Annotated in this window: 107 protein-coding genes and 1 other RNA gene (2 of these 108 only partly in view); 51 read left to right on the top strand and 57 right to left on the bottom strand. The window is 67.3% G+C overall.

Annotated elements, in window-relative coordinates:
* Positions 1–208, top strand: the 3' portion of a protein-coding gene (locus AC1DSC_RS02135) for an Mpo1-like protein (RefSeq protein WP_062362366.1). 131 nt of this gene lie to the left of the window's left edge; 208 of the gene's 339 nt are visible here — the last part of the coding sequence; its start codon lies beyond the left edge, outside the window; its stop codon occupies positions 206–208.
* 6 nt (positions 209–214) lie between these two features.
* On the opposite strand, the gene AC1DSC_RS02130 is transcribed toward AC1DSC_RS02135, so the two are convergent.
* On the bottom strand, positions 215–1426 hold the full coding sequence (locus tag AC1DSC_RS02130) for a YihY family inner membrane protein (protein WP_012746812.1): 1212 nt from the start codon (positions 1424–1426) through the stop codon (positions 215–217).
* A 100-nt stretch (positions 1427–1526) separates the two neighbouring features.
* On the opposite strand from AC1DSC_RS02130, the gene AC1DSC_RS02125 reads away from it, so the two are divergent.
* Both AC1DSC_RS02125 and AC1DSC_RS02120 read left to right on the top strand, forming a co-directional pair.
* Positions 1527–1934: a DUF2069 domain-containing protein gene (locus AC1DSC_RS02125; protein ID WP_062362367.1), complete on the top strand. Its 408-nt coding sequence runs from the start codon at positions 1527–1529 to the stop codon at positions 1932–1934.
* Positions 1931–3364: an FAD-binding oxidoreductase gene (locus AC1DSC_RS02120; RefSeq protein WP_062362370.1), complete on the top strand. Its 1434-nt coding sequence runs from the start codon at positions 1931–1933 to the stop codon at positions 3362–3364. Before AC1DSC_RS02125 ends, AC1DSC_RS02120 begins: the two co-directional genes overlap by 4 nt.
* Here the strand turns inward: AC1DSC_RS02120 and AC1DSC_RS02115 are convergent.
* Genes AC1DSC_RS02115 through nthA form a run of 3 tightly spaced genes read right to left on the bottom strand, consistent with a single transcriptional unit; the run spans position 3361 to position 5023 of the window.
* Positions 3361–3735, bottom strand: a complete 375-nt coding sequence (locus AC1DSC_RS02115; protein WP_062362372.1) for a nitrile hydratase accessory protein — start codon at positions 3733–3735, stop codon at positions 3361–3363. The two genes, AC1DSC_RS02120 and AC1DSC_RS02115, sit on opposite strands and share 4 nt — an antisense overlap.
* On the bottom strand, positions 3732–4397 hold the full coding sequence (nthB, locus tag AC1DSC_RS02110; protein ID WP_062362374.1) for a nitrile hydratase subunit beta: 666 nt from the start codon (positions 4395–4397) through the stop codon (positions 3732–3734). Before nthB ends, AC1DSC_RS02115 begins: the two co-directional genes overlap by 4 nt.
* Positions 4394–5023: a nitrile hydratase subunit alpha gene (gene nthA / locus AC1DSC_RS02105; protein WP_062362376.1), complete on the bottom strand. Its 630-nt coding sequence runs from the start codon at positions 5021–5023 to the stop codon at positions 4394–4396. Before nthA ends, nthB begins: the two co-directional genes overlap by 4 nt.
* Positions 5024–5059: 36 nt before the next feature.
* Between nthA and AC1DSC_RS02100 the strand changes: the two genes are divergently transcribed.
* The 4 genes from AC1DSC_RS02100 to AC1DSC_RS02085 all read left to right on the top strand — a co-directional run bounded on the left by AC1DSC_RS02100 (position 5060) and on the right by AC1DSC_RS02085 (position 7955).
* Positions 5060–5899 (top strand): thymidylate synthase, encoded by an 840-nt coding sequence (locus tag AC1DSC_RS02100; RefSeq protein WP_062362379.1) that lies wholly within the window; start codon positions 5060–5062, stop codon positions 5897–5899.
* A 4-nt stretch (positions 5900–5903) separates the two neighbouring features.
* The gene (locus AC1DSC_RS02095; RefSeq protein ID WP_012746805.1) at positions 5904–6437 is read left to right on the top strand and encodes a dihydrofolate reductase; all 534 of its coding nucleotides are present in this window, start codon (positions 5904–5906) and stop codon (positions 6435–6437) included.
* The gene (locus AC1DSC_RS02090; protein WP_062362381.1) at positions 6434–7555 is read left to right on the top strand and encodes a phosphatidate phosphatase App1 family protein; all 1122 of its coding nucleotides are present in this window, start codon (positions 6434–6436) and stop codon (positions 7553–7555) included. Before AC1DSC_RS02095 ends, AC1DSC_RS02090 begins: the two co-directional genes overlap by 4 nt.
* Positions 7556–7715: 160 nt before the next feature.
* Entirely contained in the window at positions 7716–7955 is a 240-nt protein-coding gene (locus tag AC1DSC_RS02085) for a hypothetical protein (protein WP_012746803.1), read from the top strand.
* On the opposite strand, the gene ligD is transcribed toward AC1DSC_RS02085, so the two are convergent.
* The 8 genes from ligD to AC1DSC_RS02045 all read right to left on the bottom strand — a co-directional run bounded on the left by ligD (position 7942) and on the right by AC1DSC_RS02045 (position 17090).
* On the bottom strand, positions 7942–10485 hold the full coding sequence (gene ligD, locus AC1DSC_RS02080; protein ID WP_478131770.1) for a DNA ligase D: 2544 nt from the start codon (positions 10483–10485) through the stop codon (positions 7942–7944). The two genes, AC1DSC_RS02085 and ligD, sit on opposite strands and share 14 nt — an antisense overlap.
* Positions 10464–11477, bottom strand: a complete 1014-nt coding sequence (locus tag AC1DSC_RS02075; protein ID WP_012746801.1) for a lysylphosphatidylglycerol synthase domain-containing protein — start codon at positions 11475–11477, stop codon at positions 10464–10466. The genes ligD and AC1DSC_RS02075 overlap by 22 nt, the downstream gene beginning before the upstream one ends.
* The gene (locus AC1DSC_RS02070) at positions 11467–12954 is read right to left on the bottom strand and encodes a hybrid sensor histidine kinase/response regulator (protein WP_244883372.1); all 1488 of its coding nucleotides are present in this window, start codon (positions 12952–12954) and stop codon (positions 11467–11469) included. Before AC1DSC_RS02070 ends, AC1DSC_RS02075 begins: the two co-directional genes overlap by 11 nt.
* Positions 12955–13019: 65 nt before the next feature.
* Positions 13020–14525 (bottom strand): ATPase domain-containing protein, encoded by a 1506-nt coding sequence (locus AC1DSC_RS02065; RefSeq protein WP_012746799.1) that lies wholly within the window; start codon positions 14523–14525, stop codon positions 13020–13022.
* A gap of 196 nt (positions 14526–14721) precedes the next feature.
* Positions 14722–14901 (bottom strand): hypothetical protein, encoded by a 180-nt coding sequence (locus AC1DSC_RS02060; protein ID WP_278881234.1) that lies wholly within the window; start codon positions 14899–14901, stop codon positions 14722–14724.
* Positions 14902–14980: 79 nt separating this feature from the next.
* The gene (locus tag AC1DSC_RS02055) at positions 14981–15937 is read right to left on the bottom strand and encodes a cation diffusion facilitator family transporter (RefSeq protein WP_012746797.1); all 957 of its coding nucleotides are present in this window, start codon (positions 15935–15937) and stop codon (positions 14981–14983) included.
* Between the two features lie 52 nt (positions 15938–15989).
* A complete protein-coding gene (locus AC1DSC_RS02050; protein WP_012746796.1) occupies positions 15990–16169 on the bottom strand; it encodes a DUF3606 domain-containing protein in 180 nt (59 codons plus the stop codon).
* Between the two features lie 144 nt (positions 16170–16313).
* A complete protein-coding gene (locus AC1DSC_RS02045; RefSeq protein WP_012746795.1) occupies positions 16314–17090 on the bottom strand; it encodes a metallophosphoesterase family protein in 777 nt (258 codons plus the stop codon).
* Between the two features lie 130 nt (positions 17091–17220).
* Here AC1DSC_RS02045 and AC1DSC_RS02040 point away from each other — a divergent pair, with 130 nt between their 5' ends.
* The 4 genes from AC1DSC_RS02040 to AC1DSC_RS02025 all read left to right on the top strand — a co-directional run bounded on the left by AC1DSC_RS02040 (position 17221) and on the right by AC1DSC_RS02025 (position 21802).
* The gene (locus tag AC1DSC_RS02040; protein WP_062362394.1) at positions 17221–18057 is read left to right on the top strand and encodes a nucleotidyltransferase; all 837 of its coding nucleotides are present in this window, start codon (positions 17221–17223) and stop codon (positions 18055–18057) included.
* 156 nt (positions 18058–18213) lie between these two features.
* Entirely contained in the window at positions 18214–19695 is a 1482-nt protein-coding gene (locus AC1DSC_RS02035; protein ID WP_018903064.1) for an aldehyde dehydrogenase family protein, read from the top strand.
* A 41-nt stretch (positions 19696–19736) separates the two neighbouring features.
* Positions 19737–20456 (top strand): cupin domain-containing protein, encoded by a 720-nt coding sequence (locus AC1DSC_RS02030; protein WP_018903065.1) that lies wholly within the window; start codon positions 19737–19739, stop codon positions 20454–20456.
* A 20-nt stretch (positions 20457–20476) separates the two neighbouring features.
* Entirely contained in the window at positions 20477–21802 is a 1326-nt protein-coding gene (locus AC1DSC_RS02025) for an NAD(P)/FAD-dependent oxidoreductase (RefSeq protein WP_062362397.1), read from the top strand.
* A gap of 99 nt (positions 21803–21901) precedes the next feature.
* Here AC1DSC_RS02025 and AC1DSC_RS02020 read toward each other — a convergent pair whose 3' ends face one another.
* On the bottom strand, positions 21902–22486 hold the full coding sequence (locus AC1DSC_RS02020; RefSeq protein ID WP_278880785.1) for a TetR/AcrR family transcriptional regulator: 585 nt from the start codon (positions 22484–22486) through the stop codon (positions 21902–21904).
* Between the two features lie 114 nt (positions 22487–22600).
* On the opposite strand from AC1DSC_RS02020, the gene AC1DSC_RS02015 reads away from it, so the two are divergent.
* A complete protein-coding gene (locus tag AC1DSC_RS02015; protein WP_018903068.1) occupies positions 22601–23359 on the top strand; it encodes an SDR family oxidoreductase in 759 nt (252 codons plus the stop codon).
* A 379-nt stretch (positions 23360–23738) separates the two neighbouring features.
* Here AC1DSC_RS02015 and AC1DSC_RS02010 read toward each other — a convergent pair whose 3' ends face one another.
* Both AC1DSC_RS02010 and AC1DSC_RS02005 read right to left on the bottom strand, forming a co-directional pair.
* Positions 23739–24716: a tripartite tricarboxylate transporter substrate-binding protein gene (locus tag AC1DSC_RS02010; RefSeq protein ID WP_369664299.1), complete on the bottom strand. Its 978-nt coding sequence runs from the start codon at positions 24714–24716 to the stop codon at positions 23739–23741.
* Positions 24717–24745: 29 nt separating this feature from the next.
* A complete protein-coding gene (locus tag AC1DSC_RS02005; protein WP_012746787.1) occupies positions 24746–25912 on the bottom strand; it encodes a mandelate racemase/muconate lactonizing enzyme family protein in 1167 nt (388 codons plus the stop codon).
* Between the two features lie 103 nt (positions 25913–26015).
* On the opposite strand from AC1DSC_RS02005, the gene AC1DSC_RS02000 reads away from it, so the two are divergent.
* Positions 26016–26915: a LysR substrate-binding domain-containing protein gene (locus tag AC1DSC_RS02000; protein WP_026283823.1), complete on the top strand. Its 900-nt coding sequence runs from the start codon at positions 26016–26018 to the stop codon at positions 26913–26915.
* A gap of 12 nt (positions 26916–26927) precedes the next feature.
* Positions 26928–27347, top strand: a complete 420-nt coding sequence (locus tag AC1DSC_RS01995; RefSeq protein WP_155247784.1) for an Arm DNA-binding domain-containing protein — start codon at positions 26928–26930, stop codon at positions 27345–27347.
* Positions 27348–27418: 71 nt separating this feature from the next.
* Here AC1DSC_RS01995 and AC1DSC_RS01990 read toward each other — a convergent pair whose 3' ends face one another.
* The gene (locus AC1DSC_RS01990) at positions 27419–28387 is read right to left on the bottom strand and encodes a LysR family transcriptional regulator (RefSeq protein WP_018903071.1); all 969 of its coding nucleotides are present in this window, start codon (positions 28385–28387) and stop codon (positions 27419–27421) included.
* Between the two features lie 102 nt (positions 28388–28489).
* Here AC1DSC_RS01990 and AC1DSC_RS01985 point away from each other — a divergent pair, with 102 nt between their 5' ends.
* On the top strand, positions 28490–29476 hold the full coding sequence (locus tag AC1DSC_RS01985; protein ID WP_018903072.1) for a Bug family tripartite tricarboxylate transporter substrate binding protein: 987 nt from the start codon (positions 28490–28492) through the stop codon (positions 29474–29476).
* An 86-nt stretch (positions 29477–29562) separates the two neighbouring features.
* On the top strand, positions 29563–31194 hold the full coding sequence (gene ggt, locus AC1DSC_RS01980; RefSeq protein WP_436035407.1) for a gamma-glutamyltransferase: 1632 nt from the start codon (positions 29563–29565) through the stop codon (positions 31192–31194).
* A 570-nt stretch (positions 31195–31764) separates the two neighbouring features.
* On the opposite strand, the gene AC1DSC_RS01975 is transcribed toward ggt (AC1DSC_RS01980), so the two are convergent.
* Complete coding sequence (locus AC1DSC_RS01975) at positions 31765–32250, bottom strand: MarR family winged helix-turn-helix transcriptional regulator (protein ID WP_012746782.1); 486 nt, start codon at positions 32248–32250, stop codon at positions 31765–31767.
* A gap of 66 nt (positions 32251–32316) precedes the next feature.
* Between AC1DSC_RS01975 and AC1DSC_RS01970 the strand changes: the two genes are divergently transcribed.
* The 3 genes from AC1DSC_RS01970 (at position 32317) to AC1DSC_RS01960 (ending at position 34713) form a co-directional block, all read left to right on the top strand.
* Positions 32317–33204: an SDR family NAD(P)-dependent oxidoreductase gene (locus AC1DSC_RS01970; protein ID WP_436035405.1), complete on the top strand. Its 888-nt coding sequence runs from the start codon at positions 32317–32319 to the stop codon at positions 33202–33204.
* Positions 33205–33415: 211 nt separating this feature from the next.
* Positions 33416–34201 (top strand): exodeoxyribonuclease III, encoded by a 786-nt coding sequence (xth, locus tag AC1DSC_RS01965; RefSeq protein WP_012746780.1) that lies wholly within the window; start codon positions 33416–33418, stop codon positions 34199–34201.
* A complete protein-coding gene (locus tag AC1DSC_RS01960; RefSeq protein WP_012746779.1) occupies positions 34201–34713 on the top strand; it encodes a hypothetical protein in 513 nt (170 codons plus the stop codon). Before xth ends, AC1DSC_RS01960 begins: the two co-directional genes overlap by 1 nt.
* A gap of 142 nt (positions 34714–34855) precedes the next feature.
* Here AC1DSC_RS01960 and ntrC read toward each other — a convergent pair whose 3' ends face one another.
* The 16 genes from ntrC to ompA form a co-directional block, all read right to left on the bottom strand.
* Positions 34856–36391 (bottom strand): nitrogen regulation protein NR(I), encoded by a 1536-nt coding sequence (ntrC, locus tag AC1DSC_RS01955; RefSeq protein ID WP_012746778.1) that lies wholly within the window; start codon positions 36389–36391, stop codon positions 34856–34858.
* A 23-nt stretch (positions 36392–36414) separates the two neighbouring features.
* Positions 36415–37494 (bottom strand): nitrogen regulation protein NR(II), encoded by a 1080-nt coding sequence (gene glnL / locus AC1DSC_RS01950; RefSeq protein WP_012746777.1) that lies wholly within the window; start codon positions 37492–37494, stop codon positions 36415–36417.
* A 4-nt stretch (positions 37495–37498) separates the two neighbouring features.
* A complete protein-coding gene (locus AC1DSC_RS01945; protein WP_012746776.1) occupies positions 37499–38005 on the bottom strand; it encodes a hypothetical protein in 507 nt (168 codons plus the stop codon).
* A gap of 213 nt (positions 38006–38218) precedes the next feature.
* A complete protein-coding gene (gene glnA / locus AC1DSC_RS01940; protein WP_012746775.1) occupies positions 38219–39634 on the bottom strand; it encodes a type I glutamate--ammonia ligase in 1416 nt (471 codons plus the stop codon).
* A 146-nt stretch (positions 39635–39780) separates the two neighbouring features.
* Positions 39781–40581 (bottom strand): competence/damage-inducible protein A, encoded by an 801-nt coding sequence (locus tag AC1DSC_RS01935; RefSeq protein WP_027730788.1) that lies wholly within the window; start codon positions 40579–40581, stop codon positions 39781–39783.
* Positions 40578–41462: an EI24 domain-containing protein gene (locus AC1DSC_RS01930; protein ID WP_012746773.1), complete on the bottom strand. Its 885-nt coding sequence runs from the start codon at positions 41460–41462 to the stop codon at positions 40578–40580. Before AC1DSC_RS01930 ends, AC1DSC_RS01935 begins: the two co-directional genes overlap by 4 nt.
* Positions 41463–41500: 38 nt before the next feature.
* Positions 41501–42475, bottom strand: a complete 975-nt coding sequence (locus AC1DSC_RS01925) for a sterol desaturase family protein (protein WP_012746772.1) — start codon at positions 42473–42475, stop codon at positions 41501–41503.
* 10 nt (positions 42476–42485) lie between these two features.
* Positions 42486–43298: a polysaccharide deacetylase family protein gene (locus AC1DSC_RS01920; protein WP_012746771.1), complete on the bottom strand. Its 813-nt coding sequence runs from the start codon at positions 43296–43298 to the stop codon at positions 42486–42488.
* Positions 43282–44289, bottom strand: a complete 1008-nt coding sequence (locus AC1DSC_RS01915) for a YncE family protein (RefSeq protein WP_012746770.1) — start codon at positions 44287–44289, stop codon at positions 43282–43284. Before AC1DSC_RS01915 ends, AC1DSC_RS01920 begins: the two co-directional genes overlap by 17 nt.
* Before the next feature lie 81 nt (positions 44290–44370).
* Positions 44371–45120 (bottom strand): pseudouridine synthase, encoded by a 750-nt coding sequence (locus AC1DSC_RS01910; RefSeq protein ID WP_012746769.1) that lies wholly within the window; start codon positions 45118–45120, stop codon positions 44371–44373.
* A 60-nt stretch (positions 45121–45180) separates the two neighbouring features.
* Complete coding sequence (gene ggt, locus AC1DSC_RS01905; protein ID WP_012746768.1) at positions 45181–46917, bottom strand: gamma-glutamyltransferase; 1737 nt, start codon at positions 46915–46917, stop codon at positions 45181–45183.
* 41 nt (positions 46918–46958) lie between these two features.
* Complete coding sequence (locus tag AC1DSC_RS01900; protein WP_436035398.1) at positions 46959–48554, bottom strand: methyltransferase regulatory domain-containing protein; 1596 nt, start codon at positions 48552–48554, stop codon at positions 46959–46961.
* A gap of 139 nt (positions 48555–48693) precedes the next feature.
* Positions 48694–49078: a transfer-messenger RNA gene (gene ssrA / locus AC1DSC_RS01895) on the bottom strand.
* A gap of 12 nt (positions 49079–49090) precedes the next feature.
* Entirely contained in the window at positions 49091–49759 is a 669-nt protein-coding gene (locus AC1DSC_RS01890; RefSeq protein WP_012746766.1) for an HAD-IA family hydrolase, read from the bottom strand.
* Positions 49756–50484, bottom strand: coding sequence for a bifunctional 2-polyprenyl-6-hydroxyphenol methylase/3-demethylubiquinol 3-O-methyltransferase UbiG (gene ubiG, locus AC1DSC_RS01885; RefSeq protein ID WP_012746765.1), 729 nt, complete (start codon positions 50482–50484; stop codon positions 49756–49758). Before ubiG ends, AC1DSC_RS01890 begins: the two co-directional genes overlap by 4 nt.
* Before the next feature lie 126 nt (positions 50485–50610).
* Positions 50611–51264: an outer membrane protein OmpA gene (ompA, locus tag AC1DSC_RS01880; protein WP_012746764.1), complete on the bottom strand. Its 654-nt coding sequence runs from the start codon at positions 51262–51264 to the stop codon at positions 50611–50613.
* Positions 51265–51489: 225 nt separating this feature from the next.
* On the opposite strand from ompA, the gene gyrA reads away from it, so the two are divergent.
* From gyrA to mnhG, 21 genes are all read left to right on the top strand, one after another.
* A complete protein-coding gene (gyrA, locus tag AC1DSC_RS01875; RefSeq protein WP_012746763.1) occupies positions 51490–54135 on the top strand; it encodes a DNA gyrase subunit A in 2646 nt (881 codons plus the stop codon).
* A complete protein-coding gene (locus tag AC1DSC_RS01870) occupies positions 54132–54722 on the top strand; it encodes a DUF2059 domain-containing protein (protein ID WP_012746762.1) in 591 nt (196 codons plus the stop codon). The genes gyrA and AC1DSC_RS01870 overlap by 4 nt, the downstream gene beginning before the upstream one ends.
* Before the next feature lies 1 nt (position 54723).
* The gene (gene serC, locus AC1DSC_RS01865) at positions 54724–55857 is read left to right on the top strand and encodes a 3-phosphoserine/phosphohydroxythreonine transaminase (protein ID WP_012746761.1); all 1134 of its coding nucleotides are present in this window, start codon (positions 54724–54726) and stop codon (positions 55855–55857) included.
* 24 nt (positions 55858–55881) lie between these two features.
* A complete protein-coding gene (gene pheA, locus AC1DSC_RS01860; protein ID WP_012746760.1) occupies positions 55882–57003 on the top strand; it encodes a prephenate dehydratase in 1122 nt (373 codons plus the stop codon).
* Positions 57004–57017: 14 nt separating this feature from the next.
* Positions 57018–57899, top strand: a complete 882-nt coding sequence (locus tag AC1DSC_RS01855) for a prephenate dehydrogenase (protein ID WP_012746759.1) — start codon at positions 57018–57020, stop codon at positions 57897–57899.
* Position 57900: 1 nt separating this feature from the next.
* Complete coding sequence (locus AC1DSC_RS01850; RefSeq protein WP_012746758.1) at positions 57901–59913, top strand: bifunctional 3-phosphoshikimate 1-carboxyvinyltransferase/cytidylate kinase; 2013 nt, start codon at positions 57901–57903, stop codon at positions 59911–59913.
* Between the two features lie 229 nt (positions 59914–60142).
* On the top strand, positions 60143–61831 hold the full coding sequence (gene rpsA, locus AC1DSC_RS01845) for a 30S ribosomal protein S1 (RefSeq protein WP_012746757.1): 1689 nt from the start codon (positions 60143–60145) through the stop codon (positions 61829–61831).
* A 71-nt stretch (positions 61832–61902) separates the two neighbouring features.
* Positions 61903–62217 carry an integration host factor subunit beta gene (locus tag AC1DSC_RS01840; protein ID WP_012746756.1) on the top strand — a complete coding sequence of 105 codons (315 nt, stop codon included), beginning with the start codon at positions 61903–61905 and terminating at the stop codon, positions 62215–62217.
* A gap of 45 nt (positions 62218–62262) precedes the next feature.
* Positions 62263–62601 carry a LapA family protein gene (locus AC1DSC_RS01835; RefSeq protein ID WP_012746755.1) on the top strand — a complete coding sequence of 113 codons (339 nt, stop codon included), beginning with the start codon at positions 62263–62265 and terminating at the stop codon, positions 62599–62601.
* Positions 62591–63769, top strand: a complete 1179-nt coding sequence (lapB, locus tag AC1DSC_RS01830) for a lipopolysaccharide assembly protein LapB (protein ID WP_012746754.1) — start codon at positions 62591–62593, stop codon at positions 63767–63769. The genes AC1DSC_RS01835 and lapB overlap by 11 nt, the downstream gene beginning before the upstream one ends.
* A 149-nt stretch (positions 63770–63918) precedes the next feature.
* Complete coding sequence (locus tag AC1DSC_RS01825; RefSeq protein ID WP_012746753.1) at positions 63919–64260, top strand: ComEA family DNA-binding protein; 342 nt, start codon at positions 63919–63921, stop codon at positions 64258–64260.
* A 213-nt stretch (positions 64261–64473) separates the two neighbouring features.
* Positions 64474–65442 (top strand): TRAP transporter substrate-binding protein, encoded by a 969-nt coding sequence (locus AC1DSC_RS01820; protein WP_012746752.1) that lies wholly within the window; start codon positions 64474–64476, stop codon positions 65440–65442.
* A gap of 21 nt (positions 65443–65463) precedes the next feature.
* Positions 65464–65973, top strand: a complete 510-nt coding sequence (locus AC1DSC_RS01815; RefSeq protein ID WP_012746751.1) for a TRAP transporter small permease — start codon at positions 65464–65466, stop codon at positions 65971–65973.
* Entirely contained in the window at positions 65966–67267 is a 1302-nt protein-coding gene (locus AC1DSC_RS01810; protein WP_012746750.1) for a TRAP transporter large permease, read from the top strand. The genes AC1DSC_RS01815 and AC1DSC_RS01810 overlap by 8 nt, the downstream gene beginning before the upstream one ends.
* Positions 67268–67298: 31 nt before the next feature.
* The gene (gene crcB, locus AC1DSC_RS01805) at positions 67299–67676 is read left to right on the top strand and encodes a fluoride efflux transporter CrcB (RefSeq protein WP_012746749.1); all 378 of its coding nucleotides are present in this window, start codon (positions 67299–67301) and stop codon (positions 67674–67676) included.
* A gap of 87 nt (positions 67677–67763) precedes the next feature.
* Positions 67764–70715: a monovalent cation/H+ antiporter subunit A gene (locus AC1DSC_RS01800; RefSeq protein WP_012746748.1), complete on the top strand. Its 2952-nt coding sequence runs from the start codon at positions 67764–67766 to the stop codon at positions 70713–70715.
* Positions 70715–71068 (top strand): Na+/H+ antiporter subunit C, encoded by a 354-nt coding sequence (locus AC1DSC_RS01795; protein ID WP_012746747.1) that lies wholly within the window; start codon positions 70715–70717, stop codon positions 71066–71068. Before AC1DSC_RS01800 ends, AC1DSC_RS01795 begins: the two co-directional genes overlap by 1 nt.
* Positions 71065–72771: a monovalent cation/H+ antiporter subunit D gene (locus AC1DSC_RS01790; protein WP_012746746.1), complete on the top strand. Its 1707-nt coding sequence runs from the start codon at positions 71065–71067 to the stop codon at positions 72769–72771. Before AC1DSC_RS01795 ends, AC1DSC_RS01790 begins: the two co-directional genes overlap by 4 nt.
* On the top strand, positions 72768–73259 hold the full coding sequence (locus tag AC1DSC_RS01785) for a Na+/H+ antiporter subunit E (RefSeq protein ID WP_012746745.1): 492 nt from the start codon (positions 72768–72770) through the stop codon (positions 73257–73259). The genes AC1DSC_RS01790 and AC1DSC_RS01785 overlap by 4 nt, the downstream gene beginning before the upstream one ends.
* Positions 73256–73534 carry a K+/H+ antiporter subunit F gene (locus AC1DSC_RS01780; protein ID WP_012746744.1) on the top strand — a complete coding sequence of 93 codons (279 nt, stop codon included), beginning with the start codon at positions 73256–73258 and terminating at the stop codon, positions 73532–73534. The genes AC1DSC_RS01785 and AC1DSC_RS01780 overlap by 4 nt, the downstream gene beginning before the upstream one ends.
* Positions 73531–73887, top strand: a complete 357-nt coding sequence (mnhG, locus tag AC1DSC_RS01775) for a monovalent cation/H(+) antiporter subunit G (RefSeq protein ID WP_012746743.1) — start codon at positions 73531–73533, stop codon at positions 73885–73887. The genes AC1DSC_RS01780 and mnhG overlap by 4 nt, the downstream gene beginning before the upstream one ends.
* A gap of 15 nt (positions 73888–73902) precedes the next feature.
* Here the strand turns inward: mnhG and AC1DSC_RS01770 are convergent, their stop codons facing one another.
* The 7 genes from AC1DSC_RS01770 to AC1DSC_RS01740 form a co-directional block, all read right to left on the bottom strand.
* Positions 73903–74925 carry an XdhC family protein gene (locus AC1DSC_RS01770; RefSeq protein WP_018903096.1) on the bottom strand — a complete coding sequence of 341 codons (1023 nt, stop codon included), beginning with the start codon at positions 74923–74925 and terminating at the stop codon, positions 73903–73905.
* Between the two features lie 14 nt (positions 74926–74939).
* The gene (locus AC1DSC_RS01765) at positions 74940–75554 is read right to left on the bottom strand and encodes an SRPBCC family protein (protein ID WP_369664293.1); all 615 of its coding nucleotides are present in this window, start codon (positions 75552–75554) and stop codon (positions 74940–74942) included.
* 31 nt (positions 75555–75585) lie between these two features.
* On the bottom strand, positions 75586–76800 hold the full coding sequence (locus AC1DSC_RS01760; RefSeq protein ID WP_307593952.1) for a vWA domain-containing protein: 1215 nt from the start codon (positions 76798–76800) through the stop codon (positions 75586–75588).
* Between the two features lie 27 nt (positions 76801–76827).
* Positions 76828–77814 (bottom strand): AAA family ATPase, encoded by a 987-nt coding sequence (locus AC1DSC_RS01755; protein ID WP_307593951.1) that lies wholly within the window; start codon positions 77812–77814, stop codon positions 76828–76830.
* Between the two features lie 70 nt (positions 77815–77884).
* Positions 77885–78676, bottom strand: coding sequence for an FAD binding domain-containing protein (locus tag AC1DSC_RS01750; protein ID WP_018903097.1), 792 nt, complete (start codon positions 78674–78676; stop codon positions 77885–77887).
* A gap of 31 nt (positions 78677–78707) precedes the next feature.
* Entirely contained in the window at positions 78708–81092 is a 2385-nt protein-coding gene (locus tag AC1DSC_RS01745) for a xanthine dehydrogenase family protein molybdopterin-binding subunit (RefSeq protein ID WP_012746737.1), read from the bottom strand.
* A 13-nt stretch (positions 81093–81105) separates the two neighbouring features.
* Positions 81106–81603: a (2Fe-2S)-binding protein gene (locus AC1DSC_RS01740; RefSeq protein ID WP_012746736.1), complete on the bottom strand. Its 498-nt coding sequence runs from the start codon at positions 81601–81603 to the stop codon at positions 81106–81108.
* Between the two features lie 181 nt (positions 81604–81784).
* Between AC1DSC_RS01740 and AC1DSC_RS01735 the strand changes: the two genes are divergently transcribed.
* Entirely contained in the window at positions 81785–82921 is a 1137-nt protein-coding gene (locus tag AC1DSC_RS01735; RefSeq protein WP_369664292.1) for a helix-turn-helix domain-containing protein, read from the top strand.
* A 9-nt stretch (positions 82922–82930) separates the two neighbouring features.
* Here the strand turns inward: AC1DSC_RS01735 and AC1DSC_RS01730 are convergent, their stop codons facing one another.
* The 11 genes from AC1DSC_RS01730 to AC1DSC_RS01680 all read right to left on the bottom strand — a co-directional run bounded on the left by AC1DSC_RS01730 (position 82931) and on the right by AC1DSC_RS01680 (position 93132).
* Positions 82931–83308 (bottom strand): nuclear transport factor 2 family protein, encoded by a 378-nt coding sequence (locus tag AC1DSC_RS01730; protein WP_012746734.1) that lies wholly within the window; start codon positions 83306–83308, stop codon positions 82931–82933.
* A gap of 106 nt (positions 83309–83414) precedes the next feature.
* The gene (locus AC1DSC_RS01725) at positions 83415–84275 is read right to left on the bottom strand and encodes an ABC transporter substrate-binding protein (RefSeq protein ID WP_012746733.1); all 861 of its coding nucleotides are present in this window, start codon (positions 84273–84275) and stop codon (positions 83415–83417) included.
* Positions 84272–84991, bottom strand: a complete 720-nt coding sequence (locus tag AC1DSC_RS01720) for an ABC transporter ATP-binding protein (protein ID WP_012746732.1) — start codon at positions 84989–84991, stop codon at positions 84272–84274. Before AC1DSC_RS01720 ends, AC1DSC_RS01725 begins: the two co-directional genes overlap by 4 nt.
* Positions 84988–85743 carry an ABC transporter permease gene (locus tag AC1DSC_RS01715; protein WP_012746731.1) on the bottom strand — a complete coding sequence of 252 codons (756 nt, stop codon included), beginning with the start codon at positions 85741–85743 and terminating at the stop codon, positions 84988–84990. Before AC1DSC_RS01715 ends, AC1DSC_RS01720 begins: the two co-directional genes overlap by 4 nt.
* Before the next feature lie 95 nt (positions 85744–85838).
* Positions 85839–87311, bottom strand: a complete 1473-nt coding sequence (locus AC1DSC_RS01710; protein WP_062362474.1) for a M81 family metallopeptidase — start codon at positions 87309–87311, stop codon at positions 85839–85841.
* The gene (locus AC1DSC_RS01705) at positions 87308–88564 is read right to left on the bottom strand and encodes a Zn-dependent hydrolase (protein ID WP_012746729.1); all 1257 of its coding nucleotides are present in this window, start codon (positions 88562–88564) and stop codon (positions 87308–87310) included. Before AC1DSC_RS01705 ends, AC1DSC_RS01710 begins: the two co-directional genes overlap by 4 nt.
* 34 nt (positions 88565–88598) lie before the next feature.
* Positions 88599–89312 carry an ABC transporter ATP-binding protein gene (locus tag AC1DSC_RS01700; RefSeq protein ID WP_012746728.1) on the bottom strand — a complete coding sequence of 238 codons (714 nt, stop codon included), beginning with the start codon at positions 89310–89312 and terminating at the stop codon, positions 88599–88601.
* Positions 89309–90076 carry an ABC transporter ATP-binding protein gene (locus AC1DSC_RS01695; protein WP_012746727.1) on the bottom strand — a complete coding sequence of 256 codons (768 nt, stop codon included), beginning with the start codon at positions 90074–90076 and terminating at the stop codon, positions 89309–89311. Before AC1DSC_RS01695 ends, AC1DSC_RS01700 begins: the two co-directional genes overlap by 4 nt.
* Positions 90073–91032, bottom strand: coding sequence for a branched-chain amino acid ABC transporter permease (locus AC1DSC_RS01690; protein ID WP_012746726.1), 960 nt, complete (start codon positions 91030–91032; stop codon positions 90073–90075). The genes AC1DSC_RS01695 and AC1DSC_RS01690 overlap by 4 nt, the downstream gene beginning before the upstream one ends.
* Positions 91033–91040: 8 nt before the next feature.
* Complete coding sequence (locus tag AC1DSC_RS01685) at positions 91041–91901, bottom strand: branched-chain amino acid ABC transporter permease (protein WP_012746725.1); 861 nt, start codon at positions 91899–91901, stop codon at positions 91041–91043.
* A gap of 25 nt (positions 91902–91926) precedes the next feature.
* Positions 91927–93132, bottom strand: coding sequence for an ABC transporter substrate-binding protein (locus tag AC1DSC_RS01680; RefSeq protein WP_012746724.1), 1206 nt, complete (start codon positions 93130–93132; stop codon positions 91927–91929).
* Between the two features lie 188 nt (positions 93133–93320).
* Between AC1DSC_RS01680 and AC1DSC_RS01675 the strand changes: the two genes are divergently transcribed.
* Positions 93321–94106 (top strand): FadR/GntR family transcriptional regulator, encoded by a 786-nt coding sequence (locus AC1DSC_RS01675; protein WP_012746723.1) that lies wholly within the window; start codon positions 93321–93323, stop codon positions 94104–94106.
* A 171-nt stretch (positions 94107–94277) separates the two neighbouring features.
* On the opposite strand, the gene AC1DSC_RS01670 is transcribed toward AC1DSC_RS01675, so the two are convergent.
* A complete protein-coding gene (locus AC1DSC_RS01670; protein ID WP_012746722.1) occupies positions 94278–95225 on the bottom strand; it encodes a LysR family transcriptional regulator in 948 nt (315 codons plus the stop codon).
* A 107-nt stretch (positions 95226–95332) separates the two neighbouring features.
* Here AC1DSC_RS01670 and aptA point away from each other — a divergent pair, with 107 nt between their 5' ends.
* The 3 genes from aptA (at position 95333) to AC1DSC_RS01655 (ending at position 99352) form a co-directional block, all read left to right on the top strand.
* Positions 95333–96688: an omega-aminotransferase AptA gene (gene aptA / locus AC1DSC_RS01665; RefSeq protein WP_062362485.1), complete on the top strand. Its 1356-nt coding sequence runs from the start codon at positions 95333–95335 to the stop codon at positions 96686–96688.
* Between the two features lie 66 nt (positions 96689–96754).
* Positions 96755–97864 carry a substrate-binding domain-containing protein gene (locus AC1DSC_RS01660; RefSeq protein ID WP_012746720.1) on the top strand — a complete coding sequence of 370 codons (1110 nt, stop codon included), beginning with the start codon at positions 96755–96757 and terminating at the stop codon, positions 97862–97864.
* 36 nt (positions 97865–97900) lie between these two features.
* Positions 97901–99352 carry an MFS transporter gene (locus AC1DSC_RS01655; RefSeq protein ID WP_369664291.1) on the top strand — a complete coding sequence of 484 codons (1452 nt, stop codon included), beginning with the start codon at positions 97901–97903 and terminating at the stop codon, positions 99350–99352.
* An 18-nt stretch (positions 99353–99370) separates the two neighbouring features.
* On the opposite strand, the gene AC1DSC_RS01650 is transcribed toward AC1DSC_RS01655, so the two are convergent.
* Complete coding sequence (locus AC1DSC_RS01650) at positions 99371–100663, bottom strand: SUMF1/EgtB/PvdO family nonheme iron enzyme (protein WP_369664290.1); 1293 nt, start codon at positions 100661–100663, stop codon at positions 99371–99373.
* Positions 100664–100861: 198 nt separating this feature from the next.
* Here AC1DSC_RS01650 and AC1DSC_RS01645 point away from each other — a divergent pair, with 198 nt between their 5' ends.
* Together AC1DSC_RS01645 and AC1DSC_RS01640 are read left to right on the top strand one after the other, a co-directional pair.
* The gene (locus AC1DSC_RS01645; RefSeq protein WP_012746717.1) at positions 100862–101458 is read left to right on the top strand and encodes a TRAP transporter small permease subunit; all 597 of its coding nucleotides are present in this window, start codon (positions 100862–100864) and stop codon (positions 101456–101458) included.
* A 13-nt stretch (positions 101459–101471) separates the two neighbouring features.
* Positions 101472–103256: a TRAP transporter large permease gene (locus AC1DSC_RS01640; protein WP_369664289.1), complete on the top strand. Its 1785-nt coding sequence runs from the start codon at positions 101472–101474 to the stop codon at positions 103254–103256.
* Positions 103257–103372: 116 nt separating this feature from the next.
* Here the strand turns inward: AC1DSC_RS01640 and AC1DSC_RS01635 are convergent, their stop codons facing one another.
* The 4 genes from AC1DSC_RS01635 to AC1DSC_RS01620 all read right to left on the bottom strand — a co-directional run bounded on the left by AC1DSC_RS01635 (position 103373) and on the right by AC1DSC_RS01620 (position 107646).
* A complete protein-coding gene (locus AC1DSC_RS01635) occupies positions 103373–104455 on the bottom strand; it encodes a TRAP transporter substrate-binding protein (protein ID WP_012746715.1) in 1083 nt (360 codons plus the stop codon).
* Between the two features lie 112 nt (positions 104456–104567).
* Positions 104568–106427 carry a 1-deoxy-D-xylulose-5-phosphate synthase gene (dxs, locus tag AC1DSC_RS01630; RefSeq protein WP_369664477.1) on the bottom strand — a complete coding sequence of 620 codons (1860 nt, stop codon included), beginning with the start codon at positions 106425–106427 and terminating at the stop codon, positions 104568–104570.
* A 38-nt stretch (positions 106428–106465) separates the two neighbouring features.
* Complete coding sequence (locus AC1DSC_RS01625) at positions 106466–107383, bottom strand: polyprenyl synthetase family protein (RefSeq protein WP_012746713.1); 918 nt, start codon at positions 107381–107383, stop codon at positions 106466–106468.
* Positions 107380–107646, bottom strand: coding sequence for an exodeoxyribonuclease VII small subunit (locus tag AC1DSC_RS01620; RefSeq protein WP_012746712.1), 267 nt, complete (start codon positions 107644–107646; stop codon positions 107380–107382). Before AC1DSC_RS01620 ends, AC1DSC_RS01625 begins: the two co-directional genes overlap by 4 nt.
* Before the next feature lie 212 nt (positions 107647–107858).
* On the opposite strand from AC1DSC_RS01620, the gene AC1DSC_RS01615 reads away from it, so the two are divergent.
* The 4 genes in view from AC1DSC_RS01615 to AC1DSC_RS01600 are tightly spaced (at most 38 nt apart) and all read left to right on the top strand, a layout consistent with a single transcriptional unit that may run on beyond the window.
* Positions 107859–109001, top strand: coding sequence for an aromatic ring-hydroxylating oxygenase subunit alpha (locus tag AC1DSC_RS01615; protein WP_062362491.1), 1143 nt, complete (start codon positions 107859–107861; stop codon positions 108999–109001).
* A 22-nt stretch (positions 109002–109023) separates the two neighbouring features.
* Entirely contained in the window at positions 109024–109941 is a 918-nt protein-coding gene (locus tag AC1DSC_RS01610; protein WP_012746710.1) for a DMT family transporter, read from the top strand.
* A gap of 38 nt (positions 109942–109979) precedes the next feature.
* Entirely contained in the window at positions 109980–110888 is a 909-nt protein-coding gene (locus tag AC1DSC_RS01605; protein ID WP_062362494.1) for a sulfurtransferase, read from the top strand.
* On the top strand, positions 110885–110997 hold the beginning of the coding sequence (locus tag AC1DSC_RS01600) for a DUF2796 domain-containing protein (protein ID WP_062362496.1). It continues 469 nt past the right edge of the window; 113 of the gene's 582 nt are visible here — the first part of the coding sequence; the start codon lies at positions 110885–110887; its stop codon lies beyond the right edge, outside the window. Before AC1DSC_RS01605 ends, AC1DSC_RS01600 begins: the two co-directional genes overlap by 4 nt.

Below are 110997 nucleotides of genomic sequence, written 5' to 3'. Positions count from 1 at the left end.
GATCTCGCTGCTGTGCCTGGTGGCGCTGGTCGTCACATTCAACCCGCTCTGGCTGCTGGCCGGGCTGGTCGCGGGCTACGGCTTTGCCTGGGTCGGGCACTTCGGCTTCGAGAAGAACAAACCCGCCTCGTTCAAGCGCCCGCTCTACAGCTTCATGGGCGACTGGGCGATGTACCGCGACATCTGGCTCGGCAAGGTCAAGCTCTGAGGGCTATCAAATCAGGAGCACGTCGCCCAGGCGCAGCGAGTGCAGCGGGCCTTTGCGCCAGAGGTCTTCGAGCGGTTCGGCGCGCGGCATCAGCAGTTCCCTCAGCAGCGGCTCGATCGGCGTGGACGGATCGGCCAGCAGCACATAACGCGGATCTTCATTGGCGGTTTCCTCGGCGAGCGGCGCGATCCAGTCCAGCGCCACCAGCGTTTCGAGCACCGGCACCACCTGCAGCGCATCGACCCGCATGCGCGTGACGAGTTCGGTGGCGCCCATGCCCTTGGCCGGCGTGGCGCGCGCCCGCGCCAGGTGCTGCAGCACCTCCATGGCCAGTTGCAGGGGCCACCCGGCCCGCCCGCCCCGGCGCGCAACGCCGGTCAGCAGGCTCGGCAGGTAGGCCGCGATGACCGCGCCCAGCAGCACGATCACCCAGGCCACGTAGATCCACACCAGCAGGATCGGCACGGTGGCGAAGGCGCCGTAGAGCACCGAATAGGTCGGCACCAGGCTCAGGTAGTAGCCCAGCACGCGCTTGGCGATCTCGATGGCGGCCGCCACGAAGAAGCCGCCGGCCCAGGCATGCGACCAGCGCACGTTGGTGTTGGGCACGTAGTGGTAGAGCGAGGCCATGCCGGCCGCGAGCAGCACGAATTCGAAGGTGTCGAAGAACAGCTTGAGGATGCTTCCGCCCACCACGTCGCGCGATGCGGCAAACACGTACGAGGTGGTCGAAAGGCTCACCGCCAGGATCAGCGGCCCGAGCGTGATGGCGGCCCAGTAGATCAGCACGCGCTGCGCAAAGGGCCGGGGCGAGCGCACGCGCCAGATGTTGTTGAGCGTCTTGTCGATGGTGAGGATCAGCGCAATGGCGGTGATCAAGAGCACCACCAGGCCCGCGATGCCGAGGCCCCCGGCCTTGCTCGAGAACTGGTTCAGGTAGCCCAGCACCTGGCGCGCGATGTTGTCGGGAATCAGGCTCTCGATGAGCCAGCGCTGCAGCCGCCCCTGCAGCTTGGCGAACATCGGGAACACGGTGAAGAGCGCCAGCGCCACCGTGAAGAACGGCACCATCGCGATGGTGGTGGTGAAGGTGAGGCTGCTGGCCGTGAGGCCGAGCCGGTCTTCGCGGAAACGCTCGCCCAGCACCGCCGCGGTGTTGCCCCACGGAAAGCGCGAAAGATCCCTCCAGAGCTGACGACGATTCATGGCCGGTATCATAAGAACCCGAATCCTTCCCTCGTCTTCGCGCACTTCGTGTCGCCGTGGCCTGCGCTCGAAAAAGCCGGCCCGGCCAACCCGGTTCCGCGGTGTTCTGCCCATGACAACCATCACGCCGCAAGCCTCTTCTTCCGTCAGCGCCACCCGCTGGCTCGCCGTGGGCAGCCTTGCGGGCCTGATCGTGCTGGGCCTGGCCTGGGAGCTGTGGCTCGCGCCGCTGCGGCCGGGCGGCTCGCTGCTGGCGCTCAAGGTGCTGCCGCTGGTCATTCCGCTCGCGGGGCTCTACAAGAACCGCATGTACACCTACCGCTGGGTCAGCCTGATGATCTGGCTCTATTTCACCGAGGGCGTGGTGCGCGCCTGGAGCGACACCAACGGCGTGGGGCAGGTGCTCGCGCTCATCGAGGTGCTGCTGTGCCTCATGCTCTTTGCGGCCTGCGCCTGGCACGTGCGGCTGCGCCTGCGCAATGCCAAGGCGGCCCGCCAACTGGAGATTTCCACCCCATGACGACTTCTTCTTCCGCTTCCCTCGTCGATCAACTGCGCGCCATCGTGGGTGCGCAGCACGTGCTGAACGAGGGCGACCTCACGGCCTACGAACAGGACTGGCGCAAGCGCGCACGCGGCAAGTCGCTGGCCGTGGTGCGGCCGGCCAATGCACAGCAGGTGGCCGAGGTGGTCAAGGCCTGCGCCGCGGCGGGCACGGCCATCGTGCCGCAGGGCGGCAACACCGGCCTGGCCGTGGGCTCCATTCCCGACGGCAGCGGCACGCAGGTGGTGCTGAGCCTGCAGCGGCTGAACGCCATCCGCACCATCGACGCCGCCAACCTCACGATGACGGTGGAGGCCGGCTGCATCCTGCAGACGCTGCAGGAGGCGGCCGAGAAGCAGGGCTTCCTGTTTCCGCTGAGCCTTGCGGCCGAGGGCAGCTGCACCATCGGCGGCAACCTGGCGACCAATGCCGGCGGCACGCAGGTGGTGCGCTACGGCAACACGCGCGAGCTGTGCCTGGGCCTCGAGGTGGTCACGCCGCAGGGCGATATCTGGGAAGGCACCAGCGGCCTGCGCAAGGACAACACCGGCTACGACCTGCGCGACCTGATGATCGGCAGCGAAGGCACGCTCGGCATCATCACCGCGGCCACCATGAAGCTCTACCCGCTGCCCGCCGCGCAGCTCACGGCTTGGGCCGCGGTGCCCTCGCTCGACCACGCGGTCACGCTGCTGGGCCTTGCGCACAGGCAGCTGGGCTCGGGCCTCACGGGCTTCGAGGTGATGGGCCGGTTTGCATTGAGCCTGGTCGACAAGCACATGCCGCAGCTGCGCGTGCCCTTCATCGGCGATGAGGCCGTGCCGTACTGTGTGCTGCTGGAGAACTCCGACAGCGAATCCGAAGACCATGCGCGCGCGCGCTTCGAGGCGCTGCTCGAAACGGCTTTCGAAGACGGCTGCGTGACCGATGCGGTGGTGGCCGAGAACCTCGCGCAGGCGCACCAGCTCTGGCACATCCGCGAGAGCATTCCGCTCGCGCAGGCCGAAGAAGGCCTGAACATCAAGCACGACATCTCGATTCCCGTATCGCGCATTCCGGCCTTCGTGGCGGAAACCGACGCACTGCTGGCGCGCGAGATTGCCGGCGTGCGGCTGGTGAACTTCGGCCACCTGGGCGACGGCAACCTGCACTACAACGTGCAGGCGCCCGAGAACATCGACACCAAGGCCTTCTTGAAGAACGAGGAAGAGCGCATCAACACGCTGGTGTACGACGCGGTCGAGAAGTTCGGCGGCTCGTTCTCGGCCGAGCATGGCGTGGGCTCGCTCAAGGTCGACAAGCTCGAGAAGCACAAGTCGCCGGTGGCGCTGGAGATGATGCGGGCGATCAAGCGCGGGCTCGATCCGAAGAACATCCTCAACCCGGGCCGCGTGATTCGCGTCTAACCGGGAAAGTCCTCGCCGCGCAGCTCGATCGGCTGCCCGTGCGGCGTGCGGTCGGCCGCATGGTCCCAGGCGTGGCGGTAACGCGCGAGTTCGTCTTCGGAGCTGGCGCCCTTGCGCGCGACCAGGCTTTCGAGCGCGGCGAGCCAGTGGCGGTAGTAGGTGTTGCCGGTGTCGGGGTCGCCCGCGGCCTGCGCGGCCGCGATCTGCGCCGCAAGCACTTCGGCCCACTCGCTCCAGGTGAACAGGCCACGCTCGTGCAACGCCAGCGTCATCGCAAAGGCCTGGGCTTCCCAGGGTGCATTGAACACCGGACCGTCGGCATCGCGCGGCATGCCAGGGGCGAGCGCGAGCGGTGGCACACCGCTGTTCATGCGGCGGGCTCGAGGTAGCTTTCCCAGGCATCGACCGACACCGCGAGGTTCTGACGCGTCGCGCCGTCGCCCCAGAGTTCGGCCTCGTCGAAGACCACGGTGTAGAGCCACTGCGGCTGCTCGCCCTGGCCTTGCGCATGTGCGTCGGCAAACACATGCGCGCCATGCACATGCTCGATCACGCCGCGCTTGCCCTGCACGTAGCCCGGCAGCCGCGTGTGGTGGTCGACCTTGCCGGCGCGCATGCGCACGGTCTGCCCGACGGCGAAGCGCGCAGGGCCTGGCGCGGCGCGCTCGGTCGGCGAACCCTTGGCGAGCACCGCGGGCACGTTCCCGGCTTGCAGCACGCGGGCGACCGGCGCGGCCGGATGGCGCATCTCGCCAGTCGCGATCTCGTCGGGAAAAACCTGCCCGCGCTGCAGCATCAACTGCTCGAGCGCGCCAAGCCATACCTGGTAGTAGCTCAGGTCGCGGTAGTTCGGCAGTGTCTCTCGCACGGCGCGGCTCGCATCGATGTTCCAGGAGCCGGTGGCGCCCATGGCCAGCGTGAGCGCCAGCGCGCGCGGCTCCCACGCGGCATGGAACAGCTCGCCCTCGGGCTCGGGCGTGACCGGGCCGAAACCGGGCTGGCCGCCGAGGTCGGCATGCGTGACATAGCTCATGCGGCGCTCCCAGGCGTTGCGGGCGCTTCCACCCGCCGTGTGCCGATCATCGAGTCGCGCGTGACCAGCGCGGCAAGCTGTTCCTCGCTCATGCCTTCGGTGCCTTCGGGGCGCTGCGGGATCACGAGGTAGCGCACCTCGGCGGTCGAATCCCAGACCCGGATGCGCGTCGATTCGGGCAGCACCGTGCCGAAATCGGCCAGCACGCCGCGCGGGTCCTTCACGGCCCGCGAGCGGTACGGCGCGCTCTTGTACCAGGTGGGCGGCAGGCCGAGCACCGGCCAGGGATAGCAGCTGCACAGGGTGCAGACGACCATGTGGTGCTGCTCGGCGGTGTTCTCCACCGCCACCATGTGCTCGCCCTGGCGGCCGGTGTAGCCCAGCGAAGCGATGGCGGCCGTGGCATCCTTCAGCAGCCAGTCGTGGAACACTGGGTCGACCCAGGCCCTGGCCACCACGCGCGCGCCGTTGCGCGGGCCGATGCGGGTCTGGTAGGTGTCGATCAGCACGTCGAGTGCGGCCGGATCGATGTAGCCCTTCTGGGTGAGCACGCTCTCGAGCGCCCGCACGCGCAGGTCCATTTCGCCGAGTTCGCTGTGTTCGTGGGAGTGGTCATGGCCGGTCATCGGCCAATGCTAGCGCCGCCCCGTAAAATTCCCAACATGACCTCGCCCGCCCGCCCCGTCCGCTCCCAGTACGAAGACTTCATGCGCCATGTGGACACGCACGGCGTCCACAAGAGCGACCGCACCGGCACGGGCACCAAGAGCGTGTTCGGCCACCAGATGCGCTTCGACCTGAACGAAGGCTTTCCGCTGGTGACCACCAAGAAGGTGCACCTGAAGTCCATCATCCAGGAACTGCTGTGGTTCCTGACCGGCTCCAGCAACAACAACTGGCTCAAGGAGCGCGGCGTCACCATCTGGGACGAGTGGGCGCGCGAGGATGGCGACCTGGGCCCGGTGTACGGCGTGCAGTGGCGCAGCTGGCCGACGCCGGACGGCGGCCACATCGACCAGATCTCCGAAGTCATCAAGACCCTGAAGACCAACCCCGATTCGCGCCGCATCATCGTGAGCGCATGGAACGTGGCCGAGCTCTCGAAGATGGCGCTCATGCCCTGCCATGCCTTCTTCCAGTTCTACGTGGCGCCGCCGCAGGCACCGGGCGAGCGCGGCAAGCTGAGCTGCCAGCTCTACCAGCGCAGCGCCGACATCTTCCTGGGCGTGCCCTTCAACATCGCAAGCTACGCGCTGCTCACGCACATGGTGGCGCAGCAGTGCGATCTCGACGTAGGCGACTTCATCTGGACCGGCGGCGACTGCCACATCTACAGCAACCATGCCGAGCAGGTGGCGCTGCAGCTGAGCCGCACGCCCTACCCCTATCCCACGCTGCACATCAAGCGCAAGCCGGCCTCGATCTTCGACTACCAGTACGAAGACTTCGAGGTGCTCGACTACCGGCACCACGATCCCATCAAGGCACCGGTGGCGGTGTAGGCCCATGTCCGAGCTCGCCACGACACCGCGCATCCACCTGATCTTCGCGCGCGCCGCCAACGGCGTGATCGGCGCCAAGGGCACCATTCCCTGGCACCTGCCCGAAGACATGGTGCACTTCAAGCAGCAGACGGCCGGCGCCCCGGTCGTCATGGGCCGCAAGACCTGGGATTCGCTGCCGCCGCGCTTCCGGCCGCTGCCGGGCCGCCGCAACATCGTCGTGACGCGGCAGGACGACTGGAAGGCCGAAGGCGCGTGGCGCGTGGGCAGCCTGCAGGAAGCGCTTGCGCTGTGCGAGGAATCGCAGGTGCCCGACGTGTGGATCATCGGCGGCGCGCAGATCTACGCCGAGGCCGAGCCGCTCGCGCAGCAGGTGGTCGTGACCGAGCTCGCGCACGACTACGAAGGCGATGCGCATGCGCCGGAGCTCTCCCCCTCCGCCTGGCGCGAAACCAAGCGCGAAGCGCATGTCTCGGCGAAGGAGGGCCTCAACTACAGCTTCGTGACCTACGAACGCATCGCGCCATCGAAGGCATGAACGCAGAGGAGCCGCGCGCCGTCGCCCCGCCGCTGCGGCGCCGCTCCCTCATGGTCGGCGCCGCATTGCTTTGCGGCCTGGCGCCCATGCAGGCGCTGCGCGCGGCCGAGCGGCTCGATCCCGACCAGGAAGCGCTCTTCATCCCCGGCACCGCGCGCCCCACCGCCGATGGCCGGCTCGAAGTCGACATCCATGCCTGGGTCTACGAACCCGAGCGCCGCTGGGGCCTGAATGCCGCGTTCGCGCGCTACCTGGGCCTGAACCTCAAGAAGCTCTCGCCGGCGGCGCGGCTGCGCTTCAACCAGCGCACCGCGCTGTTCCACGCCGAGTCGGAAGAAGGCAAGGTGTTCGAACTCGACTTCGACGGCAGCGCCGCGCGCGTGGCCACGCCGCCTTCGGGCGCGGACGGCCGCATGAACATGCGCATCGTCATCGACGTGCCCCGCCTCTCGCCTTCGAGCGAGTGGCTGAAGTTCCATGCCGTGACCGGGCCCGGCGAGCTGCTGCACCGCTTCAGGGGCGAGGCGCTGATCGTTCCCGCGCAGGGGCTGTCGGTCATTTCGGACATCGACGACACCATCAAGCGCACCCAGGTGCGCGACCGGCGCGAGATGCTGCTGAACACCTTTGCGCGGCGCTTCGAGGCGGCCCCCGGCATGGCGGCGTACTACCGCGCGCTGGCCAAGGCGCCGGACACGCGCTTCCACTATCTTTCGGCCAGCCCGATACAGCTGTACCGCGCGCTCGCCGATTTCCTTCGCGATGCAGACTTTCCCTTGGGCAGCATGCACCTGCGCGAAAGCACGACCTGGCGCACGCTCATCCCCGGCGAGCAGGATTCGCGCACGCACAAGCTCGGCGTGATCGAGCGCCTGCTGGCCGACTTTCCGCAGCGCCGGTTCATGCTGGTGGGCGATTCGGGCGAGAGCGATCCCGAGATCTACGGACAGGTCGCGCGCGCCCACCCCGGCCGCATCGACAGCATCGCGATACGCGACGTGACCGGCGAGGACGGCCGCGCCAAGCGCTATGCGGCCGCCTTCGAAGGCGTGGCGCCCGGCCTCTGGCAGATTCTTTCCCCCGAACGGCCCCCGGCACCGATCCAGCTGGCAAGGTGAGCGCCCGCCGCCGGAACACCATCGGCACCTTGGTTTCCAGCACAGCCAACAAAAGAACACTTAGGTACACACTGGAAAGTCATGTGCCTCGCAGGGACTAGGCAGAACTGTGATTTTTTCCGCAGAATGTCACTCCACCATCCAGACAAGGAGACGGCTCATGTCCATGGAGTTTCTTCGGGTCATCGCCGAGCAGAAATTGCCATACGTCGTCCACACGCCAGCCGACATCGACAGGCTGCGCGTGCTGCGTGCGGCCGAGCTGGTGACCGCTTTCATTCCGCCGTCCAGCCACGCGCCGGACGACCGGGCGATACGCCATCTCGCCCAGGTGGAATCGATCACCGCCAAGGGCAAGCTGGCGCTGAACAAGGCCACCTCGGCCTTCATCGAACTCTGAAGCCCAGCAGCTTCATTGCGGCTCCCGGACTCTTTGCAGCCTTTGCATACGCAGCCCACGGATCGTTGCCGCGGTCGAGCCGTGCATGGATGTTCCGCAGGGTCCACTGCGCACCGCTCGTGAGCGTGGGAACCTCCTGCCATTCCACCGGCACCGACACCCCCATGCCGGGGCGCGCCCGCACCGACCAGGCGCAGATGGTGGTCGCGCCGAAGCCGTTGCGCAGGTAGTCGATGAAGATGCGGCCGACGCGGTTGTCCGGCCCGCTCTTGGCGACGAACATCTGCGGCAGGGTGCGCGCCATGTGCCGCACGATGGCCTGCGAGAAATCCTTGATGGTGTCCCAGTCGTACTGCCGCTTGAGCGGCACCACCACGTGCAGCCCCTTGCCGCCGCTGGTCTTGCAGAACGGCGCCAGGCCCAGTTCGTCGAGCACCACGCGCATCAGCTCGGCGGCCTGCAGCACCATGGGCCAGCCGACGCCCTCACCCGGGTCGAGGTCGAAGGTCATGCGGTCGGGCTTGCCGATGAGCGTCTTCAGGCCGTTCCAGGTATGGAACTCGACGACGTTCATCTGCGCCGGACTCAGCAGCCCGAGCGGCCCCGCGATCTCGATCAGCTCGGGGTGCTTGGGCCACAGCGCCGCATCGAGCTGCCGCACGCCGGCCATCTGCCCCAGCTCCAGGTGCTTCTGGAAGAACAGCTGGCCGCCGATGCCCTGCGGCGCGCGCACGAACGACACGGGCCGGCCCTTCAGGTGCGGCATCATCAGCGGCGCGACCAGGCCGTAGAAGCGCACCACCTCCACCTTGGTGATGCCGGTCGACGGATCGACCACGCGGTCGGCATGCGAGACCTTGAAGTTGGCGGGCATGGTGGCGGCGGGTTCGGGCTCAGCCTCCGCTTCGCGGCCGGCGCCCGCCGGGTGCACCGGCTTCTCGCGGACGATGGCCTTCGCGGGCTTGTCCGAGCGCACGCTGTGGAACACCGGATGCCGCACATGGCCGTCCTTCGTCCATTCGGAAAACGTGACCTCGGCCAGCAGCACCGGCTTGACCCAGTGCGCGCGTCGGTCGTTCTCGGTCGGGTTCTTGAACGGCCGCTTGTCGATGCCGAGCGGCTTCAATCTTTCGAGCATGTCGGCGAGCGTCCGGCCGTTGAAGCCCGCGCCCACCGCGCCGGCGTAGATGAGGTCGCCCTTGTCGTCGTGCACGCCGATCAGCAGTGCGCCAATGCCCACGCGCGAGCCCTTCGGATCGGTATAGCCGCCGATGACGAACTCCTGCCGCTGCGAGCACTTGAGCTTGATCCAGTCGGGCGAGCGGCGCGAGGCGTACGTGCTGTTCTTGCGCTTTCCGATCACGCCTTCGAGCCCGATCTTGCAGGCCGAAGCCACGATGTCCTCGGGCGGCGCATCGAAGATCTCGCTGAAGCGGATTTCGGGCGGCGCCTTGGCCAGCAGCGCCTGCAGCAGGCCGCGCCGCTCGACCAGCGGCACGCCGGTGAGATCGAAGCCGCCGTAGTACGGCAGGTCGAACAGGAAGTAGACGATGTTGCGCGTGTTCTCGCTGTCGAAGGCGTTCTGCAGGGCCTGGAAGTCCGTGCCGCCGGACTCGTTGAGCACCACGATCTCGCCATCGAGCCAGCCGGGCGCGAGCTTCATGCGCTCGATCGCGCGCACCAGGTGCGGCATGCGGCTGCTCCAGTCATGGCCGTTGCGCGTGACGAGCTGCACGCCGCCCTTCGCATCGATGCGCGCGAGCAGGCGGTAGCCGTCGAACTTGATCTCGTACAGCCAGTTCTGGGGATCGTGCGGCGGGCCGTCGACCAGCGTGGCGAGCAGCGGCGAGAGCTTGGCCGGCATGGCGGCCTTCACCGCATCGGCGGGCATGCCGCTGGCCGATGCCTTGCCGCCGCGCTTTCTGGCCGGTGCGGCCGGCGCCTCGGCGGGCGCCGAGACCGCAGCAGCAGGCATCGGCATCTGCGCCACGCTGTCCGGGAACTGGTCGACCACGCTGAACTCCGCGGCCGGGCGGGCGTACTCGTCGTGCTCCTTGATCAAGAGCCACGCGTCCTGCTTTTCATCGGCCTTGCCGTGCATGCGCACCAGCGTCCACTTGCCCCGCAGCTTATAGCCGTGCAGCTCGAACTTGAGGCGCCCCGCCCTGTAGCCCTTGCGCGGATCGCCGATGGGCGTCCAGCTGCCCTTGTCCCAGATGATCACCTTGCCCGCGCCGTACTGCCGTGGCGGTATCTCGCCCTCGAACTGGTTGTAGGCGATGGGATGGTCCTCCACATGCACGGCCATGCGCTTGTCGTGCGTGTCGTAGCTCGGGCCCTTGGGCACGGCCCAGCTCTTCATGGCGCCATCGAGCTCGATGCGGAAGTCGTAGTGCAGCCGGGTCGCCCAGTGCTTCTGCACCACGAACTGCAGCACGCCGGGCGCCGATGCGCCGCCCTCCGCGGGCTCGGGGGTGGCGCCGAAGTTGCGCTTTTCCTTGTAGCGCTTCAGGGGGTTTGCGCGCGCCATGGTGTGTCGGCCTCCGTGTCCAGCGGGTGGCTTGCCGCGTAGCGTTCGAGCAGCAGGTAGAGCACCAGGCCGCCAGCCAGCGGCAGCAGGTAGTAGAGCGCGCGGTAGGCCAGCACGGCCCCCATCAGCGCGCCCTGGCGCACGGTGCCCGAGAGCAGCGCCAGGTACACGGCCTCGAGCACGCCGAGCCCGGCCGGGATCGGCGTGATCACGCCGACGATGGACGCGGCCAGCAGCACGCTCAGCGTGGTGGCGTAGGGCACCTGCCGGCCCAGCAGCAGGTACATCGCGCAGCCCATCAATGCCCAGTTGGCGGTGGAGAGCGTGAGCTGGACGACCGCAAGCCGTGCCGAAGGGAGCCTCACCCGCCGCCCCCTCAGCTGCCACTGGCGCCCGCGCAAAAAGGCGCAGGCCGCCACGTACGCCGCCGCAAGAAGGATCATCAGCACGCCCAGCGCGCGCAACGCGTCGGCCCCGATGCTGGCCTGGCGCGGCGGCGTGATGATGCCCGCGGCGAACAGGCCACCCGCCAGCAGCCCGTAGCCGAGCCAGTTGGTGGCCAGGCTCACGCCGACGATCTGCGCCACCACGGCTTCATCGAGGCCGGCGCGCGCATAGAGCCGGGCGCGCATCCCGATGCCGCCGACCAGCGAGCCCAGGTTGAGGTTGAAGGCATAGCTCGTCACCGCGATGGCCCAGGTGCGCCAGCGCGGCACGCGGTGGCGCGTGTGCCGCCGGCCGATGAGGTCGAAGCATCCGTAGAGCGCATGGCTGGCGGTCGTGATGGCCCACACGCCCAGCAGCAGCATCGCCGGATAGCGCTGCAGCGCCTCCCATGCGCCGGCCCAGTCGACCTTGTGCGCATGCGACAGCAGCAGGCCCAGCACCACGAGCCCCAGCAGCGGCAGCAGCCATCGGCGGCTGCGGCGCCACAGCGACAGCCGGCCGGCCGGATGGTCCGCCGCCGAAAGCGTGGTCGCGTCATGGTTCATGGTGCGGCCCCAGGGTCGAGATCAGCGCCGCCAGGTCCAGCGGCTTGAGCAAGTGGTGGTCGAACCCCGCCAGCGCGATGCGCTCCTTGTCGCCGTGCTGGCCCCAGCCGGTCAGCGCGACCAGGATCAATCCGGCCAGCGCGGGGTTGGCGCGCAGCCGGATTGCGAGCTCGCAGCCGTCCATGCCCGGCATGCCGATGTCCAGGATCGCGAGCCCGGGTGCCGGCCCCTCGGCCACCATGCGCAGCGCGGCATCGCCGCTGTAGGCCACGCGCGTGGTGGCGCCCATCGAGCGCAACAGCTCGCCCAGCGCATCGGCCGCGTCCCGGTTGTCGTCGACGATCAGCACCGTGCCCGGCAACCAGGCCGGCCAGCCGCGAACAGCCGGTGCCGGCGACGCGGGCACGCCGCTCTCGACCCGGGCGAGCGGCAGGCGCACGCAGAACATCGCGCCCCGGCCCAGGCCCGCGCTGCTTGCCTCGACGCTGCCGCCGTGGAGCTCGACCAGGCTCTTCACCAGCGTGAGGCCGATGCCCAGGCCGCCCTGCGCCGCCTTGGAGGTGCCGCTCACCTGTACGAACATCTCGAAGATCGACTTCAGCATGTCCGGCGCAATGCCGGTGCCGTTGTCCCAGACCTCCACCACGGCCTCGCGCCCTTCCCGGCGCAGCTCGATGCGGATCTTTCCGCCGGGCGCGGTGTACTTCGCGGCGTTGTTGAGCAGGTTCGAGAACACCTGCGTGAGGCGAACGCCGTCGCCGCGCACCACCACCGGCTCGCTGCACAGCTGCTTGCCCAACGTGTGCCTGGCGCCTTCGAGCAGCGGCCGGCTCAGCTCGATGGCGTCCTCGATCACTGCTTCGAGCGCCACCGCTTCCATGCGCAGCTCGATCTTGCCGCGCGTGATGCGCGAGACCTCCATCAGGTCGTTCACGAGCCGCACCATGTGGTCGATCTGCCGCCCCATGAGCTCGTAGTAGCGCCGCGCTTCCGCGGGCTCGTGCGGCTTGCGCATCAGGAGCGTGAGCGCGGTGCTCATCGGCGCGAGCGGGTTGCGCAGCTCGTGCGCCAGCGTTGCAAGGAACTCGGTCTTGCGCTGGTCGGATTCGCGCAGGCCGTCGAGCAGCTCGCGCAGCTGGTACTGCCGGTTGCGCGCCCTGAGCGCCGTGCGGACCGTGCTGATCAGCGAGGCCACGCGCATCGGCCGCTCGATCACGGTGACGTTCGCGAGCCGGTCCATGGCCTTGGCGATGACGGGCGAATCGGCGCCCTGGCGCGCCAGAACGAGCACCGGCAGATCGGACCACGGCGGCTGCGAGCCCAGCACTTCGGCCAGCGCGGCCGCGGCCGGATCGGCCAGCACTTCTTCCGCCACCATGATGGTGCCGGCGCCTTCCTTGATGCCCTGCACGAGCTCGCACAGGCTGTCGCAGGTATGGGCCGCAATCTGTGCGCGGGCCAGTACGGCGCTTGCCATGAGGGCGTCCCTGGAGGTGGCGGTCCGCAACAGGATGCGCTGCTCGGCGGATGCGGCGGGCGGGCTCACGATGCGTGCTGCGCGCCGTCGGTGGGAATGGGGATGCCCGTCAGGATGCCCCTGAAATGACGCAGCGGCTCGCCCACCTTGAGGCCCGTGGCGGTCATCGAGAAATCGCGGATGCTGCGCTCGTGCGCGCCGCCGCGCTTCTTCAGCACCGAGATCGCCTGGCGCACCTCGCCCTCCAGCTCGAAGTAGCGCAGCAGCACCACCGCGTCCGCCAGGTAGCTCGCATCCACCGGCGTCTTCATCTGCATGCCGATGAGGCCATGCTGCGCGCCCACCAGCAGCGTGGCGACGCCGGCCTGGCCCAGGTAGGAAAGCAGCTCGTGCAGCTGCACGATCAGGAAGCGCTCGTCGGGCATCGCGTTGAGGTAGCCGTTGAGGCTGTCGATCACCACCACCGCCGCGCCGCACTCCACCACCGCCAGCCGGATCAGGTGCACGAACTCGCCCGGCGACAGCTCGGCGGGGTCGACCTGCCGCACCTTGATGCGGCCGGATTCGATGTATGGCCCGAGGTCCATGCCCATGCTTTCGCAGCGCGTGCGCAGCGTGTGGATGCTCTCGTCGAAGATGAAGAGGGCCGCGCATTCGCCGCGCTGCGCCGCCGCCAGCGCAAACTGCACGGCCACCGTCGACTTTCCCGTGCCCGGCGCGCCGACGAACAGCGTGCTCGTGCCGCGTTCCAGGCCGCCGCCCAGCAGCGCATCGAGCGCTTCCAGGCCGCTGGGAATGCGCGCCGGCGCCACCGCCGGCGCCGAGGGATGCTCGGAAGCGACCAGGCGCGGAAAGACGCGCAGGCCGCCGCGCTCGATGCGGTAGTCGTGGTAGCCGCCGCGGAACTGCTGGCCCCGATACTTGCTGACCACCAGCCGGCGCCGCGCGGCGCCGTAGTCGGAGCTGATCTGCTCGAGCCGGATCACCGCATGGGCAATGCTCTGCACCTGCAGGTCGTGCTTCATGGCGGTCATGTCGTCCAGCAGCAGCACCGTGCACTGGCGGCCCGCGAAGAACTGCTTGAGCGCGAGGATCTGCCGCCGGTAGCGCAGCGAGCTGCCGGCCAGCAGGCGCAGTTCGGACAGCGAGTCGAACACCACGCGCGAAGGCTTGAGCACATCGACGTCCGAGAGGATGCGAAGGGTCGTCTCGCTGAGCTCGACCTCGGACGGGTGGAACATCGTGTACTGCTCGTCGGGCTCGAGTGCGGTCTCCGACGGAAGCATCTCGCGCACCTCGATGCCGCTCAGGTCCCAGCCATGCGAGCGCGCCACGCCCTTGAGTTCCTGCGCGGTTTCCGACAAGGTGACATACAGCACCGACTCGCCGCGCTTCACGCCTTCGATCAGGAACTGAAGCGCGATGGTGGTCTTGCCGGCACCGGGCGTGCCCTCGACCAGGTAGAGGCGGTTGGACGTGAGCCCGCCGCCAAGAACATCGTCGAGGCCGGGAACACCGACTTTGATCAGGCCGTCCTGGGCGGACGGCACGGCCGTACCGTCGAGCTTCATTTCTTCTTCCTCCATCGTTGGGCAGACAGTCCTTTCTGCCCTGTTCTGCTTGCGATCTGCTGGCGATCTGCTGGCGATCTGCTGGCGCAAGGATTTTTATCAAGAGGCGCGGCCCCCGGGTTGTAGGGCATCGCCCTTCTTCGGCACAAGACAACGCCACTGCGCCGCGGCCGCTGCGCGCGGGCCGCGCACGGCCTCAGGACTTGTCGGGCGTCTTGCGCTCGGCATCGCCCGGGTCCTGGAGCTTCCTGTTGCCGACCTTCTTCATCTGCTCCTCGCCCTCGGTGTCGCTGCCGTCGGTGGGCACGGATTCTTCCTGGGTGATCTCCGGTTCGTCGGGGGAGCGCTCGCGGCGCTTGGGCGATGGCTTGTTCATGGCTGGCAACCTCCTGAATGAACCTCGACAGTGGAGTGCCTGCGGCATGGGAGCGCTCAGGCAATGGCGGCAGCAGTCGTCAGCCAACGCCGACGATCCCGCCGGTCCGCGCGGAAGCCGCGTCTTCATCCACGGGCGCCTCGCTCGCCTCGATGAAGAGCCGCCTGATCATCGGGAAGCGCCCGCGCACCTGCTGCTCGATCGCGGCGATGGCATCGGCGGCCTCGCCGGTCGCCGTGCCCTCCCTGAAATTGAGGTCGACCACGGCCAGCACCTCGTCGGGACCGATGTACATCGACAGCACGTGGCCCACGTCCTGCACGCTCGGCTGCTCCATGGCCAGGGCGCGGATGGCGCGCGCGGTCTCGGGGCGGATGCCCTCGCCGATCAGCAGCCCGCGGGCCTGGCTGATCAGCAGCACCGCCACGCCGGCCAGCAGCAGCCCGATCACCACCGAGGCCGCGCCGTCCAGCGCCGGCATGCCGAGCCGGTGGCTGAAGTAGATGCCCAAGGCCGCCACCGCCAGCCCGGCCAGCGCCGCCGAATCCTCGGCCAGCACGGTGTAGGTGGTCGGGTCCTTGCTCTGCCCGAGCGCGCGCCAGAACGGCGCGCCGCGCGACTGCACGCGGAACTGCCGCAGCGCAACCAGGAAGCTCGCGCCTTCGAACAATGCGGCCAGCCCCAGCACCACGTAGTTCCAGCCCGGATCGCGCATCGGCTCCGGCTTGCGGATGTGCTGGATGCCCTCGTAGAACGACACGCCGCCGCCCAGCCCGAAGATCAGCACCGCGACGATCAGGCTCCAGAAGTACAGCTCCTTGCCGTGGCCGAAGGGATGCTCGGCGGTCGCGGGCCGCTGGCTCAGCCGGATGCCCACCAGCAGCAGGACGCCGTTGAAGGTGTCGACCGCCGAATGGATGCCTTCGGACAGCATGGCCGAACTGCCGGTGATGCCGGCCACGGTGAACTTGGTGGCGGCAATGGCCACATTGGCCGCGATGGCGCCGTAGATCGCAAGCTTCGATTCGGCAGCCATCAGGGTTTCGGACGAAGGGGCGCCGCTCGGCCCTTGCGTTCAGCCCCGGCCTTCAGGGAAGGCCGAGGTAGATCCGCAGATCGTCCTTCATGGTCCCCGCCGAGGCGACCGCCATGCGCAGGCGGGCCTCGCTGACGCCAAAGCACTTCGTCCAGTAGTCGACCTCTTTCAGGTCGGTGATGTCGATTCGCTCGTCGTCCTGTGGGACGCGGATCTCCATGTCGTCCGGCATCGCGGGATCTCCAGGTGGGTTGGAGACGGAAGTTTCACCGCGCAGCAACGCCGCCATGCCAGCCGGATGCCATGGCTCGTGCAGGACAGGTTCTACATGCTGTCGCCTGCCGCGGTTTCGGGATGTTTCATGAACGCGCCCGGCCTATGTCGCCGCCGGTTCCTCTTCCGTGGCCGGCTCGCGCGGCAGCTCGTACAGGAAGAAAGGCGGCGCGTCGGGCCGGCTGCGCTGCAGCAGGGGCTTGGCGACGTTGTAGACCGGCACGCCGCTGATGGTTCGCCCCTCGAGCGTGCCGCGGTGCGCATGGCCGTGGAACACCGCATCCATCGGATAGCGCAGCAGCGGCTCTTCCAGGCGGCTGCTGCCCAGGAATGGAAATATCTCCACCGGCTCGCCCTGCACCGTGCCGGCGATCGGCGCGTAGTGCAGCAGCGCAATGCGGCGCCGGGTGCGCAGCTTGGCCAGCGCCGACTCCAGCTTCATCGCCTCGTTGAGCGCCTCCTGCACGAACAGCTTGATCGCCGGTTCGCCCCAGGCCCCCAGCGAACCGCGTCCGAAGCCGCCGGCAAAGCCCTTGGTACCGGCAATGCCCACGCCTTCGATCTCGCAGGCCGCGCCATCGAGCACGCAAACGCCGGCATGCGTGAGCGCCTCGGTCACCCGTTCGGGCGTGCCGGATTCGAAGTCGTGGTTGCCCAGGACGGCGACGATGGGGATCGGGACGGCACCGAGTTCCTCGGCCAGCACCTTGGCTTCCTCGGCCGTGCCGTAGTCGGTGAGATCGCCGCACAGCAGCAGCGCGTCGGCCTCGTCGGCGGCCTGCGCGAAGAAGCTGCGCAGCGTGCCCGCCGCGTCCTTGTGGACATGGATGTCGCCCACTGCGGCGAACCGGACATGGGAGGAAGATTTCGGATTGGGCATTGCAGCAAGCCTGCGCCCGGATGCCGCCGGCCGTGATCGGCCTCATCCTGCGGCGGCTGTAGGCGCCTGCCGACGACCGATGGGGCCGTTTGCTCCGAGCCCGCCTGCGGGCCGGCTCTACATTGCCTGAATGGAGCCCACGGCCGGTCTTGCGCTTTCGCTGGAAGAAGCAGAAGAAGTCGAGCCCCGCGTGGCCGACTTCTACCGGCAGACGCTGCGCGCGCTGAACGGTGCGGACATTCCCTTCCTGGTCGGCGGCGCCTTCGCGCATGCCTGCCACACAGGCATCCGCCGCTCGACCAAGGACCTGGACCTGTTCATCCGCCGCGCGGACTACGAACGCATCGCGCAACTGATGCAGCAGCACGGCTGGCGCACCGAGATGAGCCATCCGCACTGGCTCGCCAAGGTGCACGACGGGCCGGAGTTCATCGACCTGATCTTCAACTCGGGCAACGGCCTCATGCCGGTGGACGAGCGCTGGTTCCGCGGCAACAGCCGCGCCGCAGTCCTGGGCGTGCCGGTGCTCGTTGCCAACGTGGAGGACAGCCTGCTGTCCAAGGCCTTCATCATGGAGCGCGAGCGCTACGACGGCGGCGACATCGCCCACCTGCTGCAGGCCACCGCCGAGCGGCTGGACTGGCCCGGCCTGCTCGAGCGCTTTGGCCCGCACTGGCGGGTGCTGCTGGCCCACCTGACCTTGTTCGGCTACATCTACCCCGGCGAGCGGCAGCGCATTCCCGGCTGGGTGATGGAGCGGCTGATGGCGCGGCTGGCCGAAGAGGTGCGAGAGCCGCCGGCGCCGAACGAGCACGTGTGCGCCGGCACCCTCCTGTCGCGCGAGCAGTACCTTCACGACGTCGAGCAATTGGGCTACGTGGACGGCCGCCTCACCGCCGCCAGCACCATGACGGCCGAAGACGTGGCCGGCTGGACCGAGGCCATTGCGGACCGAAGATCGCAATAGGAGCAGGCGGCGTGGAAGCCGCTGACACTGCACGACGGCAGGATCTGCTGTCGCGGCTCGCACAACGGCAGCCTGCTTTGTGCAGGACCCCCATTGAAGCACCGGCGCGAGGGGCGCGCGGCCTAAGATTTTGGGCATGCAAAGAAGGCCCCATCCATGAACTCATCGATCGTCGACCACCTGGGGCGCGCTGGCCGCCTGGACCGCATGTTTGTCGGCGGCGAGTGGGTCCTGCCCGAAACGCAGACTCGCGCCAGCGTCGTCGACCCGTCGACCGAGGAGCCGGTCGCGGAGATCGCGCTGGGCAGTGCCGGGGATGCCGCCGCAGCCGTGGCCGCAGCGCGGCGCGCATTCGCGGCCTGGTCCGCGAGTCCGGCCCAGAGCAGGGCCTTGCTCCTCGACCGCATCCACGCGCTGGTCCTCGAGCGCGCAGAACTGTTCGCCCAGGCGATCTCGCTGGAGATGGGCGCGGCCATCGACTTCGCGCGCCGCACGCAGGTGCCGTCTGCCGCGGAGCACATCCGCGTGGCCCGCGACAATGCGCGCGGCTATGCGTTTGTCACCCATCGCGGGGAGATGGCCATCGTGCGCGAGGCCATCGGCGTGTGCGGCCTCATCACCCCCTGGAACTGGCCGCTCTACCAGATCACCGCCAAGGTCGGCGCCGCCCTCGCAGCCGGATGCACGGTCGTCCTGAAACCCAGCGAGCTGTCGCCCCTGAGCGCCCTGCTCTTTGCCGAAGTGATGCAAGACGCCGGCATTCCGCCCGGTGTGTTCAACCTCGTGAATGGCAGCGGACCGGAGGTCGGCGCGGCCCTGGCGCAGCATCCGGAGGTGGACATGATCTCGTTCACCGGTTCGACAAGGGCCGGCGTCCTGGTGGCCCAGGCAGCGGCACCCACGGTGAAGCGCGTGGCCCAGGAACTCGGCGGGAAATCTCCCAACCTCATCCTGCCGGATGCGGACGTGGCGCGCGCCGTACCGGGAGGCGTGGCGGCGGGCTTTCGCAACGTCGGCCAGTCCTGCAGCGCGCCGACGCGCATGATCGTGCCCCGAGCGCGCCTGCACGAGGTCGAGCAGATCGCGCGCGAAGCGGCATCCGCCATGGTGGTGGGCGATCCGCGTTCGCAGCAGACCACGCACGGCCCGGTGGCAAACCGCGCTCAGTTCCATCGCGTGCAGGAAATGATCGGCATCGGCATCGCCGAAGGCGCGCAGCTTGTCTGCGGCGGCCTCGGCCGGCCGGAGGGCTTGAGCCGCGGCTTCTACTGCCGACCGACCATCTTCAGCGCGGTGCATTCCCGGATGCAGATCGCGCAGGAGGAGATCTTCGGGCCGGTGCTCGCGTTGATTCCCTACGACAGCGTGGACGAGGCCGTGGAAATTGCGAACGACACCGTCTATGGCCTGGGCGCCCACGTGCAAGGCAAGGACCTTGCCGCGGCGCGCGCCGTGGCGGCGCGGATCCGGTCCGGGCAGGTGCACATCAACTATCCGGCCTGGAATCCGCATGCGCCCTTCGGTGGCTACAAGCGCTCCGGAAACGGCCGCGAATACGGCATCGAAGGTCTCGAGGAGTACCTGGAAACCAAGGCCATTCTCGGCTTCCAGGATGCCCCGGCACCCGCCGCCGAATGACAGATTTCAAGGAAGACATTGCGCATCGCGCAGGAGCAATCATGACCGTGGCCCTCGTACTGCACCGCGCCGGCGGCGCCCCCCTTTCCACCGCCTTCCGCAGGGCGCCGTTCGGCAAGGACGATCCCTTTGCGCGGCACCGCGAGATCGCGTGGGAAGGACCTGGCACGATGAGCGCGGGCCGCACCAGCTTCATCGGCGAGCTCGAAGTCGCCAGCTATCCCAACATCGAAACCATCGTCGTGGTCGAGGGCGAGCTGACCCTGACGGCAGCCGGCGCGGCCCCGCTGGTGGTCGGCCCCGAGGCGGGCGCCGTCATCGGATGCGGGACCTCGCTTCGCATCCAGGCCGGATCCCGCGTGCGCTTCGTGTTCTGCGCCGCCGCTTGCGAGAGGCCGACGAAGCGCGGCGTCTTCCCGCTGCATGCCGACGCCGACTTCAAGCCCACGGCCACGCTGCCCGCGGAAGTGCTGCTGGGCCCCCAGCCGGAATGCCGCAGCGACAAGGTCTTCATCGACGATGGCGCGCAGTACAGCGCCGGCGCCTGGGACTCGACCCCCTACCACCGCATCGTTCGGCCGCACCGCATGAACGAGTTCATGCATCTGCTGGCCGGCAGCGTGCGCTTCGCAGCGCCTGATGGCAGCGTGCTTTCCACGGCAAAGGGCGACGCGCTTTTCGTGCCACAGGGCGCACCGATCGGCTGGGAAAGCAGCGATCGCGTGGCAAAGTTCTACGTGTGCCAAAGCGTTGCGGCTTGAGCGGGCGAGCGAGATCCATCATGTCGCCTCCGCTGCAACACATCCAGACTTCGCCCACGCTGCCGGCTTCGGCCGATGTCGTCGTGATCGGCGGCGGCATCATCGGCGTCTTCAGCGCCTATTACCTGGCCCAGCGCGGCCTGTCGGTCGCCCTGGTGGAGAAGGGCCGGATCGGCGCCGAGCAGTCGAGCCGCAACTGGGGCTGGTGCCGGCAGCAGAACCGCGATGCCCGCGAACTGCCGCTGGCAACCAAGAGCCTCGAGCTCTGGGAACGCTTTGCCGCCGAGAGCGGTGAGGACACCGGCTTTCATCGCTGCGGGCTGCTGTACCTCAGCAACGACGAGGCCGAGATTTCCCGCTGGGCCAGCTGGCGCGAGTTTGCAAAGACCGCCGGCGTGACGACCCACATGCTGAGCGCCCGCGAGGCCGCCGAGCGCGGCCATGCGACCGGCCGCGCCTGGAAAGGCGGCGTCTTCTCGCCCAGCGATGGCACCGCCGATCCTGGCAAGGCCGCGCCGGCCGTGGCCGCTGCGCTCATCAAGCTCGGCGGCAGCGTCCACCAGAACTGCGCGGCGCGCGGCATCGAGACCGAAGGCGGACGGGTCAGCGGCGTGGTCACGGAAGCCGGGGTCATCAAGACCAGGACGGTCGTGATGGCGGGCGGCGCCTGGGCGTCTTCGTTCTGCCGGCAACTGGGCATCCGCTTTCCGCAGGCCTCGATCCGCCAATCCATCCTGAGCGTGTCCCCTGTGGAGCAGCGCCTGCCGGATGCCGTGGTGAGCGCGGGCGTGTCCGCCACGCGCCGCAACGACGGACGCTATGCACTGGCCATCAGCGGCCGCGCGCGCGTGGACCCGACCGGGCAGTTCATGCGCTTCGCGCCGCAATTCGTGCCCATGTTCGCCAAGCGCTGGCGCAACCTTCGCCCGGGCGGCCTGGAAGCCATCCGCAGCGGCCATGAAACGCTGGCGCGCTGGCGGCTCGATGCGCCAACGCCGATGGAGCGCGTGCGCATCCTCGATCCGAAGCCCGATCTGCCCACGGTAAGGGAGACCCACCGCCGCGCCATCGAACTGCTGCCCCAGCTGCGCGACGCCAGGATCACGCATGCCTGGGCCGGCTACATCGACAGCACGCCGGACGGTGTTCCCGGCATCGGCGAGGTGCCCGGCATGCCGGGGTTCATCCTGGCCGCGGGCTTTTCGGGGCACGGCTTCGGCATCGGCCCCGGCGCCGGCCACCTGATTGCCGACCTTGCCAGCGGCGCCGAACCGATCGTCGATCCTGCACCGTACGGGCCAGGACGGTTCAGCGGCTCGGCATGGGGCAAGGTCGCTGATTTCTAGGCTGCGCCTGCGGCGGGCCGCCGAAACGTTATTTGCTTTGCGTATGGAGCGGCGTGACCCGCCGCCCCTTCATCGCCGCGATGCGAAGACGAACAGAAACTAGGAAGCACGCGCGGGCGCACCCGCGCGCAGTCCGTCCATGACGAGATCCATGAGTCGCTTCAGGCGTGGTTGCCAGTCGCCCTTGGAGTCGATTTGCCAAATGCCTGCAATGGCCAGAAAAAAGTCATCCGTGGTGACGCCTGGCCGAATGGTTCCGGCTTTCTCGTTGGCCTGAAGCAGGCGTTGAGCAGCGCCGATCACTGGCGCATATCGAGACTCCTCCGAGCACTCAGGCGCACTGGAAGCTTGGCGCAAGGCATCGGCCAGGCCGGCCTTGGTCATGGCGTACTGGGCGAGACGGTCCATCCATTCCCGCAGCGCTTGTTGCGGCGGACTGGTCTGGAGCAGTTGCTCGGCGAGGTCCGCGACCTGCGCCATCTCGTAGCGATAAACCTCCCACACCAGTGCATCTCGACTGGGGAAGTTTCGATAGAAGGTCGCTTGCCCCACGCCGGCCTTCTTCGCGATGGCGCTCAGCGGAACGTCCACTGATCGTGTCAATTCGGCAATTGCCACTTGCAGGATCCGTTCGCGGTTCTGCAGTGCGTCCGAACGCAGTTGCGGGTCCATCTTCTTCGGCACTCGTGCCCCCTCCATCAAGCTCACTTGCAAAGCGGACAATTGTCCGGTATGGTTCGGCAAATGGACAACTGTCCGTTTTGGCTCATTTTATCTATCTCTCCCCATAGGAAATCCATGAAGTTCACAGGCAACACGATCTTGATCACCGGCGGCACCTCGGGCATCGGACTGGGCTTGGCGCTGCGCTTTCATCAGGCGGGCAACAAGGTCATTGTCGCGGGTCGACGCAAAGACCTGCTCGACCAGATCACCAATGAGCACCCGGGCATTGAAGCGCTCGAGCTCGACGTCGCAGACGCCGCATCCATCACCCGCGCGAGCAAAACGGTGGCGAGCAAGTACCCCGAACTGAACGTATTGATCAACAACGCGGGCATCATGCTTTGGGAAGATCTTCTTGAGCCGACCTCCCTCCAAATTGCCGAAGACACCGTCTCGGTCAACCTGCTTGGCACGATTCGGATGGTCTACGCCTTCTTGCCGCAACTGGTGGACAAAAGCGACGCGGTGATCGTGAACGTCACCTCTTCGCTCGCATTCGTTCCACTGCCGGCCACGCCCACCTACAACGCAACGAAAGCCGCCCTTCACTCCTTCACCGAGAGCCTGCGCATCCAGGTGGCGGACGCCTCTGTCCAAGTCATCGAAGTGGCGCCACCGGGCGTGCGAACAACGTTGCTGGGCCAGGAAAACGACGAGCAGTCCATGCCGCTGGAAGAATTTCTTTCAGAAACCATGGCACTTCTGCGCGACGAGCCTGAGGCCCAGGAAATTGTCGTAGAACGCGCCAAGTTCATCCGGTACGCAGAAGCCAATGGCACGTACGCCAGTGTCCTGGGAATGCTCTCCGCCGTGAGCGCTTCACGAAACTGAACGACGCGAATCGCGCCGACTCGCGAGCCATAACTGGAGCTTGAAAACGCTCTCCCATGAAAAGCCATGAGCCAATCACTTCTGGCGACCTTCCCGAGAACGAAAGCACCTCACCTATGCCGTAGCACTACGGTTTGTGCGTGCGTCAGCGCGCCGCCTGCCGATGCAAATTCCTTGCTCAAGGCATCTCGATTGCGGGGCGCACTGTCCACGTTGCCTTCGCATCGTCCCCAGCCACGGGGATTGCGAGGCGACCGCGCGTGCCTGCTGGTTTCCCCCCTGCTTCCAGGGTCTCAGCCAGAACGGCGTTCCAGGCTTTCACCACAGGCGGCCCCTTCGAGTTGGCAAGCCCATCGTCATGCGCTTGCACGGCTCGCGCTCAGTCAGCGTATTCGCCGGCTTCCTTGATGACCTTCGACCAGCGGACTTTCTCCGCTTCCACGAACTTCCGGTGACCGGCCGCGGCCAGGCGGTCGTCATTCACCACGGTGAGGCCCAGCGCCTCTTCGCGCTTGATGAGTTCCGGATCCTTCAGTGCGGCGCGAAGCGCCGCGTTCAGCTTTTCCAGCACCGCGGGCGGCGTGCCCTTGGGCGCATACAAGCCGTGCCAGACTTGCACGTCGAAATCCTTGAGCCCGGACTCCGCGAGCGTGGGAGTGTCCTTGAGCGATGGCAGCGGCAGGCGCTTCAGGCTCGTGATGCCGTAGACCTTGACCTTCTTGCCCTCGATCTGCGGCACGGCGTTGGTGGCCTGCTCGCACATGAGGTCGACCTGGCCGCCGATGAGGTCCGTCATGGCCGGTGCGGTTCCCTTGTAGGGCACCGGGGTCATGCTGGTCTTCAAGGCGCTCTGGAACATCAAGCCGCACAGGTGCGACGCGGAGCCCAGCCCTGCATGGGCCAGGTTGACCTTTCCGCCGTTCGCAGCAATCCACTTGCGCAAGTCCGCGAAGCTGGTGGCTTCCAGGCTCGGCTTGCCGATCACCACGGATGGGGCTTCGTTGATCAGGCCCAGCATTTCGAAGTCATCGGGCACCTTGTAGGGGAGCTTGCGATACAGCGCCGGTGCGGTGGCCATGCCGATGTGATGCACCAGCAGCGTGTAGCCGTCCGGCGTGGCGCGCGCCACCTTGGCCGAGCCGATCGTGCCGCCCGCACCGGCGGCGTTGTCGACGATCACGGTCTGGCCGAGCGGCTTGCGCAGTGCCTCGGCCAGGTCCCGGGCGATCTTGTCGCTCGGGCCGCCGGCCGCGAACGGAACAACCAGCGTGACGGGCTTGTCCGGGAAGTCTGCAGAGGCCAGCGTGGCCGAAGCGAGCAGGACGATGCCCGCGCCGCAGCGCCAAATGCTTTTCATGGTGTTGTCTCCTTTGTGGGCCATCTGCGTCAGGCCGAAAGCGCCTGCATCTCGCGGTACAGATCGGCCTTGCCCTCGAAGCCGATGCCCGGCAGATCGGGCAGGGTCACGAAGCTGTTCTCGACCTTCACGCCGTCCGGGAACCCGCCGAATGGCTGGAACAGGTCGGGGTACGACTCGTTGCCACCGAGGCCAAGGCCGGCAGCGATGTTCAGCGACATCTGGTGCCCGCCGTGCGGGATGCAGCGGCTGGCCGACCAGCCATGTTCCTTCAACATCTCCAGCGTGCGCAGGTACTCCACCAGGCCGTAGCTGAGCGCGCAGTCAAACTGCAGCCAATCGCGGTCCGGGCGCATGCCGCCGTAGCGGATCAGGTTGCGCGCATCCTGCATGGAGAAGAGATCTTCGCCAGTGGCCATTGGGTTCTTGTAGAAATTGCGCAAGGCTGCCTGCAATTCGAAGTCCAGCGGATCGCCCGGCTCCTCGTACCAGAAGAGGTCGTACTGCGACAGGGCCTTGGCATAGGCAATCGCGGTTTCCAGGTCGAAGCGCCCGTTGGCGTCGACGCAGAGCTTCTGGCCGTCCTGCAGCACTTCCATGATCGAGTCGATGCGGCGCAGGTCTTCGTCGAGCGAGGCGCCGCCGATCTTCTTCTTGACGACCGTGTAGCCGCGGTCGATGTAGCTGCGCATTTCGTCCTGGAGCTTCCCATGGTCCTGCCCCGGGTAGTAGTAGCCGCCCGCCGCGTAGACGAAGATCTTGCGGTTGGGCTTGCCGTCGCCATAGCGGTCGGCCAGCAACTGGAACAGCGGCTTGCCTTCGATCTTGGCCACCGCGTCCCACACCGCCATGTCGATGGTGCCAATGGCCACCGAGCGCTCGCCATGGCCGCCCGGCTTCTCATTGGTGAACATCGTGTTCCAGATCTTGTGCGGATCGAGGTTGTCGCCGCTGTCGTCGACGAGGGACGACGGCTTCGCCTCCATGATGCGCGGAATGAATCGCTCGCGCATCAGCTTGCCCTGGCCGTAGCGGCCGTTCGAGTTGAAGCCGTAGCCAACGACGGGCTTGCCATCGCGAATCACGTCGGTGACCACCGCGACAAGGCTCAGGGTCATCTTGCTAAAGTCGATGTAGGCGTTGCGAATGGGCGAGCTGATGGGGATGGTCTTCTCGCGGATTTCGACGATCTTCACGGGTGTCTCCAGAGGGGGTGGGTGGGAGACTGAATGGTCGGCCGTGCCGTCTTTTTCGGCCAATGTTCAATTTCTCAACTTCTATGCGCTGGACGAACCGGACATGAACCTGATCTGGCTTGATGACTTCCTCGCGTTGGCAGCAACGGGGAACTTCTCGCGCGCGGCAGATGAGCGCCACAGTTCCCAACCCGCATTCAGCCGTCGCATTCGCGCGCTGGAGGAGTGGATCGGCGCCGACTTGTTCGACCGCAGCACGCAGCCCGCCACACTCACCGAAGTTGGCGAGTGGTTTGCCGGCGTGGCGCAGGAGTTGGCCGCGAGGGTGGCGCGCGTGCCCGGTGACGCGAGGAGGGTTGCGGAGGCCAGTTCGGTCACCCTGCGCATTGCGTGCACGCATGCGCTTTCCATGACTTTCCTGCCGCGATGGATACGTAGCCTCGAGTCAAGCATCACGCTCGGGCCGGTGCAGCTCATGTCCGACGTCCTTCAGCGTTGCGAATCCCTGATGCTGCAGAGCAAGGTTCAGTTCGTACTGAGCCACGCGCATCCCGACGCCCATGGCGCACTCGATGCTGACCCCTACAGATCAGCCAGGATCGGCGAAGACATGCTGATCGCAGTGTCCGCGCCCAATGGCTCCGGCGAGCCGCTGCATCAGCTTTCACGGAAAGGCGCATCCGCCGTACCGTTGCTCTTGTACAGCGACGAATCCGGGCTGGGACGCATCATGCGTGCCGTCGTGAGCCGACGGCTGGAGTCGCAAGCAGTACAGCCCGTCTTCACGGCCCATCTCGCCTCCGTCCTCCGGACGATGGCACTGGACGGCAGGGGCATCGCATGGCTGCCGCGGACCCTCGTGGAGGAAGACACCGGCCAAGGGCGCCTTGTCGCCGCAGCGAGCAGCGAGTGGGCCGTTCCGCTGGAAATCAGGCTCTACCGAGACAGCGAGCTCTTGGGGAAGGCGGCGAATGAATTCTGGAGTGCTGCGATCAGGAAGTGAGCGGCGTCGTTCCTGTTCCTGCTTCGCCGCCAACTTACCGAAACACAGATAAGGAACGCCAAGGCTCAAGATACCGCCTTCAAGCTCGTGGAGCCAGGCGGGCTGTCGTTGCTAGTAAAGCCATCCGGCGCAAAGTTGTGGAGGTACAGGTTCACCCTGCACAGCAGTGAAAGCATGCTGGCCCTCGGCCGCAACCCTGACGTCAGCCTGAAGCGCGCCCGCGAGCTCCACCAGGAAGCACGAAAGCTCGTCGCAAGTGGTATCAGCCCCGTTCATCACAAGCAACAAGAAAAGCTCTCAATCGTCGGAGCCGTTGCTTCGACGTGGCAGGAAGTGACAAATGGCCGCCTACGCGCAAGCACCGCCACACAGCGCGATCGTGAGATAAAGAACGACTTGCTACCGAAGCTGCGGTTGTGGCAGAGACGCTGATGGCCCTTTGCCTCGCGATCATGGAGCGGAGATGCCTGCTGCCACCTGGGCGAAAAACGCTGGCGCGGGGGCTACGCGCCGGACGGCGCCTGCACTGGCGCGGCAGGCAAGCCCCGCGCATGCGCCTTGAGGCAAGCAATGAAGTCCATGAGCGTGGCCGAGACATGCTCGCGGTTCCACACCACGGTGATCGGGCCGAAGCGGATGTTCGAATCAATGGCGACCTTCCGGAACAGCCCCAGCGAGGCCATGTAGTCCGCCATGGATTCCGCACACACGCCGACATAGTCGCCCTTTTGCAGCAGGGCCTGCATCATGGCCAGCGAGGCGGTTTCCGCCTTGGGCACCAGCCACGATGCTTGTTGCTCGATGAGATAGGCATCCATCTGGATGCGGGTGAGCGTGCCCAGGGGCGGCATCACCCATTGCTCGCGCAGCACGTCGGCAAAGCCCAGCGGCTGGTTGCTGTGCCAGTGCTTGCTGCCCTGGCCAATGACGATGCTCACCTGGTCGTCGAAGAGCACGTGATGCGCCAGCTGCGGCTGGTGCGCCCTTGCATCCAGAACACCGATCACGGCATCCATGGCACGCGTGTCCAGGCCCTTGAGCAGGTCGTCGAACAGCCCGTCATGAATCGACACGGCCACATCGGCATGGCGCTGCTGGAACGCGGTCACGGCTTCGGGCAGGCCGCCGGCAATGCCGGCCCAGACGCTGCCCACGTTCAGACGCGGCACGCGCCCCGCGGCCACCGCATGCATCTCGCGGCCGGTGCGCGCGATGTCGCCCAGCACGGTGATGGCCAGCCGCTTGAGCAGATGCCCCGCAGGCGTCAGTTGCACCTTGCGCCCGCGCACCACCAGCGGCGTGCCCGCCACGCGTTCCAGCTCTGCCAGCCAGTGCGACATGGCCGATTGCGTCATGTGCAGCCGCACCGCCGCCTCGGTCAGCGTGCCCGCCTCGTCCAGCACCAGAAAGGACTCCAGATGCCGGACCTTGATGCCCCGTGCCCAGGAGAGGCCTTCTGAACGCTCAATCATGAGTAAACCTTCATGGATCCATCTTGCATTTTCACTAGGTGGATCGCAGGATTGTCATGAAAATTACTTCATCTTTTATGTCGCACCCTCAGAGGAATCCCTGTGCCTGAAGCAATCACGAACGTCTGCAAGATCCTGATGGGCGTCGCGGTCGCGGCCGCCACGGCCACCACCGTGTACGCGCAAGCCGCCTACCCCAGCCGGCCCGTGCGCCTGGTCGTATCGCAGGCCCCGGGCGGCAGCAGCGACACGATCGCACGCCTGTGGGCCGAACACGCAGGCAAGGCCATCGGCGCCACCATCGTGGTGGAGAACAAGCCCGGTGCGGGCGGCCTCATTGCCGCGCAAAGCGCGCTGAATGCGCCCGCCGATGGCTACACCCTGCTGCTGGGCAGCGTGTCGCTGATGGTGCTCAACCAGTTCACCTACAAGCCGCTGCCCTACAACCCCGAGAAGGATTTCGTGGGCGTGACCATGCTGACCACGGTGCCGTTCGTGCTGTCGGCCAACCCGGCCACGGGCATCAAGACGCTCAAGGACCTGACGGAAAAAGCCAAGGCGGCGCCCGGCAAGCTGAACTTCGCGTCCGCCGGACTGGGCAACTCCACCCATCTGGCGGTCGAGTTGGTGAGCAATGCCCTGGGCATTTCGATGACCCACATCCCTTACAAGGGCGAGGCCGACGGCATCCTGGCCACCATCGGTGGGCAGACCGAAGTGATGGCACCGGTGTATGGCACGGCCCTGCCCCACATCAAGAACCACAAGCTCAATCCACTGGCCGTGTTGTCGCCACAGCGCACCCCCGAGCTGCCCGATGTGCCGACCCTTGGCGAGCTGGGCGTGAAGGGCTTCGACAACATGGGCTGGAGTGCCGTGGTGGCGCGCACCGGCACGCCGCCCGACATCGTGGAAAAGCTCAACAAGGCGACCACAGCCTTCCACAACAGCCCCGAGGTGCAGGCCAAGCTCAAGAGCATGGGCGTGATCCCCATGTCCGGCCCTTCCGCGCTGGTCATGGAGACGGCGGCGCGTGACGCCAAGGCCTGGGGTCCCACACTCGGGGCCCTGAACCTCAGCGCCAAGTAAGCCGGCGGCTTGCGCAAGCGCCACCCCCTTCCATCCTCACCCTTTGTTGTGTCGCCGATGCAGCAAGGGGTTCGTCCTCACACCTCATGAAAAAAGAAGCCATGGTGGTCTGCCCACAGCCGGAGGCCGCCGAATCCGGCATCGACATCCTGCGCGCAGGCGGCAACGCGGTGGACGCCGCCGTGGCCACCGCGCTGGCGCAGACGGTGGTCGATCCGCTGATGTGCGGCATCGCAGGTTTTGGCACCGCCGCCGTGTACCTGCCCGGCGCCCAGGTGCATGAATATTTCGACTTCCACTCGCCCGCTCCGCTGGCGGCCAGGGAAGACATGTGGGAGCACCTGCTGGAGGGCGAGACCAAGGACGGCTTCGGTTTCATCCTCAAGGGCCGCGTCAACGACATCGGCCCCCAGTCCATCGGCACGCCGGCCACGCTCAAGGGCCTGGAGGCCATGCACCAGGCGCACGGCCGCTTGCCGTGGCGGCAGGTGGTGGAGCCCGCCATCCGCTGGGCCGCGGACGGCTACTTTGTGCGCCCCGGCATGCACGCCTTCTGGATCGACGAGCCCAGCATGGGCCGCGTCGGCAACCTGGAGCGCCTGCAGTACTGCGAGGACAGCCGCCAGCTGTACTGCCGCCCCGACGGCCGTCCCAAGCCCATCGGTGCACCGCTGCGCAACGAAGGCATGGCCGCCGTGCTGCGCCAGATCGCCGAGGAAGGCGCGCGCCCGTTCTACCAGGGCGACCTGGCGCACAAGATGGTGGCGCACCTGCAGTCGCTGGGCGCGCTGATCACACTCGACGATCTGGCCCGCTACCAGGTGCAGCGCAACGCGCCGCTGGTGGGCCACTACCGCGACCGCACCATCACGACCAACCAGCCCCCGGGCGGCGGCGCCATGCTGCTGGAGATGCTCAACATCCTCGAGCACTTCGATCTGGCGAGCCTGGAGCACAACAGCCCCGACTATCTGCAGACGGTGTGCGAGGCCATGAAGAAGGCGACGATCGACAAGGACCGCTGCATTGGCGACCCGAAGTTCTTCGACGTGCCCCTGGACCGGTTGCTGTCCAAGGACATGGCCCGTGAAGTGGCCGAGCAGATCCGCACAGGCCATCGCTTCAGCGTGGAGCGCGTGAACCCCGGTGCGCCCGTGCCGCGCGACACCACCCACCTGAGCGTGGTGGACGCCGACGGCAACGCCGTGTCCCTGACCCACTCGCTCGCCATGCCCTCGGGCATCATCACCCCGGGCATGGGCTTCCTCTACAACGGCTGCATGGGCGTGTTCGACCCGCGCCCGGGCCGCGCCGGCAGCATCCAGCCGGGCAAGAGCCGCTTCACTTCGTCCTGCCCCACCATGACCTTCAAGGACGGCGAGCTCGACGTGGTGCTCGGCGCACCGGGCGGCACGCAGATCGCGATGGGCGTGCTGCAGGTGCTGCTCAACGCGATCGACCACGGCATGGAAATGCAGGCCGCCGTGTCGGCGCCGCGCTTCTCGTCCACCAGCAACGCCATCGACGTGTGCAACCGCATTCCGCGCTCCACCACGCGCACACTGGAAGCACAGGGCTACGCCATTGGCCGCAACCCATACAACTACACCATCGGCTGGGTGCACGGCGTGCAGGTACAGGCCGATGGCCTGCACGGCGGCGCCGACCCCGGCCGCGATGGCGTGGCGTACCGGCTGCGCATGGATCCTGCGCGCTGATCGGCTGGGTCCGAATTGTTGTTGGGGCGCTGGAGGGAATTGAAGAGCCGCTGATGCCAGCGCAAGAAAAGCCGGGCGGGGTATCGCACTGCCATCACGTCAACGAGGTGTCGAGTCTGATTGCGCGGTTGTGTGAGCTGTCTGGAGCGCGGGCGATCGAAAAGCGGAATGATGCAGAGCACCGTGTTGAGTATTGGCTTGCGCGCGACAGGTGATGAGGGCCACACGACCCCGGTGGTGGCGGTTTTGGTGTGGACGCTGAGACCACGCACCTACACGGGGATGCCCCCTCGCCCGGCACTGCAGGCCAACCGACGATAACCATAGGCACGCAAACGCCCCATTGCCGTCGGTCGGTTGCCGGCCCCAGACGGCATTGCACTGTCGCCCGACGGCCGCACGCTGCGGGCGGCGACCTGGTCTTCACGTCCAGTTCCTTGAGCAGCCACTTTGCGGGTTCGGTCAAGAGCGGGGACGAGCGCTACGACCTGTGGCGCCTGCCAATCGGCAAACGGAGCGCAAGGCTCCGCTGAGCGGCATGCCCTGCGAGAAAAAGCCTGGAGCCTGCTTTCAAGCCCCGCCCTCCTCCGGCAGGCCGTTGAACCGCCGGAGCAATGACGCGAGCTGCTTCACCTCCGCATCGCTCCACTGCTCGATGCGAGCATGCAGTGCATCTCCTTTGCGGTGAACGGCACGGCTGATCGCGCTCTTGCCGCGGCGGCTCAAGCTCACGACCACGCCGCGACCGTCCAGCGGGTCGGGCTTCACTTCTGCCAACTCCAGCTCGACCAGCTTCGAGATCAACCGGCTCGTGGCGCTGCGGTCCATCGCCACGCCTTCGGCAATGCGGCTCGCCTTGGCCGGCCCGAACGCGTGAAGCCAACGGGCAATGTGAAATGCCGCGGATGGCAGGTCGGGGTGGAATTCCGCGGACGTCTCGATCGTCAATGCGCGCGAGGCGCTGAGCAGTGCGCTGAGCTGCTCGCCGAGCGCCAGGACCACGGCTTCACGGCCGCCCGCGTCTTGAGCGGCGGGCCTTTGCCTGGGTGTTTTCATGATGGGTGTGTCCTCTCTTCGCGAAGGTGGCTCATAGTGGATATTTATCCATCAAATGGAAATCAGATGAAAGAACGCCCCACCATTGTCGTGACCGGTGCGACCAGCGGAATCGGAGAGATCGCGAGCATCGAGCTGGCAAAGCGCGGAGCGCATCTGGTACTCACGGCGCGGGACAAGGCGAAGGCCAGCCGTACGCTCGGCCGCATACGGGCCGAGGCACCCGGTGCGCATGTCGACTTTCACTACGCCGACTTTGGCAGTGTGCACGCCGTTGCGGCAGTGGCCACCGAGATCGCCGCCCGGTACGACCGCATCGACGTACTGATCAACAATGCCGGGCTGCACGCCTTCGAGCAACGGGTCACCGGCGATGGCTTTGCCGAAATGATTGCGGTGAACTATCTGGCGCCCTGGTTGTTCACGGACATCTTGCGAGATGCGCTGATCCGCTCGGCCCCGTCCAGGGTCGTGACGGTCGCATCCGAGGCATCTCGGCGAAGCGGTGGCTTGACGCCCGACAAGGATCTTGTGGATACGAGCCCGTTCACACGCGCGGGCTCATCCAAGGTGTATGGCAAAACCAAGCTCATGGACATCATGTTCTCGCTGGAACTCGCGCGCCAGCTCGAAGGCACCGGCGTCACCGCCCACTGCCTCGACCCGGGGTTCAATGTGACGGGCCTGGGCCGCGAGCTTGGCTTTGCGGAGCCCCTTGCCAAGGTTCTGAAGTGGCTGGGCGTGGGAGATCCTCGAAGAGGGGCGGAGATCATCGTGAGACTCGCCACCGAAGACACTGCCCCCACGACCGGCGGCTATTTCTCGGTGAAGAATGCACGGCCGCTGAATCCATCCGCACCAGCCGATGATGCGGCCGCACGGCACGAGCTTTGGATCAGGACACGGTCGCTGCTTTCGGAGCGCCTCGAAACTATTGGCTTCAAACAGCTATAGCCCGAGATCGCGCATGCCCGTGGACAGCTGAGTCGCGGCCGCACCCCCGGGGGCGTCACAAGGCAAAGTCGAGAGCTTTTGCTAAGCTGGCCAACTCCGTCCCCAAGGACCAAGCGCAGCGAAACATAAAACGGGTACGCCGCCGGGTACGCACAAAATAGGCGCTACAAATACGGAAAAATCCTTGTAAATCAATCGGTTACCATATTTCATGAAAATTGCCACCTGGAATGTCAATTCCCTGACCGCCCGCCTGCAGCATGTGCTCGACTGGCTGATCGCCAACCCGGTCGACGTGCTGTGCCTGCAGGAACTCAAGATGAGCGACGACAAGTTCCCGCTCGACGTGCTCAAGTCCGCCGGCTACGAGGCCGCCGTGTTCGGCCAGAAGACCTACAACGGCGTCGCCATCCTGAGCCTCGCGCCGATGCGCGACGTGGCAAGGAACATCGGCGGCTTCACCGACGACCAGTCCCGCGTGATCGCGGCCACGGTCGAAACGCCGGCGGGTCCGCTGCGCATCGTGAACGGCTACTTCGTCAACGGCCAGGCGCCGGGCACCGACAAGTTCGAATACAAGATGGGCTGGCTGCGCGCGCTGCGCGAATGGCTGCGCGCCGAAATGGCGGCGCATCCGAACCTGGTGCTTCTGGGCGACTTCAACATCGCGCCCGAAGACCGCGACAGCTTCGACCCCGTGGGCCTGGCGGAAACCATCCATCACACGACCGAGGAGCGCGAGCATTTCAAGGCGCTGCTCCAGCTGGGCCTGGTCGACAGCTTCCGGCTCTTCGAGCAGCCCGAGAAAAGCTTTTCGTGGTGGGACTACCGGATGCTCGGCTACCAGAAGAACCGCGGCCTGCGCATCGACCACATCCTGGTGAGCGAGCCGCTGGTGCCGCGCGTCAAGGGCTGCATCATCGACCGCGTGCCGCGCAAGTGGGAAAAGCCGAGCGACCACGCACCGGTGGTGCTCGATCTCGACCAGGGAATTTGATGACCATGACCTTTCGCACCCTCACGATCGTCGCGGCGGCGCTCGCGCTCGCCGCCTGTTCCGCATTCAAGCCTGCGGACAAGGCCGGCGACGGCAAGCCGCCCGCTACCGCCACCGACGAGGTGCCCGGCACAAGGGGCGACGTGCCGACCGTGCGGCTGATCACCGCGCAGACGCCCGCCGTGCGGGCCTACCGCAAGACCGGCGCGCGCCAGATCTACAAGGCCTATCCGCAGCGCATCTACAAGGGAAAGATCCCACCGCTCGTCTATGCGGTGGTGGTGGTCGAGACCGACATCGATGCCGAAGGCAACGTCAAGAACGTCACCTTCAGCCGCGTGCCGAGCCATGCGCCCGAGGTGCCGGGCAAGATTGCAGAACTCATCAAGGCGGCGTCCCCGCTGCCCAGTCCGGGGCGCCTGGGCGGCCACACCTACGTGGACACCTGGCTCTGGGACAAGAGCGGCAACTTCCAGCTCGACTCGCTGACGCTGGGCCAGCGCAGCCGGTAAATAGGCTCGCCCCCAGTCTTCGCGCACTTCGTGTCGCTAGGCCACCCCCTACCGGGGGCAACACCAGCGGCCCGGCAAAGCCGGTTCCGCGGTGTTCCTGGAAGGGGCCCAGCCACCCTCTTCCTTCTCTGTCCGAGGCAGCCTACTCGATCCCGAGTTCCTGGATCTTGCGGGTGATGGTGTTGCGGCCGATGCCCAGCTTCTGAGCGGCTTCGATCCGTCGGCCGCGGGTGTTGGCCAGCGCCGTGAGGATCAGCCGCGACTCGAAACGGCGCGACAGCACATCCCAGACGTCGGTGCGCCCGGCCGCGAGCAGCGCCTGGGCTTCGATCTCCAGGCCGCTCTCCCAGCTGCTTGCGCCCACCAAACCTTCAGTGGCCTCGGGTGCAGCGCCGCCCGCCGCCGGTGCCGCTTCGCGCTCGAGCCCGGGCGACGGCAGCGGTGCGGCTTGCGCGGGCACCGCGGTGGCGGCCGTGCCTTCCGCGGCTTGCACCGGCGCACCGGCCGCCGCGGCCATGACTTCGGGCGGCAGGTCCTTGGCCTCGATCAGCTGGGCCGGTGCCATCACGGTCAGCCAGTGGCAGATGTTCTCGAGCTGGCGCACGTTGCCCGGAAAGCTGAACGACGCCAGCTTGGCCAGCGCCGCATCGGAAATGCGCTTGGGCTCGACGCCGAGCTGGCGCGCGCTCACCTGCAGGAAGTGGCGCGTGAGCGCCGGCACGTCTTCGCCGCGCTCGCGCAGCGCCGGCAGGCGCAGGCGGATCACGTTGAGGCGGTGGAACAGGTCTTCGCGGAAGCCGCCGAGCTTCACGCGCTGCTCGAGGTCCTGGTGCGTGGCCGCGATCACGCGCACGTTGGCCTTGACCGAGTTGTGGCCGCCCACGCGGTAGAAGTGCCCGTCGCTCAGCACGCGCAACAGGCGCGTCTGCAGGTCGAAGGGCATGTCGCCGATCTCGTCGAGAAAGAGCGTGCCGCCCTCGGCCTGCTCGAAGCGGCCGCGCCGCATGGTCTGCGCGCCGGTGAAGGCACCGCGCTCGTGGCCGAAAAGCTCGCTCTCGAGCAGGTCCTTGGGGATGGCCGCGGTGTTGATGGCCACGAAGGGGCCGTTGGCACGCGGCGAATGCTTGTGCAGCGCGCGCGCCACCAGTTCCTTGCCCGAGCCCGATTCGCCCGTGATGAGCACCGTGACGTTGCTCTGCGAGAGCCGGCCGATGGCGCGGAACACGTCCTGCATGGCGGGCGCCTGGCCCAGCATTTCGGGCGCGGCGACCATGCGCTCCTCGGCCACTTCCTCGCGCTGGCTTTCGTCGACGGCGCGGCGGATCAGCTCGACGGCGCGCGGCAGGTCGAAGGGCTTGGGCAGGTATTCGAAGGCACCGCCCTGGAACGCCGAAACGGCGCTGTCGAGGTCGGAAAACGCCGTCATGATGATGACGGGCAGGCCCGGGTGCTTGGCCTTGATCTTGTCGAGCAGATCGAGCCCGGAGCCGCCGGGCATGCGGATGTCGCTCACCAGGACCTGGGGGCCCTGCTGTTCGTCGTCGTCGGCGAGTTCGAGGGCGGCCAGCACCTCGCGCGCGTTGGTGAAGCTGCGCGTGGGCAGGTCTTCGCGCAAAAGGGCCTTCTCCAGCACGAAGCGGATCGATTGGTCGTCATCAACTATCCAGATCGGCTTCATGCATCTCCTTGTTGCCGTGGCTGCTAGGGCAGCGGAATCAATATCTTGAAATCGGTTCGGCCCGGGACGCTGTCGCACTCGATCACGCCGTGATGCTGTTGCACGAAAGTTTGTGCAAGCGTCAATCCAAGCCCGGTCCCGCCCTCCCTGCCCGAGACGAGCGGATAGAAGATGCGGTCCTTGATCGTGTCCGGCACACCCGGTCCATTGTCGATGACATGCAATTCCAGTGCCAATCGATACCACTGCTTGTTGAATATCACCTGCCGGGCGATGCGGGTCTTGAAAGTGATCTGCGCATCGCCTGCGGCGCGGCGCTCGGCCAGGGCCTGCGCCGCGTTGTGCACGATGTTGAGCGTGGCCTGGATGAGCTGCTCGCGGTCGCCGCGGAATTCGGGAATCGACACGTCGAAGTCGCGCTCGATGTGCAGGTCGCGCGGAAACTCCGCAAGAATGACCGAGCGCACGCGCTCGCAGACTTCGTGGATGTTCACGTCGCCCACCACGTGCGGGCGCCGGTGCGGTGCCAGTAGCCGGTCGACCAGCGTCTGCAGCCGGTCGGCCTCGTGGATGATGACCTGCGTGTATTCGATGAGGTCGCGCGATTCGACCTCCATCTGCAGCAATTGCGCCGCGCCGCGGATGCCGCCGAGCGGGTTCTTGATCTCGTGCGCAAGGTTGCGGATGAGCTCCTTGTTGGCCTGCGCCTGGTCGAGCAGGCGCTCCTCGCGGTCCTGGCGCACCTGCTGCTCGAGCGGCGACATCTCGATGATGAGCTCGCCCGTCTTGTCGCCCTGCGCCAGCGTGACCTGCACCGGCATCAGCTCATGATTGACGCGGCGCAGGAAGGCCTCGTAGCGCAGCGTGGCGAAGTCGTTGCTGCGCGCACCGTCGATGGCGGTGCGAAGCACGTGCGGCTCGTGAAAGCAGGCACCGAACTGAGAGCCTTCGAGCGTGCGGCGCGAGGTGCCCAGCGCGTCTTCGAGGGCCGCATTGGCAAACAGCACCGAACCGTTGGTGCTGACCACCGCGATCAGCGTGGACAGCAGGTCGAAGGACTGAAAGCGCGGAGTGGCGCCGGCCGCCTTCTTCCCGAACGCCATGGCCCTACTGCTTGGCCGGCAGGCGGCCGAGTTCGCGGCGGATGCCCGCGATGTCGCTCTCATTGCGGGCCAGCTCTGCCTTCATTTCAGCCACGCGATCGAGGTACTTCTGGTAGTTGCGGCCTTCGCTGCCCTGCTTCTCGGGCTCGCCGTTGTTGTATTCCTTCTGCAGCTCCGCCTGTCGGGCCTCGGCCTTCTTGAGCTCGGCTTCGAGCACCGAGCGGGCTTCGCCATCGCGTGCGCGCTGGTCGACGCCTTCGACGCGCGGACTGCCCGCGGGCGCACGAGAGGCTGCGGGCGCCGAGTTGCCGCCAGCCGAACCGCCGCCCGACGGCTTGGTGCCCTGCACGACGGTGACGTTGCCGCCTTCCATGACCTTGCAGCCCTTTTGCTGGGCGATGGTCGAATTGTTGGTGTATTCATTGCCGCAGCGCCACACGCGCTCCTGGGCGAGCGCAGGCAAGGCGACCAACAATGAACCGGCCAGGAAAATGAGGGAAGCAGTCTTCATGTGAATCGGTGATGGCGCAACAAAGGTGCATTTTCCTGCAATTCGACGCCACTGGTGACAAGATGTTCCGCGCCAGTAAAAAAGGACGGCCAAGCCGTCCTTTTCGATTCCCTTCCAGCAACACCGCGGAACCGGCTCCGCCGGGCCGCCGGTGTTGCCCCCCTTCGAGGGGGAGGCGGCTACACGAAGTGAGCCGCTTCGGGGGTGGGCCAATTACAGCGAGTAGTACATGTCGAACTCGACCGGATGGGTCGCCATGCGGAAGCGCGTGACTTCCTGCATCTTCAGTTCGATGTACGCATCGATGTAGGCATCGGTGAACACGCCGCCCTTGGTCAGGAACGCACGGTCCTTGTCGAGGTATTCCAGCGCCTGGTCGAGGCTGTGGCACACGGTCGGGATCAGCGCGTCTTCTTCCGGCGGCAGGTGGTACAGGTCCTTGCTGGCGGCTTCGCCCGGATGGATCTTGTTTTCCACGCCGTCGAGGCCGGCCATCAGGAGCGCAGCGAAACCGAGGTACGGGTTCATCAGCGGATCGGGGAAGCGCGCTTCGACGCGGCGGCCCTTCGGGTTGGCCACGAACGGGATGCGGATCGAGGCCGAGCGGTTCTTGGCCGAGTAGGCCAGCTTCACCGGGGCTTCGAAGCCGGGCACCAGGCGCTTGTAGCTGTTGGTGCCGGGGTTCGTGATGGCGTTCAGGGCACGGGCGTGCTTGATGATGCCGCCGATGTAGTGCAGCGCGAAGTCCGACAGGCCCGCATAGCCGTCGCCGGCGAACAGGTTCTTGCCGTCCTTCCAGACCGACTGGTGCACGTGCATGCCCGAGCCGTTGTCGCCGACGATGGGCTTGGGCATGAAGGTGGCGGTCTTGCCGTAGGCGTGGGCCACGTTGTGGATCACGTACTTCTGCAGCTGGACCCAGTCGGCGCGCTGCACCAGCGTGCTGAACTTGGTGCCGAGCTCCATCTGGCCGGCGTTGGCCACTTCATGGTGATGCACTTCGACCGGGATGCCGAGCGATTCGAGCACCAGGCACATTTCCGAGCGCATGTCCTGGAAGCTGTCGACCGGGGGCACAGGGAAATAGCCGCCCTTGACTGCGGGACGGTGGCCGGTGTTGCCGTGCTCGTATTCCTTGTCGGTGTTCCACGAGGCTTCTTCGGAGTCGATCTTCACGAAGCAGCCCGACATGTCGTTCTTCCAGCGAACGCCGTCGAACACGAAGAATTCGGGTTCCGGACCGAAGTAGGCGGTGTCGCCCAGGCCCGAAGCCTTCATGTAGGCCTCGGCGCGCTTGGCGAGCGAACGCGGATCGCGCTCGTAGGCCTTGCCGTCGGCGGGGTCGATCACGTCGCAGGTCAGGATCAGCGTCGTTTCTTCGAAGAAGGGATCGATGTTGGCGGTGTTCGGGTCGGGCATGAGCTGCATGTCCGAAGCCTCGATTCCCTTCCAGCCAGCGATGGACGAGCCGTCGAAAGCATGGCCCGAAGTGAATTTGTCTTCATCGAAAGCCGAGACGGGCACGGTCACGTGCTGCTCTTTGCCGCGGGTGTCGGTGAAGCGGAAGTCGATGAACTTGACCTCGTTTTCCTTGACGAGCTTGAGTACATCGGCGACGGTCTTTGCCATCAGTTTCTCCTGAGTTGGATGGTGGTTAGGAATACAGGGACGGAGGATGCAGTTTCTATGCCATTGTCGCCGCACGGGAACAGGCTTTGACGGCAGGCGCAAACCCCAAAAAAAGGCGAATAATCACCAAATTGGTGCAATAAAAACTACCGCACCAATTCCGGGCCAAGCTTCGCATCATAGGCGTGCAGACCCTCGATCAGCTGCGCGTAGGCGGCCTCCAGGCGGGTGGGGTCGCCTTTCACGCCAAGTTCGATGTGGCGGCCGTACTGCGGATGGTCGACGCTCGGCAGGCTGAACACCTTGATGCCGGCGTGCGCCGTCTCGATCGCGAGCATCAGCGGCGTGAGCGTTGCCTCCATCGCGCCGAACACGATGACCGACTTCTCGGCCGACTGGCCGCTGGTGAACAGGTGCGCATAGCGGCTGTCGAGCACCGACTCGATCATTGGCCAGGCCATGACCGGAAAGCCCGGCACGAAATGGACGTGCTCGACGCTGAAGCCCGGAATCTTGTTGTAGGGGTTGCGGATGATCTCGGCGCCCTTCGGGAACACGCCCATGTTGAGGCGGTGAATGTTGTCGGGGCGGTCGGGTTCGTAGGCAATGCCCTGCTCGCGCGCGGTGTCCTGCATGCGCTCGCGGATCAGCAGTTCGGCCTCGGGATGCAGTTCCAGCGGCACCCGCAGGGCTTGCGCGGCGCACTGGCGCGTGTGGTCGTCCGGCGTGGCGCCGATGCCGCCGGTCGAGAAGACGATGTCGCCCGAAGCGAAGGCCCGGCCGAGCGCGGCGGTGATGCGGGTGGGCACGTCGCCGACGTATTCGGCCCAGCCGAGCTGCAGGCCGCGCGCGGCGAGCAGTTCAATGACCTTGGGCATGTGCTTGTCGGCGCGCTTGCCGGAAAGGATTTCGTCGCCGACGACAATCAGGCCGAATGCACGGGTCATGGGGATTTCCATTGGGAGAGAAGGGCCTGGTCGGTCTCGGCCGCGGGTGCGCCGCCGGGCGGACCGGAAGAAGCTGCGGCGGCCCCGCGTTGGGCGCGAAGCTGCGCCAGCGCGTCGAGGCAGTAGTGGCCGAACCAGAGCGCCGAAAACGCAAACACCAGCGTGTAGATCCAGATCGCGAGCGGCACCAGCACGAAGAAGGCGGCGGCAAACAGCAGGCCGGAGGCCCAGACGATGCTGGGCGCCGCGCCCAGGTAGCCGCACAGCACGCCGATGCACAGCAGCGGCAGCCGGTGCGCGCGCAACAGTGCGGCGCGCTCTTCGGGGCTCGCGTGCTCGGCCAGCGCGTCGAAGCTCATCACGCGGTAGGTGAGCCAGCCCCAGATCAGCGGCGGCAAGATGAGCACCAGCGGCGGAATGAGCCAGAGCGGCATCGACACCACGAGCGCGAGCAGCGCCAGCAGCGTGAGGCCGAGCGAGCGCGCCACGCTGCCGAAGAAGGACGCGCCCTTCTTGCGTTCGAGCGCGGGAAAGCGGCGGTGCGCGACCAGCGCGGTGAGCGGGCCTGCCATGAGGCCGGCCACGATCAGCAGCGAAACCACCACGATCACCGGCGTGGCGGCAAACACCACCACCAGCGGCGCCAGCACGGCCGTGACGTCGCCCGAGAAGAGCCGTCCGATCCAGCCCCAGAAGCTCGACAGCAGCGGCCAGGCGTCGAGCGCGTCGCGGGTCCAGGCGACGGTCGCGTCCCAGTAGAAATAGCCGAAGCCTGCAGCCAGCAGCACCATCAGGCCCAGCGGCAGCAGCGACAGCACGATCACGCGCGGCAGCATGCAGTAGGCGACCGCGCGCCAGAAGGAATCGAGGAGCAGGCGCATTGGGTGCGAGGATAACCGGCCCGGTTCGGGCCCGGTGCTCAGCCGCGGCCGGCCATCCGCTTGAGCCCGAGCCATTGCTGGGCCCAGAAGCCGCGCCCGTAGTCGCGCACGCGGCCGTCCGCGTCGGGCTCGACCTGGTCGCGGATGCCCGTGGGGTCGTAGCGCTCCTCGAAGTTCACGGTGCGAAAGAGCATGTCCCACCATGGCAGCAGGACGCCGAAGTTGCACCCGCCCAGCGTGTGGGCGCCGCGCGATTCGTGGCCCAGCCCGATGCTGTGGTGCAGCCGGTGGAAGCGCGGACTGATCCACAGCCGCTCGCCAATGGCGCCGAAAGCCAGCCTCAGGTTGGCATGCTGCAGGCTTTCGCTGAGCTGCGTGAACGCCACGAACGCAATGAACTGCCCCGGCGCCACGCCAATGAGCTGCGCGACGATGACGATGAGCGTGTCGTGGATGATGTCGTCGAGCAGGTGGTTGCGGTCGTCGCTCCACATCGTCATCTGGCGCTGCGAATGGTGCAGCGAATGCAGGCCCCACCACCACCGGAACTGGTGCTGGCCCCGGTGGATCCAGTAGCCCACGAAGTCGAGCACCACGAGATAGATCGCAAAGGCCACCCACGGCACATCGGTCACGCCGGGCCAGACCTCGTCGAGGTGGAAGGTGCCCCAGCCCGCAGTGCGCAAAAAGCCGATGCCCTCGTCGAAGAACGGCTCGAGCGTGAAGAACATCGCGAGCCGGAACAGGCCCAGCCGATGGATCAGCGTATAGAGCACGTCGATGCGGATCGCGCGGCGGTCGGTGACCGGCTCGACGGCGCGCCAGCGCTGCAGCGGCCCGATGACCGCGAGCAGCACCACGACCTGGATCAGCCCGACCAGCAGCCAGCCGGTGGCGTCGAAGGCGTCCTCGGTCCAGCCGCCCAGGCCCACGGCAAACACCAGCGGCTGGACCAGTGTCTCGAAGAACCAGCCCTGCAGCGCGGAAAAAGCGTCCGTCAACCGATCGATCACGGCAGCAGCCTCAGGGGTGGGACGCGATCCAGGCGCGGTACTGCGGATGCTGGCGCAGCGTCTCGAAGCAGAAGCCCTTGGCCTTGAGGCCGGCGATCAGCGGTTCGAGGTTGGCCGGCGCCCACGGATCCTTGCGCGACCAGATGCCCAGGTGCGCGAGCAGGACGTCGCCGGGGCGGATGCTCTCCAGCGCCTGCGAAAGGAGCTTTTCGTTGCTGAACTTCTCGCTCGGCAACTCGTCCCCGAGGAAGCCGGCCGGCGACCAGCCCACGTGCTCGAAGCCGCAGGCCTTGGCCGCCGCCAGCAGCCGGGGCGAGGTCTTGCCGCCCGGTGCGCGGAACAGCGGCAGCGGCTTCTTGCCGGTGATGAGGGCCAGCCGCTCGGAGGCCTTGCTGATGTTGGCGCAGTATTCGGCCGCGCTCCAGGTGAACTCGCGCCCCGCCAATGCGCCCGCCGAAGGCTTGATGCGGAAGCTCGGCGCCACGCCCTTGAGGTCGCCGCGCCAGTACGCGTGGTCGTAGGTGTGGGAGGCGAATTCGTTGCCCTCGGCCGCCCTCGCCTTCCACCACGGCGCCCACTGGCTGTCGAGGCTGTCGCCGCCGGTCAGCGTGGGCTCGGCGGCAGCAAAGAAGGTGACGCGGACGTTCTGCCGCTTGAGCACATCGGCCACCAGCGGGGCCACGCCCATGTGACCGGTGTCCAGGGTCAGGTAGACCGGCTTCTCGCAGGACGCGCCCTGCTGGGCCCAGGCAGCGGGCACCGCCGCCAGGGCGATCGCCAGCAGGGCTGCGGCACGGCTGCTGCGGCTAGATGCGCTTGCCATGGTCCAGCGTCCAGACGCCGTGCGGCGAGCGGCCGACGTTCACCTGGCGCACGAGCTTGTTGTTCACCAGGTCCACCACGCTGAGCTTCTTGGCCCAGCGCGAGGTGACATACAGCGTCTTGCCGTCGGCTGACACGTCCATGCAGTCGGGCCCGCCCGGCACCGGGTAGACGGCGCCGACCTTCAGCGTCGCAAGGTCGATCCGGCTGATGGTGTTGGCCACCCGGTTGCTCACGAACACGCTCTTGCCGTCGCCAGCCGAGCGGAAGGCATGGGCGCCCTTGCCGGTCGGGATCTTGCCGACCAGCTTGGGCTCGGCACCGGCCACGTCGAACACCTGCACGCCGTCGCTGCCGGTCAGGCCCACGAGCAGGGTCTTGTCGTTGTGGACGCCGAAGATGTCGGCCGGCATGGCGCCGGTGGCCACGCGCCAGCGGATGGTCTGCGTGGGCAGGTCGATGGCGATCAGCTCGTCGCTGTCCTGCATGGTCACGTAGGCGATGGTGCTGGTGTTGTCGATCCAGATGTGGCTGGGCGTCTTGCCCGACGCGATGCGCTTGGCCAGCTTCAGGTCCTTGCCGTCCCAGCGGTAGATGTCGACGTGGTTCAGGCGGTTGCCCGCGGTGACGAACCACTTCATGTCGCGCGAGAACTGCAGCTGGTAGGGATCGATGATGCCGTAGACCACGCGCTGCACTTCGGCCGTCCTGGGGTTCAGGAAAGTGAGCGAATCGCCCGCCGAATTGGCCACGATGACCGACTTTTCGTCGGGCGTCATGTAGAGGTGGTGCGGCTCCTTGCCGGTGGCGATGCGCTGCTTTTCAGTCCAGTCGACTGGACTGATCACGCTGACGCTGGCGTCCAGCGAATTGAGCACGAAGATCGGCGGGGCTTCGGGCGGTGCGGCGGCGGCGGCTTGCGCCAGCCAGACCGCGAGGCATGAGAACAGGAAGGCCGAAAAGCGGCCATTCGGTCGGGCAGGAAATCGCAAGGGAAAGGTTCCGAGAGAGAGCTGGGAATCTTAACGGCCGCGCCTTAGGACTGGCTGACCGGGAAGACGCGCTTTCTGCCCTTATTTCGGCGTTTTCGGCGGCTTGGCGGGTGCCCGCAGCGCCGCGACCTGCTCGGCCGTGAGCCAGCGCCACTGGCCGGCCGCCAGGTCGCCCGGCAGCGCCAGGTCGCCGATGCGGGAGCGGTGCAGCCCCTCGACCCGGTTGCCGACCGCCGCCAGCATGCGCTTGACCTGGTGGTACTTGCCCTCGGTCAGCGTCAGCCGCAGGTGCAGCGGGCTGTCGGATTCGCAGGCCGCCGCGCGCACCGGCTTCGGGTCGTCGTCGAGCACCACCCCGGCCAGCAGCTTCTCGATCTGGGCCGCGTCCACCGGGTGCTTGGCCGTGACTTCGTAGACCTTGGGCACATGGTGCTTGGGCGAACCCATCTTGTGGATGAACTGGCCGTCGTCCGTCAGCAGCAGCAGCCCGGTGGTGTCCTGGTCGAGCCGGCCGATGGCCTGCACGCCCTGCACCGCGCCCTTGTTGGGCCGAAGCCGCAGCGGCGACGGCAGCAGCGTGTAGATGCTCGGGTAGGTCGAGGGCTTCTGCGAGCACTCGGTGCCCGCGGGCTTGTGCAGCATCAGGTAGGCCTTCTCGTGGTAGGCCCATTCGGTGCCCTGCACGGTGAACAGCAGGTCTTCGGGATCGAGGTCGGCAAAGGGGTCGGTCACGGCCGCGCCGGCAATGCTCACGTGGCCTTGCTGGACCAGGCCCGCACACACGCGGCGGGTGCCGAAGCCCTGGGAATAGAGGATGTCTTGCAGGTGCATGAAAAATGAAAAAACGGCCGTGCCGACAGGGGCACGACCGCCTTCGAGTGTGCCGCAGGTTCAGTAGCCTGCCGCGAGGCCCGTGTTGCGGCGCGGGTCGTTCGCGCCGTAGAAACGGTTGGCACCCACCGGCTTGCCGCCCAGCGAGGGCGCGCCGACGATGATCGCCGCCAGGTGGTTGGCTGGCTGCGGCACGCCCAGGTTGTGGCCCATGTCGGTCAGGATCTTGCGGGTGTCGGGGCTCAGGGCGAAGGTTTCGACGTTGGTCACGTCGGGCAGCCACTGCTGGTGGAAGCGCGGCGCGTCGACGGCTTCCTGCACGTTCATGCCGTAGTCGACCACGTTCAGGATGGTGTGCAGCACCGCCGTGATGATGCGGCTGCCGCCGGGCGTGCCGACCACGAACACCGGCTTGCCGTCCTTGGAGACGATGGTCGGGCTCATCGAGCTCAGCGGGCGCTTGCCTGGAGCGATGGCATTGGCCTCGCCCTGCACCAGGCCGTACATGTTGGGCACGCCGATCTTCGCGGTGAAGTCGTCCATCTCGTTGTTCAGCAGCACGCCGGTCTTGTCGGCCGTGACCTTGGCGCCGAACCAGTCGTTCAGCGTGTAGGTGACCGACACCGCGTTGCCCTGCTGGTCGGTGATCGAATAGTGGGTGGTGTTGCTGCCTTCGTGCGGCGCGACGCCGGGCTTGATGTCCTTGGAGACGCCGGCCTTCTTGGGGTCGATGGCGGCGCGGATCTTCTCGGCGTAGCCCTTGTCGAGCAGGCGCTCGAGCGGGTTCTTCACGAAGTCGGGGTCGCCCAGGTAGCTGTTGCGGTCCACGTAGGCATGGCGCATGGCCTCGATCTGGTAGTGCACCGCCTCAGCCGAGCGGAAGCCCAGGTCCTTGAGCGGATAGCCCTCGAGGATGTTGAGCATCTCGCAGATGATCACGCCGCCCGAGCTCGGCGGCGGCGCCGACACCACGCGATAGCCGCGGTAGTCGCACTCGACCGGCGCAAGCTCGCGCGTCTTGTACTGGTCGAGGTCGGCCTGCGTGATGATGCCCTTGCCGGCCTGGCTCGATGCCACGATCGCCTGCCCGACCCAGCCCTTGTAGAACCCGTCGACGCCCTTGGCGCTCACGGCGCGCAGCGTCTTGGCGAGGTCTTTCTGCACCAGCTTCTGGCCGACTGCGAAGGGCTCGCCCTTGTTCAGGAAGATGGCGCCGGAAACCGGGTCCTTCTTGAAGTCGTTGGTGGAGGTGTGCAGCATGTCGATGTCGCCCTGCTCCAGCGCAAAGCCCTTCTCGGCCAGCTGGATCGAGGGAGCGATCAGATCGGCCCGCTTCATGGTGCCGTATTTCTCGCGCGCGTATTCCATGCCCGAGACCGTGCCCGGCACGCCGACGGCCAGATGGCCGTTGGTGCTCAAGCCCTTGATGACGTTGCCGTCCTTGTCGAGGTACATGTTGGCGGTGGCGGCCAGCGGGGCCTTCTCGCGGAAGTCGAGGAACGTCTTGCGGCCATCGGCCAGCTGCACGGTCATGAAGCCGCCGCCGCCCAGGTTGCCGGCCGCCGGATAGACCACCGCCAGCGCGTAACCCACGGCCACCGCCGCATCGACCGCGTTGCCGCCGCGCCGGAGCACGTCGACCCCGACCTTGGTGGCCAGGTGCTGCGCGCTCACGACCATGCCGTGCTCGGCCGCGACCGGCGCCTGCGACGCGGCATTCGAGGCGCTTGCGCCCGCGAGCAGGAGCGCAGCCGCCACGGCGGTGCGCAAGTTCGGAGTCCAGTGGAGGTTCTGCATGGGTGAATTTCCTCTTTTGAGTTCGATGGGAACGGTAACGGTCACGCGACGAGCAGCGCCTTGCGCCGCAAGGCGGCCAGGCCAAGCACCACCTGCTGCCGTGCGAATTCCTTCAGGACCGATGGATCGGTCAGCGGCTGGTCGTTCTGGATGAAGCGCAAGCGGCCGGCGCCCACTTCGTCCGCCAGGTGGTCGGCCAGCATGCCGTGCGAATGCGCGCCGTCGAGCAGCGGCAGCAGGCAGCGCTCGAGCGCTGAAAGCCCCACGAGTTCGTGCCACTGGTTGCAGGCGTTCGCCGCGCTCCCGGCCGACAGCGCCAGGCCGGGCGCACTGCGCACCGACGGCAGCGCCCGCGGCAAGGCAGAGACCTCCGCGGCGGCGTGCACGGGCGCGCGCCGCACGCGCACAGCGCCGAGGATCACCAGTTCCTCGAGCATCGACAACACCACGGGCTCGACCGACGAACGCGGCTCGCCCAGCAGCGCGAGTACCGCGGCCACCAGCCCCTCGACCGGCATGCTGGCGGGGTAGCGCGCATCGAGCACCTGTGCCAGCGCCTTGTGCACCGGCAGCCGCAGCGTCACCGTCAGGTTGCGCAGCGCATTGGATGGCTGCTCGCGCGCATCGAGCGTGAGCGCGCTGCCGTCTGCGGCGGCAAACACGCCGGCAAACTCGAAGCCGCGAATGCGGGCCGGGTCGAGCCGGTAGCGGATGTCCCCGGCGCGGCCCTGCTTCACCAGCAGCGTCTGGCGGAAGGTGCGGTTCACGAGGAAGTCGAGGTACTGCTCCATCAGGATCTGGCTGCCGCCGCACTCGCGCAGCAGCGGCTCGCGGACCTTCTCTCCATAGTTCTGGACGAACATCGTCGACGGCTCGGCCTCTGCCAGGTAGCTGAGGCCATTCGCCTCGGCGCGCGCCGCGAACTCCTTGAAGTAGCACGGTGCGTTGCAGGGCTCGAGGAACTCGTGCAGCAGATAGGAGCCGTTGGCCCCGCGCACGATCGGCATGGTTTCCTCGAGCGTCTTGCCGAGCACGCTGCCGGGACGCGCCGACTGCTCGAGGAATTCGAGCATGCCGCGCGCATAGGACAGCTTTTCCTCCGGCGTGTCGCGCGGGCCGCCGCGCAGGATCATCGCGTCGCGCACGATCTCCCTCGCCTTCCAGCCGGGGTAGACGTTGTAGCTGACATAGGCAACGCCATCGGGCGCCAGATTCTCCGAACACACGCGCAGGATCGCGTCCTGCACCGGGCCCGGCACCCAGCTGTAGACGCCGTGGCAGATGATGTAGTCGAACTGGCCGAACGATGCATCGATCTCCGCCAGATTGAACGCCCGCAGCTCCACATTCGACAGTCCGGCACGCGCGATGGCCTCGCGGCCTTGCTCGACCTGCACCGTCGACAGATCGAGTCCCAGGGCGCTGGCTTCGGGGTGGCGCGCCGCAAACGGAATCAGGTTGCCGCCGGCCGCGCAGCCGAGTTCCAGCACGCGCGCGGTCGACGGGGCCGGTGTCTCGAGGCCGAACAGAAAGGCAATGGCCTCCAGGTGCTCGACGGCAGTTTGCGGGAACGGGTGCGACTCGTAGGGCACCGCGTCGTAGTAGCTCGTGAGCGTGGAAGTCAGTGAATCGGGCACGGCGTCCTTTGGAATCGAGGCCGGCCGCAGCACCCTTTGCCAGGGAAACAGCGGCCATGGTGTGTCGGTTCCCGCTGACTATAGCCTCGCGCCGGGCAAAAAAAAGCCAACCCGTCGAAGGTTGGCTTTTTGCGGTGGATGGTGGAGCTGGGGGGATTTGAACCCCCGTCCGCAAGCCTTCATCGCGCAGTTCTACATGTTTAGTGATCTGATTTGAGTCTCGCTTCCGGAGTCGCGCAGTCACACGCTAAACCGGACGCCAGCACCCTATTTTCTCACCCCGACCCAAGGTACCCGGATCGGAGCCAGCCCATGTAATTATCCTTGCAGCCGGGAGGTCAGGATTGCTCCAGACCCCCTTGCCCAGCCCATCGGCCAACTGTTGCAAGGCTCACTGGCAATTAAGCAGCGAGTGCGAAACGTTCGTCGTTTGCAGTTAGTTTGTTTGAATCTGTTTTACGAGCGCATTCAGCTCGACATGCCCCGCTGCGACTCCGAACCCACGTCGAAACCAGTGCAGCCCCAAGCACAGCATTTTAGGCCGGGTTGAGGAATTGCAAGAGCTCCAGGGGTGAAGTAATTGCGGCATCGGCCTCCCAGAGCGTCGCGTCCGCCTGCGGCCCCATGTAACCATAGGTAGCCGCAATGGTTCGCATGCCTGCGGCCCGGCCCGCGATGATGTCGCGTTCGTCGTCTCCCACGTAGATGCAGGCGCTGGACGGAATTCCAAGCCGGCGTGCCGCTTCATGCAGGGGCTCGGGGTGCGGCTTGGAGAACGGCGTGGTGTCGCCGCTCACGATGGCGCCCGCGCTGCCGAAAAGCGGAATGGCGTGCGTCAGCGGATCGGTGAAGCGCGCCGACTTGTTGGTGACGACGCCCCAGGCCAGGCCGCGCGCGCGGATGGCTTCGATGAGCGGCGGCACCCCGTCGAACACCTGCGTGTTGAGCAGCATGCGGTTTTCGTAGGCAACGAAGAACTCTTCCCTCAGCGCAGGAAATTCCGGCGACTCGGGCGTGATGCCGAAAGCCACGCCGAGCATGCCCCGGGCGCCGGCGCCCGCCATGAATCGGTAGCGCTCCAGCGGGTACGACTCGAGCCCGCGATCCGTGCGCATCTTGTCGGCCGCGGCGCCGAGATCGGGCGCGCTGTCGATCAGCGTGCCGTCCAGGTCGAACAGCACGGCCCGGATTGCGGTGGCCGTCACGTCTGCGAGCCCGGCAATGCCGGCTTCTGCGTGGCGAACATGTAGTTGACACTGGTGTCGGCGCTGAGCCAGTAACGCCGCGTCAGCGGGTTGTGTTCCATGCCGCGCGTATGCCGCAGGTCGAGGCCTGCCGCGCGGCAGTGGGCCGCCAGTTCGCTGGGGCGCAGCAGCTTCGCGTATTCGTGCGTGCCCCGGGGCAGCATGCCCAGGACGTATTCGGCGCCGACGATCGCAAGCATGAACGACTTCAGGTTGCGGTTGATGGTGGAAAAGAACACCCAGCCGCCCGGCTTGACGAGCGTGGCACAGGCCTGGACGATCGAAGCGGGCTCGGGCACGTGCTCCAGCATTTCCATGCAGGTGACGACATCGAAACTGCCGGGCTGCTCCGCAGCCAGCGCCTCGGCGCTGACTTCCCGGTACTTGACGCCCTGGGTGCCGGCTTCGAGCGCATGCAGGCGCGCCACCTTGAGCGCCTTGCTCGCCAGGTCGATGCCGAGCACGTCCGCGCCCTTTCGGGCCATCGAATCGGCCAGGATGCCGCCGCCGCAACCGATATCGAGCACCCTGCGCTGCGAAATCGGCGCAATACCGTCAATCCATTCCAGTCGCAATGGATTGATTTCATGGAGCGGGCGGAATTCGCTGTCCAAATCCCACCAGCGGTGGGCAAGCTCCGAAAACTTGGCGAGTTCCGCCGGGTCGGCATTCACATGATCTGTCATGCCGTGATTATGAAACGGAGAATGCGCCGTCGGACATCGAGGCGCACTTGACACCGGCCGGATGGAATTCGGCAGGCATAAAAAAACCCCGCCGAGGCGGGGTTTTCTTTTAGCGATTCAATCGAATCACTTGGTGGCGCGGGTGCCGACCACTTCGATTTCCACGCGACGGTTCTTGGCGCGGCCTTCCTTGGTGCGGTTGTCCGCAACAGGCTGCTTCTCGCCCTTGCCTTCGGTGTAGACGCGGTTGCGTTCGATGCCCTTCGAGACCAGGAAGGCCTTGACGGCTTCGGCGCGGCGCACCGACAGACGCTGGTTGTAGGCGTCCGAACCGATCGAGTCGGTGTGGCCCACGGCGATGATCACTTCGAGGTTGACGTCGCGGATCTTCGAAACCAGGTCGGTCAGCTTGGCGCGACCTTCAGGCTTGAGAACCGACTTGTCGAAATCGAAGAATGCGTCGGCAGCGAAGGTGACCTTCGAGGCAGCCACGGCCGGCGGTGCGACAGCGGCAGGCGGCGTCACAGCGGCAGGAGGCGTCGCGGCGGGAGCCGGAACCAGAGCACCGTCGCAACCGGCGGCGGCAGTAGCCGGCGTCCAGTTGGCATCACGCCAGCACAGTTCGTTCGTGCCGTTCTTCCAAACCAGTTCGCCGGTGCCGTTTTGCCAGTTGTCGATCGTAGGACCGCCGTCCGCAGCGGTGACACGGGTCTGCGCGCCGGCGGCAGTGGCGAGCGCAGCGACTGCAAACATCATCGCCACTTTATTCAGTTTCTTCATGGTTCTCCTCTTGGGGAAAAAGCCGCAGCCGCGCTGCGAATCAAGGACGCTTTAAGTGACCACCACCCAAAACGTTGAGGCGATTGTGCCATAGGGTCTTTGGCAAACAGGCCGCTGGACACCCCGGAAGCGTAGGACGGAGGCGGAATAGCGGCCTTGTGTTGCGGCGGTGCGACACCCCTCACAGCGTAAAATTTCGCCTTCCTGCCGCCAGCCTCTTGCTCAATGACCTCCTTCGCCAAAGAAACCCTGCCCATCAGTCTCGAAGAGGAAATGCGCAGCAGCTATCTCGATTACGCCATGAGCGTGATCGTGGGCCGGGCGCTTCCCGATGCGCGCGACGGCCTCAAGCCCGTGCACCGGCGCGTGCTGTATGCCATGCACGAGCTCAACAACGACTGGAACCGGGCGTACAAGAAGTCCGCCCGCATCGTGGGCGACGTGATCGGCAAGTACCACCCGCACGGCGACCAGTCGGTCTACGACACCATCGTGCGGCTGGCGCAGGACTTTTCCATGCGCCATATGCTGGTCGACGGCCAGGGCAACTTCGGGTCGGTCGACGGCGACAACGCGGCTGCAATGCGGTATACGGAAATCCGCCTCGCCAAAATTGCGCACGAAATGCTGGCCGATATCGACAAGGAAACTGTCGATTTCCAGGACAATTACGACGGCTCCGAAAAAGAACCAAAGGTCCTTCCGAGCAAACTGCCGAATTTGCTGGTGAATGGTTCCGGCGGTATTGCGGTGGGCATGGCCACCAATATTCCGCCGCACAATCTCAATGAGGTGGTGGACGCCTGCCTGCATCTGCTGCGCAATCCGCAGGCCACCATCGACGAGCTGATGGAAATCGTGCCGGCGCCGGACTTCCCCACCGCCGGCATCATCTACGGCATCAATGGCGTGCGCGACGGCTACCGCACCGGCCGCGGCAAGGTCGTGATGCGCGCCAAGTGCCACTTCGAGGACATCGACCGCGGCCAGCGCCAGGCGATCATCGTCGACGAGCTCCCCTACCAGGTCAACAAGAAGACGCTGCAGGAGCGCATGGCCGAGCTGGTGCACGAGAAGAAGATCGAAGGCATCAGCCACATCCAGGACGAGTCCGACAAGTCGGGCATGCGCCTGGTGATCGAGCTCAAGCGCGGCGAAGTGCCCGAGGTGGTGCTCAACAACCTGTACAAGCAGACCCAGCTGCAGGACACCTTCGGCATCAACATGGTGGCGCTGGTCGACGGCCAGCCCAAGCTGTGCAACCTGAAGGACCTGATCGAGGTCTTCCTGCAGCACCGCCGCGAAGTGGTCACGCGCCGCACCGTCTTCACGCTGCGCAAGGCGCGCGAACGCGGCCACGTGCTCGAAGGCCTGGCGGTGGCCCTGGCCAACATCGACGAATTCATCCGCATCATCCGCGAGTCGCCTACCCCGCCGGTTGCCAAGGCCGAGCTCATGACCCGCAGCTGGGACAGCAAGCTGGTGCGCGAGATGCTGACGCGCTCGCGCGCAGACGGCGGCGTGGTCAATGCCGACGACTACCGCCCCGAGGGCCTGGAGCGCGAGTTCGGCATGGGCTCGGACGGCCTCTACCGCCTGTCGGAAACCCAGGCCCAGGAAATCCTGCAGATGCGCCTGCAGCGCCTGACCGGCCTCGAGCAGGACAAGATCGTTGCCGAGTACAAGGAGGTCATGGCCGAGATCGACGACCTGCTCGACATCCTGGCCAAGCCGGAGCGCGTCTCGGTCATCATTGGCGAGGAACTCGGCACCATCAAGCAGGAGTTCGGCCAGTCCAAGCTCGGCGCGCGCCGCAGCCTGGTGGAGCACAGCGCCTACGACCTCTCGACCGAAGACCTGATCACGCCCACCGACATGGTGGTGACGCTTTCGCACAGCGGCTACATCAAGAGCCAGCCGCTGAACGAATACCGCGCGCAAAAGCGCGGCGGGCGCGGCAAGCAGGCCACCGTCACCAAGGAAGACGACTGGATCGACCAGCTCTTCATCGCCAACACGCACGACTACATCCTGTGCTTCTCCAACCGCGGCCGGCTGTACTGGCTCAAGGTGTGGGAAGTGCCGGCGGGTTCGCGCGGCTCGCGCGGGCGCCCCATCGTCAACATGTTCCCGCTGCAGGAAGGCGAGAAGATCAACGTGGCGCTCGCGCTGACCGGCGAGAAGCGCAACTTCCCGGCCGACCAGTACGTGTTCATGGCCACCTCCATGGGCACGGTCAAGAAGACCACGCTCGACGAATTCAGCAACCCGCGCAAGGGCGGCATCATTGCCGTGAACCTCGACGAGGGCGACTACCTCATCGGCGCCGCCCTGACCGACGGCAAGCACGACGTGATGCTGTTCAGCGACGGCGGCAAGGCCGTGCGCTTCGACGAGGAAGACGTGCGCCCGCTCGGCCGCAATGCACGCGGCGTGCGCGGCATGTCGCTCGATCCGGGACAGGGCGTGATCGCCATGCTGGTGGCCGAGGACGAGCAGCAAAGCGTGCTCACCGCCACCGAAAATGGTTACGGAAAGCGCACAAGCATTACCGAGTACACGCGTCATGGCCGCGGAACCAAAGGCATGATTGCGATTCAACAGAGTGAGCGCAACGGCAAGGTCGTTGCCGCCACCCTCGTGCATGCGGACGATGAGATCATGCTCATCACCGACAAGGGCGTGCTCGTGCGCACCCGGGTAGCCGAGATTCGTGAACTGGGTCGCGCAACGCAAGGCGTTACGCTGATCGGGCTCGACGAAGGCGCCAAACTCAGCGGGCTACAACGTATCGTCGAAAACGACGCCAACGGCGAGAGTGAGCCTGGCGCAGACGATACTTCCTCATCTTCAACGGAGAATCCTCAGTGAAAAAATTCAAGCTCGCACTTCTGACCGTCGCCCTGGCCGGCAGCTCCATGGCCGCCATGGCGCAGGACAAGGCTGCGCTCATCAAGCAATTCATCGACGTGCAGCGCCCCGGCATCGAATCGCTGGCCCGCGGCCTGGTCGAGCAATCGAGCGCCCCCATCGCGCAAGCCGGCTCGCAGTACCTGCAGACGCAAGTGCCCGAAGCCAAGCGCGAATCGGCCGCCAAGGCTGCCGACGCCGAACTCAAGAAGTACTTCGACGAGGCCTACCCGATCGTGCGCGACAAGGCCGTGCAACTGGCCCCCGGCGCCCTGACCCCGCTGCTCGAGCAGAACTTCAGCGAAGAAGAACTCAAGCAGCTGCTGGCCTGGATCAACTCGCCGCTCAGCAAGAAGTACCAGGACCTCAATCCGAAGATGCAGACCGCGCTGACCGAAAAGCTCGTGAACGACACGCGCGCCACCATCGAGCCGAAGATGCGCGCGCTGGACGAGAACGTGGCCAAGGCATTGGGTGCACCGACCGGCGGCTCGCAGCAAGGCGCCGCCCCCGCCAAGGCACCGGCCAAGGCTCCCGCCAAGAAGTGACGTGACCCAGCAGCAGCACCAGCCGGCCGGCACGCGCCCGTACAACTTTTCCGCCGGCCCGGCCGCCATGCCGGAGGCGGTGCTGCAACGCGCCGCCGCCGAAATGCTCGACTGGCAGGGCAGCGGAATGAGCGTGATGGAAATGAGCCATCGCGGCAAGGAATTCGGCGCGATCTGCACCCAGGCCGAAGCCGACATCCGCACGCTGCTGGCCGTGCCGGAGCACTTCCACATCCTCTTCATGCAGGGTGGCGGCCTCGGCGAGAACGCCATCGTGCCGATGAACCTGTCGCGCGGCACCGCCGCCGACTTCGTCATCACCGGCAGCTGGAGCATCAAGTCGCAGAAGGAAGCGCAGCGCTACTGCACGGCGAACATCGCCGCGAGCAACGCCGGCGACCATCACACGCGGCTGCCCGACCCTTCGACCTGGCAGCTCAGCAAGAACGCCTCGTACGTGCACCTGTGCACCAACGAAACCATCAACGGCATCGAGTTCCAGCAGCTACCCGACCTCGCGGCCCTTGGCAGCGATGCGCCGCTGGTCATCGACTTTTCGTCGCACGTGGCCTCGCGCAGCGTCGACTGGCGCCGTGTCGGCCTTGCCTTCGGCGGCGCCCAGAAGAACCTCGGACCGGCCGGGCTCACCCTGGTGATCGTGCGCGACGACCTGCTCGGGCATGCACTCGAGATCTGCCCGAGCGCGTTCAACTACAAGATCGTGGCCGACAACAAGTCCATGTACAACACCCCGCCGACCTGGGGCATCTACATGGCGGGGCTGACGTTCCAGTGGCTGCTGCAGCAGACCGAAGGCACGCTCACCGGGGTGGCCGCCATGGAGCAGCGCAACATCGCCAAGGCCAGGCTGCTGTACGACTTCATCGACGCCTCCCCGTTCTACGTCAACAAGATCGACCCGGGTTGCCGTTCGCGCATGAACGTGCCGTTCTTCCTGGCGGACGAGAGCCGCAACGACGCCTTCCTGGCCGGTGCGCGCGAGGCCGGCCTGCTGCAGCTCAAGGGCCACAAGTCGGTCGGCGGGATGCGCGCGAGCATCTACAACGCCATGCCGCTGGAAGGCGTACAGGCACTTGTGAGCTACATGCGAGAATTCGAGCGATCGCATGCCTAGGCGCATGCCCAGCTGCTCGCACCGATGACCGCCTCCGCTCCAACACCGCCCTCCTCTCCCGACAACTCCGAAAGCCTTGCCGATCTGCGCGTGCAGATCGACTCGCTCGACCAGCAACTGCTCGGCCTGCTCAATGAGCGGGCCCACGTGGCAGAGCTGGTGGGCGAGGTCAAGAAGCGCGAAGGCACCCCGTATTTCCGCCCCGACCGCGTGGCCCAGGTCATCGAGAAGATGCAAAAGAGCAATGCGGGCCCGCTCAAGGACCTGCATGTGGCCGCCATCTGGCGCGAAATCATGTCGGCCTGCCTGGCGCTCGAATCGCCGCAGCGCGTCGCCGTGCTCGGTCCCGAGGGCACCTTCTGCGAGCAGGCGGCCATCGAATACTTCGGCGGCGCGGCCGACCTGATCTACTGCGCCAGCTTCGACGAGGTGTTCCACGCCACGGCGGCCGGCAGCGCCCAGTACGGCGTGGTGGGCGTCGAAAACTCGACCGAAGGCGTGGTCACGCGCTCGCTCGACCTGTTCCTGCATTCGCCGACCCACGTGGTGGGCGAAGTCAGCCTGCTGGTGCGCCACCATCTGCTGCGCAGCAGCAACTCGCTCGAGGGCATCGAGGCCGTGCTGGCCCACCCGCAGGCGCTGGCGCAGTGCCAGACCTGGCTGTCGAAGCACCTGCCCAATGCCGAGCGGCGTGCCGTTTCGAGCAACGCCGAAGGCGCGCGGCTCGCGGCCACCAACCCGGCCTGGGCCGCGCTGGCCGGCGAACGCGCCGCCACCCGCTTCGGCCTGCACATCGTGGCGCATGCAATCCAGGACGATTCGTACAACCGCACGCGCTTCTCCGTGATCTGCCTGCCGCAGACGCTGGCCATGCCGCCGGCCTCGGGGCGCGACTGCACGAGCCTGATCGTCTCCGTGCCCAACCGTCCCGGCGCCGTGCACGACCTGCTGGTGCCGCTGAAGGTCAACAATGTGTCCATGACCCGGTTCGAGTCGCGCCCGGCGCGCACCGGCCAGTGGGAGTACTACTTCTACATCGACCTGGACGGCCATCCCTCGCAGCCCAACGTGGCTGCCGCGCTGGCCGAACTGCGCGGCCTCTGCGCGTTCTACAAGGTGCTGGGCGCCTATCCCGTCAAAGCCTGAGCCGGACAAGCACCATGTTCGAGCAATTGGGATTGATCGGCTGCGGCCTCATGGGCGGCTCCTTTGCGCTCGCGCTCAAGCGCGCGAAGCTCGTGAAACGCGTGGTCGGCTACAGCAAGTCGCCCTCCACCACCGAGCGGGCGCGCCAGCTCGGCGTGATCGACGTGGCGGCGCCTTCCGCGCTGCTGGCGGTCTCGGGCTCCGACCTCGTGCTGCTGGCGGTGCCGGTGGCGGCCTCGGAAGCCACCTTCAAGGCCATCCGCCATGGCATTTCGAGCGACACCCTCGTGATGGACGTGGGTTCGACCAAGGGCGACGTGATCGAAGCCGCGCGCAACGGCCTGCAGGACCAGTTCGCCCACTTCGTTCCGGCCCACCCGATCGCCGGCAAGGAGGTGTCGGGCATCGAGCACGCCGAGGCTTCGCTCTACGCCGGCCGCAAGGTCGTGCTGACGCCCGTCAAGGCCACGCTGCGCTCGAACGTGCAGCGCGCCTCGCAGATCTGGAGCGGCATCGGCGCCCACGTCGTCACCATGACGCACGAGGAGCACGACAGCGCCTTCGCGGCCGTGAGCCACCTGCCGCACCTGCTGGCCTTTGCCTATCTCAACGCGCTGATCGCGCAGCCGCAGGGCGACGATTTCCTGCGCCTTGCAGGGCCAGGCTTTCGCGATTTTTCGCGCATTGCGGCCAGCGATCCGGTCATGTGGCGCGACGTGCTGCTCGCCAACCGCGAGCAGGTGCTGCTGCAATCGCAGGCCTTGCGCAAGTCGCTCTGCGATCTGGAGGCGCTGATCACGGCCGGCGATGCCCAGGCGCTCGAGCACTCGATCGCCGCCGCCAGCAAGGCCCGCGCCGCCTGGCAGCCCAACACCGACGCGCCCCAGGACTCCTGACATGTTCTCGACGGCATTCCTCGACATTCCTGCGCTGGCCGGGGCATCGGGCACCGTGCGGCTGCCGGGCTCCAAGAGCATTTCGAACCGCGTGCTGCTGCTGGCCGCGCTGGCGAGCGGAACCACCACGGTCCACGACCTGCTCGATTCCGACGACACCCGCGTGATGCTGGATGCGCTGCGCGCGCTCGGCTGCGGCATCGATGCGGCCGGCAGCACGCTGCGCATCACCGGCATCGGCGGCCAGCTGAAGCCAGGCGGGCCGATGCTGCCGCTTTTCCTCGGCAACGCCGGCACCGCGATGCGTCCGCTGACCGCCGCGCTGTCGCTGCTCGGCGGCGAATTCGAATTGAGCGGCGTGCCGCGCATGCACGAGCGGCCGATCGGCGACCTGGTCGATGCGCTGACCCAGCTCGGCTGCCGCATCGACTACCTGGGCAACCCCGGCTACCCGCCGCTGCGCATCCGCCCGGTCGATCACGGCGCGCTGGTGCTGGATGCGCCGATCCGCGTGCGCGGCGATGTCTCGAGCCAGTTCCTGACCGCGCTGCTCCTCGCGCTGCCTCTCGCCGCCCGCAAGGACATCGTGATCGAGGTAGTCGGCGAGCTGATCTCCAAGCCCTACATCGAGATCACGCTCAACCTGCTGGCGCGCTTCGGCATTGCCGTGCAGCGCGAGGGCTGGGAGCGCTTCACCATCCCCGCGGGCAGCCGCTACAGCTCGCCGGGCGACATCCACGTCGAGGCCGACGCTTCCTCTGCCAGCTATTTCATCGCGCTCGGCGCCATTGCCACGGGTGCTTCCGGCCAGGACAGCATCCGGATCGAAGGCGTGGGCGCCGATTCGATCCAGGGCGACATCCGCTTCATCGAGGCGGCGCGGCAAATGGGCGCGCAGGTCGACAGCGGGCCGAACTGGCTCGACGTGCGCCGCGGCGCCTGGCCGCTCAAGGCCATCGACCTGGACGCCAACCACATCCCCGATGCCGCGATGACGCTGGCCGTGATGGCGCTCTATGCCGACGGCCCCAGCACCCTGCGCAACATCGCCAGCTGGCGGGTCAAGGAAACCGACCGCATCGACGCCATGGCCAACGAACTCCGGAAGCTCGGCGCCACTGTCGACTCCGGCCCCGATTTCATCCGGGTCCATCCGCTGGAGCGCCCGGGCTGGCAGGCGGCAAGCATCCGCACCTACGACGACCACCGCGTGGCCATGTGCTTTTCGCTCGCGGCCTTCAATCCGGCGGGCTTGCCGGTGCGCATCCTGGAGCCGCACTGCGTCGCCAAGACCTTCCCGGACTATTTCGAGACGCTGTTCTCGGTGGCCCAGGCGCCCGAGGTGCCGGTGATCTGCATCGACGGCCCCACCGCCTCGGGCAAGGGCACGCTCGCGGCCGAGGTGGCGCGCCTGCTGGGTTACCACTACCTCGATTCAGGTTCGCTCTACCGCGTGACCGGCCTGGCCATGCGGCGCGCCGGGCTCGGCGCCGAACCGCAGCACGAGGCGCAGATCGCCGCCCTGGCGGCCGCCCTGCCACTGCATTTCACCGAGGGCAAGGTGCTGCTGGGCGGCGAGGACGTGAGCGACGAAATCCGCACCGAAGCCGCCGGCATGGATGCCTCCCGCGTCTCCACGCTTCCCGCGGTGCGCGCAGCGCTCCTGGCCCTGCAGCAGCGCTTTCGGCAGCTCCCGGGGCTGGTCGCCGACGGCCGCGACATGGGCACCGTGATCTTCCCCGACGCGGCGCTCAAGGTCTTTCTCACGGCCAGCGCCGCCCAGAGGGCCGAACGCCGGCATAAGCAGTTGATTTCAAAGGGTATTTCAACTACACTTGACAGTCTTCGCTCCGACTTGGAAGCGCGCGACGCCCGGGACTCGTCCCGCAGCGTCGCTCCGCTCAAGCCGGCGCAGGATGCCCGCCACCTCGACAACTCCCAGCTGTCCATCGAGCAATCGATCGACCAGGTGCTGAACTGGTGGCAGGAAAAACAGCCGTTCAAGCCCGCTTGAGCGGTTGAAAGCCACAGCCCTCCAGGCCCGCCTGAAGGGCTCGCGCCAACCGGATTCCGGGGCAGCGCATACCGCTCCAGCAGGCTCTTCTCGCGCGACAGCGCACCGGCCTGCTGGTTGTTCAACCAACCGGGCACCTGCCCACAAAACCGCCGTCTCCAGACTCACAGCAGCCGCACGCAATTTCGCATGAGCGCCTGCCAACCCTGCCTGACGGAAGGAACCATAAATGTCTGAATCTTTTGCCGACCTATTCGAAGAGTCCCTGAAGCGTTCCGAAATGCGCACCGGCGAGGTCATCACGGCCGAAGTCGTGCGCGTCGAACACAACCACGTGGTGGTCAACGCCGGCCTCAAGTCCGAAGCGTATGTGCCGATCGAGGAGTTCAAGAACGACAAGGGCGAACTCGAAGTCCAGGCCGGCGATTTCGTTTCCGTTGCCATCGGCAGCGTTGAAAACGGCTACGGCGACACCATCCTCTCTCGCGACACCGCCAAGCGCCTCGCTTCGTGGCTCGCCCTGGAGAAGGCCCTGGAATCGGGCGACTTCGTCACCGGCACCACCAGCGGCAAGGTCAAGGGCGGCCTCACGGTGCTCGTCAACGGCATCCGCGCCTTCCTGCCGGGCTCGTTGATCGACACGCGTCCGATCAAGGACCTGACGCCGTACGAGAACAAGACCCTCGAATTCAAGGTCATCAAGCTCGACCGCAAGCGCAACAACGTCGTGCTGTCGCGCCGTGCCGTGGTCGAAGCCAGCATGGGCGAAGAGCGCGCCAAGCTGATGGAAACCCTGAAGGAAGGCGCTGTTGTCCGCGGCGTGGTCAAGAACATCACCGAATACGGTGCGTTCGTGGACCTCGGCGGCATCGACGGCCTGCTGCACATCACCGACATGGCATGGCGCCGTGTCCGCCACCCGAGCGAAGTCGTTCAGGCCGGCCAGGAAATCACCGCCAAGATCCTCAAGTTCGACACCGAGAAGAACCGTGTCTCGCTGGGTCTGAAGCAAATGGGCGACGATCCGTGGATGGGCGTTTCGCGCCGCTACCCGCAATCGACCCGCCTGTTCGGCAAGGTCACGAACATTGCCGACTACGGCGCGTTCGTCGAACTCGAACCCGGCATCGAAGGCCTGGTGCACGTCTCCGAAATGGACTGGACCAACAAGAACATCGCTCCGAACAAGATCGTCTCGCTGGGCGACGAAGTCGAAGTCATGGTCCTCGAAATCGACGAAGACAAGCGCCGCATCAGCCTGGGCATGAAGCAGTGCAAGGCCAACCCGTGGCAAGAGTTCGCGCAGAACACCAAGCGCGGCGACCGCGTCAAGGGCCCGATCAAGTCGATCACCGACTTCGGCGTGTTCGTGGGCCTGGCTGCCGGCATCGACGGCCTGGTGCACCTGTCTGACCTCTCGTGGAACGAAGCCGGCGAAACCGCCGTTCGCAACTACAAGAAGGGCCAGGAAGTCGAAGCGATCGTGCTGGCCGTCGACGTCGACCGCGAGCGCATCAGCCTGGGCATCAAGCAGCTCGACAGCGACCCGTTCACCACCTTCACCACGGTGAACGACAAGGGCCAGATCGTGACCGGCAAGGTCAAGACCGTGGACGCCCGCGGCGCTGAGATCGACCTCGGCGAAGACATCATCGGCTACCTGCGTGCTTCGGAAATCTCGCGCGACCGCGTCGAAGATGCCCGCAACGTGCTGAAGGAAGGCGACGAAGTCACCGCCATCGTCGTGAACGTGGATCGCAAGACCCGCAACATCCAGCTGTCCATCAAGCAGAAGGACATGGTCGACGAACAAGGCGCCATGGCCAACCTGAGCCAGCAGTCGGCACGCGAAAACGCGGGCACGACGAGCCTGGGCGCCCTGCTGCGCGCCAAGCTCGACAACAACGACAGCAAGTAAGCTGCCCCCGAAGACAGAGCAGGCCCTGGGGCCGCTCTGTCTTTTTTTTCGTCCACGTTTTTGTTTGGCCTATGACCCGCTCTGACCTCGTCGAAGAACTCGCAGCGCGCTTCGCGCAGCTGACGCACCGCGATGCCGAATACGCCGTCAAGACCATCCTGGACGCGATGAGCGACGCGCTGGTGCGCGGGCACCGCATCGAGATCCGCGGCTTCGGCAGCTTCTCGGTCACCCGGCGTCCGCCGCGCATCGGCCGCAACCCGCGTTCGGGCGAGAGCGTTCAGATCCCCGAAAAGCGGGTGCCTCATTTCAAGCCGGGCAAGGCATTGCGCGAGGCCGTCGACGCCAAGACCGCCGAGCTCGACGCCAAGGGCCGCAAGGCCTGATCGCATGGATGCAAACGTAGAATGCTCCCGGCAACGGGAACAGCTATGAAATACCTCCTGTGGCTGCTCAAGGCAGCCATTTTTTTTACGCTTTTTGCTTTCGCGCTGAACAACCAGCACGACGCGACCGTCTATTTCTTCTTCGGCACGCATTGGCGTGCGCCCCTGGTGCTCGTCGTGCTCGCGGCTTTCGCCGGCGGCCTCGTGGTGGGTGCGCTCGGCATGCTGCCCGGATGGTGGAAGCACCGTGCGGCGGCGGCGCAGGTTCCGGCCGCGCGCGGCGACGAAGCCGCGGCGCCTGCACCATCCACGCCTGCTCCGGCAGCGGCGCCGCCGTCCATTTCCGCCACCGACCTGCCCACCGTACGCCAACATGGACTTTGATCCCAGCTGGCTGCTGATCAGCCTGCCCGTCGCCTTTGTGCTGGGCTGGCTCGCCTCGCGCTTCGACATCCGGCAGCTCAAGCTCGAGAACCGGCAAGCCCCCAAGGCGTATTTCCGCGGCCTCAACTTTCTTCTCAACGAACAGCAGGACCAGGCCATCGACGCCTTCATCGAGGCCGTGCAGAACGACCCCGACACGCAGGAGCTGCACTTCGCGCTCGGCAACCTGTTTCGCCGGCGCGGCGAATACCAGCGTGCGGTGCGCGTGCACGAGCATCTGCTGGGGCGCGGCGACCTGAGCCGCAGCGACCGCGAGCGCGCCCAGCACGCGCTGGCACAGGATTTCCTGCGCGCCGGGCTGCTCGACCGCGCCGAAGCCGCGCTGCAAAAACTCGAAGGCACACGCTACGAGAACGAGGCGCGGCTTTCGCTCCTGGCCATCTACGAACGATCGCGCGAATGGGCCCAGGCCGCCGCCGTGGCACAGAAGCTCGACGAATCCGACCAGGCCAGCTACAGCACGCGCCGAGCCCACCACCTTTGCGAGCAGGCCTCCGAGCAGGTGGCGGCCGGCGACCTGGCCGCGGCCGGCCGGCTGCTCTCCGAAGCGGTGGCGCTGGCCCCGCAGGCGCCCCGCCCCGCCATCGACTCCGCCACGCTGCAACTGCGCAATGGCGACGGCGCCAAGGCCTTCGATACCCTCGTCGCGCTGAGCGACACCGCGCCGCTCGCCCTGCCGCTGTATGCCGCCGCGCTGCAGCAGGCCGCGGTCGCCGCCCACCGCGAGGGCGAAGCACTCGCGCTGCTGCAGCGGCACTATGCCGATTCGCCCTCGATCGACGTGCTCGAAGCGCTGATCGCGCTCGGCGGCTCGCCGACCAGCGCGATTCCGGCGGCCAACGGCCAGCCGCTCGCTCCGCGCGACGGCTACATCGCACACCTCGCCCAGCAGCCCTCGCTGGTGGCCGCCTCGCGCTGGCTGGCCGGCGAGCGCTTCGAGCACGAGCAGTTCCACCCGCAGGTGCAGCGCGCGCTCGACCAGGCCACCCGGCCGCTGATGCGCTACCGCTGCGCTGCATGCGGCTTCGAGGCGCACCAGCACTTCTGGCACTGCCCCGGTTGCCAGGCCTGGGACAGCTATCCGCCGCGGCGCGTCGAGGAGCTCTGAGCCACATTCCGAACACGTTTCGGAACAATGGTGAACGCGCTCTCCGCAGGGCGCGAGGCCGTCAACCCGCCCTACCCTGAACCGTTGAACGCGAGCCGGCACCTTCTGCCGGCGAACTGTCATCTCAACAAATCAGGGAGTTGAAAATCATGCTGAAGAAAATCCTGGCCGTGATGGCCATGCTGTTTGCGGCTGTCTCGTTCGCCGCGGTCGATGCCAACAAGGGCACGGCTGCCGATCTGGACGGCATCAAGGGCGTCGGCCCTGCCATGTCCAAGCGCATCCTCGACGCACGCAAGGAAGGCGAGTTCAAGGACTGGCCCGACTTCATGCAGCGCGTGAAGGGCGTGAAGGAAAAGAAGGCCGGGAAGCTGTCGGCCGAAGGGCTCACGGTCAACGGCAAGGCCTTCGGCGGCACCGCAGGCGAAGCAGTGGCCGCCAAGGCAGAAAAGCCCGCGAAGGCAGCCGCTGCCAAGCCGGCCAAGCCCTGATCGAAACGCCCGCGGGGCCGGCGGGCCGATGCCGCGCTCGCGTCAGGCCCGCAACACAGTGAAAGCCGCCGCAAAGGCGGCTTTTTTGCGTGCGCCGCAGCGGCAAGGGAGGGCGCAGCGCCGCGCCGCGTGGCAGGGAAATGCCTCAGGAGTGGCCCGGAATTTGCACGTATGCTCGCACTCGTTTTCAATTTCATACGTTCCGGAGCGCTCATGAATCACAAGTTCGGCATTGCACTGGCTGGCCTCACCCTTGGCGCCGCAGCCTTCGCGCAAACCAAGTGGGACCTGCCCACCGCCTACCCGGCGACCAACTTCCACACCGAGAACATCACCCAGTTCGCCAACGATGTCGAAAAGGGCAGCGGCGGCAAGCTCAAGATCACCGTGCATGCCAACGCCTCGCTGTTCAAGGCGCCTGAAATCAAGCGCGCGGTGCAGGGTGGACAGGCGCAGCTCGGCGAGATCCTGCTGGTCAACTACCAGAACGAATGGCAGATGTTCGGCGCCGATGGCATTCCTTTCCTCGCCGACAGCTACGACGCTGCCTGGAAGCTCTATCAGGCGCAGAAGCCCGCGCTCGAAAAGAAGCTGGCCGAGCAAGGCATCGTGCTGCTCTACACGGTGGCCTGGCCGCCGCAGGGCATCTTCGTGAAGAAGGAAATCGCTTCGGCCGCCGACCTCAAGGGCGTGAAGTGGCGCGCCTACAGCCCCGCCACCGCGCGCATCGGCGAACTGGTCGGCGCACAGCCGGTCACGGTGCAGCAGGCCGAGCTCTCGCAGGCCATGGCCACGGGCGTGATCGAGTCGTACATGTCGTCGGGCTCCACCGGCTACGACACCAAGACCTACGAATACATCAAGAACTTCTACGACACGCAGGCCTGGCTGCCCAAGAACGCAGTGCTCATGAACAAGAAGGCCTTCGACGCGATCGACAAGCCCACGCAGGATGCCGTGCTCAAGGCCGCCGCCGATGCGGAGAAGCGCGGCTGGGAGCTCTCGAAGAAGAAGAACCTCGAGTACCTGGACCTGCTCAAGAAAAATGGCATGACCGTGCACGCGCCTTCCGCGGCCCTCAAGGCCGACATGAAGAAGGTCGGCGACACCATGCTCAAGGAATGGCTGGAAAAGGCCGGGCCCGAGGGCCAGGCGGTGGTCGACGCGTACAAGAAGATGTGACGCAACCCCGAACAGCCACCGATGCGAAAGACGCTCGATTTCCTCTACAACAGCGCCGCCGCCCTGGCGGCGCTTTTCATGATCGGCCTGCTGGTGATGGTGCTGCTGTCCATCGTCGGGCGGCAGCTTCATTTCAACATTCCGGGCATCGATGCCTATGCCGGCTACCTGATGGCCGGCGCCGGCTTCCTGGCGCTCGCCCACACGCTCAAGCGCGGCGAGCACATCCGCGTGACGCTGGTGCTGCAGAACCTGCCGCCGGCCGCGCAGCGCTGGCTGGAGCGCTGGGCGATGGGTGCGGGCGCCCTGCTCGCGGTGCTGTTTGCCTGGTACAGCGCGCGGCTGGCGTTCCAGTCGTACGACTTCCACGACATTTCCACCGGCAACGACGCCACGCCCCTGTGGCTGCCGCAGCTCTCGATGGCCGTGGGTGCGCTGGTGTTCGCCATCGCAGCCTTCGACGAGTTCGTGATCGAGTGGCGCGGAAGGCCGGCCAAGCCGGCCGGGACGGAGGCCCTGCGCCATGAGTGACATTGCCGTTGCGGCCCTGCTGATTGGCGCACTCTTCCTGATCCTGGGCAGCGGCGTGTGGATCGGCCTCACGCTCTCGGGCGTGGCGTGGATCGCCATGCAGATCTTCTCGTCGCGGCCCGCGGGCGACGCCATGGCCGTGACCATCTGGGGCTCGGCCTCGAGCTGGACGCTCACCGCCTTGCCGCTGTTCATATGGATGGGCGAGATCCTGTTCCGCACGCGGCTGTCGCAGGACATGTTCAAGGGCCTCGCGCCCTGGATGCAAAGCCTGCCGGGCCGGCTGCTGCACACCAACGTGGTGGGCTGCGCGGTGTTCGCGGCGGTGTCGGGCTCGAGCGCCGCCACCTGCGCCACCATCGGCAAGATGAGCCTGCCCGAGCTCAAGCGCCGCGGCTATCCGGACGACATGGTGATCGGCACGCTGGCCGGCGCCGGCACGCTGGGCCTCCTGATCCCGCCCTCGATCATCATGATCGTCTACGGCGTGAGCGCCGACGTGTCGATCGCCCGGCTGTTCATTGCGGGCGTGATCCCGGGCATCCTGCTCGCGCTGCTGTTCTCGGGCTACATCGTGTTCTGGGCGCTGCGCAACCCCGACCTTATTCCGCCGGCCGATGCGAAACTGCCCTTCGCCCAGAAGCTCAAGGCTTCGATGTCGCTGATCCCGGTCGCGCTCCTGATCCTGTCGGTGCTCGGGTCCATCTACGCGGGCATTGCCACGGCCACCGAAGCGGCGGCCGTGGGCGTGGTCGGGGCCATGGTCATTTCGGGCGCGCAGGGCTCGCTGAACCGGCACAGCTTCAAGGAAGCGCTGCTCGGCGCCACGCGGCTCTACTGCATGATGGCGCTGATCCTCGCGGGCGCGGCCTTCCTCACGCTCGCCATGGGCTACATCGGCCTGCCGCGCCACCTGGCCGAATGGATCGGCTCGCTCGGGCTCTCGAAGTTCCAGCTGATCGCGATGCTCGCGGCGTTCTACGTGGTGCTGGGCTGCTTCCTCGATGGCATCTCGATGGTGGTGCTCACCATGGGCGTCATCATGCCGACGGTCAACGCCGCCGGCATCGACCCGGTGTGGTTCGGCATCTTCATCGTGCTGGTGGTCGAGATGGCGCAGATCACGCCGCCCGTGGGCTTCAACCTGTTCGTGCTGCAGGGCATGACCGGAAAAGACCTGCTCTACATCGCACGCGTCACGCTGCCGATGTTCTTCCTGATGGTGGCGGCCGTGCTGATCATCTACTTCGTGCCGCAGCTGGTCACCTGGCTGCCGCAGCAGATGGCGCCCTGAACAGCGCCAGGCGTGCCCCGACAATAGGCCCATGCTGCTTCCGATTCTTGCCATCTGCATGGGGGCCTCCGTGGGCGCGCTGGCGCGCTGGGGCCTTGCGCTGTGGTTCGGCGCGGGCGGGTTCATGCCCTGGGGCACGCTGGCCGCCAACCTGGTCGGAGGCTACCTCGTCGGCGTGGCCATTGCCTCGTTCCATCTGCTGCCCGACCTCGATCCGGCCTGGCGGCTCGCGCTGGTCACGGGCTTTCTCGGCGGCCTGACGACCTTCTCGAGCTTCTCGGCCGAGGTCGTGACCATGCTTCTCGAAGGCCGGCCGGGCGTGGCGCTGCTCACGGCAGCAGCCCACCTCGGCGGATCGCTGTTCCTGACCTGGCTGGGCATACGCAGCGTGCAGGCCCTGGCCGCCTGATCGATCCATCGCCAGGCTGCAAGGCCGTCGATCTTCGCGGGTTTCCGGGGGAATCTTCCGAGGGGTCGATCGATAGAATCGACCGCAATGCCCCTGGTCTTTCTCGTCGCACTCCCCTTCATTGCCAGCGTGCTGGCCGCGTTGATGCCGTCGAACGCGCGCAACCGGGAGTCGACGCTGGCGGGGCTCGTGGCACTGGGCTGCGCGCTGCAGACCGCATGGTTCTTTCCGCAGATCGCGCGCGGCAACGTGCTGCGCCAGGAGATCGCGTGGCTGCCCGAGCTCGGGCTCAACCTCGTGTTCCGCATGGACGGCTTTGCCTGGCTGTTCTGCATGCTGGTGCTCGGCATCGGCACGCTGGTGGTGCTCTATGCGCGCTACTACATGTCGGCGTCCGATCCGGTGCCGCGCTTCTTCTCTTTCTTTCTCGCCTTCATGGGCGCGATGACGGGCGTGGTGCTCTCGGGCAACCTGATCCAGCTGGTGCTGTTCTGGGAGCTCACCAGCCTGTTCTCCTTCCTGCTGATCGGCTACTGGCACCACCGGCGCGACGCGCGGCGCGGCGCGCGCATGGCGCTCACGGTCACCGGTGCCGGCGGGCTTTGTTTGCTCGCGGGCGTGATCGTGCTGGGCCGCATCGCGGGCAGCTACGAGCTCGACGTGGTGCTCGCCTCGGGCAACGAGATCCGCGCGCATGCGCTCTATCCGGCGGCCCTGGTGCTGATATTGCTGGGCGCCTTCACCAAGAGCGCGCAGTTCCCGTTCCACTTCTGGCTGCCGCGCGCCATGGCGGCGCCCACGCCGGTCTCGGCCTACCTGCATTCGGCCACCATGGTGAAGCTTGGCGTGTTCCTGATGGCGCGGCTGTGGCCGGTGCTGTCGGGCACCGAAGAGTGGTTCTGGCTGGTGGGCGGCGCGGGCGCGATCACGCTGCTGCTCGGCGGCTTCGTCGCGATGTTCCAGCGCGACCTGAAGGCATTGCTCGCGTACTCGACCATCTCGCACCTCGGGCTCATCACGCTGCTGCTGGGGCTGAACAGCCCGCTGGCGGCAGTGGCGGCGGTGTTCCACATCATCAATCACGCGACCTTCAAGGCATCGCTCTTCATGGCGGCCGGCATCATCGACCACGAGAGCGGAACGCGCGACATCCGCAAGCTCAGCGGGCTGCTGCGGCTGATGCCGATCACCGGCACGCTGGCGATCATCGCGAGCGCATCGATGGCCGGCGTGCCGCTGCTCAACGGCTTTCTCTCGAAGGAAATGTTCTTTGCCGAGACCGTGTTCATCCAGGCGACGCCGTGGATCAGCCTGAGCCTTCCGGTCATTGCCACCGTGGCGGGCGTCTTCAGCGTGGCCTATTCGGCGCGCTTCGTGTTCGACGTGTTCTTCGGCCCGCCCTGCGGTCCCGAGGTGCCGAGGCAGCCGCACGAACCGCCGCACTGGATGCGCGTGCCGGTCGAGCTGCTGGTGCTGGTCTGCCTGGTGGTGGGCGTGGCGCCGGCCTGGTCGGTCGGCACGCTGCTGGCCACGGCCGCCACGCCGGTGGTCGGCGGCGTGCTGCCCGAATACAGCCTGGCCGTATGGCACGGCTTCAACCTGCCGCTGGCGATGAGCTTCGTGGCGCTGGCGGGTGGCATGGCGCTCTACCTGTCGCAGCGCCGCCGCCGCGCGGAGGGCAAGCTCGAACACACGCCGCTCCTGCACCGCTTCGACGGCCAGGCCATCTTCGAGCACCTGCTCGCGCAGCTCAGCGAGGCCGGCCGGCGCAGCCGGCGCCTGCTGGGCACGCGGCGCATGCAGTCGCAATTGCTGCTCTTGATCGCGGTGGCGGCGGCGGGCGCCGCGGCTTCGCTCTGGACCGCACCCGTCGCGCGCGGCGACCGCGAGCTGCTGCCCTTCTCGCCGATGTTCGCGATGACCTGGCTGATCGGCGGCGTCTGCGCGCTGGCGGCGGCATGGCAGGCCAAGTTCCACCGCCTGGCCGCGCTGATGCTGGCCTCGGGCGCCGGATTGGTGTGCTGCGTGACCTACATCTGGTTCTCGGCACCCGACCTGGCGCTGACGCAGCTCGTGGTGGAGGCCGTGACCACGGTGCTGATCCTGCTGGGCCTGCGCTGGCTGCCGATGCGCAGCAAGGACGCGGTCCAGCCAGCGCGCGCCAGGCTGCGCCCCTGGGGCCGGCGCGGGCGCGACCTGCTGGTGGCGGCCGGCGTCGGCAGCGGCATGGCGGCGCTGGCGTGGCTCATGATGACGCGGCCGTTTCCGCAAAGCATCTCGCCCTTCTTTCTCGAGCATGCGCTGGCCGAGGGCGGCGGCACCAACGTGGTCAACGTGATGCTGGTCGACTTCCGCGGCTTCGACACCTTCGGCGAGATCACCGTGCTGGGCGTGGTGGCGCTCACGGTCTATGCACTGCTGCGCCGCTTCCGGCCGGCGCGCGAATCGATGGCCCTGCCGGTGCAGCAGCGCGCGCAGGCCGACGATGGCAGCAGCGACCTGCTGAACCCGCGCCTGGCCAAGGACACGGCCGTGGGCTACCTGATGGTGCCGGCCGTGCTGGTGCGGCTGCTGCTGCCGCTCGCGGTGCTGGTGTCGGTCTATTTCTTCATGCGCGGGCACAACGCACCCGGCGGCGGCTTCGTCGCGGGGCTGGTGATGTCGGTGGCGCTGGTGTTGCAGTTCATCGTCTCGGGCACCGAGTGGGTGGAAGAGCACCTGCGCATCTATCCGCGCCGCTGGATCGCCGCCGGCCTGCTGCTCGCGCTGGCCACGGGCAGCGGCGCGGTGCTGTTCGGCTATCCGTTCCTGACCACCCACACCGCGCACCTGCATCTTCCCGTGCTGGGCGAGCTGCACGTGCCGAGCGCCCTGTTCTTCGACATCGGCGTGTTCGCGCTGGTGCTGGGCGCCACCATGCTGATCCTCACCGCGCTGGCCCACCAGTCGGTGCGCAGCCACCGCTGGGCCGACGAGCAGCGCGAGAAGGAAGCCGAAGCCGCTGCGGCCGCCGTCGCCATGCCGGAAGGAGCGCGCTGATGGAGATCGTGCTCGCACTGGCCATCGGCGTACTCAGCGGCTCGGGGGTGTACCTGCTGCTGCGGCCCCGCACCTTCCAGGTGATCATGGGCCTCACGCTCATCTCGTACGCGGTCAACCTGTTCATCTTCAGCATGGGGCGGCTCAAGCTCGACAGCGAACCGGTGCTGATCCACGGCATCACCGCCACGCTGGCCAACACCGCCGACCCGATGCCGCAGGCGCTGGTGCTGACGGCGATCGTCATCGGCTTTGCAATGACGGCGCTGTTCCTCGTGGTGCTGCTGGCCTCGCGCGGCCTCACCGGCACCGACCACGTGGACGGCGAAGAGCGGCAGGAGGCAGCGGAATGACGGGGCAACTGGTCCAGCTGCTCGACCGCCTGCTCGAGTTCAGCATGCCGCACCTCGTCGCGGTGCCGATCCTGGTGCCGCTGCTCACGGCCGCACTGATGCTGCTGCTGGGCGAAAGCCGGCGCCGCACCAAGTCGGCGTTGAGCGTGGTCTCGGGCCTGGTGGGCCTGCTGGCGGCGCTGGCACTGCTGCGCTGGGTGAACGCGCCCGAGACCGGCGACGGCCCCGGCTCGGTCGGCGTCTACCTGCCGGGCAACTGGCGCGCGCCCTTCGGCATCGTGCTGGTGGCCGACCGGCTGTCGACCATGATGGTGGCGCTCACGGGCGTGGTCGCCTTTGCGGCCTCGATCTATTCCACCTCGCGCTGGGACCGCGCCGGCGTGCATTTCCATCCGCTGCTGCAATTGCAGCTCATGGGCCTGAACGGCGCCTTCCTCACGGGCGACCTGTTCAACCTGTTCGTCTTCTTCGAGGTGATGCTCGCGGCCTCCTACGGCCTGCTGCTGCATGGCTCGGGCCGGCTGCGGGTGCAGGCGGGGCTGCACTACATCGCCATCAACCTGGCCGCATCGTCGCTCTTCCTGATCGGCGCGGCGCTGCTCTACGGCGCGACCGGCACGCTCAACATGGCCGACCTCGGCATGCGCATCGCGCAGCTCGCGCCGGCCGACCGCGGCCTCGTGCATGCGGCAGCCGCCATCCTGGCAACGGCGTTCTTCGCCAAGGCCGGCGCCTGGCCGCTCAACTTCTGGCTGGTGCCGGCCTACAGCGCGGCGGTGTCGCCGGTGGGTGCCGTGTTCGCGCTCCTGACCAAGCTCGGCGTCTACACATTGCTGCGGCTGTGGACGCTGCTCTTCGCGCCGGATGCCGGCAGCTCGGCGGCGTTCGGGCAATCCGCGCTCCTCGCGATCGGGCTCGCGACGCTGTTCGCGGGTGCCATCGGCATCGTGGGCACGCAGCGGCTCTCCAACCTCGCGGGCTTCAGCGTGCTGGTGTCGGCGGGCACGCTGCTCGCGGCCATCGGGCTGGGGGAGCCGGCCGTGTGGGCCGGCGCGCTCTACTACCTGCTGAGCTCGACGCTGGCCGTGAGCGCCTTCTTCCTGCTGACCGACATGATCGAGCGCTGGCGCAATGCCGGCATGAGCGTGGCGCCGCACGAGAAGGCCGGCAATGCGCCTTTCCTCGCCGAAGACCTGCGCGTGCTCGACGACGTGAACCTCGACGACGAGGCGCAGGCGCTCTACGGCCGCGCGATTCCGGCCGGCGTGGCCTTCCTGGGGCTGAGCTTCATCGGCTGCACGCTGCTGCTCGCGGGCCTGCCGCCGCTGTCGGGCTTCGTGGGCAAGTTCGCGATGCTGTCGGGCGCGTTTTCCACCGGCGGCACCTCGGTGCCCGCATGGATCTTCCTGGCGCTGCTCGTCGTTTCGGGCCTGCTCGCGCTGATTGCGCTGAGCCGCACCGGCATGCGCCACTTCTGGACCCAGCCGCATCCCACCATGCCGGCCCTGCCCGCGCTCGAGGTGCTGCCCGTGGCCGGATTGCTCGCGGCCAGCGTGGCGCTCACGGTCTGGGCCGGCCCCGTCATGCGCCACGCCATCACCACCGCCGAAGGACTGCGCACGCCCACCGCCTACCGCAATGCCGTGATGGGCGCGCGGCAGGTGCCCAACCCCGCGGGCCCCGCGAAAGGCCCGGCACCATGAAGCGCTGGCTTCCTTCGCCGCCGCTCTCGCTGGCGCTGTTTGCGGTGTGGCTGCTGCTCAACCAGTCGCTCGACGCCGCCACGCTGCTGTCGGCCGCGCTGCTGGCCATGGCGGTTCCGCTGCTCACCAAGGGCCTGCGGCCCGCCACCGTGCGCATGCGCAAGCCCTGGGTGGCGCTGCGGCTCGCGGGCCGGGCCGTGGCCGACATGCTGGAATCGGCGCTCTTCGTGGCGCGGCGGCTGCTGACGCGCCGCAACTCGCGCATCGCCTCGCGGTTCATCAACGTGCCGCTGGACCTGCGCGACCCGAACGGGCTCGCGGTGCTGGCCATGATCATGTGCCTCACGCCCGGCACGGCCTGGGGCGAGATCGCGTTCGACAGCAGCACGCTGCTGATCCATGTGTTCGACGTCGACGACGAAGCCGCTTTCATCGCCATGATCAAGCAGCGCTACGAGCACCCCCTGATGGAGATTTTCGAATCATGACGCCTGTACTTTTCTGGGCCTTGAAATTCGCGCTGCTGCTGCTGGCGGTGGCCATGCTCTGCGCGCTGGCCCGGCTGCTGGTGGGCCCGAGCGCGCAGGACCGCGTGATGGCGCTGGACTGCCTCTACATCAACGGCATGCTGATGATGCTGGTGCTGGGCATCGTCTATGCGAGCAACGTGTACTTCGAAGCCGCGATGCTGACGGCGCTGTTCGGCTTCGTCGGGTCGACGGCGATGGCCAAGTTCCTCCTGCGCGGGGAGGTCATCGAATGACGGATTTCATCGTGGGGCCGCTGCCGCTGTGGGCGGAAATCGTCACCGCCGTGTTCGCGGTGCTCGGCGCGGCCTTTGCGGCCATCGGCTCCTTCGGCCTCGTGCGGCTGCCCACATTTTTCCGCCGCATCCATGCGCCGACGCTCGGCGCCACGGTGGGCGTGTGGTGCATGACGATTGCCACCATCGTCTATTTCTCGGTGCAGGGCTTCAGCCTCTTCCTGCACGCCGTGCTGATCGTCCTGTTCATTGCGCTCACGGCGCCCATCACCACCATCTTCCTGATGCGCGCGGCGCTCTTCCGCGAACGGCAAAAGGGCGGCGACGTGCCGCCGGCGGCCAAGCCGGGCTGAAACCGGCGGCAGGGATCAGCTCATCGCGAGCTGCTGCATGCCCTTGGCGCGCGCCACTTCCATTTCGCGCGGCAGCGTCACCGCGTTCTTCACGGCCAGGATCTCGGCCATCACGCTCACGGCGATCTCGGGCGGCGTCTTGCTGCCGATGTAGATGCCGATGGGTCCGCGCAGTCGTGCGAGCGATTCCTCCGTCTGGCCGAAGTGCTCGATCATGCGGCCGCGCCGCGCCTCGGCATTGCGGCGCGAGCCGATCGCGCCGACGTAGAAGGCCTCGCTCTGCAGTGCTTCGAGCAGCGCAAGGTCGTCGAGCTTGGGGTCGTGCGTGAGCGCCACCACGCAGCTGCGGCGGTCGGGCTTGAAGGCCAGCACCGCGTCGTCGGGCATCTCGGTCGTGATCTCCACGCCGGCGAGCGTCCATGCGGTGCGGTATTCGGCACGCGGGTCGCACAGCGTCACGGCAAAGCCGCTGAACTTGGCCATGGTCGCGAGGTATTCGGCCAGCTGGCCGGCGCCGATCAGCAGCATGCGGTATTCGGGGCCGAAGGTGTTGGTGAGCTCGGTGTCGTCCACCTTGAGCGCATCGGGCGCGGTGGCTTCGGCCAGGCGCACGGCACCGGTCGAAAGCGTGACGGTGCGCTGCATGAGCCGGCCTTGCTCCAGCTGGGCTACGAGGGTGTCGAGCAAGGCCGCGTCGGGGTCGTATTCGAGCAGCAGCTCCAGCGTGCCACCGCAGGGCAGGCCGAAGCGGTGCGCCTCGTCGGCCGTGATGCCGTACTTCACGAGCACGGGCGGCGCGCCCACGGGCACCTGTTCGCCGTTGCCGTGCGCATGGCTGTAGCGCGCGATCAGGTCGTCCTCGATGCAGCCGCCGGAGACCGAGCCCACCACCGCGCCATCGTCGGCCAGCGCCATGATCGAACCGACCGGCCGCGGCGACGAGCCCCAGGTGCGCACCACGGTCGTGAGCAGCGCGCGCTTGCCGGCGCGCCGCCAGTCGCGCAGCGTGCGCAGCACCATGACGTCGAGATTTTCCATCGCCCGGTCCGCTCCTAGCTGGCGTCGCCCGGTGCGGCGGACGCGTCCTTGTCGTCCTTCTTGCCGAGGCCGATCTTCTTCATGAGGCCGGACATCATGCCGGCCTTTTCTGCGGGCGCCTCGGCCGTGTCCTCGGCCGCGGCGGCCGGCGGCGGGCCGTAGCGGCTCTGCATCTCGGCCTCGAAGCGCTTGAAGAAGTCGTCGGCGGTCGACTTGGCGGCGCCATCGATGAGGCGCTGGCCCAGCTGGGCGATCTTGCCGCCGACCTGCGCCTGCACGGTGTAGTCGAGCTCGCAGCCGGGCGCAGCCGGCGCGGCTTCGGCGGCGCCGTCCAGCGGCCGCAGCGTCACGCTGGACGACCCCTTGGCAAAGCCCGCGACGCCGCCCTGCCCCTCGAAGCTGAGCTTGTAGCCATCGGGCGCCACGATGTCGGACAGCGCGACCTTGCCGCTGAACTTGGCCGACACCGGACCGATCTTGACCGCCAGCGCCACGCTGTACTGGTTGTCGCCCGTGAGCTCGAACTTGTCGCAGCCGGGAATGCACTTCTTGAGCGTCTCGGGATCGTTGAGCGCTTCCCAGGCCTGTTGTTGGGTGACGCCGAGGCGGCGGTTGCCGAGCATTTCCATGGTGGTTTTCCTTTTTGCTTCCGTGAAGTCCCTAGCGCCCGGACCGCATCAGGGCGGCGAGGCTGCTGGCGAGCTGTTCGAGGGCACTGAGATTGTGGACCGCCAGCATCGCATCCGCATGCCGGTGCAGCACACTGGCCCCACGCGCCAAAGGGGCGTAGCCCTCGAAGCGCAGCAGCGGGTTGAGCCACAGCAGGCGGCGCGAATGGCGCTTGAGCCAGAGCAGCTCGCTTTCGAGCAGCGCCGGCTCGCCGGTGTCGAGCCCGTCGCTGATCACCAGCACCAGCGTGCGGCGGCCGGTCAGACGGCGGGCATGCGCGCGGCGAAGCTCGGCCAGCGAACTGCCGAGCCGCGTGCCGCCCGCGAAATCGTCTATGGCCAGGCCGGCGGCCGCCAGCATGGCATCGGTGTCGGCCAGCCGGAAGGCCGGCGTGAGATCGGTCAGGCGCGTGCCGAAGGCGAACACGTCGCGCCGCCCGGCCCGCCGCGTCGACGCATGCAGAAAGGCCAGCAGCAGCCGCGCATAGCGCTCCATCGAGCCCGACACGTCGACCAGCACCAGCAGCGGCAAGGGCTGCTCGCGCCGGCTCAGCTTCGGCAGGCGAAGTATTTCGCCACCCGTGCGCGCCGCCTCGTGCAGCACGCCGGGCCAGTGCATGCGCGCATGCTGCGAACCTGCATCGTTGGCAGCACGCAACCGGCGCGACGGCAGCAAGGGAATGGGCAAGCTGACATCGCGCGCGAGCCGCTCGACCAGCCGGTACTCGGACGCGCCAAGCGCATTGAAGTCGGCATGCTGCAGGCGCTGCCGGTCGCTCGATGTCATGGCGGCATCGAACTCGACCTCCTTGTCGGGCTTGGCAGCCGCGGCGGGCCTGGCGGGATCGCGCGGCGCCGTGAGCGCTTCGCGCACGCGCGGGCGCCGCTTGGAGGGCTCGGCCTTGCCCTCGGCGCTTGGCAGCATCTGCGCGAGCAGCTTGTTGGCAAGTTCGGGGTCACGGAACCAGGCGTCGAAGAGTTCGCGGAACACCATGCGGTCCTGCTCGCGGCTCACCATGACGGCTTCCATCGCGGCGCTCAGGTCGAGCCTGCTTTCCACGCCCACCAGCGTGGCCGCTTCGGCGGCCAGCGCAATGCGCATCGCATCGGTGCGAACGCCGGCGCGGCGCAGTGCGCGGCCGAAGGCCGTGATGTTGCCGGCCAGCTTGCCGCTGCGTACGTCGCCGAGTTGCTGGATGCCGGCCATGCGGGAGGCCTTGCGCTTCGGACGCGCTCAGGGCGCGACCGGCTCCTCGGGTTTCAGCAGGTCGGATGCCAGTTCGTGCGTGAGCGCCGCCACGTCGTCGCGCTGCTTGAACAGGATGCCGGCCGTGTCGACCACCACTTCGGGGTCGAGCTCGACGGTGTCGAGCGCGATCAGCGCCCTTGCCCACTCCACGCTTTCGGCGATGCCGGGCGCGCGCTGGAAGGCGTTGACGAAAGGCGCATCGCGCAGCCGCGCCACGAAGGCCGCCACCTGGGCCGAAAGTTTTTCGCCGGCCTGCGGCACCTGGGCCCGCACGATGGCCAGTTCGCGTTCGCGCTCCGGATAGTCGAGCCAGTGGTAGAGGCAGCGCCGCTTGACCGCGTCGTTGAGTTCGCGCGTGCGGTTGCTCGTGAGGATGGTGACCGGCGGCACCACGGCGCGCACGGTGCCGAGCTCGGGAATGCTGACCTGGTACTCGCCCAGGTATTCGAGCAGGAAGGCCTCGAAGGGCTCGTCGGCACGGTCCACTTCATCGATCAGCAGCACGGCACCCGGCGCGGGGGTCTGCAGGGCCTGCAGCAGCGGGCGGCGGATCAGGTAGTGCGGCTGGTAGACCTCGGCTTCCACGTCGCGCACGAGCGCCGCCCGGCCGCCCGAAGGCGCGAGAGCCCCCTCGGGGGGCAGCGAGGACGCGCCAGCGCCGAGCGTGGGGGCCACGATGGCGCCGGTGGCTTCGGCGGCGCGCATGTGCAGCAGTTGCGCGGCGTAGTTCCATTCGTAGAGCGCCTCGCGCTGCTCCAGCCCGTCGTAGCACTGCAGGCGCAGCAGCTCGCGGTTCAGCGCGGTCGACAGCGCCTTGGCCAGTTCGGTCTTGCCGACGCCGGGCTCGCCCTCGAGCAGCAGCGGACGCTGCAGCCTGAGCGCGAGGAACACGGCCGTGGCCAGGCGGCGGTCGGCAAAGTAGCCGGCCTGCATCAAGCCTTCGGAAAGGGAATCGATGGTCGGGAAGATCATGGCGAAGCGTAGCGGAAGACGCGGGGTTGTCGCGCCTTCCGGCCCGCGAGCGGTGGCGGCGCTGCCTGGTTCAGCCCAGCGCCCTGGTGACGGCGCGCTGCGTGAGCACGCTGATCAGGTTGGCGCGGTAGGCCGCCGAGGCATGCAGGTCGCTGTTGAGATCGCTCGCGTCGATCTTCACGGCCGCGGCGGCGGCCGCGGTGAAGCTCTTGTTGAGCGCGTCTTCGAGCCCCGCGTGGCGGAACACGCCGTTGCCCGCGCCGGTGATGGCCACGCGCACGCCGCTGTCGAACTGCGCAAGGAACACGCCGACGAGCGGAAAGTTCGATGCCTTCTGGCGCAGCTTCTCGTACACGGCGCGCTTCGGAATGGGAAAGCGGATCGCGGTGATCAGCTCGTCTTCTTCGAGTGCCGTGCTGAAGAGGCCCAGGAAGAAATCGTCCGCCGCGATCTCGCGCTTCGAGGTGATGAGCGTTGCACCGGAGCCGAGCACCGCGCTGGGGTAGCAGGCTGCCGGGTCGTTGTTGGCCACCGAGCCGCCGATGGTGCCCATCGCGCGCACCTGCCGGTCGCCGATGCGCCCGGCCAGGTCGGCCAGCGCCGGAAAGGCGGCTTTCACGTCGGCGTTGTTGGCCACGTCCAGGTGGCGGGACATCGCGCCGATGGTGATCGTGCCGGCATCTTTCCTGATGCCGGTGAGCTCCTTGATGCCGCCCAGGTCCACGAGCTGCTCGGGCGCCGACAGCCTGAGCTTCATGGAGGCGAGCAGGGTCTGGCCGCCCGCCAGCGGCTTGGCGCCCGCGGCAACGAGCTTGGCCGCATCGGCCACGGTGGCCGGCCGTTCGAGTGTGAAGGCGTACATGGTGTGGGTTCCTTCGTTGTTCTGGTGTGTTCTAGTGGGAGGCGGCCGCCTGCATCGCTTCCCAGACGCGGCTGGCCGATGCGGGCATGTCGAAGTCCTTGACGCCCAGCGGCGCCAGCGCGTCGAGCACGGCGTTGATCACGGCCGGCGGCGAACCGATGGCCCCCGCCTCGCCGCAGCCCTTGGTGCCCAGCGGGTTGTGCGTGCACGGCGTGCACACGGTGTCGAGCTTGAACTGCGGAAAGTCGCCCGCCCTGGGCATGGCGTAGTCCATGAAGCTGCCGGTGAGCAGCTGGCCGGTCTCGTTGTCGTACACGCAGTTCTCGAGCAGCGCCTGGCCGATGCCCTGCACCAGCCCGCCGTGCACCTGGCCCTCGACGATCATCGGGTTGATGATGGTGCCGAAGTCGTCCACCGCGGTGAAGCGGTCCACGCGCACTTCACCGGTCTGCTTGTCGACCTCGACCTCGCAGATGTAGGTGCCGCCCGGGAAGGTGAAGTTGGTCGGGTCGTAGAAGGCGGTCTCGTTCAGGCCGGGCTCGAGCTTGTCGAGCGGATAGTTGTGCGGCACGTAGGCCGTGAGCGCCACCTGGCCGAACGGGATCTTCTTGTCGGTGCCCTTCACGGTGAACTCGCCGTTCGCAAACTCGATGTCGGCATCGCTCGCCTCCATCAGGTGCGCGGCGATCTTCTTGGCCTTGGTCTCGATCTTGTCGAGCGCCTTCATGATGGCGGCACCGCCCACCGAGATGGAGCGCGAGCCGTAGGTGCCCATGCCGAAGGGCACGCGGCCGGTGTCGCCATGCACCACGTCGACGTTGTCCACCGGAATGCCCAGGCGCGCCGCCACCACTTGCGCAAAGGTGGTTTCGTGCCCTTGGCCGTGGCTGTGCGAGCCGGTGAACACCGTCACGCTGCCGGTGGGGTGCACGCGGATCTCGCCGCACTCGAACAGGCCGGCCCGCGCGCCCAGCGCCCCGGCGATGTTCGACGGCGCGATGCCGCAGGCCTCGATGTAGCTCGAGTAGCCGATGCCGCGCAGCTTGCCCGCGGCCTCGCTGGCCGACTTGCGCTGCGCATAGCCATCGACGTCGGCCAGCACGCGGGCCTTGTCCATGCAGGCGTGGAAATCGCCCGTGTCGTACTGCAGCGCCACCGGCGTCTGGTAGGGAAAGGTGGTGATGAAGTTGCGCTTGCGGATCTCGTCCTGGCCGAGGTTCATTTCCCAGGCGCAGCGCGACACCAGGCGCTCGAGCAGGTAGGTGGCCTCGGGCCGGCCCGCACCGCGGTAGGCATCGACCGGCGCGGTGTTGGTGAACCAGGCATCGACCTCGACGTAGATCTGCGGCGTGGTGTACTGGCCCGCGAGCAGCGTGGCGTAGAGGATGGTGGGCACGGCCGTGGAGAAGGTCGACAGGTAGGCGCCCAGGTTGGCGTCGGTGTGCACCCGCATCGCGAGGAACTTGCCGTCCTTGTCCATCGCCATCTCGGCATGGCTCACATGGTCGCGGCCGTGCGCGTCGGACAGGAAGCACTCCGAGCGCTCGGCCGTCCACTTGATGTTGCGGTTGAGCTGCTTGGCGGCCCAGGTCAGGCACACGTCTTCGGCGTAGAGGAAGATCTTGGAGCCGAAGCCGCCGCCCACGTCGGGCGCGATCACGCGCACCTTGTGCTCGGGCAGGCCCAGCACGAAGGCCGTCATCAGCAGGCGCTCGACGTGCGGGTTCTGGTTGGACACATAGAGCGTGTAGTCGTCGGTGCCGCGGCTGTAGCTGCCGATGGCCACGCGCGGCTCGATCGGGTTCGGGATCAGCCGGTTGTTGACGAGGTCGAGCTTGGTGACGTGCGCGGCATTGGCAAACGCCGCATCGACCGCGGCCTTGTCGCCCAGCGCCCACTTGTAGCACTGGTTGTCGGGCGCCTCGTCGTGCAGCGTGACGCCGCTCGCCTTCTTGGCCGCATCGGCCACGCTCACGACGGCGGGCAGCACGTCGTAGTCGACCACCACGGCCTCGGCCGCGTTCTTGGCCTGCTCGACGGTTTCGGCCACCACCATCGCCACGTGGTCCCCCACGTAGCGCACCTTGTGGATCGCGAGGATCGGGTGCATCGGCTCCTTCATGGGGGTGCCGTCGGGGTTGTTGATGAGCCAGCCGCAGGGCAGGCCGCCCATCTTGCCCTCGATGTCCTTGCCGCTGAAGATGCCGACCACGCCGGGCATCTTGAGCGCCTCGGCGGTGTCGACCGACTTGATGACCGCGTGGGCGTGCGGCGAGCGCACGAAGACCGCATGGCTCTGGTTGGCCAGCGTGATGTCGTCGGTGTAGTTGCCCGCGCCGGTCAGGAAGCGATAGTCTTCCTTGCGCCGCAGCGCTTCGCCGATGTGGGGCAGGTTCGAGAAGTCGGAGGCACCCATGATGTTGCTCCTTTCACACCGTGGCGGTGGTCTTGACCGGCGTGCCCGAGGCCATGGCCTCGCCGCCCATCTGCACGGCCTTCACGATGTTCTGGTAGCCCGTGCAGCGGCACAGGTTGCCGTCGAGCAGTTCGCGGATCTCCGATTCGCTCGACCTGGGATGGTGGGTGCACAGGTCGATGGCGCTCATGACCATGCCCGGGGTGCAGAAACCGCACTGCAGGCCGTGGCATTCCTTGAAGGCCGCCTGCATGGGGTGCATGGTGCCGTCGGGCTGGGCGATGCCCTCGATGGTGGTGATTTGCGCACCGGCCGCCTGCCCGACCAGGATGTTGCACGACTTCACCGCGCGCCCGTTCATGTGGACGGTGCATGCGCCGCACTGGGCGGTGTCGCAGCCGACATGGGTGCCGGTCAGGTGGAGATGCTCGCGGATGGCGTGCACCAGGAAGGTATTGGGGGGCGCGTCGACCGTGGCCGGTCGGCCGTTGACCGTGAAAGCTACCTGCATTTGGCTGTCTCCGTTGAAGGTGATGGCTGGTTCAGCGAAAGGCATCTTGGATGCCGGCCCGGTGCACTATCCTAGGCAAAACCCTTGCCGCTTGCGCAGCGCGTACGAAATTCTCAAAATGAAACAGCTTGCGGCCCCGGCAAGTCTGAAAAAACCGCCCCACCCGAGCGAACCGATCCCGATGTCCGCCTCCCTCGTTGCGCCCCTGCCCGAACGCTCCGCCGCCATTGCGCAGGCCCGCCGGGAGCTGATCCACGGCGAAGCCCCCCGCTCGCGCAGTGCGGTGCGCATCGAGCCATGGATCCTGCGTTCCTGGGAGCGCTGCCTGGCGGCGGGGCGGCAGCCGCAGCAGCGGATCAGCTTCGAGCCGGTGGCCAGGTCGGCCGAGCGCGAGGCGGCCGAGCGCAACCGCGCGCTGGTGTCGGCGGCCCGGCCGGTGATCGAGCGGCTGTCGCGCGCCATTGCCGACACGCGCTATTTCGCCGTGCTGACCGATGCCGAGGGCATCGTGGTCGACGTGGGCCCGCTGCCCGACGGCACCGAGGCCGACAGCCGCTACGCCCGCAACATCGCCCGCGTGGGCGTCGACCTGTCGGAGCGCGCGGTCGGCACCAGTGCGATCAGCACCGCGCTGGCCGAGCAGGAGTCGGTGTGGCTGCACCGCGGCGAGCACTTCTTCGAGGACACCAGCATCTACAGCTGCGCCGGGGCGCCGCTCTTCGGCCCGCGGGGCGACTGCATCGGCATGCTCGACCTGACCGGCGTGCAGGCGGTGGAACGGCCGGAGCTGCGGCACCTGGCCACGCTGTCGGCGCGCAGCATCGAGAACATGCTGGTGCTGAACCAGCCCTGCGAGCTGCGGCTGCACCTCTCGTGGCCGGGCTGCCCGCGCGGCGAAGCCACCGACGGGCTGCTGTGCATCGATGCCGACGGCACGGTGGCGGGTGCCAATGCCGCGGCGCGCCAGATGCTGCACGAGCCGCTGGCGCGCAGCCCGCATGCGCTGCACTGCAACGACCTGTTCGCAATGCCGCTGGACATGCTGTTCGATGCGGCCCGCCGCGGCGACGCCGTGCTCGAGGTGCCGCTGTGGTCCGGCCTGCGCGTGCAGGTCCGGCCCCAGCGCGGCGGCAAGGGCTCGGCCGTTGTGGTGCCCGAAGCCCGGCCGCGGCTGCGCGACGTGGAAGCCGCGCTGATCCGCAAGGCCGTGGCCGACGCCCGCGGCAACGTGGCCGAAGCCGCACGCACGCTGGGCATCAGCCGCGCCACGGTCTACCGCAAGCTCTGGCGCGGCCGCGCTTCCGGCTCCGCGGACTGAAGCCTCTCTTCAGGCTCCGACGGGCACCTTGTCGAGGAAGCCGGTCACCGATTGCAGCCTGCCGCCATCGAGCCGGGCGAAATCGGTGCCCTGGATCAGGTCTTCGGCCCCGCTCGGGCCCAGGGTCCACGAGAAGCGCAGGTTGTCGCCGTGCGCCTCGGGCGTGCCGAACAGGCTGAAGCGGAAACCCGGATAGCGCTGGTGCACGGCACCGATCAGCGCGCCGATCTGCTCGCGGCCGCTGGCCTGTGCCAGCGGGTCGGCATAGTGCGCATCGGCGGTCCAGGCGGCTTCGATCAGCTGGGCGCGGCGCGCGGCATCGGTTTCGTTCCAGGCCGCGATGTAGCGTTGGGCAATGGTGGCGGCGTCGTGTGCGGCGGTGTTCATGATGACCATTTCCTTTCGGGGGTTCGACCCGCAACATCGCGGGGTGAAGGAATGGTCGCGCCGGGCGCGCGCGGCGTCGATGACCTCGCAGGTCATGCGACGATGCTCAGTTCGACAGCGCGTTGGGAAAGAACAGCTGCTCGCCGCCGATCTTGTAGGCTGCGATGGTCTGCTGCCCGGCCGGCGAGATCACCCAGTCGACGAACTTCTGCGCGCCCCGGCTATTGAGCGAGGGGAATTTCGCCGGGCTCACGACCATCACGCCATATTGGTTGAAAAGGCGCTTGTCGCCCTCGACCAGCACCGCCAGCCCGGCGCGGTTCTTGAAGCTGAGCCAGGTGCCGCGGTCGGCCAGCACATAGGCGCCGGACGAGGCCGCGATGTTCAGCGCCGGCCCCATGCCGCAGCCGCATTCCTTGTAGCCCGTGCCCTTGCGCTCGTTGGGCACCGGCTGCCCGGCCTCGGCCACGCCGGTCTGCGTCCAGAGGCGGCGCTCGGCCGCGTCGGTGCCGCTCTTGTCGCCGCGCGACACAAAAGGCGCATTGGCGGCTGCGATCTTCTTGAGCGCCGCGACGATGTCGCCGCCCTTCGCGCCGACCGGGTCGGCCTGCGGGCCCACCAGCACGAAGTCGTTGTACATCACAGGGTAGCGCTTGGCGCTGAAGCCTTCGGCCACGAATTTTTCCTCGGCCGCGGTGTCGTGCACGAACAGCACGTCGGCATCGCCGCGCTTGGCCATGTCGATGGCCTGGCCGGTGCCCACCGCCACCACCTTGATGTCGATGTCGCTCGCCTTCTTGAAAGCCGGCAGCAGGTGCGAGAACAGGCCCGACTGCTCGGTGGACGTGGTCGAGGCCATGGTGATGGTCTCGGCGCGCGCCGCGCCCGCGGCCAGGAAGAAAACGGCCACGGCCAGCGAGGCGCGGATGCCCGCGCCTGCGCGGTGCTGCTTGAGGAACGGATTCATGCCAACTCTCCTTTGACGAACAGGCGGGCCTCCTCCGGCAGGGGCCCATGGAAGAAATCGTGGACCGGCAGGTCGGCCAGCACGCGGCCGTGCTCGAGATAGACCACGCGGCTCGCGAGCCGCTTCACCTGCCCGAGGTTGTGGCTCGCGAACACCAGCGTGCGGCCGGCGGCGGCTTCGGCGATGAGCGTCTCGACCTCGCGCTTGGCAGTGGGGTCGAGGCTGGCCGTGGGCTCGTCGAGCAGCAGCACCGCCGGATGCAGCGCCCAGGCGCGCGCCAGCGCCACCCGCTGCTGCTGGCCGCCCGACAGCGCACGCGCGTTGCGCTCGGCCAGGTCTTCCAGGCCCACGCGCGCCAGCGCCGGAATGGCGGCGCGGCGGGCATCGCGCCAGCGCATGCCGCGCAGCCACAGCGCCAGGGCCACATTGACCGTCACCGAGGCGCGCAGCATGTGCGGGCGCTGGAACAGCATGGCCTGCTGCCGGCGCGGCGCGGCGCTGGTGAAGCTCCCCGCCGCATGCGGCACCAGGCCGTGCAGCAGCCGCAGCAGCGTGGTCTTGCCGCTGCCGTTGGCGCCGATGAGCGCCACGCGCTCGCCGGCCGCGATGGTCAGGGTTGCGCCGTGCAGCGCCGCCACCCGCCCCAGGCGCACGTCGACGCCGTAGAGCGCAAAGACGGTGGCATCCGCGCTCGCGAGCTGCGCGTGTTCGTTCACGGGCGCGCCTCCGGCCGCCACCAGGCCGCCATGCCGCCTGCGCCGCCGCCGCCGTCGACCCGCTCGCGCCAGCCCCGCACGGCGGCAATCGCAAGATTGAGCACCAGCACCACGCCCAGCAGCACGATGCCCAGGGCCAGCGCCAGCGGCAGGTCGCCCTTGCTGGTTTCGAGCGCGATGGCGGTGGTCATCACGCGCGTGAAGCCGTCGATGTTGCCGCCCACCACCATCACCGCGCCCACCTCCGATACCGCGCGTCCGAACGCGGCGATCAGCACCGTGAGCAGCGCATAGCGCTCGTCCCACACCAGCAGCAGCGCGCGCGCCAGAGGCCCCGCGCCGAGCGAGCTCAGCTGCTCGCCATGCGCACGCTCGGCGTCCTCGATGGCCTGGCGCGTGAGCGCCGTCACCACCGGCAGCACCAGCACCGTCTGCGCCAGCACCATGGCCTTGAACGAAAACAGCCAGCCCAGGAAGCCGAGCGGGCCCGAGCGCGACAGCAGCAGGTAGATGACCAGCCCCACCACCACCGACGGCAGTGCCAGCAGCGTGTTCAGCAGCGTGAGCAAGCCGGCGCGGCCGCGAAAGCGCGCCACGCCCAGCCAGGCGCCCAGCAGCAGGCCCAGGCCGCAGGCCAGCACGCAGGCGCTCGCGCTGACCGCGAGCGAGCGTCCGACGATGGCCAGCAGCACCGGATCGCCGGACACGAGCAGTTGCCAGGCCGCGACGGCGCTCTGTGCAAAGGTGTTCACGCGGTGGGCTTCATGGGTGGAAGCGCCGCAGTATCGGGGTGTACTTCCAATTACCTATGCAGGATTTTGCATAGGTAGGCCCAGCCCCCTCCGGCTCAGATCGGGTCGAGCGGAAAGACCGGCCTGCGCACCTTGGAAAAAGGGAACAGGCCGTAGTCCGAACTGGTCACGCCCGGGCTGTCGCACTCCACCAGCGCAGCCGAGAGCGGCTCGAACACCGGCCGGCAGTACATGCGCGACTTGAGCAGCAGGAAACGTTCCCTGCGCGGATCGAGCCCCGCGCATTCGAAGACGCCGATGTCCCAGGGCTCCTGCGTGCGCTCGGTCACCACGATGCGCGCTGCGCCGATGTCGAACAGCACCGTGCGGCCCATGCTGCTGCGCTGGCCGGTGTAGGTGGGGCCGGTGATCACGTATTCGCCGTTGCCGATGGTGCGCACCGTGCCGGTCAGCGTCATGGGCTTCTTCGACAGCCCGATGCCTTCGAGCGACACCTTGTTGCCAAGGGCCACCGTCACCTCTGCGCCCTCGCCCGCCGCGATCAGCGCGGCCACGGCCTCCGGATCGCACAGCGGACCGACACCGATGCCATCGAGCCCCTGCGCCAGCGCCTCCTGCAGCACGTCCATGGTGTCGCAGCTGCCGCCCGACATGCAGTTGTCGCCATGGTCGAGCAGCAGCACCGGGCGCGTCGCGCCCTCGGCGATGGCCTTGGCGCGCGCAATCGACTCGGCCAGCGGCTCGCTGCGGTAGATGAAGGCCTCGCGCTCGTCCCACATCTGCCTGGCGATCCGGTCGGCCGTGGCCTGCGCGCGTTCGGGCGCTTCTGCATCGACCACCACCACGCTCATGCAGGGCGCCTCGATGTCCGACAGCGAGAAGCCCGCAAAGATCGACACCGCGAGCGATTCCGATTTTTCGGCTTCGCGCGCTGCCTCGATGGCCCGCTGCATCGCGCCGGTGAACGAGGCGCTGCGCAGCGTGTGCGCCATCAGCGGCAGCGGATGCCAGCGCATCGCGGGCCTGCTGCGCCCTTCGAGCAGGTCGAACAGCAGGCGGCCGGCATGCGCGCCGGTCTCGTACATGTCGATGTGCGGATAGGTCTTGAAGCCGACGATCACATCGGCATTGCCGACCATCGCAGGCGTGACGTTGGCATGCAGGTCGAGCGCCACGCCAATGGGCACGCCGGGCGCCGCGGCACGCAGCCGCACGAGCAGGTCGCCTTCGCCGTCGGCGCTGTTCTGCGCCACCATCGCGCCGTGCAGGTCGAGCAGGATGGCATCGCAGCCCGGCGCCGCATCGACGATGCATTGGGTGAGCGTGCTGTAGGCCCCGGCATCGACCGGCCCGCTCGGATTGGCCGAGGCCGACACCGGCGTGACCAGCGTGGCGCCGGCCTGCTCGGCCAGGTCGATGAAGGCCGACATCGCCGTGCGCATGCCCTTGTTGTCCCTGTAGGCCTGCGCTCCGAACGTGGGGCCGTCGGGCCCGAAGGCCGCGAGCGGCGTGGGCACCGGCGAGAAGGTGTTGGTCTCGTGGTTGAGCCTTGCGACCAGCACCTTCATGACGACGCCACTCCCGCGCTTTGCAGCATCGCCTGCAGCAGCACATTGCAGCCGGCCTCGAGGTGGCCGGGCTGCGCATCCTCGATCTCGTTGTGGCTGATGCCGTCGAGACAGGGCACGAAGATCATCGCCGTGGGGCACACGCGCGCGAGGTACACCGCGTCATGGCCCGCGCCGCTGATCACTTTCATCCAGGTCATGCCCTGCTGCTGCGCGGCCTCTCGAATGGCCGACACCAGCGCAGGCGTGAAGGGCTGCGGCGGAAAGTAGACGACCTGCTCCACCGTGGCCTCGACCTTGCCCTTGGCGGCGATGCGCTGTACCGCCTCCTTCAGCTCGGCGTCCATGGCCGACAGCACCACGTCGTCGGCCGCGCGCAGGTCGACGCTGAGCTTCACGCGGCCCGGGATCACGTTGCGCGAATTCGGATAGTTGTCGATCCAGCCCACCGTGCCGCGCGCATGCGGCGCATGGGCCAGCGCGATGCGGTTGACCTCGATCACCAGTTCGGAGGCCGCGAGCAGCGCGTCCTTGCGCAGCTCCATCGGCGTGGGGCCGGCATGCGCTTCCATGCCCTGCACCACCACGTCGTACCAGCGCTGGCCGAGCGCGCCCTCGACCACGCCGATCACGCGCTCGTTGGCCTCGAGCACCGGTCCCTGCTCGATGTGCGCCTCGAAATACGCGCCCACGGGCGACGCCGCGGCCGAAGCCGGCGCGCTGCCCGCATAGCCGATGGAAGCCAGCGCCTCGGCCACGCTGATGCCGTCGTTGTCGCGCTGCGCGAGGGCATGCTCGAGCGTGAAGGCATCGGCGAACACGCCCGAGCCCATCATCACAGGCACGAAGCGCGAGCCTTCCTCATTGGTCCACACCGCAATTTCCAGCGGCGCTTCGGTCACGACCTTCGCATCGTTGAGGCTGCGGATCACCTCCAGCCCGGCCAGCACGCCATAGTTGCCGTCGAACTTGCCGCCCGTGGGCTGGGTGTCGATGTGGCTGCCGGTGACCACCGGCGGACGCGTGTTGTCGCGGCCGGCGCGGCGCGCAAAGATGTTGCCGATCCGGTCGACGCGCACCTCGCAGCCGGCTTCGCGCGCCCAGCGGGTGAAGAGGTCGCGGCCCTGGCGGTCGAGGTCGGTCAGCGCGATGCGGCAGACGCCGCCCTTCTCGGTGGCGCCGAGCTTCGCCAGTTCCATCAGCGAGCTCCAGAGACGGTCGCCGTTGATGCGCAGTGGGGTGGGTGAGTTCATGGCTTTGCAAAAAGAAGAAGGGATGCGCGAAGCCTCAAGCAAGGCCCACGCCCAGATAGCGGTCTTTCACATCGTGGTCGGCCATGAAGGCGGCGTTGCCCGCCTCGTGCACGATCACGCCTTGCTCCAGGATGTAGTGGCGGTCCGCCAGCTGCACGCAGACTTCCAGGTTCTGCTCGACCAGCAGGATGGCCACGCCGGCCGCCTTGATGAGCTTGAGCTGCGCGACGATTTCTTCCACGATCACCGGCGCGAGGCCTTCGACCGGCTCGTCGAGGATCAACAGCCGCGGGTGGTTCATGAGCGCGCGGCCGATGGCCAGCATCTGCTGCTCGCCGCCCGAGAGCTGGCCGCCGCCATTGCGGCGCCGCTCCTTCAGGCGCGGGAAGATGCGGTAGATGTCGTCCAGCTGCCAGGGCGAATCGCGGCGCTGGCCGAGCAGCAGGTTTTCTTCCACCGTGAGCAGCTTGAAGACCCCGCGGTGCTCGGGCACCAGGCACACGCCGCGCGTAGCAATGCGATGCGGCGGCAGGCCCGCGATGTCCGCGCCCCGGAAGCGCACGCGGCCGCCGGTGGGCGTGACCGCACCGGCAATGCCCTTGAGCGTGGTCGACTTGCCTGCGCCGTTGCGGCCCAGCAGCGTGACCAGTTCGGCCTCGCCGACCGTCATCGACACGCCCTGCAGCACGTGGCTCTTGCCGTAGTGGGCATGCAGCGCCTCGACTTCGAGGATGTTCGCGGCGCTCATACCTTGCCCCCCGTGATCATGTTGCCCAGGTAGGCCGTGCGCACGCGCGCATCGGCCCGGATGTCGCCCGGCAGCCCCTCGGCCAGCACGCGGCCCAGCTGCATCACGGTCACGGTGTCGGAGATGTCCATCACGATGTTCATGTTGTGCTCGATCAGCACCACGGTGTGGGCGTCGCGCAGGCCGCGGATCAGCCGCTTCATGTCGTCGAGGTCGTCGATGCCCATGCCCGAGGTGGGCTCGTCCAGGAAGATGGCCTTGGGCTTGGCGGCCAGCGCCATGCCCACTTCGAGGCGGCGCTGCTGGCCATGCGACAGCTCGCTCGCGGGCACGTCGGCCAGCCGCTGCAGGCCCACGCGTTCCAGCACCTCGGCCACCGTCTCGGCGCAGGCGCGTTCGCCGACCGGCGCGCGCCAGCAGTTCATGGCCTGGCGCGGCGCGATGCCCTGCGCCGCCACGCGCAGGTTCTCGCGCACCGAAAGGCTCGCGAACAGGCTGGTCACCTGGAACGAGCGTGCCATGCCGCGCTGCACGCGCTTGTGGTCGGGCTCGTGCGTCACGTCGTGGCCGTCGAACAGGATGCGGCCACCCGTGGTGGTGCCGGTGCCCGTGAGCATGTGGAACAGCGTGGTCTTGCCGGCGCCGTTCGGACCGATCACCGAGTGCACGGTGTTGCGCTTGATCTTCAGGTCGACCCCGCCGAGCGCGGCGAACTTGCCGTAGTGCTTGGTGACGCCAATGGCTTCGATGAGGATATCGCTCATGCCTGCTCTCCCTGCACGGCCGGCGCCTTGGCGGCGGCCGGCACCTTGCGGAACACGCGCCGCCATGCGCTTTCGCCCAGGCCCCAGAGGCCGCGCTGCATGCCGATGCTCACCGCAATCAGCATCAGCCCCAGCAGCAGCAGCCATCGCGGCCACAGCGTGGAGAGCCAGTCGGCCAGCAGCACGTAGAAGGCCGAGCCCAGCACCGAGGCAAACAGGTTGCCGGTGCCGCCGATCACCGTGATGACCAGGATCATCTCGCTCGTGTGGTACTCGGCATTCGACAGCGGTGCGATGCCGGTCATCATCGCGTGCAGCCCACCCGCGAGGCCGGTGACGGCGCCCGAGATCACGAAGGCCAGCAGCTTGAAGCGCTTGAGGTCGTAGCCCACCGCGGCGGCGCGGTCCTCGTTGTCGCGGATGGCCAGCAGCGTGCGGCCGAACACCGAATCGGTCACGCGCAGCAGCAGGCCGAAGGCGATGAGGAACATCACGGCCACGAAGGCGTAGTACTTCCAGGGCGTGTCCATGAAGGCGGGGCGCGGCACGTCGAGCAGGCCGTTGTCGCCACCCGTGAGCCCCGACGCGGTGTACGCCACAAAGTAGAACATCTGCGCGAAGGCCAGCGTGAGCATCACGAAGTAGGTGCCGCGCTGGCGGATCGCGACCCAGCCGACCACCGCCGCGCCCAATGCGCCCATGGCAACGGCCGCGAGCAAGGCAAGCGGCATCGGCAGCGAAAGCCGCGTGAGCAGGATCGCGATGGTGTAGCTGCCGAGGCCGAAGAAGATGCCCTGACCGAACGAGAGCAGTCCCGTGTAGCCCAGCAGCAGGTTGCAGCCCAGGGCCGCCAGCGCGTAGATCAGCACCTCGCTCGCGAGCGAACCCGAACGCAGCACCAGCGGCAGGACCAGCGCAACGACGAGCGCCAAAAGGAAAGTGATTTTTTTGGGCATGGCGATGTTCATCCTCTGCGGCCGAGCAGGCCATGCGGGCGCAGCAGCAGCACCGCCCCCATCGCCACGTAGATCATCAGGCTCGCGCCCGGCGGCCAGATGGTGCTCATGAGGCTCTGCACGATGCCGATCAACAGACCGCCGACCAGCGCACCGCCGAAGCTGCCGAGCCCGCCGATCACCACCACCACGAAAGCCACGCTGAGCGCCTCCACGCCCATGAAGGGCTCCGCGCCCCGGATCGGCGCGGCCAGCACGCCGGCCAGTGCCGCGGTGGCCGCACCCAGCGCGAACACCAGGCTGAACACGCGGAACACGTTGATGCCGAGCAGCGACACCATCTCGGTCGATTCGCTGCCAGCGCGCACCGCGCTGCCCAGGCGCGTGCCTTCGAGCACCCACCACAAGAGCACCGCGAGCACGGCGGTGAAGCCGATCACGAACAGCCGGTACTTGGGATAGATGAAGCTGCCCCACATCACCACGCCCTGCAGCAGGTCGGGCGTCGCCACGCTGTTGCCCAGCGGCCCCCAGAACACGATGACGATCTCCTGCACCGCGAGCGCAAGCCCCACGGTCACGAGAATGTGGAACTCGTGCGCCTTGGCATAGACGCGGCGCAGCAGCAGCTTCTCGGCCAGCCAGCCGAGCGCGCCCACGAACAGCGGCACCAGCACCAGCGCGGCCCAGAAGTCGAGCCCCCACTGCATGGCCTGGAAGCACAGGTACGCGCCCAGCAGGTAGAAGGCCCCGTGCGCAAAGTTCACGAAGCGCAGCAGGCCGAACACGATGGACAAGCCAACGGCCAGCAGGAAATACAGCATGCCGATGCCGATTCCGTTGATGGTCTGGAGCAGGTAGACGGTCATGGGCGCGTCGGTGTCCTTTGCGGCCTCAGGCCAGCTTGCAGCCGGTCTTGTCGATGGCAAGGAAAGACTTGCCCGAACTCACCACGTCCACATAGTCGGCCGGGTTCTTCATCTTCGACTTGGCCTTGCCCTTGAGCAGGTAGTAGTCCTTGATGACCTGGTGGTCGGCCTTGCGGATTTCTTCCGTGCCCGTGAGCCCCTCGTACTTCATGCCTTCGAGCGCCGCGATCACGGCCTTCTGGTCCACGGTGCCCGCCTTGACGATGCCGTCGATCAGGATCTTGGTGCAGACATACGAGCCCGCGAGGCTGTAGTTGGGCACGATCTTGAGCTTGTCGGCCGTGAGCTTCACCAAGTCCTTGTTGAGGGCGGTGTCGGCCGTGTGCCAGTACTGCGCGCCAAAGTAGACGCCGTCGCACAGGTCGGCGCCGAGCTCGTCGAACTGCTCCAGACCCGAGGCCCAGGCCATGAGGATCGTCATGTTCTTGTGCATGCCGAAGCTCACCGCCTGGCGCAGCGCGGCCGACGACTGCGCGCCGAAGTTCAGGAGCAGCAGCACGTCGGGCTTGGCGGCCATCGCATTGGTGAGATAGCCGCTGAATTCCTTCTCGTTGAGCGAGTGGTAGCTGTTGCCCACGTGCTCGATGCCCTTCTCCTGGAAGATGTTCTTGGCCGCGCCCAGGAGCCCTTCGCCGAACACGTACTGCGGCGTGATGGTGTACCAGCGCTTGGCCTTCGGCATGCTGGCGATCAGCGGGCGCACCGTCTGCTCGATCGCGCCGAAGGTGGGCACCGACCAGCGGAAGGTGGCCGGGTTGCAGTCCTTGCCCGTGATCTCGTCGGCACCCGCGGTGGTGATGAAGACGCCGCCGGCCTTCTCGGCCTCCTTGCCCATGGCCAGCGCTTCGGACGACAGGATGCCGCCCGCGAAGAACTTGGCGCCCTGCTGCTGCGAGGCTTCCTGCACCTTGCGCACGGCAGTGGCCGGCTTGCCTTCGGTGTCGAGCACCGTATAGGCCAGCGGGCGCTTGAGCACGCTGCCGTACTGCTCGATGGCCAGCTTCATGCCCAGGTCGGCGAACTTGCCGTTGGCCGCGAAGGCGCCCGACATCGGCACCGGGCAGCCGAAGCGGATCGCGTCGGCCGACTGGGCGAAGGCGGCGCGGCCAGCCAGCAGGGAAGCGGGAGCGGCCGACAGGGCGGCGAGCTGAAGAAGGTGTCTGCGTTGCATGGAATTCTCCGGACGAGGGTGGGAGGTAAGAGAAAGGTGCTGCCTGAAGTCGGCAACGAATTTAAGCGGATAAATATGATTAATATGCTGGTAAAAACCCGCTAGCAATGCCCGTGCCAAAATCCGGGAAGGCCCGGGCCCGATACCTGCTCCAGAGCCCTTAAATCACCCGAAACGACCCTCTACGCATGAAACCGACGCAGGACGCCATGACCTTCGGGCACACCCGCGCCAAGCGGCAGAAGCTCTCCGACGTCATCGTCGAGGACGTCAAGCGCTGGATCGTGGCCGAGCGCAAGCAGCCGGGCGACCGGCTGCCGAATGAGAAGGAATTGATCGAGCTCTTCGGCTACTCGAAGAGCACGGTGCGCGAGGCGTTGAAGGCGCTGGAGGTGCGCGGGCTGGTCTCCATCCGCACCGGGCCGGGCGGCGGCGCCTACCTGCAGCAGGTCTCGGTCGACCATGCGTCGGAGCCGCTGCGCAACTTCCTGCACTTCCATCACCTGGACGGGCACCACATCTACCAGCTGCGCAAGGTGCTGGAGCCCGAGCTGGCCGTGAGCGTGGTCGGCAAGCTGACGCCCGAGCAGTTCGAGCGGCTCGAAGCCAACGTGCGCCTTTGCACGCTGGAGCCCACCAACGAGGACGAGCTGCGCACGCAGCGCGAGGCCGAGCTTGCGTTTCACACCATGCTGGCCGAGGCCTGCCCCAATCCGGTGCTGTCCTTCATGTGCCGCTTCCTGAACGACCTGCTGCGCGACCTCGTGGTCTACAAGAAGGCGCTGGACCATCACCACTTCGGCGAGGCCAATGTCGACTATCACACGCAGCTGCTGGCGGCCTATCGCCGGGAAGATGCGAACGAGGTGCGCCGGCTGATGGCCGAGCACATGGTCGATGCCGAGGCGCACATGCATGAGATGGAGGCGCACATCGGGGCGAAGCATCTGTTGCTGCCTAGCGGGCAGCGTTGACCGGTGGGTTGAGAGCAGGCCGTTTTTCTTGTCCCCTCTCCCCTTGGGGAGAGGGCTAGGGTGAGGGCCGCGGGCCTTCACACTCGCACGCCCTTTGCCATTGCCGAAGCCCTCACCCCGGCCCTCTCCCGCAAGCGGGAGAGGGAGCAAGACCGAACTCGCGCACAAGCGTTACTTGTGCGCCTTCTCCAGACACTCCTGAAACGCCAGCACCGCCCGTGACGGCTTGGGCGACCGGCGCAGCAAACTCACGAACCGGCACGCGTAGTTGAACCGCGCCGGCAGCACGGGCTTCATGAGCCCGCGCTCCTCGAACACCTGCGCGTAGTGGTCAGGCAAAAAACCGAGAAAGCGCCCCGAAAGAATCAGCGTGGCAATCGCTTCCTGGTCGAAGCCCGTCGCCTTGCGCGACAGCTTCGCGCGATGGCTCAGTTCCATGTTGGGCGAGTGGTAGCCCAGGCCCGCAAAGTGATGCTCGCGCAGCCTGGCCCACGTGAGCTTTGCGTTGTTGCTCTCGAAGAGCAGATGCCCCTTGCCGCAGTAAAGCAGCATCGTCTCGTCGAACAGGTCGGCGTACACCAGGCTCTTCGAGGCCCGGTGCGCCGGGATGATGCCGATCTGGAAATTGCCTTCCAGCACGCCCTGCTCGATGGCGTTGATCGAGCCCACATGCACCGCCAGGTTCACCTCCGGCGCCAGTTCGGTGAAGCGCGCGATGGCTTCGCCGATGCGCGCCTTCGGATTGGTCGCCGTCTTGTCGAACAGCGCCACGTCGAGCTGGCCGCCCATGCGGTTGTGGATGTCGTCGATGCTGCCGCGAAAGGCATCGACCGAGGCCAGCAGGCGCAGCGTCTCGTCGTACACGCGCTGGCCCTCGGCCGTGAGCGCAAAGCCCGCGCGGCCGCGCCGGCACAGCACCAGGCCGAGCCGCGTTTCCAGGTCCTTCACGTGCCGGCTCACGGTGGAGGTGCCGATGTTGAGCTCCAGCTCGGCCGCCGCCATGCCGCCGCAGTCGACCACGCTCTTGAACACCTTGAGCAGGCGCAGGTCCATGTCGCTGAGCTGCCCCAGCACGGCGCGATTGCGGGCACTGTTTTGGGCTTTCGCCTTTACTTGCATGATGTGTCAAGTGAACATTGATATTGCGCCATTCTCCACACTGAAGGCTCTGCCAACAATCGGCACACCTCATCACCCTTTTGGAGCCCGCTTGCGCGGGAAGCGCCATGACCCTTGCAACGCCCGCCATCGAACCGACGCCCGCCCTGCGCACCGACGCCGCCTGGCTCGACGCGCACTGGATGCCCTACACCGGCAACCGCAACTTCAAGGCCGATCCGCGCATGATCGTGGAGGCCAGGGGTGCCTACTTCACCGATGGCGACGGCCGCAAGATCTTCGACGGCCTCTCGGGCCTGTGGTGCTCGGGCCTCGGCCACGGCCGCCCTGAAATCACCGAAGCGGTGAGCCGCCAGATCGCCAAGCTCGACTACTCGCCCGCCTTCCAGTTCGGCCATCCGCTCTCGTTCGAGCTGGCCAACAGGATCAAGGAGCTCACGCCCGCGGGCCTGGACTACGTGTTCTTCACCGGCTCGGGCTCCGAAGCGGCCGACACTTCGCTCAAGATGGCGCGCGCCTACTGGCGCACCAAGGGCCTTGCCAGCAAGACGCGCCTGATCGGCCGCGAGAAGGGCTACCACGGCGTCAACTTCGGCGGCATCTCGGTGGGCGGCATCGCGGCCAACCGCAAGCTGTTCGGCCAGGCCGTGGAGGCGGACCACCTGCCGCACACGCAGATCGCGGCCAATGCCTTCACGCGCGGCATGTCCGAGAACGGCGCCGAGCTGGCCGACCGCCTGCTCGACCTGATCGCGCTGCACGACGCCTCGAACATCGCGGCGGTGATCGTGGAGCCCTTCGCGGGTTCGGCCGGCGTGGTGATTCCGCCCAAGGGCTACCTGAAGCGCCTGCGCGACATCTGCACCGCCAACAACATCCTCCTGATCTTCGACGAGGTCATCACCGGCTTCGGCCGCTGCGGCGCACTCACGGGTGCCGATGCCTTCGGCGTGACGCCCGACATCATGAACATCGCCAAGCAGGTGACCAACGGCGCGCAGCCGCTGGGCGCGGTGATTGCCAGCAAGGAGATCTACGACACCTTCATGGCGGCGGGCGGCCCCGACTACATGCTCGAATTCCCGCACGGCTACACCTACGGCGCGCACCCGGTGGCCTGCGCCGCCGGCATCGCGGCGCTCGACGTGCTGCAGAAGGAAGACATGATCGGCCGCGTGCAGGCGCTCGCGCCGCACTTCGAGAACGCGGTGCACAGCCTCAAGGGCAGCAAGCACGTGACCGACATCCGCAACTACGGCCTGGCCGCGGGCCTGACGATTGCCGCGCTGCCGGGCGAGCCGGCACGCCGGCCGTACGAGATCGCGATGAACTGCTGGAAGAAGGGCTTCTACGTGCGCTACGGCGGCGACACGATCCAGCTCGCGCCGCCCTTCATTTCCGAGAAGGCGGAGATCGACCGCCTCGTCAACGCGCTGGGCGACGCGCTCGCAGAAACGGCCTGACGCACGGGCGGGCGGGCAATGGACGGCTCTGCATAATGAGCCGGCCTCCATTTCCCCGCCAGCCCCGTGCAACAGATCGACCTTTCCTACGCGATCCGGCCCCGCCGCAGCGGATCGCGGCAGATCCGCAATCCGCTGATGCAGATCCTGCAGGCGGTGCGCGAGCACGGCTCCATCTCGGCCGCGTCGCGCGCGCTCGACCTGTCCTACCGCCATGTGTGGGGCGAGCTCAAGCACTGGGAGCAGGCGCTCGGCCATCCGCTGATACAGGGCGAGCAGGGCCAGCGCGCGCAGCTTTCCGAATTCGGCGACAAGCTGCTGTGGGCCGAGCGCCAGGCCCAGGCCCGGCTCGCGCCGCAGATCGAGGCGCTGCATGCCGAACTGGAGCGCGCCTTCGCCCTCGCCTTCGACGACCGCACCCATGTGCTGAGCCTGCAAGCCAGCCACGACGACGCGCTCGCGCTGCTGCGCACGCATGCGGCGGGCACCGCGCAGCTGCATCTGGACATCCACTTCACCGGCAGCGTCGATGCGATCCGCGCGCTCAACCAGGGCCGCTGCGTGATGGCGGGCTTCCATACGCTGGAGCACCCGCCGCGCGGCTCGCTGGCGCAGCGCACCTACCAGCCGCTGCTCAAGCCGGGTCAGCACAAGCTGATCGGATTCGCGCGGCGCACGCAGGGCCTGCTCGTGGCGCCGGGCAACCCGCTCAACCTGCGCTCGCTGGCCGACGCGGCGCGGCTGCGCGCGCGCTACGTCAACCGGGCCATCGGCACCGGCACGCGCCTGCTGCTGGACGAACTGCTGGCAGAAGCCGGTCTCGACGCCTCAGCGCTCGCGGGCTACGAGCGCTGCGAAACCTCGCATGCCGCGGTCGCGCATGCCGTGGCGTCCGGACAGGCCGATGCGGGGCTCGGGCTCGAATCTGCCGCGCACGCCGAAGGGCTCGACTTCGTGCCGCTGGTGCGGGAGCGCTACCACCTGGCCTGCCTCAAGTCGGCGCTCGACCAGCCCGCCATGCAGGCGCTGGTGGCGGTGCTGCAGAGCGCAAGCTGGCAGCACCTGCTGGAGACGCTGCCCGGCTACGAGGCTGCGGCCAGCGGCGAGGTGCAGTCGCTGCGCGCGCTGCTGCCGTGGTGGACCTTCGCGCGCGAGAAGAAGGCTCACGGGCATTGAAGAGGCGGTCCGGGCACATGGGTTAAGGTTGTACCCATGACAGCTGCGGTGCATAGCGACATTCCCGCCCGTCTCGACCGCCTGCCGTGGTCGCGCTGGCACTGGCGCGTGGTGGTTGCGCTCGGCGTGGCCTGGGTGCTCGACGGCCTCGAGGTGACGCTTGTCGGCTCGATCGGCGCCGTGCTCGAGCGGCCCGACACACTCGGGCTCAGCGCCGGCGAGATCGGCTGGTCGGGCTCGATCTACATCGCGGGCGCGGTGATCGGCGCCCTGCTCTTCGGCCGCCTGACCGACCGGCTCGGGCGCAAGAAGCTGTTCCTGGTCACGCTGGTGGTCTACACCCTGGGCACGCTGGCCACCGCGTTCTCGCCGGACTTCGCTTTCTTTGCGCTGTGCCGCTTCATCACGGGCCTGGGCATCGGCGGCGAATATGCAGCCATCAATTCCGCCATCGACGAGCTCATTCCGGCGCGCGTGCGCGGCCGCGTCAACCTCGCGATCAACGGCAGCTTCTGGATCGGCGCGGCGCTGGGGGCCGGGCTCAGCCTGGTGCTGCTCGACCCGCGCGTGATCGGTCCGGTGTGGGGCTGGCGCGCGGGTTTCGCGCTGGGCGCGGTGCTGGCGGTGGCCATCCTGCTGGTGCGGCGCCACGTGCCCGAAAGCCCGCGCTGGCTGATGGCGCATGGCCGCGCCGACGAGGCGCTGCGCATCGTCGAGACCATCGAGGCCGAGGTCCGCGCGCAGCACGGCCCGCTGGCGCTGGCCGAGGGCCGCGTGGCCTATGGCGGCGGGCACCACCGCAGCCCGTCGATGCGCGAGGTGGCGCACGTGCTGCTGCGCCGCTACCGCGCGCGCAGCGTGGTCGCGGTGGCGCTGATGGTTTCGCAGGCCTTCTTCTACAACGCGATCTTCTTCACCTATGCGCTGGTGCTCACGCGCTTCTACGGCGTGGCCGAGGACAACGTGGCGCTCTACATCTTTCCGTTCGCGCTTGGCAATGTGCTCGGGCCGCTGCTGCTGGGCCCGCTGTTCGACAGCGTGGGGCGGCGCAAGATGATCGCGCTGACCTACGTGCTCGCGGGCGTCGGGCTCGCGTTCACCGGCTGGGCCTTCATGATGGGCTGGCTCGATGCGCGCAGCCAGGCGCTGTGCTGGTCGGCGGTGTTCTTCCTGGCCTCGGCCGCGGCGAGCTCGGCCTACCTCACGGTCAGCGAAGTGTTCCCGCTCGAGATGCGCGCCATGGCCATCGCGATCTTCTACGCCATCGGCATGGGCGCGGGCGGCTTCGTGGCGCCGGTGCTGTTCGGCGTGCTGATCGAGACCGGCAGCCGCGGCGCGGTGATGGTGGGCTACGCGATCGGCGCCACGCTGGTCATCGTTGCGGGACTGCTCGCGCTGCGCTATGCGGCCGATGCGGAGTGCAAGCCGCTCGAGGAAGTGGCGCCGCCGCTGTCGTCGGAGATCGGGAGCACCGGGATCGGCGACTAGGCAGCCCCCGGCGCAGGCTCAAAGTGCACAGGTCCTGAAGCCGAAGAAACCATCGTCGCGCCCGGGCAGCGCAAAGCTGCGGCGCCGCGGCGAACGCAGGCGCGAGCGGGTCGCGAACGACGCGCCGCGCAGCACGCGCGCCTCGCCGAATGCAGGCACGGGATCGAACTCGCTGCCCGCGCTCCAGGGATCGGCGCGAAAGCCGGGCCAGGGCCGCAGCGTGCCCGCGGTCCACTCGTGCACGTCGGCCCAGCGGAATCCACGCCGCGCCGCCGTGTGCGCCGCAATTTCCCATTCGACCTCGGTCGCGATGCGCCGGCCGGCCCAGCGCGTCCAGGCATCGGCCTCCCACCAGCTCAGGTGCACCGCGCTGTGGTGGCCGGCCGCACGCACGGTGGCACCAAAACGGTGCTGCAGCACCGAGCCGCCGGTGCCGTTGCGCGCGACGCCGATCTGCTCGATATGGCGCGGCCCGCGGCGCCCTTCGATCTGCGAGGCGAGCCAGCGCCAGCCCTGCGGATGCCAGAGCTCCTCGCGGTCGTAGCCGCCCTCGTCGACGAATTCGATGAACTGGCTCCAGGTCACGGGCTGGGCATCGATCTCGAATTCGGGCACCTCGACGCGGTGCGCGCCCTGCTCCTGCGCGAAGGCGAAGCCGCAGCCCTCGGGCAGGCCGAGCTCCCATTGCGTGGCCGGCAGCAGCAGCGGCTCGCGCGTGACGGCCGTGGGCATCGGATCGATGCCCAAAGGCAGCCCCAGCGTCTGCGCCATCACGATGAACTGCTCGCCGCGCAGGTCTTCATGGAAGAGCGCGAGGCGGTAGAAGTAAAGCCCCGGATCGGTCTCGGCCGCATGCTCGAGCAGTTCGAGCGTGCTCTCCAGCGTTTCGAGCAGGTAGGCCTTGGTCTGGGCCAGGTCCGGCAGGCCGGGCGACCAGCGCTGCGCGGGCGAAACCTGGGCCGGGTTCCACCAGTCGTCGGCAGCGGGCTCGATGGCGGCCAGGCGGGTCGGCCGCACCGGGCAATCGGCGCCGAAGGCGCGCTGGGTGTTGCGCCCGATCCACCATTCGGCGAACCAGCCGATGTGCCCGGCCAGCCAGAGCGGCGGCACCAGGCCCGCATCGCCCGTGCGCTCCACCGCGAGCGCGGGCGAGCCCAGCGCCTCTTCGTAAAGCGAGAGCAGATGAAGCGTGTGGTTGCGCGCATCGATCAGGGCCAGCGAGAGCAGCTCGCGGCCGGCGCGCTGCATGTCGGGCGAGTCGATGGAGTGCGGCAAGCCCGTGGGCAGCGGAGGCGGCGACGACGAGGGCATGTTTCATTATCGCGAGCCGGCGCACCAGTGCGGCGCATGGCGGCCGCGCCTACGGGAATACACCGCCCGTGCCCGTCCGAAAACGGCTTTGCGCGCCGATAAAATCGCGCGTCCGCCGAAAGCCCCCGGACCGCCGCCCGCCGGCGGAGCCCGGCCCGCTTCTGCATCCAAGCATCCATTTCCTCTCTGGAGAAGAGCATGAATTTCCTGCTCAGATTTTCGCGCGCGGTCGATTGGCTCAATGGCCAGATCGGCAAGTACGTGATCTGGCTCATCCTTGCATCCACCGTGATCAGCGGCGTCAATGCCGTGGTCCGGAAGGTGTTCAACGTCAGCTCCAACGCCTATCTCGAAGTGCAGTGGTACCTGTTCGCCGCATCCTTCCTGATTGCCGCGGGCTATACCCTCCTGAACCAGGAGCACGTGAAGATCGACGTGATCCTCAGCCGCCTGTCCAAGCGCGGCCAGATCTGGGTCGACATCATCGGCTTCAGCTTCTTCCTCACGCCGGTCTGCCTCGCCATCCTCTGGTATGGCATTCCGTTCTTCCTGCAGGGCTATCGCTCGGGCGAGATGTCGAACAACGCCGGCGGCCTGATCCGCTGGCCGATCTACGCCATGATCCCGCTGGGCTTCTCGCTGCTGATGCTCCAGGGCTGGTCCGAACTCATCAAGCGCATCGCGTTCCTGCAGGGCCGCATCGACGATCCCACGCAGAAGCGCGACGAAAAGACCGCCGAAGAAGAACTGGCCGAGTCGATCCGCCGGCTCGCCGAATCCAACGCCAAAGGCTGAGCGGTAGCACCCCATGGAATTCATTACGCAAAACTTCGCCCCGATCATGTTCGCGGGGCTGATCGTGTTCCTGCTGTTCGGCTTCCCGGTGGCGTTCAGCCTCGGCGCCTGCGGCCTGTTCTTCGGCTTCGTCGGCGTGGAGCTCGGCCTCCTGCCCGAGGCGCTGCTGCAGGCGCTGCCGCTGCGGGTGTTCGGCATCATGCAGAACGACACGCTGCTGGCCATTCCGTTCTTCACGCTCATGGGGCTGATCCTCGAGCGAAGCGGCATGGCCGAAGACCTGCTCGACTCGATCGGCCAGCTCTTCGGCCCCGTGCGCGGCGGCCTCGCGCTGGCCGTGATCTTCGTGGGTGCGCTGCTTGCGGCCACCACCGGCGTGGTGGCGGCCTCGGTCATCTCGATGGGCCTGATCTCGCTGCCGATCATGCTGCGCTACGGCTATGACCGGCGCATCGCCTCGGGCGTGATTGCGGCCTCGGGCACGCTGGCGCAGATCATTCCGCCTTCGCTGGTGCTGATCATCATGGCCGACCAGCTCGGCCGCAGCGTGGGCGACATGTACAAGGGCGCGTTCGTGCCGGGCTTCATGCTCACGGCCATGTACGCGGGCTACGTGATCCTGCTGGCCATCTTCAAGCCCAAGTGGGTTCCGGCCCTGCCGCTCGAGGCACGCACCTTCCGCGAGCCGAGCGGCAGCAGCGGCCTGCCCTCGCTGCTGGTGCTGACCACCGTTGCCACCGCGGCGGCCGTGTTCTTTGCCAAGCACATTGCCGATGTCCACACCTGGTGGACCGGCCAGCCCGTGACCAGCGTGGCCACCGACGAAACCATCGTGGTGTCGATGTGCGTCGGCGTGATGCTGGCCTTCCTGATCGCGGTGGCCAACCGCCTGCTGCGGCTGCGCCTGCTGTCGCGCATTGCCGAGCGCGTGACCTTCGTGCTGATCCCGCCGCTGCTGCTGATCTTCCTGGTGCTGGGCACGATTTTCCTCGGCGTGGCCACCCCCACCGAAGGCGGCGCCATGGGTGCCCTGGGCGCCTTCATCATGGCCATGGTGCGCGGACGGCTCAGCATGAGCCTGCTCAAGCAGGCGCTCAACACCACCACCAAGCTGTCGTGCTTCGTGGTGTTCATCCTGATCGGCTCGACCATCTTCAGCCTGGTGTTCCAGGGCGTGGACGGACCGCGCTGGGTCGAGCACCTGCTGACCGGCATGCCCGGCGGCCAGCTCGGCTTCCTGATCCTGGTGAACGTGCTGATCTTCTTCCTGGCGTTCTTCCTGGACTTCTTCGAGCTCTCGTTCATCGTGGTGCCGCTCCTGGCACCCGTGGCGCACAAGCTCGGCATCGACCTGATCTGGTTCGGCGTGCTGCTGGCTGTGAACATGCAGACCTCGTTCATGCATCCGCCTTTCGGCTTCGCGCTGTTCTACCTGCGCAGCGTGGCGCCGACCAAGGCCTACAACGACAAGGTCACGAACGAACGCATCGAGCCCGTCACCACCATGCAGATCTACTGGGGGGCGGTGCCCTTCGTGCTGATCCAGATCATCATGGTCGGCCTGATCATCGCGTTCCCGGCCATCGTCTCGAGCGGGCTCGACAAGGAGGTGGCAGTCGACCTCGACAAGATCGGCGCCGAGATGCAGGCCAACATGCCGAAGGACGACTCCCAGCCCGCTCCCGAGCCGGCACCCGGCGCCTCGGCACCGGCCGGCGGCGAAGCGCCTGCGGGCGCGGAAGAAGACCCGATGAAGGCCATGCAGGAACAGCTGGACCGGGACGCGGGCAAGAAGTAGTTCGAAGAAAGCCGCTGCAGGCCCTCCGGGGCACGCGGCGGCCGCGGGCCTTCCCCGAAGCCCCAAAAAAAAAGCCCCGCATCGCGGGGCTTTTTGCTGGCCGGAGTGAACCCGGATCAGAGCTTGAGCGTGGACATGAACGAGTCGAAGCGCGATTCCGCAAAACGGAACCAGAGCACCTGGTCGCGCTGGAAGCTGCGGAAGTCGGCGTAGATCTTCTTCCACTCGGGGCTCTTGGCGTCGTTCTCGGCATAGACCTCGAGCGAAGCCTTGTAGGCGGCGTCCATCATGGCTTGCGAGAACGGCAGCACCTTGGTCTTGGCGGCCACGAGCTGCTTGAGCGCGATGGGGTTCAGCGCGTCGTACTTGGCCAGCATGTCCGACGAGGCCACGGCCGCGGCGGCTTCCACGATGGCCTTGTTCTCGGCCGAGAGGCCGTCCATGGCCTTCTGGTTGATGAAGAAGTCCACTTCCGGACCGCCTTCCCACCAGCCGGGGTAGTAGTAGAACGGCGCGACCTTGTTGAAGCCGAGCTTCTGGTCGTCGTACGGTCCCACCCATTCGGCGGCATCGATGGTGCCCTTTTCGAGCGCCTGGTAGATCTCGCCGCCCGGCAGGCTTTGCGGCACGGCGCCCATCTTCTGCATGACCTCGCCGATCAGGCCGCCGCCCAGGCGCATCTTCATGCCCTTGAAATCCGCCACGGACTTGATTTCCTTGCGGAACCAGCCGCCCATCTGGCAGCCCGTGTTGCCGCCGGCGAAGCTCACCATGCTGTATTTGGCGTAGAACTCGTTCATGAGCTTGCGGCCGTTGCCGTGCATCATCCACGCGGTCATCTGGCGCGAGTTCAGGCCGAACGGAATGGCCGAACCCAGCGCGAACGCGGGGTTCTTGCCGTAGAAGTAGTAGGGCACGGTGTGGCACATCTCGACCGAACCGTTCTGCACGCCGTCCACCACGCCGAAGGGAGGCATCAGCTCGCCGCCGGCATGGACCGAGATTTCGAACTTGCCGCCCGACATGGCCTTGACTGCCTTGGCGAAGACTTCCGCGCCGCCGTAGATGGTGTCGAGCGACTTGGGAAAGCTCGACGCCAGGCGCCAGCGGACGGCCGCCTGCGCATGAACTGCGGGCGCAATGCCGGCGGCCAGAACGCCCGCAATGCCGGCGTTTTTAATGAGGGAACGACGATCCATTGAATTCACTCCGAGTGCATTGGAAAAAACGAAACGCGGCTTGTGGCCGCGTCGAGGACTTTTGTAAGTCCCGGATATTGTAAAAACGCACTTACACCCGCCCGGCGGGGGTTTACCCTGCGGCGGCCGCGCCGAAGCGCTGCGCAATCGAAGCGGCAATGCCGGGCGCATCGAGACCGATCGATGCGAGCAATTTGCCAGGGTCGCCATGCTCGATGAAGCGGTCGGGCAGGCCCAGCTGCAGCACCGGCCTTTGCACATGGGCCGCCTGCAGCGCCTCGAGCACCGCGCTGCCCGCGCCGCCCATGACGGCGCCCTCTTCGAGCGTGACGATGGCGTCATGCGTGCCCGCCACCTTCAGCAGCAGCTCGACGTCCAGCGGCTTGGCCCAGCGCATGTTGACCACCGTGGCATCGAGCGATTCGGCCGCCGTGAGCGCCGGGTACAGCAAAGTGCCGAAGGCCAGGATGGCGATGCGCTTGCCCTCGCGGCGCACTTCGCCCTTGCCGAACGGCAGCGCGTCGAGTGCGAGGTGCGGCACCACACCCGCACCGGCCCCGCGCGGATAGCGCACGGCCACCGGATGGTTCTGCTCGTAGGCGCTCGACAGGAGCTGCCGGCACTCGCGCTCGTCGGCCGGGCAGGCAATGCTCATGTTGGGAATGCAGCGCAGGAACGGGATGTCGTAGGCGCCCGCGTGCGTGGCGCCGTCGGCACCCACGAGGCCGGCGCGGTCGAGTGCGAACACCACCGGCAGGTTCTGGATCGCGACGTCGTGGATCAACTGGTCGTAGGCGCGCTGCAGGAAGGTCGAGTAGATCGCCACCACCGGCTTCAGGCCCTCGCAGGCCAGGCCCGCCGCAAAGGTGACGGCATGCTGCTCGGCAATGCCGACGTCGTAGTAGCGGTCCGGAAAGCGCTGCTCGAACTCGACCAGCCCCGAGCCTTCGCGCATGGCCGGCGTGATGCCCACCAGCCGGCCGTCGTGCGCGGCCATGTCGCAGAGCCATTGGCCGAAGACCTGCGTGAAGGTCTGCTTGGCCACCGCCGTGGACTTGACCAGCCCCACCTGCGGATCGAACTTGCCGGGCCCGTGGTAGGCCACCGGGTCGGCCTCGGCCAGCTTGTAGCCCTGGCCCTTCTTGGTGACCACGTGCAGGAACTGCGGGCCGTCCAGGTGCTTGAGGTTCTCGAGCGTGGGCACCAGCGAATCGAGGTCGTGGCCGTCGATGGGGCCGACGTAGTTGAAGCCGAACTGCTCGAACAGCGTGGCGGGCACCACCATGCCCTTGGCATGCTGTTCGAAGCGCTTGGCCAGTTCGAACAGCGGCGGCGCGGCGCGCAGCACGCTCTTGCCGACGTTCTTGGCCGCGGCGTAGAAGTTGCCGCTCATCAGCTGCGCGAGGTAGCGGTTGAGCGCGCCCACGGGCGGGCTGATCGACATGTCGTTGTCGTTCAGGATCACCAGCAGCTTGCAGTCGCACACGCCGGCGTTGTTGAGCGCCTCGAAGGCCATGCCGGCCGTGAGCGCGCCGTCGCCGATGATGGCCACGGAATGGCGGTCTTCGCCCTTCTGCTTGGCCGCCATCGCCATGCCGAGCGCGGCCGAGATGCTGGTCGACGAGTGCGCGGTGCCGAAGGTGTCGTATTCGCTCTCGCTCCTCTGCGGAAAGCCCGAGATGCCGCCGATCTGCCGCAGCGTGGGCATGCGCTCGCGCCGGCCCGTGAGGATCTTGTGCGGATAGGTCTGGTGGCCCACGTCCCACACCAGGCGGTCGTGCGGCGTGTTGAACACGTGGTGCAGCGCGACCGTGAGCTCGACCGTGCCAAGGTTCGAGCTCAGGTGGCCTCCGGTGCGCGAGACGTTGTCGAGCACGCAGGCGCGCACCTCGGCCGCCAGCTGCCTGAGCTGGGCGCGGTCGAACTGGCGGATCGGCGATGGATCGTGAAGCGTGGGAAGCAGCGCAGCCATGGGATCGTCGTGGGTCTTCTTGTCCATCTGTGAGTTGTTCATCGGTCGCGGTCGACGACCATGTGGGCCAGCGCGCGCAACGCCGCGGTGTCGGCCAGGCCGCTGCGGTCCAGCGCCGCGAGCGATTCGGCCAGCAGCTGCCTTGCCTGCGCACGCGCACCGTCCAGGCCCCACAGCGAAACATAGGTGGGCTTGTCGGCGGCCGCATCCTTGCCGGCGGTCTTGCCGAGGGTCTGCGAATCGGCCGTGACGTCGAGGATGTCGTCGACCACCTGGAACGCCAGGCCGATGGCGGCGCCATAGTCGCGCAGGGCAGAGAGCGCCGCGGGCGCCACGGCGCCGGCGCAGGCCGCGCCCATCTCGACGCTGCCCTGCAGCAGCGCGCCGGTCTTCAGGCGGTGCATCTCGCGCAGCTGCGCTTCGTCCAGCGCGAGGCCCACGCTGGCCAGGTCGATCGCCTGCCCGCCCGCCATGCCCTGGCTGCCCGCGGCGCGCGCGAGCAGACGGCACAGCGCGGCCTGGATCGATGCGGGAATCTCGTCGCCCTCGGGCGTGAGCAGCTCGAAGGCCAGGGCCTGCAGGGCGTCGCCGGCCAGCAGCGCATCGGCTTCGCCGAACTTCACGTGCACCGTGGGCTTGCCACGCCGCAGCACGTCGTTGTCCATGCTCGGCAGGTCATCGTGCACCAGCGAGTAGGCGTGGATCAGCTCGGTTGCGCAGGCCGCACGCAGCGCCGCAGCCGCATTGCCGCCGACCGCTTCGCTCGCGGCCAGCACCAGGAGCGGCCGCAGCCGCTTGCCGCCGTCGAGCACGGCATAGCGCATGGCATCGCCGAGCAGCACCGGCGCGTCGACGCCGACCCAGCGCGACAGCGCCGCCTCGACGCGCGCCAGGTGCGGGTCGCTCCAGCTGGCCAGGCGCGCGGCATCCCATTCCACCGCTTGAACCGCGCTCATTCGGCAGTCCAGGGCTTGAGGCTCCCGGCGTCGAGCACCTTGATCTGGTCTTCGACCGCCTGGAGCTTTTCGCGGCAGAAGGCGAGCAGCGCGGCGCCGCGCTGGTAGCTGCCGAGCAGCTGGTCGAGCGGCAATTGGCCCGACTCGAGTTCTGCAACCAATTGTTCCAACTCCTGGAGCCCGGCTTCGTAGCTGGCCGGCAGCGGCCCCGTGTCGGGCGTGGCGGCCGGGCTGGACGTGGCGGAAGAAGGGACCTTGGGCATGCGAGCGAACGAGTGTGAAACCGCGCATTTTAGGACGGGGAAGCAAACGGGCGCCGGCATGCGGCAAGCCAACGGCACTGCACTGCCCCCTTGGGTACAATCCGAGCTTCCCAAGCCGGCCGACCCGGCACAACTCTTCGGGCCGTCGCCCTCCAGACGGCGCCTTCCGTCTTTTCTTTTTTCTCCCTGTGGGGAGCTTGGTCAGGTCCTCCATGTCTGATTTAAGTCTTCAACTGCAGCAGGCCACGAGCCAACTTCCAGTTTCCGCGTACTTCGACGAGTCGCTCTATGCGCGCGAGATGCAAACGCTGTTCGCGCAGGGCCCGCGCTATGTGGGCCACCGCCTGGCCGTGCCCGAGCCCGGCAACTTCCACACCCTGCCGCAGGAGCACCAGGGCCGCGCGCTGGTGCACACGCCCAAGGGCGTGGAACTCATCTCCAACGTGTGCCGCCACCGCCAGGCGCTCATTCTCCAGGGCCGCGGCCAGCTCGACAGCCAGGCCGGCGGCAACATCGTCTGCCCGCTGCACCGCTGGACCTATGCGGCCAGCGATGCGCGCACCACCGGCACGCTGATCGGCGCGCCGCACTTCCAGCAGGACCCCTGCCTCAACCTGCACAACTACCCGCTCACCGAGTGGAACGGCCTGCTGTTCGAGCGCGGTCCCGATGGCGCAGGGCGCGACGTGGCGGCCGACATGGCCGAACTCGGCCCGCGCGCCGACCTCGACTTCACGGGCTACGCGCTCGACCGCGTCGAGCTGCACGAGTGCAACTACAACTGGAAGACCTTCATCGAGGTCTACCTGGAGGACTACCACGTCGGCCCGTTCCACCCGGGCCTGGGCAGCTTCGTCACCTGCGACGACCTGCGCTGGGAGTTCAACCGCAACTTCTCGGTGCAGACCGTGGGCGTGGCCAACCGGCTCGGCCGCGCGGGCAGCCCGATCTACCAGAAGTGGCAGGAGCAGCTGCTCCAGTACCGCGAAGGCAAGCCGCCCAAGTACGGCGCCATCTGGCTCACCTACTATCCGCACGTGATGATCGAGTGGTATCCGCATGTGCTCACGGTGTCGACGCTGCATCCGGTGAGCCCTACCAAGACGCTCAACATGGTGGAGTTCTTCTACCCCGAGGAGATCGTGGCCTTCGAGCGCGAATTCGTCGAGGCCCAGCAGGCCGCCTACATGGAAACCTGCGTGGAGGACGACGAGATCGCCGAGCGCATGGACGCCGGCCGCCGCGCGCTCATGCTGCGCGGCGACGACGAGAGCGGCCCCTACCAGAGCCCGATGGAAGACGGCATGCAGCAGTTCCACGAGTGGTACCGCAGCGCAATGCAGAACAACGCCTGAGCCGATAGTGCAAGCACTCTGGATGGTGCTGGGCGCCTTCTTGTTCGCCACCATGAGCGTGGTCGTCAAGGTGGCCTCGGCCTGGTTCAACAGCGGCGAGATGGTGCTCGGGCGCGGCCTGATCGGCATCGTGTTCCTGTGGCTGCTGGCGCGCAACCGCGGCGTCTCCATGGCCACCCGCTACCCCGGCATGCACGCCTGGCGCAGCACCATCGGCGTGGTGTCGCTGGGCGCGTGGTTCTATGCCATTGCCCACATGCCGCTGGCCACGGCCGTCACGCTCAACTACATGAGCAGCGTGTGGATCGCGGCCTTCCTGGTCGGCGGCGCGCTGCTGGCCTGGGTGCCGGTGCCCGGGCGCGACGGGCGCATCGAGCGGCCGCCGCTGCAGGGCACGCTCGCGCTGACCGTGCTCGCGGGCTTTGCCGGCGTGGTGCTGATGCTCAAGCCCACGGTCAGCGGCAGCGACGGCTTCGCAGGAATGCTGGGCCTGCTGTCGGGCCTCACGGCCGCCTTTGCCTACATGCAGGTGGTGGCGCTGTCGCGCATCGGCGAACCCGAGCTGCGCACGGTGTTCTATTTCGCGGTGGGCTCCGCGGTGGCGGGCGCCTTTGCCACGGCCGCCACGGGGTTTTCGGGCGGAAATTCCTGGACGTGGCAGCATGCGCTGTGGCTGCTGCCGATCGGCCTTCTGGCGGCCCTCGGGCAGCTGTGCATGACGCGCGCCTACGCCACGGCCAAGACGCAGGCCGGCACGCTGGTAGTGGCCAACCTGCAGTACTCCGGCATCATCTTTGCGGCGTTGTACAGCGTGGTGCTGTTCGACGACCGCATCGACGCCGCCGGCTGGACCGGCATGGCGCTCATCATCGTGAGCGGCATCGCGGCCACCGTGCTGCGCCAGCGCGCAGTGCCCAAGGCGCCGGCCGAAGAACACTGATCCGCATCGACCCTCATCGACAACGAAGGAACCCCGCCATGTACACCACCCTCCTCAGCGTCGAACAACTCCAGCAGCTGCAGGCCGGCGACGCGCCCCACATGGTCTTCGACTGCAGCTTCGATCTCATGAAGCCCGAAGCCGGCGCGCAGCAATATGCCGCCGCCCACATCCCGGGCGCGGTGTACGCGAACCTCGACACCGACCTGAGCGCCAAGCACGGCATGCCGGGCGCGCAGGGCGACGTGGTCATCGCGCAGGAAGACGGCGTGCCGGCCTCGGGCGGGCGCCATCCGCTGCCCAGCCGCGAGAAGTTCGCGGCCTGGCTGTCGAGCATCGGCTTTTCCAACGACATGCAGGCCGTGGTGTACGACCGCAACGGCGCCAACTACTGCGGCCGGCTCTGGTGGATGCTCAAGTGGATGGGCCACGACGCGGTGGCCGTGCTCGACGGCGGCCTGCAGGCCTGGCAGGCCGCGGGCGGCGAAGTCACGAACCGCGAGGAGCCCGCGCACTTCCAGTCGAACTTCGTGATGGGCGAGCCGCTGGTGAAGCTCGTGGCCACCGACGTGGTGGCGCGCCGGCTCGGCCAGCCTGACCAGAACCTGATCGACGCGCGTGCCGCCGCACGTTATCGCGGAGAGGTGGAACCTCTGGACCCGATTGCGGGTCACATCCCCGGGGCTGTGAACCGGCCCTTCGCCGAGAACCTCGGCCCCGACGGCAAGTTCAAGCCGGCATCGCAATTGCGCGCCGAGTTCGAAGCGCTGCTCGCGGGACGCGATCCGGCGACGGTCGTCCACCAATGCGGCAGCGGCGTGAGCGCTGTGCCCAACCTGCTCGCGATGCAGATCGCGGGCCTTGGGACGACGGCGCTCTATGCCGGCAGCTGGAGCGAGTGGAGCAACACGCCGGGGCTGCCGACCCGGCAAGGCGCAGAACCATGAGCAAGACCCGACTTCGACGACGCATTTCATCCGGCCTCGCATTGGCCGCGGCGCTGTTCGCAGCCCCCTTTCTTTCCGCCCAGGCGCAGCAGCAGCATGCGCATGTGCA

The sequence above is a fragment of the Variovorax sp. 01N425 genome, from assembly GCF_056399465.1.
Note: the sequence above shows the minus strand (reverse complement) of the source record. Positions and strands in the feature narration are given on the sequence as shown.

Excerpts from the sequence above, each read along its gene's own strand:
- AC1DSC_RS01635 (WP_012746715.1), bottom strand. The coding sequence starts at position 104,455 with ATGGATCGTCGTTCCCTCATTAAAAACGCCGGCATTGCGGGCGTTCTG.
- ggt (WP_436035407.1), top strand. The coding sequence starts at position 29,563 with ATGAAAAAAGAAGCCATGGTGGTCTGCCCACAGCCGGAGGCCGCCGAA.
- glnL (WP_012746777.1), bottom strand. The coding sequence starts at position 37,494 with ATGGCGTTCGGGAAGAAGGCGGCCGGCGCCACTCCGCGCTTTCAGTCC.
- AC1DSC_RS01680 (WP_012746724.1), bottom strand. The coding sequence starts at position 93,132 with ATGCAACGCAGACACCTTCTTCAGCTCGCCGCCCTGTCGGCCGCTCCC.
- AC1DSC_RS01815 (WP_012746751.1), top strand. The coding sequence starts at position 65,464 with ATGCGAAAGACGCTCGATTTCCTCTACAACAGCGCCGCCGCCCTGGCG.
- AC1DSC_RS01655 (WP_369664291.1), top strand. The coding sequence starts at position 97,901 with ATGACAGCTGCGGTGCATAGCGACATTCCCGCCCGTCTCGACCGCCTG.
- AC1DSC_RS01795 (WP_012746747.1), top strand. The coding sequence starts at position 70,715 with ATGGAGATCGTGCTCGCACTGGCCATCGGCGTACTCAGCGGCTCGGGG.
- gyrA (WP_012746763.1), top strand. The coding sequence starts at position 51,490 with ATGACCTCCTTCGCCAAAGAAACCCTGCCCATCAGTCTCGAAGAGGAA.
- ntrC (WP_012746778.1), bottom strand. The coding sequence starts at position 36,391 with ATGAAGCCGATCTGGATAGTTGATGACGACCAATCGATCCGCTTCGTG.
- AC1DSC_RS01625 (WP_012746713.1), bottom strand. The coding sequence starts at position 107,383 with ATGAGCGCGGTTCAAGCGGTGGAATGGGATGCCGCGCGCCTGGCCAGC.
- AC1DSC_RS02060 (WP_278881234.1), bottom strand. The coding sequence starts at position 14,901 with ATGAACAAGCCATCGCCCAAGCGCCGCGAGCGCTCCCCCGACGAACCG.
- AC1DSC_RS02085 (WP_012746803.1), top strand. The coding sequence starts at position 7,716 with ATGTCCATGGAGTTTCTTCGGGTCATCGCCGAGCAGAAATTGCCATAC.
- AC1DSC_RS01745 (WP_012746737.1), bottom strand. The coding sequence starts at position 81,092 with ATGGGTGCCTCCGACTTCTCGAACCTGCCCCACATCGGCGAAGCGCTG.
- AC1DSC_RS01960 (WP_012746779.1), top strand. The coding sequence starts at position 34,201 with ATGACCATGACCTTTCGCACCCTCACGATCGTCGCGGCGGCGCTCGCG.
- AC1DSC_RS01840 (WP_012746756.1), top strand. The coding sequence starts at position 61,903 with ATGACCCGCTCTGACCTCGTCGAAGAACTCGCAGCGCGCTTCGCGCAG.
- nthA (WP_062362376.1), bottom strand. The coding sequence starts at position 5,023 with ATGACCGGCCATGACCACTCCCACGAACACAGCGAACTCGGCGAAATG.
- AC1DSC_RS01725 (WP_012746733.1), bottom strand. The coding sequence starts at position 84,275 with ATGAATCCGTTCCTCAAGCAGCACCGCGCAGGCGCGGGCATCCGCGCC.
- AC1DSC_RS01750 (WP_018903097.1), bottom strand. The coding sequence starts at position 78,676 with ATGTACGCCTTCACACTCGAACGGCCGGCCACCGTGGCCGATGCGGCC.
- AC1DSC_RS01930 (WP_012746773.1), bottom strand. The coding sequence starts at position 41,462 with ATGCGCCTGCTCCTCGATTCCTTCTGGCGCGCGGTCGCCTACTGCATG.
- xth (WP_012746780.1), top strand. The coding sequence starts at position 33,416 with ATGAAAATTGCCACCTGGAATGTCAATTCCCTGACCGCCCGCCTGCAG.
- AC1DSC_RS01935 (WP_027730788.1), bottom strand. The coding sequence starts at position 40,581 with ATGACCCGTGCATTCGGCCTGATTGTCGTCGGCGACGAAATCCTTTCC.
- lapB (WP_012746754.1), top strand. The coding sequence starts at position 62,591 with ATGGACTTTGATCCCAGCTGGCTGCTGATCAGCCTGCCCGTCGCCTTT.
- glnA (WP_012746775.1), bottom strand. The coding sequence starts at position 39,634 with ATGGCAAAGACCGTCGCCGATGTACTCAAGCTCGTCAAGGAAAACGAG.
- AC1DSC_RS01620 (WP_012746712.1), bottom strand. The coding sequence starts at position 107,646 with ATGCCCAAGGTCCCTTCTTCCGCCACGTCCAGCCCGGCCGCCACGCCC.
- AC1DSC_RS01685 (WP_012746725.1), bottom strand. The coding sequence starts at position 91,901 with ATGACCGTCTACCTGCTCCAGACCATCAACGGAATCGGCATCGGCATG.
- AC1DSC_RS01800 (WP_012746748.1), top strand. The coding sequence starts at position 67,764 with ATGCCCCTGGTCTTTCTCGTCGCACTCCCCTTCATTGCCAGCGTGCTG.
- crcB (WP_012746749.1), top strand. The coding sequence starts at position 67,299 with ATGCTGCTTCCGATTCTTGCCATCTGCATGGGGGCCTCCGTGGGCGCG.
- AC1DSC_RS02030 (WP_018903065.1), top strand. The coding sequence starts at position 19,737 with ATGACCGTGGCCCTCGTACTGCACCGCGCCGGCGGCGCCCCCCTTTCC.
- AC1DSC_RS01760 (WP_307593952.1), bottom strand. The coding sequence starts at position 76,800 with ATGGCCGGCATCCAGCAACTCGGCGACGTACGCAGCGGCAAGCTGGCC.
- ompA (WP_012746764.1), bottom strand. The coding sequence starts at position 51,264 with ATGAAGAAACTGAATAAAGTGGCGATGATGTTTGCAGTCGCTGCGCTC.
- AC1DSC_RS01675 (WP_012746723.1), top strand. The coding sequence starts at position 93,321 with ATGAAACCGACGCAGGACGCCATGACCTTCGGGCACACCCGCGCCAAG.
- AC1DSC_RS01690 (WP_012746726.1), bottom strand. The coding sequence starts at position 91,032 with ATGCCCAAAAAAATCACTTTCCTTTTGGCGCTCGTCGTTGCGCTGGTC.
- AC1DSC_RS02095 (WP_012746805.1), top strand. The coding sequence starts at position 5,904 with ATGTCCGAGCTCGCCACGACACCGCGCATCCACCTGATCTTCGCGCGC.
- AC1DSC_RS01855 (WP_012746759.1), top strand. The coding sequence starts at position 57,018 with ATGTTCGAGCAATTGGGATTGATCGGCTGCGGCCTCATGGGCGGCTCC.
- AC1DSC_RS01780 (WP_012746744.1), top strand. The coding sequence starts at position 73,256 with ATGACGCCTGTACTTTTCTGGGCCTTGAAATTCGCGCTGCTGCTGCTG.
- AC1DSC_RS01730 (WP_012746734.1), bottom strand. The coding sequence starts at position 83,308 with ATGAACACCGCCGCACACGACGCCGCCACCATTGCCCAACGCTACATC.
- rpsA (WP_012746757.1), top strand. The coding sequence starts at position 60,143 with ATGTCTGAATCTTTTGCCGACCTATTCGAAGAGTCCCTGAAGCGTTCC.
- AC1DSC_RS02125 (WP_062362367.1), top strand. The coding sequence starts at position 1,527 with ATGACAACCATCACGCCGCAAGCCTCTTCTTCCGTCAGCGCCACCCGC.
- ubiG (WP_012746765.1), bottom strand. The coding sequence starts at position 50,484 with ATGACAGATCATGTGAATGCCGACCCGGCGGAACTCGCCAAGTTTTCG.
- AC1DSC_RS01615 (WP_062362491.1), top strand. The coding sequence starts at position 107,859 with ATGTCTGATTTAAGTCTTCAACTGCAGCAGGCCACGAGCCAACTTCCA.
- aptA (WP_062362485.1), top strand. The coding sequence starts at position 95,333 with ATGACCCTTGCAACGCCCGCCATCGAACCGACGCCCGCCCTGCGCACC.
- AC1DSC_RS01610 (WP_012746710.1), top strand. The coding sequence starts at position 109,024 with ATGGTGCTGGGCGCCTTCTTGTTCGCCACCATGAGCGTGGTCGTCAAG.
- AC1DSC_RS01820 (WP_012746752.1), top strand. The coding sequence starts at position 64,474 with ATGAATCACAAGTTCGGCATTGCACTGGCTGGCCTCACCCTTGGCGCC.
- AC1DSC_RS01700 (WP_012746728.1), bottom strand. The coding sequence starts at position 89,312 with ATGAGCGCCGCGAACATCCTCGAAGTCGAGGCGCTGCATGCCCACTAC.
- AC1DSC_RS01670 (WP_012746722.1), bottom strand. The coding sequence starts at position 95,225 with ATGCAAGTAAAGGCGAAAGCCCAAAACAGTGCCCGCAATCGCGCCGTG.
- AC1DSC_RS01785 (WP_012746745.1), top strand. The coding sequence starts at position 72,768 with ATGAAGCGCTGGCTTCCTTCGCCGCCGCTCTCGCTGGCGCTGTTTGCG.
- AC1DSC_RS01850 (WP_012746758.1), top strand. The coding sequence starts at position 57,901 with ATGTTCTCGACGGCATTCCTCGACATTCCTGCGCTGGCCGGGGCATCG.
- AC1DSC_RS02010 (WP_369664299.1), bottom strand. The coding sequence starts at position 24,716 with ATGAAAAGCATTTGGCGCTGCGGCGCGGGCATCGTCCTGCTCGCTTCG.
- AC1DSC_RS02050 (WP_012746796.1), bottom strand. The coding sequence starts at position 16,169 with ATGCCGGACGACATGGAGATCCGCGTCCCACAGGACGACGAGCGAATC.
- AC1DSC_RS01990 (WP_018903071.1), bottom strand. The coding sequence starts at position 28,387 with ATGATTGAGCGTTCAGAAGGCCTCTCCTGGGCACGGGGCATCAAGGTC.
- ggt (WP_012746768.1), bottom strand. The coding sequence starts at position 46,917 with ATGCAGAACCTCCACTGGACTCCGAACTTGCGCACCGCCGTGGCGGCT.
- AC1DSC_RS01810 (WP_012746750.1), top strand. The coding sequence starts at position 65,966 with ATGAGTGACATTGCCGTTGCGGCCCTGCTGATTGGCGCACTCTTCCTG.
- ligD (WP_478131770.1), bottom strand. The coding sequence starts at position 10,485 with ATGGCGCGCGCAAACCCCCTGAAGCGCTACAAGGAAAAGCGCAACTTC.
- AC1DSC_RS02070 (WP_244883372.1), bottom strand. The coding sequence starts at position 12,954 with ATGGCAAGCGCCGTACTGGCCCGCGCACAGATTGCGGCCCATACCTGC.
- AC1DSC_RS01735 (WP_369664292.1), top strand. The coding sequence starts at position 81,785 with ATGTCCGCCTCCCTCGTTGCGCCCCTGCCCGAACGCTCCGCCGCCATT.
- AC1DSC_RS01645 (WP_012746717.1), top strand. The coding sequence starts at position 100,862 with ATGAATTTCCTGCTCAGATTTTCGCGCGCGGTCGATTGGCTCAATGGC.
- AC1DSC_RS02035 (WP_018903064.1), top strand. The coding sequence starts at position 18,214 with ATGAACTCATCGATCGTCGACCACCTGGGGCGCGCTGGCCGCCTGGAC.
- AC1DSC_RS01790 (WP_012746746.1), top strand. The coding sequence starts at position 71,065 with ATGACGGGGCAACTGGTCCAGCTGCTCGACCGCCTGCTCGAGTTCAGC.
- AC1DSC_RS01650 (WP_369664290.1), bottom strand. The coding sequence starts at position 100,663 with ATGCCCTCGTCGTCGCCGCCTCCGCTGCCCACGGGCTTGCCGCACTCC.
- AC1DSC_RS01975 (WP_012746782.1), bottom strand. The coding sequence starts at position 32,250 with ATGAAAACACCCAGGCAAAGGCCCGCCGCTCAAGACGCGGGCGGCCGT.
- mnhG (WP_012746743.1), top strand. The coding sequence starts at position 73,531 with ATGACGGATTTCATCGTGGGGCCGCTGCCGCTGTGGGCGGAAATCGTC.
- AC1DSC_RS02115 (WP_062362372.1), bottom strand. The coding sequence starts at position 3,735 with ATGAACAGCGGTGTGCCACCGCTCGCGCTCGCCCCTGGCATGCCGCGC.
- AC1DSC_RS02120 (WP_062362370.1), top strand. The coding sequence starts at position 1,931 with ATGACGACTTCTTCTTCCGCTTCCCTCGTCGATCAACTGCGCGCCATC.
- AC1DSC_RS02100 (WP_062362379.1), top strand. The coding sequence starts at position 5,060 with ATGACCTCGCCCGCCCGCCCCGTCCGCTCCCAGTACGAAGACTTCATG.
- AC1DSC_RS02025 (WP_062362397.1), top strand. The coding sequence starts at position 20,477 with ATGTCGCCTCCGCTGCAACACATCCAGACTTCGCCCACGCTGCCGGCT.
- AC1DSC_RS01705 (WP_012746729.1), bottom strand. The coding sequence starts at position 88,564 with ATGAACTCACCCACCCCACTGCGCATCAACGGCGACCGTCTCTGGAGC.
- AC1DSC_RS01920 (WP_012746771.1), bottom strand. The coding sequence starts at position 43,298 with ATGGCAAGCGCATCTAGCCGCAGCAGCCGTGCCGCAGCCCTGCTGGCG.
- AC1DSC_RS02065 (WP_012746799.1), bottom strand. The coding sequence starts at position 14,525 with ATGAAGCTCGACGGTACGGCCGTGCCGTCCGCCCAGGACGGCCTGATC.
- AC1DSC_RS02000 (WP_026283823.1), top strand. The coding sequence starts at position 26,016 with ATGAACCTGATCTGGCTTGATGACTTCCTCGCGTTGGCAGCAACGGGG.
- AC1DSC_RS01910 (WP_012746769.1), bottom strand. The coding sequence starts at position 45,120 with ATGCACCTGCAAGACATCCTCTATTCCCAGGGCTTCGGCACCCGCCGC.
- AC1DSC_RS01765 (WP_369664293.1), bottom strand. The coding sequence starts at position 75,554 with ATGGAAATGCTCGGCAACCGCCGCCTCGGCGTCACCCAACAACAGGCC.
- AC1DSC_RS01835 (WP_012746755.1), top strand. The coding sequence starts at position 62,263 with ATGAAATACCTCCTGTGGCTGCTCAAGGCAGCCATTTTTTTTACGCTT.
- AC1DSC_RS01970 (WP_436035405.1), top strand. The coding sequence starts at position 32,317 with ATGAAAGAACGCCCCACCATTGTCGTGACCGGTGCGACCAGCGGAATC.
- AC1DSC_RS01770 (WP_018903096.1), bottom strand. The coding sequence starts at position 74,925 with ATGGAAAATCTCGACGTCATGGTGCTGCGCACGCTGCGCGACTGGCGG.
- dxs (WP_369664477.1), bottom strand. The coding sequence starts at position 106,427 with ATGGCTGCGCTGCTTCCCACGCTTCACGATCCATCGCCGATCCGCCAG.
- AC1DSC_RS01755 (WP_307593951.1), bottom strand. The coding sequence starts at position 77,814 with ATGATCTTCCCGACCATCGATTCCCTTTCCGAAGGCTTGATGCAGGCC.
- AC1DSC_RS02045 (WP_012746795.1), bottom strand. The coding sequence starts at position 17,090 with ATGCCCAATCCGAAATCTTCCTCCCATGTCCGGTTCGCCGCAGTGGGC.
- pheA (WP_012746760.1), top strand. The coding sequence starts at position 55,882 with ATGACCGCCTCCGCTCCAACACCGCCCTCCTCTCCCGACAACTCCGAA.
- AC1DSC_RS01825 (WP_012746753.1), top strand. The coding sequence starts at position 63,919 with ATGCTGAAGAAAATCCTGGCCGTGATGGCCATGCTGTTTGCGGCTGTC.
- AC1DSC_RS02090 (WP_062362381.1), top strand. The coding sequence starts at position 6,434 with ATGAACGCAGAGGAGCCGCGCGCCGTCGCCCCGCCGCTGCGGCGCCGC.
- nthB (WP_062362374.1), bottom strand. The coding sequence starts at position 4,397 with ATGAGCTATGTCACGCATGCCGACCTCGGCGGCCAGCCCGGTTTCGGC.
- AC1DSC_RS01695 (WP_012746727.1), bottom strand. The coding sequence starts at position 90,076 with ATGAGCGATATCCTCATCGAAGCCATTGGCGTCACCAAGCACTACGGC.
- AC1DSC_RS02075 (WP_012746801.1), bottom strand. The coding sequence starts at position 11,477 with ATGAACCATGACGCGACCACGCTTTCGGCGGCGGACCATCCGGCCGGC.
- AC1DSC_RS02130 (WP_012746812.1), bottom strand. The coding sequence starts at position 1,426 with ATGATACCGGCCATGAATCGTCGTCAGCTCTGGAGGGATCTTTCGCGC.
- AC1DSC_RS01945 (WP_012746776.1), bottom strand. The coding sequence starts at position 38,005 with ATGAAGACTGCTTCCCTCATTTTCCTGGCCGGTTCATTGTTGGTCGCC.
- AC1DSC_RS01740 (WP_012746736.1), bottom strand. The coding sequence starts at position 81,603 with ATGCAGGTAGCTTTCACGGTCAACGGCCGACCGGCCACGGTCGACGCG.
- AC1DSC_RS01640 (WP_369664289.1), top strand. The coding sequence starts at position 101,472 with ATGGAATTCATTACGCAAAACTTCGCCCCGATCATGTTCGCGGGGCTG.
- AC1DSC_RS02040 (WP_062362394.1), top strand. The coding sequence starts at position 17,221 with ATGGAGCCCACGGCCGGTCTTGCGCTTTCGCTGGAAGAAGCAGAAGAA.
- AC1DSC_RS02015 (WP_018903068.1), top strand. The coding sequence starts at position 22,601 with ATGAAGTTCACAGGCAACACGATCTTGATCACCGGCGGCACCTCGGGC.
- AC1DSC_RS02055 (WP_012746797.1), bottom strand. The coding sequence starts at position 15,937 with ATGGCTGCCGAATCGAAGCTTGCGATCTACGGCGCCATCGCGGCCAAT.
- AC1DSC_RS01710 (WP_062362474.1), bottom strand. The coding sequence starts at position 87,311 with ATGAAGGTGCTGGTCGCAAGGCTCAACCACGAGACCAACACCTTCTCG.
- AC1DSC_RS01605 (WP_062362494.1), top strand. The coding sequence starts at position 109,980 with ATGTACACCACCCTCCTCAGCGTCGAACAACTCCAGCAGCTGCAGGCC.